The sequence below is a fragment of the Bradyrhizobium sp. 164 genome (genome assembly GCF_023073715.1).
Taxonomy (GTDB): domain Bacteria; phylum Pseudomonadota; class Alphaproteobacteria; order Rhizobiales; family Xanthobacteraceae; genus Bradyrhizobium.
In genome coordinates this window covers 168,623-283,965 of record NZ_JADPKA010000006.1, presented here as the reverse complement: position 1 = coordinate 283,965, position 115,343 = coordinate 168,623, and the positions used below count along the sequence as shown (strand labels likewise).

General features: G+C 63.6%; 98 protein-coding genes and 1 tRNA gene (2 of these 99 running past the window's edge). 56 read left to right on the top strand and 43 right to left on the bottom strand.

Annotation, left to right across the window (positions count from 1 at the left end):
* Positions 1 to 506 carry the start of an EAL domain-containing protein gene (locus IVB01_RS03020; RefSeq protein WP_247494243.1) on the bottom strand. It extends 2,158 nt beyond the left edge of the window, so only the first 506 of its 2,664 coding nucleotides appear in the window; its start codon is at positions 504 to 506; its stop codon lies off the left edge, out of view.
* Between the two features lie 225 nt (positions 507 to 731).
* On the opposite strand from IVB01_RS03020, the gene IVB01_RS03015 reads away from it, so the two are divergent.
* Positions 732 to 1,775, top strand: coding sequence for a LysM peptidoglycan-binding domain-containing protein (locus IVB01_RS03015; RefSeq protein WP_247494242.1), 1,044 nt, complete (start codon positions 732 to 734; stop codon positions 1,773 to 1,775).
* 354 nt (positions 1,776 to 2,129) lie between these two features.
* Positions 2,130 to 3,386 carry a Spy/CpxP family protein refolding chaperone gene (locus IVB01_RS03010; RefSeq protein WP_247416817.1) on the top strand — a complete coding sequence of 419 codons (1,257 nt, stop codon included), beginning with the start codon at positions 2,130 to 2,132 and terminating at the stop codon, positions 3,384 to 3,386.
* A 168-nt stretch (positions 3,387 to 3,554) separates the two neighbouring features.
* On the opposite strand, the gene IVB01_RS03005 is transcribed toward IVB01_RS03010, so the two are convergent.
* Positions 3,555 to 6,002: an adenylate/guanylate cyclase domain-containing protein gene (locus IVB01_RS03005; RefSeq protein WP_247416790.1), complete on the bottom strand. Its 2,448-nt coding sequence runs from the start codon at positions 6,000 to 6,002 to the stop codon at positions 3,555 to 3,557.
* 219 nt (positions 6,003 to 6,221) lie between these two features.
* Entirely contained in the window at positions 6,222 to 8,273 is a 2,052-nt protein-coding gene (locus tag IVB01_RS03000; RefSeq protein ID WP_247278654.1) for an AsmA family protein, read from the bottom strand.
* A gap of 233 nt (positions 8,274 to 8,506) precedes the next feature.
* Here IVB01_RS03000 and IVB01_RS02995 point away from each other — a divergent pair, with 233 nt between their 5' ends.
* Positions 8,507 to 9,181 carry a Crp/Fnr family transcriptional regulator gene (locus IVB01_RS02995; RefSeq protein ID WP_247278655.1) on the top strand — a complete coding sequence of 225 codons (675 nt, stop codon included), beginning with the start codon at positions 8,507 to 8,509 and terminating at the stop codon, positions 9,179 to 9,181.
* Between the two features lie 364 nt (positions 9,182 to 9,545).
* Here IVB01_RS02995 and IVB01_RS02990 read toward each other — a convergent pair whose 3' ends face one another.
* From IVB01_RS02990 to IVB01_RS02970, 5 genes are all read right to left on the bottom strand, one after another.
* Entirely contained in the window at positions 9,546 to 9,785 is a 240-nt protein-coding gene (locus IVB01_RS02990; RefSeq protein ID WP_247278656.1) for a DUF433 domain-containing protein, read from the bottom strand.
* Positions 9,786 to 9,850: 65 nt separating this feature from the next.
* On the bottom strand, positions 9,851 to 13,000 hold the full coding sequence (locus tag IVB01_RS02985) for an efflux RND transporter permease subunit (RefSeq protein ID WP_247278657.1): 3,150 nt from the start codon (positions 12,998 to 13,000) through the stop codon (positions 9,851 to 9,853).
* Positions 13,000 to 13,929, bottom strand: coding sequence for an efflux RND transporter periplasmic adaptor subunit (locus IVB01_RS02980; protein ID WP_247278658.1), 930 nt, complete (start codon positions 13,927 to 13,929; stop codon positions 13,000 to 13,002). The genes IVB01_RS02985 and IVB01_RS02980 overlap by 1 nt, the downstream gene beginning before the upstream one ends.
* A gap of 158 nt (positions 13,930 to 14,087) precedes the next feature.
* The gene (locus tag IVB01_RS02975) at positions 14,088 to 14,759 is read right to left on the bottom strand and encodes an OmpA family protein (protein WP_247278659.1); all 672 of its coding nucleotides are present in this window, start codon (positions 14,757 to 14,759) and stop codon (positions 14,088 to 14,090) included.
* A gap of 144 nt (positions 14,760 to 14,903) precedes the next feature.
* On the bottom strand, positions 14,904 to 16,427 hold the full coding sequence (locus IVB01_RS02970; RefSeq protein ID WP_247416785.1) for a caspase family protein: 1,524 nt from the start codon (positions 16,425 to 16,427) through the stop codon (positions 14,904 to 14,906).
* Positions 16,428 to 16,801: 374 nt separating this feature from the next.
* Between IVB01_RS02970 and IVB01_RS02965 the strand changes: the two genes are divergently transcribed.
* Positions 16,802 to 17,608: an N-acyl homoserine lactonase family protein gene (locus IVB01_RS02965; RefSeq protein WP_247278661.1), complete on the top strand. Its 807-nt coding sequence runs from the start codon at positions 16,802 to 16,804 to the stop codon at positions 17,606 to 17,608.
* Positions 17,609 to 17,666: 58 nt separating this feature from the next.
* Here IVB01_RS02965 and IVB01_RS02960 read toward each other — a convergent pair whose 3' ends face one another.
* Positions 17,667 to 18,209 carry a MarR family transcriptional regulator gene (locus tag IVB01_RS02960; RefSeq protein ID WP_247278662.1) on the bottom strand — a complete coding sequence of 181 codons (543 nt, stop codon included), beginning with the start codon at positions 18,207 to 18,209 and terminating at the stop codon, positions 17,667 to 17,669.
* Positions 18,210 to 18,318: 109 nt separating this feature from the next.
* On the opposite strand from IVB01_RS02960, the gene IVB01_RS02955 reads away from it, so the two are divergent.
* From IVB01_RS02955 to fahA, 5 genes are all read left to right on the top strand, one after another.
* Positions 18,319 to 19,932, top strand: a complete 1,614-nt coding sequence (locus tag IVB01_RS02955; protein ID WP_247278663.1) for an FAD-dependent oxidoreductase — start codon at positions 18,319 to 18,321, stop codon at positions 19,930 to 19,932.
* 7 nt (positions 19,933 to 19,939) lie between these two features.
* The gene (locus IVB01_RS02950) at positions 19,940 to 20,164 is read left to right on the top strand and encodes a DUF2783 domain-containing protein (RefSeq protein ID WP_131874472.1); all 225 of its coding nucleotides are present in this window, start codon (positions 19,940 to 19,942) and stop codon (positions 20,162 to 20,164) included.
* A gap of 24 nt (positions 20,165 to 20,188) precedes the next feature.
* The gene (locus IVB01_RS02945) at positions 20,189 to 21,145 is read left to right on the top strand and encodes an MBL fold metallo-hydrolase (RefSeq protein WP_247278664.1); all 957 of its coding nucleotides are present in this window, start codon (positions 20,189 to 20,191) and stop codon (positions 21,143 to 21,145) included.
* 2 nt (positions 21,146 to 21,147) lie between these two features.
* Positions 21,148 to 22,494 carry a homogentisate 1,2-dioxygenase gene (hmgA, locus tag IVB01_RS02940; RefSeq protein WP_247494241.1) on the top strand — a complete coding sequence of 449 codons (1,347 nt, stop codon included), beginning with the start codon at positions 21,148 to 21,150 and terminating at the stop codon, positions 22,492 to 22,494.
* A gap of 210 nt (positions 22,495 to 22,704) precedes the next feature.
* Positions 22,705 to 23,976 carry a fumarylacetoacetase gene (gene fahA, locus IVB01_RS02935; protein WP_247278666.1) on the top strand — a complete coding sequence of 424 codons (1,272 nt, stop codon included), beginning with the start codon at positions 22,705 to 22,707 and terminating at the stop codon, positions 23,974 to 23,976.
* A 172-nt stretch (positions 23,977 to 24,148) separates the two neighbouring features.
* Here fahA and IVB01_RS02930 read toward each other — a convergent pair whose 3' ends face one another.
* Positions 24,149 to 24,460, bottom strand: a complete 312-nt coding sequence (locus IVB01_RS02930; protein ID WP_247276745.1) for a DUF1272 domain-containing protein — start codon at positions 24,458 to 24,460, stop codon at positions 24,149 to 24,151.
* Between the two features lie 74 nt (positions 24,461 to 24,534).
* Positions 24,535 to 25,014 (bottom strand): Lrp/AsnC family transcriptional regulator, encoded by a 480-nt coding sequence (locus IVB01_RS02925; protein ID WP_247276744.1) that lies wholly within the window; start codon positions 25,012 to 25,014, stop codon positions 24,535 to 24,537.
* 121 nt (positions 25,015 to 25,135) lie between these two features.
* Here IVB01_RS02925 and hppD point away from each other — a divergent pair, with 121 nt between their 5' ends.
* Positions 25,136 to 26,254 (top strand): 4-hydroxyphenylpyruvate dioxygenase, encoded by a 1,119-nt coding sequence (hppD, locus tag IVB01_RS02920; RefSeq protein WP_247276743.1) that lies wholly within the window; start codon positions 25,136 to 25,138, stop codon positions 26,252 to 26,254.
* Between the two features lie 116 nt (positions 26,255 to 26,370).
* Here the strand turns inward: hppD and IVB01_RS02915 are convergent, their stop codons facing one another.
* The 4 genes from IVB01_RS02915 to IVB01_RS02900 form a co-directional block, all read right to left on the bottom strand.
* Entirely contained in the window at positions 26,371 to 27,483 is a 1,113-nt protein-coding gene (locus IVB01_RS02915; protein ID WP_247276742.1) for a CaiB/BaiF CoA-transferase family protein, read from the bottom strand.
* A 205-nt stretch (positions 27,484 to 27,688) separates the two neighbouring features.
* Entirely contained in the window at positions 27,689 to 28,489 is an 801-nt protein-coding gene (locus IVB01_RS02910) for a xanthine dehydrogenase family protein subunit M (RefSeq protein ID WP_247276741.1), read from the bottom strand.
* A gap of 15 nt (positions 28,490 to 28,504) precedes the next feature.
* Positions 28,505 to 30,847: a xanthine dehydrogenase family protein molybdopterin-binding subunit gene (locus IVB01_RS02905; protein ID WP_247297719.1), complete on the bottom strand. Its 2,343-nt coding sequence runs from the start codon at positions 30,845 to 30,847 to the stop codon at positions 28,505 to 28,507.
* 79 nt (positions 30,848 to 30,926) lie between these two features.
* Positions 30,927 to 31,412 (bottom strand): (2Fe-2S)-binding protein, encoded by a 486-nt coding sequence (locus tag IVB01_RS02900; protein WP_247276739.1) that lies wholly within the window; start codon positions 31,410 to 31,412, stop codon positions 30,927 to 30,929.
* A 341-nt stretch (positions 31,413 to 31,753) separates the two neighbouring features.
* Between IVB01_RS02900 and IVB01_RS02895 the strand changes: the two genes are divergently transcribed.
* Positions 31,754 to 33,793: a HAMP domain-containing methyl-accepting chemotaxis protein gene (locus tag IVB01_RS02895; RefSeq protein ID WP_247494240.1), complete on the top strand. Its 2,040-nt coding sequence runs from the start codon at positions 31,754 to 31,756 to the stop codon at positions 33,791 to 33,793.
* A 254-nt stretch (positions 33,794 to 34,047) separates the two neighbouring features.
* A complete protein-coding gene (locus IVB01_RS02890; RefSeq protein WP_247276737.1) occupies positions 34,048 to 36,081 on the top strand; it encodes a HAMP domain-containing methyl-accepting chemotaxis protein in 2,034 nt (677 codons plus the stop codon).
* A gap of 176 nt (positions 36,082 to 36,257) precedes the next feature.
* On the opposite strand, the gene IVB01_RS02885 is transcribed toward IVB01_RS02890, so the two are convergent.
* The gene (locus IVB01_RS02885) at positions 36,258 to 36,632 is read right to left on the bottom strand and encodes a DUF3175 domain-containing protein (RefSeq protein ID WP_247276736.1); all 375 of its coding nucleotides are present in this window, start codon (positions 36,630 to 36,632) and stop codon (positions 36,258 to 36,260) included.
* Positions 36,633 to 36,811: 179 nt separating this feature from the next.
* Between IVB01_RS02885 and IVB01_RS02880 the strand changes: the two genes are divergently transcribed.
* The 3 genes from IVB01_RS02880 (at position 36,812) to IVB01_RS02870 (ending at position 40,824) form a co-directional block, all read left to right on the top strand.
* Entirely contained in the window at positions 36,812 to 38,296 is a 1,485-nt protein-coding gene (locus IVB01_RS02880; protein WP_247276747.1) for an MFS transporter, read from the top strand.
* A gap of 3 nt (positions 38,297 to 38,299) precedes the next feature.
* Positions 38,300 to 39,121, top strand: coding sequence for a trehalose-phosphatase (gene otsB / locus IVB01_RS02875; RefSeq protein ID WP_247276735.1), 822 nt, complete (start codon positions 38,300 to 38,302; stop codon positions 39,119 to 39,121).
* Between the two features lie 239 nt (positions 39,122 to 39,360).
* A complete protein-coding gene (locus tag IVB01_RS02870; protein ID WP_247276734.1) occupies positions 39,361 to 40,824 on the top strand; it encodes a trehalose-6-phosphate synthase in 1,464 nt (487 codons plus the stop codon).
* A gap of 114 nt (positions 40,825 to 40,938) precedes the next feature.
* Here IVB01_RS02870 and IVB01_RS02865 read toward each other — a convergent pair whose 3' ends face one another.
* Positions 40,939 to 41,280 carry a hypothetical protein gene (locus IVB01_RS02865; protein WP_247276733.1) on the bottom strand — a complete coding sequence of 114 codons (342 nt, stop codon included), beginning with the start codon at positions 41,278 to 41,280 and terminating at the stop codon, positions 40,939 to 40,941.
* 195 nt (positions 41,281 to 41,475) lie between these two features.
* Between IVB01_RS02865 and IVB01_RS02860 the strand changes: the two genes are divergently transcribed.
* The 9 genes from IVB01_RS02860 (at position 41,476) to IVB01_RS02820 (ending at position 49,420) form a co-directional block, all read left to right on the top strand.
* Positions 41,476 to 41,565, top strand: a tRNA-Ser gene (locus IVB01_RS02860).
* Between the two features lie 188 nt (positions 41,566 to 41,753).
* On the top strand, positions 41,754 to 42,938 hold the full coding sequence (locus IVB01_RS02855) for a site-specific integrase (protein WP_247494239.1): 1,185 nt from the start codon (positions 41,754 to 41,756) through the stop codon (positions 42,936 to 42,938).
* Between the two features lie 241 nt (positions 42,939 to 43,179).
* Positions 43,180 to 43,368 (top strand): helix-turn-helix domain-containing protein, encoded by a 189-nt coding sequence (locus IVB01_RS02850; protein WP_247450820.1) that lies wholly within the window; start codon positions 43,180 to 43,182, stop codon positions 43,366 to 43,368.
* Positions 43,369 to 43,392: 24 nt separating this feature from the next.
* Complete coding sequence (locus tag IVB01_RS02845) at positions 43,393 to 43,767, top strand: hypothetical protein (RefSeq protein WP_247494238.1); 375 nt, start codon at positions 43,393 to 43,395, stop codon at positions 43,765 to 43,767.
* A 53-nt stretch (positions 43,768 to 43,820) separates the two neighbouring features.
* Positions 43,821 to 44,726 carry a hypothetical protein gene (locus IVB01_RS02840; RefSeq protein WP_247450824.1) on the top strand — a complete coding sequence of 302 codons (906 nt, stop codon included), beginning with the start codon at positions 43,821 to 43,823 and terminating at the stop codon, positions 44,724 to 44,726.
* A 52-nt stretch (positions 44,727 to 44,778) separates the two neighbouring features.
* On the top strand, positions 44,779 to 45,840 hold the full coding sequence (locus tag IVB01_RS02835) for a major capsid protein (RefSeq protein WP_247450826.1): 1,062 nt from the start codon (positions 44,779 to 44,781) through the stop codon (positions 45,838 to 45,840).
* 437 nt (positions 45,841 to 46,277) lie between these two features.
* Complete coding sequence (locus tag IVB01_RS02830) at positions 46,278 to 46,490, top strand: hypothetical protein (RefSeq protein WP_247450828.1); 213 nt, start codon at positions 46,278 to 46,280, stop codon at positions 46,488 to 46,490.
* A complete protein-coding gene (locus IVB01_RS02825) occupies positions 46,487 to 47,434 on the top strand; it encodes a hypothetical protein (RefSeq protein WP_247450830.1) in 948 nt (315 codons plus the stop codon). Before IVB01_RS02830 ends, IVB01_RS02825 begins: the two co-directional genes overlap by 4 nt.
* Before the next feature lie 108 nt (positions 47,435 to 47,542).
* Positions 47,543 to 49,420, top strand: coding sequence for a phage/plasmid primase, P4 family (locus tag IVB01_RS02820; protein WP_247494237.1), 1,878 nt, complete (start codon positions 47,543 to 47,545; stop codon positions 49,418 to 49,420).
* A 206-nt stretch (positions 49,421 to 49,626) separates the two neighbouring features.
* On the opposite strand, the gene IVB01_RS02815 is transcribed toward IVB01_RS02820, so the two are convergent.
* Positions 49,627 to 50,457 (bottom strand): transporter substrate-binding domain-containing protein, encoded by an 831-nt coding sequence (locus IVB01_RS02815; RefSeq protein ID WP_247460071.1) that lies wholly within the window; start codon positions 50,455 to 50,457, stop codon positions 49,627 to 49,629.
* 903 nt (positions 50,458 to 51,360) lie between these two features.
* On the opposite strand from IVB01_RS02815, the gene IVB01_RS02810 reads away from it, so the two are divergent.
* Positions 51,361 to 53,499 (top strand): SIR2 family protein, encoded by a 2,139-nt coding sequence (locus IVB01_RS02810; RefSeq protein WP_247494236.1) that lies wholly within the window; start codon positions 51,361 to 51,363, stop codon positions 53,497 to 53,499.
* Positions 53,500 to 53,501: 2 nt separating this feature from the next.
* Complete coding sequence (locus tag IVB01_RS02805) at positions 53,502 to 55,190, top strand: hypothetical protein (protein ID WP_247494235.1); 1,689 nt, start codon at positions 53,502 to 53,504, stop codon at positions 55,188 to 55,190.
* Positions 55,191 to 55,384: 194 nt separating this feature from the next.
* On the opposite strand, the gene IVB01_RS02800 is transcribed toward IVB01_RS02805, so the two are convergent.
* Positions 55,385 to 56,338 (bottom strand): LysR family transcriptional regulator, encoded by a 954-nt coding sequence (locus tag IVB01_RS02800; protein ID WP_247276246.1) that lies wholly within the window; start codon positions 56,336 to 56,338, stop codon positions 55,385 to 55,387.
* Between the two features lie 98 nt (positions 56,339 to 56,436).
* On the opposite strand from IVB01_RS02800, the gene IVB01_RS02795 reads away from it, so the two are divergent.
* The 6 genes from IVB01_RS02795 (at position 56,437) to recQ (ending at position 64,849) form a co-directional block, all read left to right on the top strand.
* Positions 56,437 to 57,618, top strand: a complete 1,182-nt coding sequence (locus tag IVB01_RS02795) for an MFS transporter (protein ID WP_247276247.1) — start codon at positions 56,437 to 56,439, stop codon at positions 57,616 to 57,618.
* 119 nt (positions 57,619 to 57,737) lie between these two features.
* On the top strand, positions 57,738 to 59,297 hold the full coding sequence (locus IVB01_RS02790) for an amidase family protein (RefSeq protein WP_247276248.1): 1,560 nt from the start codon (positions 57,738 to 57,740) through the stop codon (positions 59,295 to 59,297).
* 292 nt (positions 59,298 to 59,589) lie between these two features.
* Positions 59,590 to 60,891, top strand: a complete 1,302-nt coding sequence (locus IVB01_RS02785; RefSeq protein ID WP_247494234.1) for an O-acetylhomoserine aminocarboxypropyltransferase/cysteine synthase family protein — start codon at positions 59,590 to 59,592, stop codon at positions 60,889 to 60,891.
* 12 nt (positions 60,892 to 60,903) lie between these two features.
* Complete coding sequence (locus IVB01_RS02780; RefSeq protein ID WP_247276250.1) at positions 60,904 to 61,902, top strand: homoserine O-succinyltransferase; 999 nt, start codon at positions 60,904 to 60,906, stop codon at positions 61,900 to 61,902.
* 103 nt (positions 61,903 to 62,005) lie between these two features.
* On the top strand, positions 62,006 to 62,749 hold the full coding sequence (locus IVB01_RS02775) for a polysaccharide deacetylase family protein (protein WP_247276251.1): 744 nt from the start codon (positions 62,006 to 62,008) through the stop codon (positions 62,747 to 62,749).
* Between the two features lie 234 nt (positions 62,750 to 62,983).
* Positions 62,984 to 64,849 (top strand): DNA helicase RecQ, encoded by a 1,866-nt coding sequence (gene recQ, locus IVB01_RS02770; RefSeq protein ID WP_247276252.1) that lies wholly within the window; start codon positions 62,984 to 62,986, stop codon positions 64,847 to 64,849.
* A 102-nt stretch (positions 64,850 to 64,951) separates the two neighbouring features.
* On the opposite strand, the gene IVB01_RS02765 is transcribed toward recQ, so the two are convergent.
* A complete protein-coding gene (locus IVB01_RS02765) occupies positions 64,952 to 65,965 on the bottom strand; it encodes a 1-aminocyclopropane-1-carboxylate deaminase (protein ID WP_247276436.1) in 1,014 nt (337 codons plus the stop codon).
* 162 nt (positions 65,966 to 66,127) lie between these two features.
* Between IVB01_RS02765 and IVB01_RS02760 the strand changes: the two genes are divergently transcribed.
* On the top strand, positions 66,128 to 66,592 hold the full coding sequence (locus IVB01_RS02760; protein ID WP_247494233.1) for an Lrp/AsnC family transcriptional regulator: 465 nt from the start codon (positions 66,128 to 66,130) through the stop codon (positions 66,590 to 66,592).
* An 82-nt stretch (positions 66,593 to 66,674) separates the two neighbouring features.
* Positions 66,675 to 67,235 carry a carboxymuconolactone decarboxylase family protein gene (locus IVB01_RS02755; RefSeq protein ID WP_247276254.1) on the top strand — a complete coding sequence of 187 codons (561 nt, stop codon included), beginning with the start codon at positions 66,675 to 66,677 and terminating at the stop codon, positions 67,233 to 67,235.
* A 15-nt stretch (positions 67,236 to 67,250) separates the two neighbouring features.
* Here IVB01_RS02755 and IVB01_RS02750 read toward each other — a convergent pair whose 3' ends face one another.
* Positions 67,251 to 69,155 (bottom strand): sensor domain-containing diguanylate cyclase, encoded by a 1,905-nt coding sequence (locus tag IVB01_RS02750; protein ID WP_247494232.1) that lies wholly within the window; start codon positions 69,153 to 69,155, stop codon positions 67,251 to 67,253.
* A gap of 15 nt (positions 69,156 to 69,170) precedes the next feature.
* On the opposite strand from IVB01_RS02750, the gene IVB01_RS02745 reads away from it, so the two are divergent.
* Positions 69,171 to 69,416, top strand: coding sequence for a hypothetical protein (locus IVB01_RS02745; protein WP_247276256.1), 246 nt, complete (start codon positions 69,171 to 69,173; stop codon positions 69,414 to 69,416).
* Between the two features lie 9 nt (positions 69,417 to 69,425).
* On the opposite strand, the gene IVB01_RS02740 is transcribed toward IVB01_RS02745, so the two are convergent.
* Positions 69,426 to 70,361, bottom strand: a complete 936-nt coding sequence (locus tag IVB01_RS02740; RefSeq protein ID WP_247276257.1) for an alpha/beta hydrolase — start codon at positions 70,359 to 70,361, stop codon at positions 69,426 to 69,428.
* Positions 70,362 to 70,475: 114 nt separating this feature from the next.
* On the opposite strand from IVB01_RS02740, the gene IVB01_RS02735 reads away from it, so the two are divergent.
* Positions 70,476 to 71,363: a branched-chain amino acid aminotransferase gene (locus IVB01_RS02735; protein ID WP_247417031.1), complete on the top strand. Its 888-nt coding sequence runs from the start codon at positions 70,476 to 70,478 to the stop codon at positions 71,361 to 71,363.
* Positions 71,364 to 71,481: 118 nt separating this feature from the next.
* On the opposite strand, the gene IVB01_RS02730 is transcribed toward IVB01_RS02735, so the two are convergent.
* The gene (locus tag IVB01_RS02730) at positions 71,482 to 72,099 is read right to left on the bottom strand and encodes a class I SAM-dependent methyltransferase (protein ID WP_247276258.1); all 618 of its coding nucleotides are present in this window, start codon (positions 72,097 to 72,099) and stop codon (positions 71,482 to 71,484) included.
* Between the two features lie 43 nt (positions 72,100 to 72,142).
* Positions 72,143 to 72,733, bottom strand: coding sequence for a polyhydroxyalkanoate synthesis repressor PhaR (gene phaR / locus IVB01_RS02725; RefSeq protein ID WP_247276259.1), 591 nt, complete (start codon positions 72,731 to 72,733; stop codon positions 72,143 to 72,145).
* Positions 72,734 to 73,038: 305 nt separating this feature from the next.
* On the opposite strand from phaR, the gene IVB01_RS02720 reads away from it, so the two are divergent.
* The 3 genes from IVB01_RS02720 (at position 73,039) to IVB01_RS02710 (ending at position 76,176) form a co-directional block, all read left to right on the top strand.
* A complete protein-coding gene (locus IVB01_RS02720) occupies positions 73,039 to 74,217 on the top strand; it encodes an acetyl-CoA C-acetyltransferase (RefSeq protein ID WP_247276260.1) in 1,179 nt (392 codons plus the stop codon).
* Positions 74,218 to 74,464: 247 nt separating this feature from the next.
* Positions 74,465 to 75,190, top strand: coding sequence for an acetoacetyl-CoA reductase (gene phbB / locus IVB01_RS02715; RefSeq protein WP_247276261.1), 726 nt, complete (start codon positions 74,465 to 74,467; stop codon positions 75,188 to 75,190).
* A gap of 116 nt (positions 75,191 to 75,306) precedes the next feature.
* Positions 75,307 to 76,176, top strand: a complete 870-nt coding sequence (locus tag IVB01_RS02710) for an EamA family transporter (RefSeq protein ID WP_247276262.1) — start codon at positions 75,307 to 75,309, stop codon at positions 76,174 to 76,176.
* A 7-nt stretch (positions 76,177 to 76,183) separates the two neighbouring features.
* Here IVB01_RS02710 and IVB01_RS02705 read toward each other — a convergent pair whose 3' ends face one another.
* Together IVB01_RS02705 and gloB are read right to left on the bottom strand one after the other, a co-directional pair.
* The gene (locus IVB01_RS02705) at positions 76,184 to 76,606 is read right to left on the bottom strand and encodes a cupin domain-containing protein (protein ID WP_247417021.1); all 423 of its coding nucleotides are present in this window, start codon (positions 76,604 to 76,606) and stop codon (positions 76,184 to 76,186) included.
* Positions 76,607 to 76,629: 23 nt separating this feature from the next.
* Entirely contained in the window at positions 76,630 to 77,397 is a 768-nt protein-coding gene (gene gloB / locus IVB01_RS02700) for a hydroxyacylglutathione hydrolase (RefSeq protein WP_247276264.1), read from the bottom strand.
* A 108-nt stretch (positions 77,398 to 77,505) separates the two neighbouring features.
* On the opposite strand from gloB, the gene IVB01_RS02695 reads away from it, so the two are divergent.
* The gene (locus IVB01_RS02695; RefSeq protein ID WP_247276265.1) at positions 77,506 to 78,252 is read left to right on the top strand and encodes a methyltransferase domain-containing protein; all 747 of its coding nucleotides are present in this window, start codon (positions 77,506 to 77,508) and stop codon (positions 78,250 to 78,252) included.
* Between the two features lie 53 nt (positions 78,253 to 78,305).
* On the opposite strand, the gene IVB01_RS02690 is transcribed toward IVB01_RS02695, so the two are convergent.
* From IVB01_RS02690 to IVB01_RS02670, 5 genes are all read right to left on the bottom strand, one after another.
* Positions 78,306 to 79,067, bottom strand: a complete 762-nt coding sequence (locus IVB01_RS02690; RefSeq protein ID WP_247276266.1) for a DUF4167 domain-containing protein — start codon at positions 79,065 to 79,067, stop codon at positions 78,306 to 78,308.
* Positions 79,068 to 79,528: 461 nt separating this feature from the next.
* Positions 79,529 to 80,410: a peptide chain release factor N(5)-glutamine methyltransferase gene (gene prmC / locus IVB01_RS02685; protein ID WP_247276267.1), complete on the bottom strand. Its 882-nt coding sequence runs from the start codon at positions 80,408 to 80,410 to the stop codon at positions 79,529 to 79,531.
* 3 nt (positions 80,411 to 80,413) lie between these two features.
* Complete coding sequence (gene prfA / locus IVB01_RS02680) at positions 80,414 to 81,499, bottom strand: peptide chain release factor 1 (RefSeq protein WP_247276268.1); 1,086 nt, start codon at positions 81,497 to 81,499, stop codon at positions 80,414 to 80,416.
* A 59-nt stretch (positions 81,500 to 81,558) separates the two neighbouring features.
* Entirely contained in the window at positions 81,559 to 83,826 is a 2,268-nt protein-coding gene (ptsP, locus tag IVB01_RS02675) for a phosphoenolpyruvate--protein phosphotransferase (protein ID WP_247276269.1), read from the bottom strand.
* Positions 83,827 to 84,112: 286 nt separating this feature from the next.
* The gene (locus IVB01_RS02670) at positions 84,113 to 85,369 is read right to left on the bottom strand and encodes an aspartate kinase (RefSeq protein ID WP_247276270.1); all 1,257 of its coding nucleotides are present in this window, start codon (positions 85,367 to 85,369) and stop codon (positions 84,113 to 84,115) included.
* Positions 85,370 to 85,522: 153 nt separating this feature from the next.
* On the opposite strand from IVB01_RS02670, the gene IVB01_RS02665 reads away from it, so the two are divergent.
* From IVB01_RS02665 to IVB01_RS02655, 3 genes are all read left to right on the top strand, one after another.
* Positions 85,523 to 85,990, top strand: coding sequence for a PH domain-containing protein (locus tag IVB01_RS02665; RefSeq protein WP_247276271.1), 468 nt, complete (start codon positions 85,523 to 85,525; stop codon positions 85,988 to 85,990).
* 14 nt (positions 85,991 to 86,004) lie between these two features.
* Complete coding sequence (gene ubiG, locus IVB01_RS02660; protein WP_247450045.1) at positions 86,005 to 86,772, top strand: bifunctional 2-polyprenyl-6-hydroxyphenol methylase/3-demethylubiquinol 3-O-methyltransferase UbiG; 768 nt, start codon at positions 86,005 to 86,007, stop codon at positions 86,770 to 86,772.
* A 268-nt stretch (positions 86,773 to 87,040) separates the two neighbouring features.
* Complete coding sequence (locus tag IVB01_RS02655; protein ID WP_247276273.1) at positions 87,041 to 87,940, top strand: EamA family transporter; 900 nt, start codon at positions 87,041 to 87,043, stop codon at positions 87,938 to 87,940.
* On the opposite strand, the gene IVB01_RS02650 is transcribed toward IVB01_RS02655, so the two are convergent.
* The 4 genes from IVB01_RS02650 to IVB01_RS02635 are packed head-to-tail and all read right to left on the bottom strand — an operon-like array spanning position 87,937 to position 90,417.
* Positions 87,937 to 88,425 carry a DUF1178 family protein gene (locus IVB01_RS02650; RefSeq protein ID WP_247276274.1) on the bottom strand — a complete coding sequence of 163 codons (489 nt, stop codon included), beginning with the start codon at positions 88,423 to 88,425 and terminating at the stop codon, positions 87,937 to 87,939. The two genes, IVB01_RS02655 and IVB01_RS02650, sit on opposite strands and share 4 nt — an antisense overlap.
* Entirely contained in the window at positions 88,422 to 89,300 is an 879-nt protein-coding gene (locus IVB01_RS02645) for a carbon-nitrogen hydrolase family protein (protein WP_247450043.1), read from the bottom strand. Before IVB01_RS02645 ends, IVB01_RS02650 begins: the two co-directional genes overlap by 4 nt.
* A complete protein-coding gene (gene grxC / locus IVB01_RS02640) occupies positions 89,297 to 89,572 on the bottom strand; it encodes a glutaredoxin 3 (protein WP_247276437.1) in 276 nt (91 codons plus the stop codon). The genes IVB01_RS02645 and grxC overlap by 4 nt, the downstream gene beginning before the upstream one ends.
* A gap of 35 nt (positions 89,573 to 89,607) precedes the next feature.
* Positions 89,608 to 90,417 (bottom strand): ComF family protein, encoded by an 810-nt coding sequence (locus tag IVB01_RS02635; RefSeq protein ID WP_247450041.1) that lies wholly within the window; start codon positions 90,415 to 90,417, stop codon positions 89,608 to 89,610.
* Between the two features lie 191 nt (positions 90,418 to 90,608).
* On the opposite strand from IVB01_RS02635, the gene IVB01_RS02630 reads away from it, so the two are divergent.
* Positions 90,609 to 91,478: a methyltransferase domain-containing protein gene (locus IVB01_RS02630; RefSeq protein ID WP_247276438.1), complete on the top strand. Its 870-nt coding sequence runs from the start codon at positions 90,609 to 90,611 to the stop codon at positions 91,476 to 91,478.
* A 120-nt stretch (positions 91,479 to 91,598) separates the two neighbouring features.
* Here IVB01_RS02630 and mutT read toward each other — a convergent pair whose 3' ends face one another.
* The gene (mutT, locus tag IVB01_RS02625; protein WP_247276276.1) at positions 91,599 to 92,009 is read right to left on the bottom strand and encodes an 8-oxo-dGTP diphosphatase MutT; all 411 of its coding nucleotides are present in this window, start codon (positions 92,007 to 92,009) and stop codon (positions 91,599 to 91,601) included.
* Between the two features lie 137 nt (positions 92,010 to 92,146).
* On the opposite strand from mutT, the gene IVB01_RS02620 reads away from it, so the two are divergent.
* Positions 92,147 to 93,472, top strand: a complete 1,326-nt coding sequence (locus IVB01_RS02620; protein WP_247417004.1) for a TadE/TadG family type IV pilus assembly protein — start codon at positions 92,147 to 92,149, stop codon at positions 93,470 to 93,472.
* A 171-nt stretch (positions 93,473 to 93,643) separates the two neighbouring features.
* On the opposite strand, the gene argJ is transcribed toward IVB01_RS02620, so the two are convergent.
* Complete coding sequence (gene argJ / locus IVB01_RS02615; protein WP_247276439.1) at positions 93,644 to 94,885, bottom strand: bifunctional glutamate N-acetyltransferase/amino-acid acetyltransferase ArgJ; 1,242 nt, start codon at positions 94,883 to 94,885, stop codon at positions 93,644 to 93,646.
* Positions 94,886 to 94,988: 103 nt separating this feature from the next.
* Positions 94,989 to 95,900 carry a peptidylprolyl isomerase gene (locus tag IVB01_RS02610; RefSeq protein ID WP_247276278.1) on the bottom strand — a complete coding sequence of 304 codons (912 nt, stop codon included), beginning with the start codon at positions 95,898 to 95,900 and terminating at the stop codon, positions 94,989 to 94,991.
* A gap of 353 nt (positions 95,901 to 96,253) precedes the next feature.
* Between IVB01_RS02610 and secA the strand changes: the two genes are divergently transcribed.
* Complete coding sequence (gene secA, locus IVB01_RS02605; protein WP_247276279.1) at positions 96,254 to 99,094, top strand: preprotein translocase subunit SecA; 2,841 nt, start codon at positions 96,254 to 96,256, stop codon at positions 99,092 to 99,094.
* A gap of 389 nt (positions 99,095 to 99,483) precedes the next feature.
* Here the strand turns inward: secA and IVB01_RS02600 are convergent, their stop codons facing one another.
* Positions 99,484 to 99,927, bottom strand: coding sequence for a MarR family transcriptional regulator (locus IVB01_RS02600; protein ID WP_247276280.1), 444 nt, complete (start codon positions 99,925 to 99,927; stop codon positions 99,484 to 99,486).
* 179 nt (positions 99,928 to 100,106) lie between these two features.
* Here IVB01_RS02600 and IVB01_RS02595 point away from each other — a divergent pair, with 179 nt between their 5' ends.
* The 7 genes from IVB01_RS02595 to IVB01_RS02565 all read left to right on the top strand — a co-directional run bounded on the left by IVB01_RS02595 (position 100,107) and on the right by IVB01_RS02565 (position 107,601).
* Positions 100,107 to 101,291 carry a substrate-binding domain-containing protein gene (locus IVB01_RS02595; protein WP_247276281.1) on the top strand — a complete coding sequence of 395 codons (1,185 nt, stop codon included), beginning with the start codon at positions 100,107 to 100,109 and terminating at the stop codon, positions 101,289 to 101,291.
* Between the two features lie 167 nt (positions 101,292 to 101,458).
* Positions 101,459 to 102,973, top strand: coding sequence for an amidase (locus IVB01_RS02590; protein ID WP_247276282.1), 1,515 nt, complete (start codon positions 101,459 to 101,461; stop codon positions 102,971 to 102,973).
* Between the two features lie 36 nt (positions 102,974 to 103,009).
* The gene (locus IVB01_RS02585; protein WP_247276283.1) at positions 103,010 to 103,867 is read left to right on the top strand and encodes a branched-chain amino acid ABC transporter permease; all 858 of its coding nucleotides are present in this window, start codon (positions 103,010 to 103,012) and stop codon (positions 103,865 to 103,867) included.
* A 4-nt stretch (positions 103,868 to 103,871) separates the two neighbouring features.
* Positions 103,872 to 105,089, top strand: coding sequence for a substrate-binding protein (locus IVB01_RS02580; RefSeq protein WP_247276284.1), 1,218 nt, complete (start codon positions 103,872 to 103,874; stop codon positions 105,087 to 105,089).
* 17 nt (positions 105,090 to 105,106) lie between these two features.
* Positions 105,107 to 106,192 carry a branched-chain amino acid ABC transporter permease gene (locus IVB01_RS02575; RefSeq protein WP_247276285.1) on the top strand — a complete coding sequence of 362 codons (1,086 nt, stop codon included), beginning with the start codon at positions 105,107 to 105,109 and terminating at the stop codon, positions 106,190 to 106,192.
* A complete protein-coding gene (locus tag IVB01_RS02570) occupies positions 106,179 to 106,913 on the top strand; it encodes an ABC transporter ATP-binding protein (protein ID WP_247276286.1) in 735 nt (244 codons plus the stop codon). Before IVB01_RS02575 ends, IVB01_RS02570 begins: the two co-directional genes overlap by 14 nt.
* Positions 106,906 to 107,601, top strand: coding sequence for an ABC transporter ATP-binding protein (locus IVB01_RS02565; protein WP_247276287.1), 696 nt, complete (start codon positions 106,906 to 106,908; stop codon positions 107,599 to 107,601). Before IVB01_RS02570 ends, IVB01_RS02565 begins: the two co-directional genes overlap by 8 nt.
* Before the next feature lie 87 nt (positions 107,602 to 107,688).
* Here the strand turns inward: IVB01_RS02565 and IVB01_RS02560 are convergent, their stop codons facing one another.
* The 4 genes from IVB01_RS02560 to IVB01_RS02545 all read right to left on the bottom strand — a co-directional run bounded on the left by IVB01_RS02560 (position 107,689) and on the right by IVB01_RS02545 (position 112,027).
* The gene (locus tag IVB01_RS02560; protein ID WP_247276288.1) at positions 107,689 to 109,197 is read right to left on the bottom strand and encodes a murein L,D-transpeptidase family protein; all 1,509 of its coding nucleotides are present in this window, start codon (positions 109,195 to 109,197) and stop codon (positions 107,689 to 107,691) included.
* Between the two features lie 433 nt (positions 109,198 to 109,630).
* Positions 109,631 to 110,593, bottom strand: coding sequence for an acetyl-CoA carboxylase carboxyltransferase subunit alpha (locus IVB01_RS02555; protein ID WP_247276289.1), 963 nt, complete (start codon positions 110,591 to 110,593; stop codon positions 109,631 to 109,633).
* A 314-nt stretch (positions 110,594 to 110,907) separates the two neighbouring features.
* The gene (gene xerD / locus IVB01_RS02550) at positions 110,908 to 111,864 is read right to left on the bottom strand and encodes a site-specific tyrosine recombinase XerD (protein ID WP_247276290.1); all 957 of its coding nucleotides are present in this window, start codon (positions 111,862 to 111,864) and stop codon (positions 110,908 to 110,910) included.
* Between the two features lie 16 nt (positions 111,865 to 111,880).
* Complete coding sequence (locus tag IVB01_RS02545; protein WP_247276291.1) at positions 111,881 to 112,027, bottom strand: histidine kinase; 147 nt, start codon at positions 112,025 to 112,027, stop codon at positions 111,881 to 111,883.
* Between the two features lie 159 nt (positions 112,028 to 112,186).
* On the opposite strand from IVB01_RS02545, the gene IVB01_RS02540 reads away from it, so the two are divergent.
* The 3 genes from IVB01_RS02540 to IVB01_RS02530 form a co-directional block, all read left to right on the top strand.
* Entirely contained in the window at positions 112,187 to 112,798 is a 612-nt protein-coding gene (locus IVB01_RS02540; protein WP_247276292.1) for a shikimate kinase, read from the top strand.
* Entirely contained in the window at positions 112,795 to 113,937 is a 1,143-nt protein-coding gene (gene aroB, locus IVB01_RS02535) for a 3-dehydroquinate synthase (protein WP_247276293.1), read from the top strand. Before IVB01_RS02540 ends, aroB begins: the two co-directional genes overlap by 4 nt.
* A gap of 67 nt (positions 113,938 to 114,004) precedes the next feature.
* Positions 114,005 to 115,343 carry the 5' portion of a hemolysin family protein gene (locus IVB01_RS02530; protein ID WP_247494231.1) on the top strand. It continues 14 nt past the right edge of the window, so only the first 1,339 of its 1,353 coding nucleotides appear in the window; its start codon is at positions 114,005 to 114,007; its stop codon lies beyond the right edge, outside the window.

Genomic DNA, 115,343 nt, shown 5'->3' with positions numbered 1-115,343 from the left:
TCGATCTCTTCCTGCGCGGCCGGATCGTTCTTGAGGCGATTGAAATAGCCGCGGTCGGCCACCGAAATCGCGGCAACCGGCCAGCGCCGCGATGAATTGATCAGCACACCCTCGGAATCGAACACATTGGCGCCGGCGACGTCAGACCAGCCGCTGGCCTTTGCGCGCAGCACCTCGTGCACGGCGAGCGTGCCCATCTCGCTGCGAAAGACCTCAGCGGATTCGATGCCATGACTTTCGAGCTCGGCGATGATGCTCTTCTGGAGCACCGCAAAGTCCTCGAACTCACGGTCGAAATGCCGGGCGAGCATGCGGACGGAGTTTTGCAGGCTCTCGCGGCCGCTCTCGATTGCATTCTGCCGAAAGCGGTCGACGGTGAGCGCGGTGCCGACGGCGGTCGCGGCCATCAGCACGAAGCCGCCGACGATCAGCCATGTCAGCGGTGCCCCGCGCCAACGGCGCAGCAACGCGCGCATCCGCGCGGTCGATCCAATCGATGTGCCCATCCAGCCCTCCCGTGGAACGCAAGATGCAGCAAAACCGCCAAGACCCCGTTACCAGCGAGGGTTAGGGAAGGATGAATTGGAACGCGCGGGCTGGCGCGGTTCATCCGGGGCGCGCCTGAACGGAGGCTTGTCATCCCAATGATCGTCTTGCTGCCGCAGCCAAATCGGCGCAATTTGCCGCGTCCGCTGATTTGCGACCCAGGTTCTGACTAAGGTTCATTTTCGATGATCACCGCATCCAAGGCCTTCATTGCATTCTGTCTGCTCGCGGTGGGCGGTACCGCGGTGGTGATCGGCGCCACCGACCTGCGTCGCCTGCTGCTGACGGGCGAGGCGAAGACCGAAGTCGCCGCCAAGCCGGAGGCAAAGGTCGAACCCAGACCGGAACTCAAACAGGATCCCAAGTCGGAAGAGCCGAAGCTTGCCGCCAGCGCGCCGGCCGCAACCGTCTCGCCGGTGCCCGAGCCGAAGGTGGGTGCGTTGGCCGAGACGCAGAAACAGGTCGCGGCGCTGGCCGATCTCGCGCCGGTCAAGCCGCCGGCGGCTGCGACCGATGCGGGCCCCCGTTTCGACGTTGCGCGGATCGACGATCATGGCGAAGCCGCGGTGATCGCCGGCCGGGCCACACCGGGTGCGAAGGTCGAGCTCTTGCGCGACGGCAAGCCGCTCGATTCGGTCGTGGCCGATGCGTCGGGGCAGTTCGTGATGACCCCGCCGCAGCTTCCTGCCGGTTCCTATGAGCTGACCCTGCGGGCGAAATCGACCGACGGGACCGTCACGCAATCCGCCCGCTCCATGCCGGTGACGATCGCCGAAGCCGCGCCGCCGCCCGCGCGCCCGGTACCGGCCGCGCGGCAGGAAGCGAAGCAAGAAGCGAAACAAGCGCCGAACCAGGCCGAGAAACCCGACGACAGGCCTGAAGTCGTGGCCTCCTTGCCCTCGGCGGCGCCACGCCTGGCCTCGGCACCCGACGGGCCCGCGGCTCGGCCCAGATTGACTGGCGCGCCGAAGCCGAAGGTCATGGCCCGCGCACCGGCGGCGACCGCAGTGGCATCGGCTTCGCCGGCGGACGCACTCAATGGTGCACCGGCGGAAGCGGGTGGCAGCCGCGTGATCTCCCACGGCGATAGCCTGTGGGCGCTCAGCCGGCTTGCCTATGGTGACGGCGCCCGCTACGCCGTGATCTTCAACGCCAACCGCAGCAAGATCCATAATCCCAATTTGATCTATCCCGGCCAGACCGTCGTGATGCCGCCAAAGGCGCAGTGAGGCGGTTTTTCTTCTTTCTCTCTTCTCTGCGGCCATCTTTCGAGACGCCCCCTCAGGCGGGCCCTCAGGATGAGGACGATGAGCGCGGCAGCAGTTTCAACAGGCACCGATGCTGCCTAGCCTCATCCTGAGGAGACCGCGGAGCGGTCGTCTCGAAGGACGAGGCGTGCCCTCAGGCCCGGCCAAGCGCCATATGCGCGATAGTCCTGACGCAAGCGGGGAGCTGCCGCGACGCTTTGCCCGGTGCCGCTCCGGAACAATCGGTTCCCCCAGGCGTCATTGTGATGCGACGCAGTGCGCGCTTGGCGCTGGGAGGAGGCCGAGGTGGTCGGGTCAGCTTTCGTGTCCGGACGCATGGGACTGGCGTTGGCGGGCGCTGCCCTCATGTGTGTGGCAGTGCTGCTGCCTGACAAGGCCGAGGCCCAGTTCGGATTGCGCGGCGGTCCGCTCGGCGTTGCACGTTTTGCCGTCGGCCACATGATCGGCATGTCGCGCTTGCGCCATGCCCGCATGGCGGTGCGCGGTGGCCGATACCGTTCGGCCGCGCTGAGGTCGCAGGATCCCCGCGGCGCCGAGCGCGGCCAGCCTGCCAACCCTTACGTCCTGCGTGCGGCGCTCACGGCGCAGGCTGCGCTGTCGGGCTGGCAGGGCGGTCGCCGTCCGCAGGGATGGTGGCGCCATCCCGACGGCAGCTATGGCTGGGTCGGCCCGGTGTTCTGGCCGTTCGCGCATGATGATCTCACCACCGCGATCATCTTCGGCGACACCACCAGCCTCTCGCTCTATGGCTATGGCGACATCTATGCGGCGATCTTCGCGCCCTACGTCGCCACCGAACTTGCCGCCTACATCGCGCCGCAAGGCCGGCGCGCTCGGCGAATTCCGTCCGCGGAGACTCTTTGCGAAGCCAGCGACGCCGGCGGTCTCCCCGTCGAGCGGGTCACCGCCGCCGTGGCGCCGAACGAATCGCAGCGCACCGCGCTCGACGAGCTCGCATCCGCCTGGGCCGCTGCGCGCGACACCATCCGTGCCGCCTGCCCGACGCAGGCCCCGGCCACGGCCGCCGAGCGCCTCGGCCTGATGAGTGAGCGGCTCCAGGCCATGATCAAGGCCATTGACGCGGTCGCGCCGCCGCTTTCGAAATTCGTCGGTCTCCTCAATGACGACCAGAAGGCAAGACTCAATGCGCTCGCCAATGAGCGTCGCGCCGCGCTTGCCGCGGCTCTGCCCAAGGACGCGCAGGCGGCCGCCGCCTGCAAGCCGGACTATGATCCTCGCTATGACGAAAAGGCGCAGCGCCAATACGAGCAGCTCGTGCAGCAGCAATGGCCCGTTGCCGAGATTGCTTCCACGCTCAAGCTCGACGAGATCGCCCGCGCCCGCCTTGACGTGCTCCAGGACACCACTCTGCGCACCGTGGAGACACTGAGCGCCTGCCCGGCGGAGGCCGCCGCGACACCGCAGGCCCGCCTCGCCGCCGTGAAGGCGCGGCTGGAGACAATGCTGCAAGCGGTCGGCGGCGTCAGCGATGCACTCGACGATTTCGAGGCGGATCTGAGCGACGAGCAGAAGGCCGGCTTCGAGGCGATCGGGCCGAAGCGGGGGGCGTGAGCGCAGAAGGGATGTGGTTCGCGGGAGGGTCGGAGAGATGATGTCTTTCTCCCAGTGTTTTGCCCGACGTGTCAAACCACGCCACCACCCGCGCGAGGCCCTCGTAAGTCATTGATCTTGCAGCCCCCGCCTACTGTGCATGGGGTTGTTTTCGCACTTTTGTCTTGGCTACCCTCGCCGCCGCACCGCGGCCGCATCCACCACGTTCTCCACCTCCTCGCGCCAGGACAAGATTTCCATCGCGAGCACGGGGTGATTGAAGCCCTTGAGATGGAGATCGTCGAGGGCGCGGGCTTCGACCCACGGTTCGACCATGCCGTAGACGCGGCGGCTCACCACGATCTGGTTGGGCTTAGCCTCGCCGCAGAGGCGGGAGGCGAGGTTGGTGACGCTGCCGATCGCGGCATATTCCAGCCGCTGCTCAAAGCCGACTTGGCCGAGCGTCGCATAGCCGAGCGCAATGCCGATGCCGAAGCCGAGGCTATGGCCGCGGTTGCGCCAGCGCTCGGTCAGCGGGCCGATCGTGTCGCGCATCTCCACCGCCATCTTCACGGCGCGCTTCGTGTGGTCCTCGAATTGAATCGGCGCATTGAACAGGATCATGACACCGTCGCCGGCATATTTGTCGAGCGTGCCCTCATACTTGAAGATCAGCTTGCCGAGCGCGGCGTGATATTCGCGCAGCACGTTCATCGCCTCTTCCGGCTCGGTTGCTTCCGTGAACGCGGTGAAGCCGCGCAGGTCGCAGAACACCACGGTCACCTCGCGGCGCTGGCTGGTGAGCAGCCCCTCAGGGCTGTCCGAGGAGGCGATCAGCTGGGCGACCTGCGGCGCCAGGAAACGCTCGAGCTTGCGGATGCGCTCGATCTCGCCGAGCTGGGTCTTGACCCGAGCCTCCAGCGACTTGTTCCAGTCCTTGAGCTGCTCGGTCTGCTCGCGCAGCTTGTCGGCCTGGGCGCGCACGGTCTCGTTCGCCGCCTCCAGCGCGCGGCTCTTGTGATCGACCTCGGTGAACAGCCGCGCATTGCGCATCGCCAGCACCGCCTGGTTGGCAAAGGTGCGCATCAGGCCGATGATGCTGGGGGCGAATTCGCCGCTGGCACGGCGCAGCACGACCAGCGAACCGAGCGTGCCCTGCTGGTCGACCAGCGGCACCACCAGCACCGAATGGAAGCCGGCATTGACGGCGACGTCGCGCAACGGCTGCTCGAAAGCATGGTCGAGATCGGCCAGCGCAATCGGCTCGCCGGTCATCGCCGCATCGCTCAGGATGTTCTCGCCCTCGTCGATGGTGAGGTGGGCACCGTCGGCCGATTTGCCGATGCCATTGGCCTCGACCAGGCTGAAGCGGCGCTCATCCGCGTCATAGCCGTAGATCAGCACGGCATCGGCACGGGTGATCTCGATCGCGCGGGCGGCGATCGTCGGCAGCACGGCATCGAGATCGAGCGAGGAGGCGACCGCGCGGCCGACCTCTTCCAGCACCTTGAGCTCGTGGATCGACTGCGCGAGATCACGGGTGCGCTCCTCGACCTTGGTCTCCAGGTTCGAATAGGTCTCCTGGATCTGATCGGCCATGCGGTTGAACTGGCTTGCGAGGTCTTCCAGCTCGTCCGAGGTGCGCACATCGATGCGATGACTGAAATCCCCCTCGCCGAGCTTGTGGGCGCCGTCGCGCAGCGCCGTGATCGGGATGATCATGCGGCGGGCGAGCAGCGTGCCGGCGAGGATCGCGACCATCAGGCCCATGCCGATCAGGAGCGCGATGCGCACGAGCTGGTCGCGGATCGGCATCAAGGCCTGCGTGGCCGGCTGCTCGAACAATACGCTCCAGCCGAGCTTCGGCACCGTGCTCGCGGCGCTCATCACCGCATGGCCGTTGAAGTCGGTGCCCGACGTGTCCGGCTCGCCGCCGGGCGCGATCGCGGCCGCGACCTGCGGCAGCTTCGACAGATCCTTGCCGACATCGGGCCCTCTAGAGGACGTCGCCAGCACGCGGCCACGCGGGTCGACCACATAGGCAAAGGCGGCCTTGCCGACCTGGGCGTCGGACAGGAGCTCGGAGAGGAAGCTGAGATCGATCTCGGCGACAGTGACGCCGGCGTTGAAGCCGGAATGCGCCACCGAGATCGACATGTAAGGGGTTCGGTCGGCGAACCAGGCCGGCGCGTAGCTGACGCCGCGGGCGACGGTGTCGGTGAAGCGCATGTCGCGGGAGAGGTCGGCATTGCTCCCCGTCGTGGTCGACTGGCGCGAGACGCGCAGCACCTCGCGGCCCTCGCCGTTGAGCTGGAACAGTTGGCTGACGACCGAGACCTGGTGCAGGAGCGACGCGTAGTCGGCACGGCGCTTCTCGAGCGTATCCTGGCTCGCCCGCGTCACCCAGCTGATCTGGCGCTCGAGCTCCGAGATCGACTGCTCGACCCGCCGGGCAGCGCCTTGCGCCTTGTCCTCCAACCCGTCGATCAGCGACGTCCTGGTGGCGCGGTAGGAGATCCAGGTCTCCATCGCGCCGTTGACGGCGAGCACGAACACGACGAGGCCGACGAGGGAGACAACGTATTTGGCGAACAGGCCCTCGCGTAAAAACCGTGTCTTGTCGTTCGCTCCTGCCATCCCGATCCTCTCGCGCCGCCATTGACGCTGCGCGCTACGGGCCGCACCGGCCCTGGCAGCCTTCTACCACAATTCGGGCCAAGGATTGCCAAGGGGCCCGACCGAGCCGCCGTTGTGGTTACCCGCTGTGGGCGCCGGGACAGGTGGAAAGGCAGCGCGTGGAAAGGGGTGAATTGCAGCGGCTTCCTCGCTGTGGAGCCCAGTGCGCGGGTCCGCCAATCATCGATTGAAGAGCTGCCGCAGCACGTCGTTCATTGGCTGACTGTCCTGCTGTACCACCGGCGGGTCCTCCAGGGCGGGGGCGGCAGGCGAGGCCTGTGGCGCAGGCGTGGGTGGCGGCGCCGGCAGGCTGCGGCTGCGGCCGGTGCCAGCGCCGGCCCCGGCGCCGCTGGAAAGCCCCTGCTGGATCAGATTGCCGATGGCTTCGCCCAGGGGACCGCCGAGCAGATTGTTCTGTCCCGGCTGCGAACCTTGTGGATTGGCATTGCTGGTCGCGTTGCCACCGCCCGGTGCAGTGCCGCCCAACCCCAGGCCGCCCAGGATATTGCCAAGCCCAGCGCCATCGGGGCCGAACAGGCCCTTGCCCATCTCGCGCAGCTTGGCATAGGCGGCATCCGGATTGTCGAGCACGCCGGCCATGTCGGGATAGATCCGCGGCTGCGACCAGGTGCCCTGGATCATCACGGGGATGCCGAAGCCGACCGGATCGGAGGTACGGCCCTGACCCTCGGTCGTCATCATGAGCTTGGGCTCGACGCGGAAGCCCATCATCTTGGTGTCAAGGGCGATGGTGCCGGCGCCGGTGACGCGCACCAGCGGCCCGATCAGATTGAGATCGGTCGTCACCGCCTGGCCCTTGTCGATGCGGAAGGAGGCCGAGAGCTGCGACAGGTCCGTGCTCTGGTCCCGGCTGGGGTCCTGGTCTTGTTGCCAGCCGGACAGCGTGCCCGTGGTCAGCGAGCGGATCATCTGCGCAACGTTGATGCCGCGGATCGCGCCGTCCTGGAAATTGACGAAGGCCGTGCCCTGCATGTTCGCCATCAGCGCGCGCTGGCTGGTGCCGGCGCTGCGCAAAGCGAGCTTGGCCTGCAGCTTGCCGTCGATGCGGTCGAATTCGGCAAGCCCCTGGAGCAGCGGCAGCGCGCGCACGCCGACGAGGTCGGAATGCATGGCGAAGCTCGGCGCGCCGGTGGTCGCGTCCAGGATCATCTCGCCCGAGACCTGGCCGCCATAGGCGCCGAGATTGGCGGTGCCGGCCTTCAGCACACCGCCGGCGAGTTTTGCATCGAGCGCGAGCGGCGAAAGCCGCGCATCACCGATCACGGCTTCGTTCGCCGAGATCCTGACTTGCGCGTCGACATAATTAAGCCCGGAGACGTCGATCGGCGCACTGCTCCAGGGCTGCCCGGCCGCGCCCTCCGGCGATTTCGCCAGCGGAATCGCGAGCCGCTGGAAGTCGAGATCGACCTTGACCAGCGGCTTGCTCGCGATGTCGACCGAAGCCCAGCCGTTGAAGGGGCTGTCGCCGAGCCTGCCGTTCAGGCCGTTGATCATCACGATGTCGCCGCTCAGCCGGATCTCGGCGTGACCTGCGAGCTGGGACTTCAGCACGTCAGGCATGTCGATGGCGAAGTCGACCGGGATCGTCGGCCGGTCGCCCGCCGCCGTCGGCGTGGTCCCCTTGATGTCGAACTTGGTCGGATGTTCGCCGACGCGCGCGGTGCCGGTGATGTTGACTTTGCGATCGCCACCAACGATCGCCTCGGCGTTGATGGCGCTGATGCGGCCCTCGACGCGATCGCGCACGCGCGCGAATGCAATCTCGCCATCGGTGATCTTGACGCGATCGATGGTCGCGCTATTCGTGTCGAGCGCGAGCGGCTTCGACGCGGTGCCGGCATTCGGCAGGCGCTCACGCAGCAGCGGCTGGTAAAGCACGGGATGGGTGACGACGAGCTCGCTGATCTCAGGCTGGCCCGACCACACGCTGGAGAGCGACATGTCGGCCTGCACGCTGTCGACCGTCAGGCGCGTGATGCCGCTGCGGTCCTTCGGGTCTTGCAGCGTGAGGTCGCCCAGGGTGACGTTCAGCGTCGGCCACAGGCTGATCTTCGTGGTGCCGTCGATCGACAGGCGATAGCCGGTCGCGCTCTCGACCCGCGCGGCAATCGTCGAGGTCAGGAAGCCGGAGGGGATTCCGACCACCAGAAGGATTGCGATCACGATGATGACGGCGGCTATTGTCGCGCCGACGAACTTCATAGCTCTCATGTCGACTTCCCAGCGACGGACAATCGGCGGCGAACCCGGCAGATTACCGTCATTTGCACGTGAGTTTATCCCGGGACGGGAAGCGGCTCCAAGCGCGCAAAAATAGTCGGGAGGTGCTGCAAAGTTATGTGACTTATGCCACACTTCTCCGGCGCGGTTTTACGCCATCCTACGCTGATGGTTCCAAGCGATTTGCCAAAGTCATTCACGAGTAAATTGACAAGGACATTGAAATGAGCAAGCAGGCCGAATTTGCGGTCATCCTGAAGATGAACGCGATGTTCGCTGACCTCGGCGCGGACGAACTCCAGCGGCTGTCCGGTCTCTGCCACACCCAGCATCTGGCGAGCGGCGAGGTGCTGTTTCAGAAGGGCGATCCAGGAGACGCGCTGTTCGGCGTGCGCCGCGGCCAGGTCCGCATCGAGACCGGCGCCTCCGACGGCAGCCGGCTGACGCTGAACTTCATGGGGCCGGGCGACCTGTTCGGTGAGGTCGCGGTGCTGGACGGCCAGAGCCGCACGGCCGATGCGACCGCGGGCGAGGCGAGCGAATTGTTCGTGCTGCGGCGCGAGGATTTCCTCGGTTTCCTCGAGCGCGAGCCGAAGGTCGCGATCAAGATCATCGCGCTGCTCTGCCAGCGCATCCGCTGGCAGAGCGAGCGCATGGAGGAATCCATGCTGCAACCGCTGCCGGTCCGGCTGGCGCGGCGGCTCTGCGCGCTCGCCGCCGATTTCGGCTCGGAGGTGCACATCTCGCAGGAGCAGCTCGGCGTCTTCGTCGGCGCCGCCCGTGAAAGTGTCAACCGCCAGCTTCAGGCCTGGCGCAAGGAGGCAATCCTCGATCTCCAGCGCGGCCGGATATTGCTGAGGAACATGACAAAGCTGACCGCGATCGCACGGAACGAGTAGAATCAAGCGATCGGGAGTCTGCGCCGACGCACACGTTCCGGTTGATCGTGATGATGCTATCCTGGATTTCGTTCTCAGGCAGGGCAGATAAAACCTCCGCCAATCGGGCCCGGACGGCCGCTTCCGTCCAGTCGCCCCCTCGGAATAGAATGAGACTTGGGCTGTCACTTCCCGCAGTCGCGATCAGGCGAGGGCAGTCGAGATCCGCCGTGATGATCGTGCGATCCTCCTGTCTGGCACGATCGATGATCTCCACATCGCTTGCAGAATGAAAGCCTATCGCGGAAGCATGCACCGCATCATGCCCCATCTCTGTCAGCCAGTGCGACAAGTAAGGGCGAGAGGGGCATGTCGATGATGAATTTCACTTCGCCGTAACAGCGGGGTGCAGCTCGACGGATTCATCCTCAGCAAGGAAGGCCGCGTAGCGCAACGCTTCGTCGATGTCTCCACGTTCGAGATACGGGTAGTCGTTCAACACGGATTCACGTGTTTCGCCGGCAGCCAACAAGCCGAGCAGCCGTGCGACCGGAAATCGCATCCCGCGAATACAGGGCTTGCCGGTGCAGACCGCAGGATCGATCGTGATACGCGAGAAAGTCATGGGGCTAACATAGCGCCTGGAGGCGCCGTTCGCCAGTGTGCCGCCCTGGTTTGCTCGCCGGGATTTCACTCCGCCGCTGGGCGCGCGATGTTCTTCGGCGTCGGCGCCGCTTCCGCCGGCGCTGCTCCGTGATGACCGGGAGCCATCGCGTCCTCGCTGTGCACGATCAATCGCTTGGCGAAGCGCCAGATCAGTGCGCCGAAATCGTCCATCACCATGAACATCGCAGGCACGAACACCAGCGACAGGATGGTCGAGAAGATCAGGCCACCGATCACCGCGAGCGCCATCGGTGAGCGGAACTCGCCGCCGGCGCCGACCGCGAGCGCGCTCGGCATCATGCCCGCGGCCATTGCGATCGTGGTCATCACGATGGGGCGGGCGCGCTTCATGCCGGCGTCGATCATGGCCTCCTCGCGCGGCTTGCCGGTGCGAATGGCTTCGATGGCGAACTCCACCAGCATGATTGCGTTCTTGGTGACGATCCCCATCAGCATCAGGATGCCGATCCACACCGGGGTGGTGAGCTGCTTGCCGGTGACGAGCAAGGCGGCGATCGCACCGCCGATCGAGAGCGGCAGCGAGAACAGGATGGTAATCGGCTGGAGGAAAGTGCCGAACAGCAGCACCAGCACGGCGTAGACCATCATCAGGCCGGCCGTGATCGCGGTCGCAAAACCGTCGGACAGCTCGTTCAGGCTTTCGGCGTCGCCGGAGGGTGAGACTTTCACGCCTTTCGGCAGACTCTTCATCACCGGCAGGTCGTAGATCTTCTTGGTGGCATCGCCGAGCGCGGCGGAGCCGACGAGATCGGCCGCAACGGTCGCCTGCCGCTCGCGGTCGTAGCGGTTGATGCTGGTGGGGCCTTGGTCGAGCTTGACGTCGGCGATGACCGAGAGCGGCACGCCGCCCTTCTCGCCGTGCTCCCCGAGCGGGACACGGAGCTGCTCGAGCGTCTTCAGATTGCCGCGCGCGGCGTCTTCGAGCTGAACGCGGATCGGCACCAGGCGGTCGCCGACGTCGAACTTGGCGAGTGCAGGCCCGACGTCGCCGATGGTGGCGACGCGGATGGTCTGCGACAGGCTTTCGGTCGAGACGCCGAGCCGCGCGGCGAGATCGGCGCGCGGCTCGATGCGCAGCTCGGGTCGCTCCAGCGAGGTTTCCGAGATCACGTTGGAGATGGTGGGAATGCGCTTCATCTGCGTCGCAAGCTCGCTCGCGACGTTGTTGACGATGTTGGGATCCACACCGGTCACCACCAGCGAGATCGCGCGCAGGCCGTTCTCGTCGAGGAACCAGAAGCGGATGTCGGGAACGTTCTCCAGCTCCTGGCTGATCGAGAACTCGAGCTCGCGCTGGGTAATGTCGCGGCTGTCCTTGGGCGTGTAGTTGATGATCAGAGCGGCGCGCCGGACTTCCTGAGTGCCCGGCGGGACGCGCCCGCCGTCGACGAAGATGCTCTTCACCTCGGGCCGCTTGCGCAGCCGCGCGACGATGTCCTCGGTGACCTTTTCGGTGTAGGCGAGCTGAGTGCCAGGCGGCAGCTCGAGGGCAAGCAGCGAGCGGGCGCTGTCCTGCGCCGGCAGGAAGCCTTGCGGCAGCAGCGTGATGCTCCAGATCGAGGCGGCGAAGACGCCGAGCCCGATCAGCACCGTGATAAAATAGTGCTTCACCGACCAGGCCACGATCCCATGGTAGGACCGCAAGATGCGACCGGGCGGCGGCTCCACATGCGTGTGGTGCTTGAGAAAGTAGGCGGCTAGCACCGGGGTGACGAAGCGGGCCGCGAGCAGCGAGAAGAATACTTGGACCGAAACGGTAATGCCGAACTGCTTGAAGAACTGTCCGGCGATGCCCGACATGAAGCTCGCGGGTGCGAAGATCGCGATGATGGTCAGCGAGATCGCGATCACCGCGAGGCCGATCTCGTCGGCGGCCTCCAGCGCGGCACGGTAGGGCGACTTGCCCATGTTCATGTGCCGGACGATATTCTCGATCTCGACGATGGCGTCGTCGACCAGAATACCCGTCGACAGCGTGATGGCGAGAAAGCTGACGAGGTTCAGCGAGAAGCCGAGCAGGTCCATCGCCCAGAACGCCGGGAAGATCGACAACGGCAGCGAAATCGCGGCGATGATGGTCGCGCGCAGGTCGCGCAGGAACAGGAGCACAATGACGACGGCGAGGATGGCGCCTTCGAACAGGGTCGAGATCGCAGCGTGGTAATTGCCCTTGGTATATTCGACCGAGGTGTCGATCAGCTTCAGATCGACGTCGGGATAGGAGGCCTTCAGCGCGTCGATGCGCTTTTGCACGGCCTCGGCTACCTTCACGTCGCTGGCGCCCTTGGAGCGCTTGATGCCGAGCGCGACCACCGGCTCGCCGTTGAAGCGGGCGAAGGTGCGACGGTCGGCAATGGTGTCGGTGACGGTGCCAAGATCGTCGAGCCGGACCTCGCCGCCGCCGAACAGCGGGATCATTGTGCCGGCAAGATCGCCCAGCGTCTTGGCGCCGGCGAGCGTGCGGATGGCCTGGTCGTTCTTGCCGATCTCGGCGCGGCCGCCGGCGACGTCGACATTGGTGCCGCGCAGGCTCTGGCTGACATTGACCGCCGTCAGCCCCATCGCTTGCAATCGATCGGGGTCGAGCGAAACCAGGATCTCGCGCTCGACACCGCCGATGCGCTCGACCTGGGCGACGCCGCGCACACCCTGCAGCGCGCGCTTGACCACGTCGTCGACGAAATAGGAGAGCTGCTCGGGCGTCTTGCCGGGCGAGATCGCGGCATAGGTGACAATCGGCAGGCCGATGACGTCGACGCGCTGGATCAGCGGCTCAGTGACGTTCTGCGGCAGGTTGGAGCGCACGCGCGTCACCGCGTCCTTGACGTCGTTGAGCGCGCGGTCCGTGTTGGTCTCCAGCGCGAACTGGATCGTGGTGACCGACAGGCCGTCGGTGATCGAGGAGGTGATGTGCCGCACGCCCTCGACGCCGGAGACGGCGTCTTCAACCGTCTTGGTAACCTGGGATTCCAGCTCGGCAGGCGCAGCGCCGAATTGCGATACGGCGACCGAGATCACGGGAATGTCGGCCGACGGCAGCCGCGTCACCGCAAGCTTGGTGAAGGAGGTCCAGCCGAGGATCAGGAGGATGATCGAGAAGACGACCGACGGCAACGGATTGCGGATCGACCATGCCGAGATATTGAGAGCCATCAGCGTACCCGCGTGCGATCGAGTTCATCGGCGAACATGGTTTTGATCTGGTCGCCATCATGGAGCGAAGAGCCGGCGTCGGCGACAACGATTTCGCCGACCTCGAGCCCTTCCAGGATTTCCGTCGCGCTGTCGGACGATAGTCCGACCCGCACCTTGCGCGTCTCGACAATGTTGCCCTTGACGACTTGCACGGTGAGATGGTCGATCGCGGTCTTGGGAATCGAGACGCCGCAGCTTCGCTTGGCATCGATCGAGGCGCGGGCGAATACGCCGACCTTCAGCGAGGGATTGTTGGTGACGCTGATGCGGACGCGCCCGAGCTGGGTCGTGCGGTCGATTTCGGGCGCAACCAGCCGGACCCGGCCGATCAGATCGGGCGCGTCGTCGCGGCTGATGCGCACGGTCGCGCCGGAGCTGAGCTTGGGCATGTGAACCGCCGGGACCTGGGCGTCGAGCTCGATCTCGCTGTTGACGGCGATGCGGAACATCGGCCCGGCCTGCGGCGAGGCCGGCGCGCCGACGATGGTGCGGACCTCGGTGATGAGGCCCGGCGCGGGCGCCTTCAGCGAGATCGGGCCTTGCGGGCCGGGCCGCTGCGGTTGGCCCGGGATCTGCGGCGGCGCGGTCAGGCGGGCCAGTTCCTGATTATCGGTGACAACAGTGCCTTCGGTGACGAAGAGGTCCGTAACCCGAGAGCCTTCCTGGTCGGCCACGACCACGGCCTCGCGGCGCGGCACGAAGAAGCCGGTCACCCGCACGAGATCGGAGAAGCAGGCATTGGTCGACTTCGTCACGATGACGAGCGCCTCGCCCGGCGTTTCCTTCGCCTCAGGGCGATGCCGATGCTCAAACAGATAATAGCCGAGGCCGAGCGCCACGACGAACACCACCGTTCCCGCCGGCTTGAGATATTCGGAAAGGTTCATCGCCGGATCATCCTGGCCTGGCTCACGGCCGTCCGTACGAGGCCTATCGAGAGCGTTTCCCTGAAATAAAGTGGCGTCCCGCAAGGCTGCGGGACGCGCCCTGGAAGCGAGACGTTACACCACATCACGACTTGTCACTGCAAAGGATTGCGTCGTGCTTACTTGGATGCGGTGGTCTTGTTTTCCATGTTGACGACCTGCACGCGGCGGTTGACCTCCGCCATCGGCTGGTTCGGATCCTTCAGCTTGCTCTTGCCGTAGCCGACGGTGACGAGGTCGGTCGCGGAGATGCCGTACTTGTCGACGAGGTAGCGCTTAATCGAATCGGCGCGGCGCTCCGACAAGTCCTGGTTGTAGGCTTCGCCGCCTGCGGCATCGGTGTGACCGGCGACCACGAAGGTCGAGCCCTTGAGGTCGGGGCTCGTCAGCGCCCGGCCGAGCGCCTGCACGGACGGCATGGACTTGGCGCTGATATTGGCGGAGTTGTAGTCGAACGTGATCTCGAGATCGATGTTCGGCTTGTCCTTGGCGACCGAGGCGATTTCCTCGCGCTCGGTCGACGACAGCGAACGCGTCGAGCGGCCACGCACGGACTGGATCAGCTTGGTCTCCGCCGCGTTCGGCGCGGGATCGGCCTGCGGAGCGATCGAGAGGCCGCGCGTCAAAGGCTTCTTTGCCGGCGGCGCGAGCGCGCGGACGATCTCGTCCTCGGTGACGTTCTTGCTGTTGCTTTCGTCGCCCGCGACGGCGGGCGAAGCCGGCAGCGACAGAGCGGCGCCGATGGTGATGATGGACAGGATCGCGGTAAGTCCCTTTGCAGCCAATCTCATAGCAGTCCCTCCTGCGCGGCCAGCTCGCGCGTTTCCAAATTCCTGCAATAAGCCCTCGGGAAAGCCCCCTTGCGGCATCCGCCCATTAGTCTTCCCTGGGCTGTTCAAGGTTCGAGGCGCGTCTTCCCTCAACTCAAAAAAATATCAACGCACTCCGTAACTTGCGAATTCCTGAACGATGTTCGGATCCATCGCCTTGGCATTGGCGATGTCGAGCGCACCTTCCTGGGCGGAGCCGTTGCGCTGCTTGGCAAGGCCGCGTCCGTAGAGCGAGGAGGTCAGGCGGGGATTGATCTTCAGGGCCGCGTCGAAATCGGCGATGGCGTTCTTGACCGCTCCCGATTTCAGGTTGACGAGCCCGCGGCTGTCCAACGCATCGACGAAGTTCGGCCGCAGCCGCAGCGCCTCGTTGCAATCCTTGAGTGCGCCCTGAAGGTCGCCGACCACGGTGCGGGTCCAGCAGCGGTTGTTCAGCGCCTCGACGTCCTTCGCGTTGATGCGGAGCGTATCGTCGAAATCCTTGATGGCGAGGTTGTAGGCGCCCTTGCTGGCATAGACCTGGCCGCGCCGGTACAGCGCGTTCACGTCGTCCGGATTGGCGGCAATCTTGGCTGTCAGGCTCTTGATCGTGGGGTCGTCAGCCAGGACGGCGGGGCTCGGCCCGCCGTCCGCGTTCGGCGCGGGAGCGGGATCAGCCGGCTTCGCGGGCGGCGGCGGTGGCGGCAGGGCGGCCTCGACCTGCGGCTTCGGCGAGGGTGCCGGTGCAGAAGGAGGGGGTGGTGCAGGCGCCGCAACCGTGTCGGCCGGCTTCGTCGGCGGAGGCGGTGTCGGCGGCGCGGGTGATGCCGGCGGCGGGTTGTTGGCGACCACGGCCGGCGGCGCCGGTGGTGGCGTCGTCGACGGCCGCGATCCGCCGGCCCCCGGAATGAACGAGAAATCTTCAGCCAATGAAGAGGATATCCATGGCACCTGCTCGCCGCGCGAGGCGCGGGTAACGCCCATCTTGGTGCGGTTCAGCGTCTCCTCGGCCATTAGGTCGGGGACGCGAATTTCCTTCAGCAGCTCCTGGACGAACAGGCTGTGCTCGCCGCCGGCATCCGAGACCACCGAGGCCAGCGCCGCCGAATACATCACCAGGGTGCCATTCGGCGCGATGACCGGGGTCAGGCCGGCCGAGAAGCTGCGGAACCGGCGCTCGAACGGGTTGCGCCTGGAGGCATCGATCAGCGCGATCTTGACACCGGCACCGCGGGTGTTGAGCTCGCCAAGCACGCTCTCCAGGCTGAAACCGTCGCGGCGCACGTCGGATTCGGTCCAGATCTGCGCATCGACCGGCAGCAAATAGCTTTGACGCGCGGACTGGATGCCGAACCCGCTGAAGAACACCAGCGCCACCGAACCCGGCTTGATCTTACCGTAGAGCTTCTCGAAGGCGCGGCGCATGCCGTCGCCGGTCAGGTTCTCGCCGATCTCGACGGAAAAGCCGTCGCGCTTGAGCTCGTCGGCGACGTCGCGCGCATCGTTTATCGGTTCCTTCAACGGGGCATCCGCATCCGGATATTTGGCGTTGCCGATCACCAGCGCAAAGCGGTCGCCAGCCGCAAGCGTCGGAGCAGTCGGGATAAGCGAGATGAGCAGGGGCAGCAGAAAAAGGAAGCGAATTTTCATAATCAGCGCGGTCCAGCCAAAAAGGCGCCGTTCCAGCTTGCGCCGCGGCGACCTTAACTTACGCTTTAGGCATTATCAAACCGGGGACAGGGGGCGTCAACCGCTTGGACATTCGGCTTTATTGCGACGATCGACCCAAAGGCATAGGCACGCTTCGAGTGGAATAAAGGGGGCTGTCATGGTTGTGCTCGATGCATCTGGTGCGATCCTATCTGCGGGATGTTAGGGCAGCCAGGGCGACGAAAATGTGATTGCTCTCACATTGCAGGACCGCGGCCGTCGCAACCCCAGGTGTTTGACCTTTGCTGCGGACAATGGCTTGGTGCGCCGGCTCGTCCCGCAGGTCCACTCAGAAAGAAACAAAGAGCAGAGGCATGGGAAACGTCTACGAGATCTACGCACTGCGCTATGCGACGATGTCGCCGCGCACTCCTCACATGAACTTCCTCGTGCCCGACCCGCATGACAGCGCGGCACAGGACCTCGATTACTTCGTCTGGCTGATCCGCGGCGGCGACCGCGACATCCTGGTCGATACCGGCTTCAACGCCGAGGAGGCGAGCGCGCGGGCACGCAAGCTGACGCTCAATCCTGTTGACGCGCTGGAGCGCTTTGGTGTCGCCGCGGCCGCGATTCGCGATGTCATCGTGACGCATCTGCATTACGACCATGCCGGCAATCTCGATCGCTTCCCGCATGCGCGCTTCCATCTCCAGGAGCGCGAGATGGCTTACGCGACCGGCCGCTGCATGTGCAATGGCCTCTTGCGCCATCCGTTCTCGGTCGAGCACGTCACGCAGATGGTGCGCCATGTCTATGGCGAGCGCGTTACGTTTTATTCGGGCGACGGCGAGGTCGCGCCCGGCGTGACCGTGCATCGGGTCGGCGGCCATTCCGACGGCTTGCAGGTCGTCAGGGTCGAGACCGCGCGCGGACCGGTGGTGCTGGCGTCCGATGCCGCGCATTACTACGCCAATCTTCAGCGCAAGAGCCCATTCCCGATCGTCTACAATGTCGGCGACATGGCGCAAGGCTGGGAGACGATCGAGCGCCTCGCCGGTCACCCTGATCGATTCATTCCCGGTCATGATCCGATCGTGACGGAGATCTATCCACGCGCCAGCGACAAGATCGATGCCTGGGCGCTGCACCTGCCGCCGACGAGATCGTTTGCGAAGTGACGCGGTAGCGTCATTCCGGGTTCGCCGCTGTCGCGGCGCCCCGGAATGACAGCATCGCCTAATACGCCTGCTTGGCGTCCGCCTCTTCGCTGGTCTGGATCAGGTCGAGGCTCTCTTCGATCTTGCCGAGCAAAGCCGAGAGCTGCTTGCGCTCCTGCGCGGAAAGGCAGGCGAGGATCTCGTCTTCCCGTCGCAGCAATTGCGGGAACAGCTCTTCATAGAGCGCGCGGCCCTTCTTCGTCAGTTGCAGGCGAAATTCGCGGCGATCGGCTTCGTTCTCGACCCGCTCGATCAAGCCCTGCTGCAGCAGCGTCGTCACCGCACGGCTGATGGTCGATTTGTGCGTGCGGGTGCATTGCGAGATGAATTGCGCGCTACAGGCATCGTTGCGAAAGCCGAGCGTGGCGATCACGCGCCACGCCGGAATATCGAGGCCATGCCGTTCCTGATATTCCACCGCGAGCGCGGAACTCACCTCCGCGGCGAGCCGGTTGAGGCGGAACGGCACGAACTTGAACAGATCGAGCCGAGGCTTTGGCCGCGATGAAGCCTCTTCGGCTTCGCGTGTCCTCAGCGCGATGTCACTGGATGTCCTTGCCAAGCAGAGCGCTCCGAATTCGGTTGACGGCCGGCCGGCTCCGGTCCAAAATAGTTGCACGTGAGACTATCTAGCAGATCAGTCCTCTCCTGACCAGAGCCGAGGTTAGTGCATGGCGCACGCCAAATCCCAGTTCGGCTACCAACGCCACCCCGATCAGGATCGTTCGGGCCAGGACCCGGCCGCGCATCCGGTCGTGGTCGTCGGTGCGGGTCCGGTCGGGCTGTCGCTGGCGATAGACCTTGCCCAACGCGGCCAGCGCGTCGTTCTTCTTGATGATGCCGATCGTATCGGCGAAGGCTCGCGCGCGATCTGCTTCTCCAAGCGTTCGCTGGAATATTGGGACCGGCTCGGAGTCGGCGACCGCATGGTCGAGAAGGGCGTGGTCTGGAGCGTCGGCCGGATCTTCCACGGCGAGTCGCAGCTCTATCAGTTCAACCTGCTGCCCGAGGACGGTCACAAGCGGCCGGCTTTCATCAACCTTCAGCAATATTACGCCGAAGCCTATCTGGTCGATCGTATCCAGGATCTGCCTGCGATCGACCTGCGCTGGCGCAACAAGGTGACGGCGCTGGAGCAGCGCAACGATGCCGTCGCGCTGACGATCGAAACGCCCGAGGGCGCCTATCGGCTGCACGCGCAATATGTCATTGCCTGCGACGGCGCGCGCTCCTCGCTGCGGCAGATGGTCGGCGCCGAATTCGCGGGACAGGTGTTCGAGGACCAGTTCCTGATTGCCGACGTCAAGATGACCGCGGAATTCCCGACTGAACGCTGGTTCTGGTTCGATCCGCCGTTCCATGCCGGACGTTCGGCGCTCTTGCACCGGCAGCCTGATGATGTCTGGCGCATCGATCTCCAGCTCAATCGCGACGCCGATCCCGTCGTCGAGAAGAAGCCGGAAAACGTGCGGCCGCGCATCGCGCGCATGCTCGGGCACGACAAGTTCGAGTTCGAGTGGATCTCGCTGTATAAATTTCAATGCCGGCGGATGGACCGGTTCATCCACGGCCGCGTGATTTTTGCCGGCGATTCCGCTCACCAGGTCTCGCCCTTCGGCGCACGCGGCGCGAACTCGGGACTCGAGGACGCCGAGAATCTCTCCTGGAAGCTCGACCGTGTGCTGCGCGGGACTTCGCCCGCGAGCCTGCTCGAGAGCTATCATGCCGAGCGCAGCATGGCGGCTGACGAGAACATCCGCGAATCCACCCGCTCGACCGATTTCATGGCGCCGAACTCGCACCAGGAAGCGCGGCTGCGCAAGGCGGTGCTGTCGCTCGCCAAGGAGACCGAGTTCGGCAAGCGCATGGTCAATGGCGGCCGGCTCTCGGTGCCGTGCAGCTACGACTCCCCGCTGTCCTCGCTCGATGCGGATACGTGGCACGGCGGACCGTCGCCCGGCTGTTCCATGCTCGACGCGCCCGTCGCAACGCGCGCCGGCGAGCAGATCTATCTGACGGATGCCTTCCGCAAGGGTGGAACGGACTTCACCTTGCTGTCGTTCAGCAATGGCGCGCCGACCGATGTGCCCGATGGCATCAAGGGCATCCGCATTGGAGATGAGGGCGGACTTGCCGATCCCTCGGGCCTGGTCGCGAAACGCTACGGCGCCGAGCCGGGCGCCGCCTATCTGCTGAGGCCTGACGGTTATGTCGCGGCGCGCTTCCGCCGCCCGACGCGTGCGATGATCGCGGCGGCGCTGGCGCGGGCCGAAGGCTTGTATTGAGGTTCTGATGCCGCTCTCCACCAGTTCCAACTTCGCGCGCCCCGACGATGCCTTTCGCGCCATCGTCGAGGCCCATCGCGGGCTCACCGACGAGCAGAGTGCCGATTTCGACGCGGCGCTGGTGCTGATCCTCGCCAACCATATCGGCGACATCGACGTGCTGCGGGAGGCGATCGGGCTTGCAAAGCGGCGCATGATCGACGGCCAGCAGCAACAACAGCAACAACAATAACCCAGTGACTTGAAGGACGAATTGATGGCGAAGAACTTCGCATCCACCGGCGATCTCTCCGAGAAGAAGATCACCTTCTCCGAGATCGGTACCGATCTCTATGCGTTCACCGCCGAGGGCGATCCCAACACCGCAATCATCGTCGGCGACGACGGCTGTCTCGTGTTCGATGCGCAGGCGACGCCCGCAATGGCGAACAAGGTGATCGAGCGCGTGCGCACCGTGACCGACAAGCCGATCAAATATGTCGTGCTGTCGCACTATCACGCGGTGCGCGTGCTTGGCGCCTCCGCCTACAAGGCGCAAGGCATCGTCGCCTCGCAGGAGACCTATCGGCTGATCGAAGAGCGCGGCAAGCAGGATTGGGATTCCGAATACGGCCGCTTCCCGCGCCTGTTCCAGGATGCGCAGAGCATTCCAGGCCTGACCTGGCCGACCCTGACCTTCGAGGGCGAGATGTCGATCTATCTCGGCAAACGCGAGGTGCGCCTGATCCAGTTAGGTGCCGGCCACACCTCCGGCGACATCGTCGCCTGGGTGCCGGACGCCGAGGTGATGTTTTCCGGCGATCTCATCGAATATCACTCGGCCTGCTATTGCGGTGATGCGCATTTGCGCGAATGGCCGCTGACGCTGAACGAGATCCGCAACTTCAATCCCAAGGCGATCGCGCCGGGCCGCGGTGATGCCCTGAAGGGCACAGCCACCGTGCGCGAGGCCATCGCGATGACGCGTGATTTCGTCACAACGCTTTATGGGGCCGCGGAGATCTCCGTCGCCAAGGGGCGCACGCTGAAGGAGACGATGGCGGCGACGCGCGAGGTGATGGATCCGAAATTTTCGAGCTTCGCCATCTACGAGCACTGCCTGCCGTTCAACGTGTCGCGCGCCTATGACGAAGCGTCGGGAATCGACGATCCTGTGATCTGGACCGACAAGCGCGACCAGGAAATGTGGGCAGCGCTGCAAGGAGGAGGATAGTCATGAACATCAACACCTCGCCCGATCAGATCATCCGCAGTTCCGCGCAGGTGACGCCGGGCTACATGTCCGGCTTCGGCAACAGCTTTGAGACCGAGGCGCTGCCGGGCGCGCTGCCGATTGGACGTAATTCGCCGCAGCGCTGCGCCTACGGGCTCTATGCCGAGCAGCTCTCCGGCTCGCCCTTCACGGCGCCCCGCGGCAGCAATGAGCGCTCCTGGCTTTATCGCATTCGTCCGTCGGTGAAGCATTCCGGCCGCTTCGAGAAGATCGATGCCGGGCTGTGGCGCTCGGCGCCGTGCCATGAATACGATCTGCCGATCGCGCAGCTGCGCTGGGATCCGGCACCGATTCCGCAGGAGGAGATCACCTTCCTGCAGGGCGTGCAGACCATGACGACCGCCGGCGACGTCAACACGCAGGCCGGCATGGCGGCGCATGTCTACCTCATCACCAAGTCGATGGTGGACCAGCACTTCTATGATGCCGACGGCGAGCTGATGTTCGTACTTCAGCAGGGCAATCTGCGTATCGTCACCGAGTTTGGCTGCATCGATGCCGAGCCCGGCGAGATCGTGGTGATCCCGCGCGGCGTCAAGTTCCGCGTCGAGATCCCGAACGGTCCGGCGCGCGGCTATCTCTGCGAGAACTATGGCGGCGCTTTCACACTGCCGGAGCGCGGCCCGATCGGCGCCAACTGCCTCGCCAATGCGCGCGACTTCCTCACGCCGGTCGCAAACTACGAGGACAAGGACACGCCGACCGAGCTCTACGTGAAATGGGGCGGCTCGCTGTTCAAGACGCAGCTCGCCCATTCGCCGATCGACGTCGTGGCCTGGCACGGCAATTACGCGCCGTACAAGTACGATCTGCGCACGTTCTCTCCCGTAGGCGCGATCAGCTTCGACCATCCCGACCCCTCGATCTTCACGGTGCTGACCTCACCATCCGAGACCGCGGGCACCGCGAATATCGACTTCGTGATCTTCCCCGAGCGCTGGATGATCGCCGAGAACACCTTCCGCCCGCCCTGGTATCACATGAACATCATGAGCGAATTCATGGGGCTGATCTACGGCGTCTACGATGCCAAGCCGCAAGGCTTCGTCCCCGGCGGCATCAGCCTGCACAATTGCATGCTGCCGCACGGGCCGGATCGCGACGCCTTCGAGCACGCCAGCAACGGCGAGCTGAAACCCGTGAAGCTGACCGGCACCATGGCCTTCATGTTCGAAACCCGCTACCCGCAGCGCGTCACTGCGCATGCGGCGAAGTCGTCGACGCTCCAGGACGATTACGCCGATTGCTGGAAGGGCCTGGAGAAGCGGTTCGATCCGAACACGCCGTAATGCCTCTTACCCTCCCCTGGAGGGGGAGGGTCGCTACGCATGCAGCGAAGCGGAATGCGTAGCGGGGTGGGGTGACGGTCTCTCCGCAAGGAACACCGCCCGTGTTGAGAGATCACCCCACCCCGTCTCATATTTCGCTGCGCTCAATATGAGCCGACCCTCCCCCTCCAGGGGAGGGTGACACCGTCACCGCTGCGCCACGGAAAACCTATGCCTCACCCCAACGAACCCAGCCTCCGCTCCTTTATCGACATCGAGCCCGCCTCGGACTTTCCGATCCAGAACCTGCCGTATGGTGTGTTCTCGACTGCGGCCAATCCGACGCCGCGCGTGGGCGTCGCGATCGGCAACTACGTGCTCGATCTCTGGGAGCTCGAGCAGGACTCGCGGCTCGATATCAGTCCACTCGGCGTGTTCTCCGGAGCCTCGCTCAATCCGTTCATGGCGCTGGGACCAAACGTCTGGTCCAAGACGCGGGCGCGGATCAGTGAGCTCCTGCGCCACGATCATCCGGAGCTGCGCGACAACGAGGAGCTGCGCAAGCAGGCGCTCGTGCCGATGCGCGATGCAAAACTGCATCTGCCCTTCACCGTCTCCGGCTACACCGACTTCTATTCCTCCAAGGAGCACGCCACGAATGTCGGCGTGATGTTCCGTGGCAAGGACAATGCGCTCCAGCCGAACTGGCTACATATGCCGATCGCTTATAATGGCCGAGCCTCGACCGTCGTGGTGTCAGGCACGAAGGTGAAGCGCCCGCGGGGGCAGCTGAAGCCGCCGAATGTGGACTTGCCGAGCTTCGCGCCGTGCAAGCGGCTCGACTTCGAGCTGGAGATGGGCGTCGTCGTTGGCCAGCCGTCGCCGATGGGCGGCATGCTCACCGAGAGCCAGGCCGAGGAGATGATCTTCGGGTTCGTGCTGCTCAACGACTGGAGCGCGCGCGATATCCAGCAATGGGAATATGTGCCGCTTGGCCCGTTCCTGGCAAAAGCATTCGCAACCTCGATCAGCCCATGGGTCGTGACGCGCGAAGCGTTGGAGCCATTCCGGCTGAAGGGGCCGGAGCAGGAGCCGGCGCCGCTCGATTATCTCAAGCAGAGCAAGCCGCAGAACTACGACATCGCGCTCGACGTGTCCTTGCGCACCGCCGGTGCCAACGCCCCCGCCAGCATCAGCCGCACCAATTTCAAGTACATGTACTGGTCGTCGGTGCAGCAGCTCATGCACCACGCCTCCAGCGGTTGCGCCATGAACGTCGGCGATCTCCTTGGGAGCGGCACCATCTCCGGCCCGGAGAAGAACCAGCGCGGCAGCCTCTTGGAAATCAGCTGGAACGGCACCGAGCCCGTGGAATTGCCCGGCGGCGCCAAACGCTCCTTCCTGGAGGACGGCGATTCTCTCGTCATGCGCGGTTGGTGCCAGGGCAATGGCTATCGCGTGGGGTTTGGCGAAGTGGAGGGGACGATTCTGGCGGCGGAATAACTGGGGAGCGTGGCGCGAGGCTCTATCCACATTCTCCGTCATTGCGAGCCAACGGGTCCGCGCGAAGCGCGGCCCGATGACAGGCTCCGCGAAGCAATCCAGAATCTTTCCACGGCGGCAGTCTGGATTGCTTCGTCGCAAGGGCTCCTCGCAATGACGGCGCGGAGAGAGTTCACCGCTTCTCCGGCGGCACCTCGCGTATCCTCGCGCAATGCGCAGCGACATCTTCCAGGCTGTACTTCAGATGCACCCGCTTGTCGGAGGGCGCCTGCCTGGTCGTGCAGACGCCCGGCCGCCATTCTTGCGTGGGGCGGATCGGGCGCGGCATAAAGCCGCCGCCGCAGTTTGGGCAGACATTGAAGAGCTTGGTCTCGACGCAGTGCGCGCAGAACGTGCATTCATAGGAGCAGATCCGCGCCTCGATTGCATTCGGCGGCAGGTCGCGGTCGCAATATTCGCAATTCGGTCGAAGCTGGAGGGCCATGGTCGAATCTCCGCGGACTGGCCTCAATCATCGCAGATCCCATGCCTAGCACGAATGCCGGATTTCCCTCGATTTCAGCCGGGCTTGATCTCCTTGAGCGGCAGCCGCGTGCTCTCCTTCAGCCTGTCGAGCACGATTGAGGAGCGCACATGCGCGACGCTCTGATGCGGCATCAGGACGTCGTTGACGAGGTTGGAGAGACCCTTGAGGTCGCGCAGCACGGCTTTCAGCACATAGTCGGCATCGCCGGTGAGCGAATAGGCCTCCTGGATTTCGTCGATTCGATTGACCAGCGCGCGAAAGCGCTTGGCGTTGTCCGGCGAGTGCGTCGCCAGCGTCACCTGGATGAAGGCGACCACGCTGAAGCCGAGCGTCTCGCTGGAGAGATCAGCGTGGTAGCCCGCGATCACCTTCTCCTCTTCAAGCCGCATCCGACGCCGCGAGCATTGTGAGGCAGAGAGGCCAGCGAGGCCGGCGAGCTCCTGGTTGGTGAGGCGGCCATCGTCCTGGAGTGCGTCGAGAATCTTGAGGTCGAAGGCATCAACTGAGATCATGCGTATTTCGCCCATTCTGTGCATGGATCGTGTGTAAGATAGAGAAATAGCGGCGGATTTGCACGCTCATTGCGCGCTACATGAAGGATAGTTCTGCCCAGCAGCAATTTGGGAGAACACCATGGGTCCGTTTCCGCACGATGCGCCGCCGGCCAGGATCAGCGCCGACAATCCGATGGGAACCGACGGGTTCGAGTTCGTCGAATATGCGCATCCCAACCCGGAAGAGTTGCACGCGCTGTTCAAGCTGATGGGCTATACGGCCGTGGCGCGCCACAAGGCGAAGAAGATCACGGTCTATCGCCAAGGCGACATCAATTATCTCGTCAACGAAGAGCCCGGCACCCACGGCCACGACTTCGTCGCCGCGCACGGCCCTTGTGCGCCGTCGATGGCGTTCCGTGTTGTCGATGCGAAGGCGGCCTATGATCGCGCGATCGCGCTCGGTGCCGAGCCGGCCGACGTATCGTCCTCGCAAAAGACGCTCGACGTCCCCGCCATCAAGGGTATTGGCGGCAGCCTGCTGTATCTGGTCGATCGCTATGGGGACAACGGCTCGGCCTATGATGCCGAATTCGAATGGTTAGGGGCGCGCGATCCGCGGCCGTTCGGCGCGGGCCTGTTCTATCTCGACCATCTCACCCACAACGTCCATCGCGGTCGCATGGATGTTTGGGCCGGCTTCTACGAAAAGCTGTTCAACTTCCGCCAGATCCGCTTCTTCGACATCGAGGGCCGCGCGTCGGGCCTGTTCTCGCGCGCGTTGACCAGCCCGGATGGCAAGATCCGGATTCCGATCAACGAGGATGCCGGCGATTCCGGCCAGATCGAGGAATATCTGAAGACCTATCGCGGCGAAGGTATCCAGCACATCGCCTGCGGCTGCCGCGACATCTACCAAACCATCGAAGGCCTGCGCGAGGCCGGCCTGCCCTTCATGCCGCCTCCGCCCGATACCTATTTCGAGAAGATCGACGCGCGCCTGCCCAAACACGGCGAGGACGTCGCACGTCTCAAGACCAACGGCATTTTGATCGACGGCGAGGGTGTGGTCGAGGGCGGTCAGACCAAGGTGCTGCTGCAAATCTTCTCGGCCAACGCGATCGGGCCGATCTTTTTCGAATTCATCCAGCGCAAGGGCGACGATGGATTCGGCGAGGGCAATTTCAAGGCTCTGTTCGAATCGATCGAGGAGGATCAGATCCGGCGCGGGGTGTTGAAGGTGGACAGCGCGGCATAGCTCAGTGCCGTAGGGTGGGCAAGCGTAAGCGTGCCCACCAGTTCTGTAGCGATCTCCGAGAGATGGTGGGCACGGCGCTATGCGCCTTTTTCACCCTACGGATTCGTGCGCTGAGGCTACTTCGCTGCCTTCCACGCCTTCGTGACCGCACCGATCTCCGCCGCTTCCGGCTCGCGAACCGTGGAGGGTGTGCGCGAGAAGCGCGGCGCGGGCGCGGGCTGCTTCACGCCATGGCGCTCGATGAAGACGTTGCGCGCGACCATGTGCGGGTATTGCGTGGCTTCCGACATGGTCAGCACCGGCGCGAAGCAGATGTCGGTGCCTTCCATGATCTTGCACCAGTCTTCGCGCGTCTTGCTCTTGAACACCGCCTTCAGCTTCTCCTTCAGCGCCGGCCAGGCGTTCCGATCCATCTGCGCGTCGAAATCGGCGTCGGTCAGGCCCGCATGCTGGCGCAGCAGCGCGTAGAATTGCGGCTCGATCGAGCCGATCGAGACGAAATGGCCGCAGGCGCATTCGTAGACGCCGTAGAAATGCGCGCCGCCGTCGAGGAAGTTCTGGCTGCGCTCCTCGGTCCAGCGTCCCATCGTGGTCATATCGAAGAAGAACGACATCAGCGACGCCGCGCCGTCGCACATCGCGGCATCGACCACCTGGCCCTTGCCGGATCTCTGCGCCTCCAGCAGTGCGGCCAGCACGCCGACGACGAGATAAAGCGCGCCGCCGCCGAAATCGCCGACCAGGTTGAGCGGCGGCACCGGTGCCTCTTTGGTGCCGATCGCGGCGAGCGCACCGGTGATGGAGATGTAGTTGATGTCGTGGCCGGCGGCGTTGGCAAGCGGGCCTTCCTGGCCCCAGCCCGTCATGCGGCCATAGACCAGCTTGGGGTTGCGCGCGAGCACCACGTCCGGCCCGAGCCCGAGCCGCTCCATCACGCCGGGACGGAAGCCTTCGACCAGCGCATCGGCGCTGGCCAGCAGGTCGAGCACTTGCGCGATCGCCGCCTTGTCCTTGAGGTCGAGCTCGATCACCTTGCGGCCGCGGCCCGCCACCGACTTCATGCTCTTCCTCGCGCCGACGCGATCGAGCGTGACGACGTCGGCGCCCATGTCGGCCAGCATCATGGAGGCGAACGGGCCGGGTCCGATGCCGGCGAATTCGACGATGCGAAAGCCCGACAGCGGGCCGGAGGTGCGGACGGAGGAGTTTTGGGCTGGTTTGTCGAGCACGTTGTTGTTTCCTCGGATCGCAGCGCGCGTGCGCGATGAGCGCATTCGCCTGGACGTTTCCTCTATCGAGTTAATTGGTCAATTAACTTTTCCCGCCTTACACCGAACGAGGCAAGCGCTTTTCATGCATGGGCGCATAATAAAAGCGGCGCGCACCGAAGTGCGCGCCGCGGAAAAATTGCGTCGACGCGCTGAAGCGCGAACGTCACCCAGCCGCGGCTACCGCGCGCTGCGCCATCACCTTGACGAGGTTGGCCCGGTACTCGGCCGTGCCGTGGATGTCAGCCAGCAATCCGCTTGCAGAAATACTGACGCTGTCGAGCGCCGATGGCGACCAGTTCGCCTTCAGCGCGGCTTCGATTGCGGGCACGCGCATCACACCAGACTGCGAGGCGCCGGTGGCGGCCACCCGAACCTCGCCGGACTTGGTCTGCGCGACGAACACACCGGTCAGTGCGAAGCGCGAGGCCGGGTGCCGCATTTTTTCGTAACCCGCTTTTGCCGGAACCGGGAACGACACAGCGGTGATGATCTCGCCGTCTTCGAGCGCCGTGGTGAACAGGCCCTGGAAGAAATCCTCCCCCGCAAGCGATCGCTTATTGGTCTTTACGGTCGCGCCGAGCGCCAGCAGCGCGGCCGGAAAGTCTGCGGCAGGATCGTTGTTGGCAATCGAGCCGCCGATCGTGCCGCGATAGCGCACGGCAGGGTCGCCGAGCACCGAGGTGAGATAGGCAATCGCGGGGATCGCCTTCTTCACATCGGCATTCTGCATGATGTCGTAATAGGTCGTGGCGGCCTTGATTGTCAGCGTATCGCCTGACAGCTCGATGCCCTGCAACTCTTTGATCCTGCCGAGGTCGATCACGTCGGAGGGACTGGCAAGCCGCTGTTTCATGACCGGCAGCAGTGTCTGTCCGCCGGCGAGAAATTTCGCCTCGCTGCTCTTGCCGAACAGGCTCACGGCTTCTTCGACCGAGGAAGCCCGATGATAGGTGGTTTGGTACATCTTCGTTCCTCCCTCTTAAGCCGCGTGGATCGTGCGCCACACCCTGTCCGGGGTTGCGGGCATTTCCAGATTGTTCTTGCCGATCGCATCCGTGATCGCGTTGATCACGGCTGCAGAAGCGCCGATCGCGCCGGCCTCACCGCAACCCTTGATGCCCAGGGGATTGCCTGGGCACAGCGTCGTGGTGTGGGAGAGATTGAACGAGGGCAGATCGTCGGCGCGCGGCATGGAGTAATCCATGAACGAGGCCGTGACCGGCTGGCCGTTGGCATCGTAGATCGCGTGCTCGAGCAGCGCCTGCCCGATGCCTTGGGCGAGTCCACCATGAACCTGTCCCTCGACGATCATCGGGTTGATCAGCCGGCCGAAATCGTCGGCCGCGACGAAGTTGACGAAGGACGTCTTGCCGGTGCCGGGATCGACCTCGAGCTCGCAGATATAGGCGCCGGCCGGGAAGGTGAAGTTGGTCGGGTCGTAGAAGGCGCTTTCCTTCAGGCCGGGCTCCATTCCTTCAGGCAGATTGTGCGCGGTGTAGGCCGCGAGCGCGACCATCGGGAAGGCGATCGCCTTGTCGGTGCCCGTGACCTTGAACTCGCCGTTCTCGATGACGATGTCGGCCTCGGAAGCCTCCAGCGCATGCGCGGCAATCTTCTTGGCTTTGGATTCCATCTTCTCCATTGCCTTCAGGATCGCAGTGAGACCTACGGCCGCCGAGCGCGAGCCATAGGTGCCCATGCCGAACTGCACCTTGTCAGTGTCGCCATGGACAATCGAGACCTGGCTGATGGGAACGCCCAAGCGATCGGCGACGAGCTGGCAGAAGGTGGTCTCGTGACCCTGGCCGTGGCTGTGCGAGCCGGTCAGGATCTCGATGGTGCCGACCGGGTTGACGCGCACCTCAGCCGATTCCCACAGGCCGACGCCGGCACCCAGGCTGCCGACGGCCTTTGACGGCGCGATGCCGCAGGCCTCGATGTAGCAGGATACGCCGATGCCGCGCAGCTTGCCTTGTGCCTTTGCTTGTGCCTTGCGGGCAGGGAAGCCGGCATAGTCGATCGCCTTCATCGCCGCATCGAGCGAAGCATTAAAGTCGCCGGTGTCATAGGCCATGATGACAGGCGTCTGGTGCGGAAACTGAGTGATGAAGTTGGTCCGGCGCAGTGCGGCCGGATCGACGTTCAATTGCCGCGCTGCCGTTTCCATCAGCCGCTCGAGCAGATAGCTGGCCTCGGGGCGGCCGGCGCCGCGATAGGCATCGACCGGCGTGGTGTTGGTGTAGACCCCGATCACCTCGGCATGGATCGCCGGGATGTTGTACTGGCCGGACAGGAGCGTTGCGTAGAGATAGGTCGGCACCGACGACGAGAACAGCGACATGTAGGCGCCGAAATTGGCGTAGGTCTTCACTTTCAACCCGGTGATCTTGTTGTTGGCGTCGAAGGCCATCTCGGCATGGGTCACGTGGTCACGGCCATGCGCGTCGGTGAGGAAGGCCTCGGTGCGGTCGCCGGTCCATTTCACGGGACGGCCGACCTTCTTGGAGGCCCACAGCGCCACCATCTCTTCGGGATAGATGAAGATCTTCGAGCCAAAGCCGCCGCCGACGTCGGGCGCGATCACGCGCAGCTTGTGCTCGGGGGCAATGTTGTAGAACGCCGACAGCACGAGGCGAGCGACGTGCGGGTTCTGCGACGTCGTGTAGAGCGTGAAATGCTCCTCCGCCGCGTCGTAATCGGCGATCGCCGCGCGCGGCTCCATCGCGTTGGGCGCGAGGCGGTTGTTGGTGACGTCGAGCTTGACCACATTGGCGGCCTTCGAGAAGGCTGCATCCACCGCACTCTCGTCGCCGATCACCCAGTCGTAGACCTGGTTGCCGGGGGCTTCGGGGTGAAGCTGCGGTGCTCCGGGCTTGATGGCAGCGTGCATGTCGGCGACCGCCGGAAGCTCTTCGTAATCGACGACGACGGCTTCCGCCGCGTCGCGCGCCAGATTCTTGCTCTCGGCGATCACGACAGCGACGGCCTGTCCAACGAAGCGCACCGTCTCCGGCGCCATCGCCGGCCATGCACCCATCTTCATCGGGCTGCCGTCCTTGGAGGTGATGGCCCAGCCGCAGATCAGGTTGCCGACCTTGTCGTCGACGAGCTGCTGTCCCGTGAGCACCGCGACAACGCCCGGCATCTTCAGCGCGGCGGAAGAGTCGATCCCCTTCACCTTGGCGTGCGCGTGCGGACTTCTAATGAAATACGCATGGGTCATGCCCTGCAATTTGATATCGTCGACGTAGCGGCCCTTGCCGGTAATGAAACGCTTGTCTTCCTTGCGCAGCACGCGTGCGCCGATGCCTTCAACACCCATGTCTGGTCCTCCCGACCGGAATTTGTTGACCCGCGCTTTCCATCGAAAGCGCCAGTGATTTTCTTGCTCGCTGCGGCCTTTACTCGGCCGCCTGCGCAACCTTCATGCGACCGGCCGCATCCAGCACGGCCTTGACGATGTTGTGGTAGCCGGTGCAGCGGCAGATATTGCCCTCGAGCTCCTGACGCACGGTGGCCTCGTCGAGCTGGCCCCCGTGGCGCTGCACGATGTCGATCGCCGACATGATCATGCCTGGCGTGCAATAGCCGCATTGCAGGCCGTGATTGTCGCGGAAAGCGGCCTGCATCGGATGTAGTTCGTCGCCCTTTGCGATGCCTTCGATCGTGGTGACGCTCGCGCCGTCTGCCTGTCCCGCCAGCATGGTGCAGGATTTCACCGCACGGCCGTCCATGTGGACGACGCAGGCGCCGCACTGGCTGGTGTCGCAGCCGACATGGGTGCCGGTGAGGTTGAGGTGGTCGCGCAGCAGCTGGACCAGCAGCGTGCGGTCCTCGACGTCAACGGCAACGGCCTTGCCGTTGACCGTCAGTTTGACAGTAGACACGGTGAAGTCCTCCCGGGATTGATTTTGATTGTTTCCAATTAGAGACCGGCGACCCGGAACTTTGCAACTGGGATTTTGGTCGCCGGCGTCATGGAAAAGTCATTGATCCAGAAGGGCGTGCAATGAGTTGCCACCGAGCCGCTGGACCCGGACGGCGCGGCCTGTCTAACCATGGGATGCCAGCCGTCGCCTTTTTGTAGCCGGTCAGCCTTGGCCCGATGACTTCGGAATCAGGAGATGCACTGAGTTTACCGCCCCTTATCGATTGTGCCTTAGTTTTGCGCATCCAGGTCTGGGGCGGGGCGCCTCCCGGTCGCGGCTGAATGAAAATGGGGGTGGGAATGTCCGGGCGTATCGGGTCGCCGTCGAAGCGAACACTAATTCCGGCTCTCAGGTTCCGTACCAAGATCATCCTGGGCTTTGCCGCAGTGCTGGTGATCTCCGCCGGCAGCATGGCCTTCTCATATTTCGGCTTTGAGCGGGTTTCCTCCGGGGTCGGGTCCTACCGCACCAGCGTTTCCGAGGCCGACCTTGCCCGCAACATCGACCGCGAGCTGCTCGCCTATCGTTCGGCTGCCCGCTACTTTGTCGTTACCGGCAAGGAGGACGACGCCAAGGCGGCGCTGGAGGCAGAAGCCAGCCTCAAGAGCGCGATCGACCTGGCCATCAAGAACGCCAAGAAGCCGGCGCGGCAAGAGGGCCTCAACAAGCTCGCCAAGGAGTTTTCCAACTTCTCCGCGACGTTTGCCAAGATCCTGCAGGCCAAGCGTGACAGCGTGCTGCTGGTCCAGAACCAGCTCCAGCGCAACGCCAATCTCCTGAAATACAAGCTCGATGACATCGGCAACAACGCCTCCGACGCGGAGGCGCAGGCGATCGAGTTCGGCACCAAGCAGGTCAATGCCCAGTTCCAGACCGCAAGCTCCGCCGCGAGCAATTTCATCCTCAATTCCGACCAGGCGGTCGCGGCAAGCGCGCTGGCGCGGCTGAAATTCGTCGAGAACTCGCTCGGTGCGATCTATTCCATGGACGACAAGATCGTCGCCGGGCTGAAGGACGCCAAGGCGCTGCTGGGGGCTTATCGGGAAGCGCTGGAGAAGCTGATCGCCAACGCCAAGCTGGTCGATGAGCTCGTGACCGAAATGAGCGGCTCGGCCGGCGCCATCCTTCGGGGCGCCACCGCCATGAAGGCGGACCTCATTGCCGAACAGCAGCGGCTGGAGGCGGAATCGGAAGCAACCATCGGGCAGACCGAGCAACTGGTGCTGATGCTCGCCGTCGGCGGCACGCTGCTGGGGGCGGTCCTCGCCTTCCTGCTCGGTACCGGCATCTCGCGTCCGATGATTGCGATGTGCAAGGCGATGCGGGAGCTGGCCTCGGGCAATTTCGACGTGGTGCTGCCGGGTCTTGGCCGCAAGGACGAGATCGGCGAGATGGCCGGAGCGGTCGAGGAGTTCAAGGTTCAGGCGGTGGCCAAGGCCGAGCGCGATGCCGCCGCCAGCGAAGCCCAGAACCGGGAGCAGGCTGCAAGCCGGCGCGCCGAGCTGATCCGCTTCGCCGACGATTTCGAGAACGCGGTCGGCGCCATCGTCTCCAACGTCTCGGCTTCCGCCGTGCAGCTGGAATCGGCAGCCTCCACGCTGACCCGCACCGCCGAGACCACGCAGAGCCTGTCGAGCCAGGTCGCCGGCGTCTCCGAGCAGGCGTCCTCCAACATGCAGTCGGTTGCGACCGCGACCGAAGAGCTCTCGGCCTCGGTCGAGGAGATCGGCCGCCAGGTCCGCGATTCCAGCCGGATCGCCGAGGCCGCCGTGGTGCAGGCCAAGGAGACCGACGGCCGCATCGGCAAGCTGTCGCATGCCGCCCAGCAGATCGGCGAGGTCGTCAAGCTGATCACGGCGATTGCCGAGCAGACCAATCTTCTGGCGCTCAACGCCACCATCGAGGCAGCGCGCGCCGGGGAGGCCGGCCGCGGCTTTGCCGTGGTTGCGAGCGAAGTGAAGTCGCTGGCGAGCCAGACGGCGAAGGCGACCGATGAAATCTCCTCGCATATCACCGGCATGCAGGGCGCCACGGCCGAATCGGTTGCCGCGATCAAGGAGATCGGCGCGACCATCGGCCAGATCTCGTCGATCTCGACCTCGATCGCGAGCGCCGTCGAGCAGCAGGGTGCGGCGACGCAGGAGATCGCCCGCAGCGTCCAGACCGTCGCGCAGGGCACCCAGACCGCAGCCACCGATATCGGCGAGGTCAACCGCGGCGCCGCCGAGACCGGCTCGGCCTCGGAAGAGGTGCTGAACTCGGCCAAGACGCTGTCGAGCGAAAGCACCCGCCTGCGCGCCGAACTCGACCGCTTCATGGCCAATATCCGCGCGGCGTGAGTTCGCTGCGCGTCAAGCCATTCTGCGGCCGAAGCCCTCGCTATCGCCTCACATTCGGCCGGTCGTCCCGATCGGCGCTCTGCTCATCCGGGATGACGAGTTGAGTGAACTATCCCCCCGCGTCAGCTAACCGCCAGTTGCGGTGCCACAAATTTACCACAGCTTATCCTTTGCCCCGTAACGTGCCGGAGGGTCAGGAAGCGGGCTGCTTCCGGGCTGCGCCTGGTTTTCCGCGAATGGAATGGGGTGGGGGAATGTCGGTCAAGTCGAAGTCGAAACCATCGAAGCTGCCAACGCTGCGTTTTCGCGCAAAAATCATCCTCGGCTTCGTGGCGGTGCTAGCCATCCTCGCCGTCAGCATGGCTTTCGCCTATTTCGGCTTCGAGCGGATCGCAGGCGCCGTGGCCTCGTATCGGACCAGCGTATCGGAAGCCGATCTGGCGCGGACCGTCGATCGTGAACTGATCGCCTATCAGGGGCTGGCGCGGGCCTACACCCTGACCGGGGCCGCCGACGACGAGACCGCGGCCAAGGCCGCCGAAGAGAATCTGAGGGGCGCGATCGGCAAGTCGTTGTCCGCCACGACCGGCGCCGCGCGCCGCGAGCAGGTCGGCAAGCTCGAGGCCGAGTTCCAGCGCTTCACGAAGGTGTTCAGTGAGATCATCACTCTGACACGCGAAAACAACAAGATCGCGGCCGATGAGCTCAACAGCGTCGGCAACAAGATCCGCTTCAAGTTCGACGATCTCGGCGACACGGCGGCGCTGGCGGGTCTTGCATCCGTCCAGACCACAGCCAAGGACATCACCTCGCAATATCTGGCGGTCTCCACCTCGGTCAGCGCCTTCGTTGCCAAGCCGGAGCCGAAGACCGCCGATGGCGTGATCGCCCGCATCAAGTTCCTGGAGACCTTGCTGGTCTCGATCTACGCGAACGACCAGAAGATCACCGACCGCGTCACCGAGATCGGCAATCTCCTGAAGCAGTATCGTACTTCCTTCGTAAAGCTGACCGAAAACGTGAAGGTCATCGTCAAGCTGAATGGCGAGATGACCAAGACGGCCGCGTCCATCGTGAAACTTTCGGGCGAACTGCGCTCGGATCTGACTGCCGACCAGCAGCGCATCGAGGCGAGCGCCAATGCGACGATCGGGGACACCGAGCGGCTGATGCTGATGATGGCGCTCGGTGGCCTTGCCGTCGGTGTCGCGCTGGCCTGGATGCTCGGGAACGGCATCTCGCGTCCGATGATTGCGATGTGCAAGGCGATGCGGGAGCTGGCCTCGGGCAATTTCGACGTGGTGCTGCCGGGTCTTGGTCGCAAGGACGAGATCGGCGAGATGGCCGGAGCGGTCGAGGAGTTCAAGGTTCAGGCGGTGGCCAAGGCCGAGCGCGATGCCGCCGCCAGCGAAGCCCAGAACCGGGAGCAGGCTGCAAGCCGGCGCGCCGAGCTGATCCGCTTCGCCGACGATTTCGAGAACGCGGTCGGCGCCATCGTCTCCAACGTCTCGGCTTCCGCCGTGCAGCTGGAATCGGCAGCCTCCACGCTGACCCGCACCGCCGAGACCACGCAGAGCCTGTCGAGCCAGGTCGCCGGCGTCTCCGAGCAGGCGTCCTCCAACATGCAGTCGGTCGCGACCGCGACCGAAGAGCTCTCGGCCTCGGTCGAGGAGATCGGCCGCCAGGTCCGCGATTCCAGCCGGATCGCCGAGGCCGCCGTGGTGCAGGCCAAGGAGACCGACGGCCGCATCGGCAAGCTGTCGCATGCCGCCCAGCAGATCGGCGAGGTCGTCAAGCTGATCACGGCGATTGCCGAGCAGACCAATCTTCTGGCGCTCAACGCCACCATCGAGGCGGCGCGCGCCGGGGAGGCCGGCCGCGGCTTTGCCGTGGTTGCGAGCGAAGTGAAGTCGCTGGCGAGCCAGACGGCGAAGGCGACCGATGAAATCTCCTCGCATATCACCGGCATGCAGGGCGCCACGGCCGAATCGGTTGCCGCGATCAAGGAGATCGGCGCGACCATCGGCCAGATCTCGTCGATCTCGACCTCGATCGCGAGCGCCGTCGAGCAGCAGGGCGCGGCGACGCAGGAGATCGCCCGCAGCGTCCAGACCGTCGCGCAGGGCACCCAGACCGCAGCCACCGATATCGGCGAGGTCAACCGCGGCGCCGCCGAGACCGGCTCGGCCTCGGAAGAGGTGCTGAACTCGGCCAAGACGCTGTCGAGCGAAAGCACCCGCCTGCGCGCCGAACTCGACCGCTTCATGGCCAATATCCGCGCGGCGTGACGCTCGGACCGCGCCACTTCCTCCGTCGTCGTGCTGGCCAAGGCCAGGACCCATTCCCCCCGGAAACCGTTGCTGCGCGAAGCGGGTAACTCCGAGTCTTCGCCAAACCACGTCTTGTGATGATGGGTCCTGGATCAGCGCTTCGCTTGTCCAGGACGACTGCGGAGCTCTGAAACTCACTCCTTCCCGAAAGCCCGCTTCAGCTCCACCTTTGCGCGCTCCAGTCGCGTGCGCTGCGTCTTCGGTAGCGTCTTGCCGGCGCGGTTGATGTAGAACGTCAGCATCGACAGCGCAGAGCGATAGGCGCCGGTCTTGCGGCGCGAGCTGTGCTCGGCCGAGCGCTTCAGGGAGCCCGCGATTTTCCTGGGGTCCTTGAGCTTGAACACACCGTGCTTGAGATCGAGCGCGTTGCTCTCCTTCGTCACACGTTGCGACCATCGCTTCGGTGCTGCGCGGCGGCTTGACCTCTTGCGTGTCGTGCTGGCCTTGCGGCGCGCGGTGCTGCTCGCGCCTGTCTTCCGCGAATGTGTCGTCTTTCTGACCTGAGCCATGCGTCAACTCCTTGCAGCTCCATCGGAAACGGATGTTCTTGGAGGCTGTTCCCAAGGGAACTCGACCTCGTGGCAGACGTTGTCGCAGGCAGGCGGAATGCCGCACCCCCATGATCGGATCGACCCCGTCCACGCCATGTGAACCGGGGCCGCTTCCATTGATCAGACGCAACAACGCGATGGAATTGCAGGAAAGCCCAGCGCTGAATTATGGACCTGCGATCTCGGCGGTGGCGACGGATCGCATCGTCGAGACCAGCATCCCCTCGCGGCTCGACGCGCTGCCGTGGAGCGGCTTTCACACGCGCGTCGTGCTCGCGCTCGGCATCACCTGGATCCTCGACGGGCTCGAGGTGACCCTGGCCGGCGCGCTCTCGGGCGCGCTGAAGCAGAGTCCCTCGCTGCATTTTTCCAATCTCGATCTCGGCATTGCCAATTCCGCCTATCTCGCCGGCGCGGTGCTGGGTGCGCTCGGCTTCGGCTGGCTTACCGATCGCATCGGCCGCAAGAAATTGTTCTTCATCACGCTTGCGCTCTACCTCTCGGCGACGGCTGCGACGGCTCTGTCATGGGATGTGGCGAGCTACGCGGTGTTCCGTTTCCTCACCGGTGCCGGTATCGGCGGCGAATACACCGCGATCAACTCAACCATCCAGGAGCTGGTGCCGGCGCGGTATCGCGGCTGGACCGATCTCGTGATCAACGGCAGCTTCTGGATCGGCGCTGCGATGGGCGCGGTGGCAGCCATCGTTCTGCTCGATCCTGCCGCGATGGGGCCCGACATGGGCTGGCGCCTCGCCTATCTGATCGGCGCGACGCTCGGCCTCGTCGTGCTGTTGATGCGGATGTGGATTCCGGAGAGTCCGCGCTGGTTGATGATCCATGGTCGGCCCGACGAGGCTCATGCGATCGCCGATGAGATCGAGCGTTCGGTCATTGGACACGGCCAGGATACGAGCGACGGTCGCTTTACGAAGATCCGCCTGAGGATGCGCGATCACACGCCGATCGCCGAGGTCATCCACACGCTGTTCTCGGTTTATCGACAGCGCGCGCTGGTCGGCCTCATGCTGATGAGCGCGCAGGCATTTTTCTATAACGCCATCTTCTTCACCTTCGCGCTGGTGTTGACCGATTTCTACGGCATCAGCGCCGATCACGTCGGCTGGTACCTGCTACCCTTCGCCGCCGGCAACTTCCTCGGCCCGCTGCTGCTCGGCCGTCTCTTCGATACGCTCGGCCGCCGCACCATGATCATGTTCACCTATGGCATGTCAGGCCTGCTGCTGGCGCTGTCAGGCTATCTATTCTCGATCGGCGCGCTCAGCGCGCAGGGGCAGACCATCGCCTGGATGGTGATCTTCTTCTTCGCCTCGCCCGCCGCGAGCGCGGCCTATCTCACCGTCAGCGAGAACTTTCCCTTAGAGGTTCGCGCGCTGGCGATCGCGGTATTCTATGCAGTCGGCACGGGCATCGGCGGCGTGATCGGGCCGGCGCTGTTCGGCGTTCTGATCGACACGGGATCGCGCACCAGCGTATTCGCCGGTTATCTGCTGGGGGCAGCCCTGATGATCACGGCTGCAATCGTGGCGTGGCGCTATGCCGTCTCGGCGGAGCGCAAATCGCTCGAACAAATCGCACGGCCGCTTGCCTTTATGGAGTAGACTATGAAATCGGAACTGGCGGAAATGGAATTGGACGAGAAGCTCACCATCCCTGGTGACGACGAGACGCCGGAAACGGTGCCGGTGCCGCACGCGCTCGTGCCGCATCTGAACGAGACCGCGATCCTGCTCGACATCGACGGCACGCTGCTCGACCTGATGCCGACGCCGCGCGAGGTGTGGGTGCCGCCGGGGCTTTCGGACACGCTCAACCGATTGGTGGAATGTACGTCAGGCGCGCTGGCGCTGGTCAGCGGCCGCTCACTCAACGATATCGATCTGATTTTCGCCCCCGACGTGTTTTGCGCCGTCGCCGGTCACGGCGCAGAGATGCGGCTGTCCGCGGACAATGAAGCTGATGCCGTGCATGCGCCGCCGCTGGACAAGGAGCTGAAGCGGCGGCTGGCTGCGATTGCCAAGCTCAGCCCGGGCATTCTGCTCGAGGACAAGGGCTACTCGCTTGCGCTACATTACCGCCTGGCGCCACATGCGGAGAAGGCGATCTACGAATCCGTGTCGCTGATCCGCGCGGACCTGCCCAGTGCGCCGATCGAGGTGCTGCCTGGCAAGTTCGTCTGCGAGATCAAGCATTCAGGCTTCACCAAGGCGAGCGGCGTGCGCGAGTTGATGAAGCACGAGCCCTTCAGGGGGCGTCGTCCACTGTTCATCGGTGACGACGTCACAGATGAGACCGTGTTCGCGATCATGCCTGATATGAACGGGCTCGCCTTCTCGGTCGGCCGCCGCGCCATGGGCGTGAACGGTCACTTCGATGCGCCAAGCGATGTGCGCGCGTTCCTTGCGCACCTGCTCGATCCGAGGTGAAACAAAGGCAGCGCCACTTCGCAAACACAATGCGCGACACCCTTTCGTGGCGCATCGCAATGCATCCTGCGCAATTCCGGGCGCACGAGCTCTCTTTGCGCTGAAATCCTTGGTTCCGCGAGCGAAACCAGTTCCAACGCGCACGCCTGATTTTGGTTTCAATTCGTTGAAACGATGATCAGGAACCATATTGATGAACGGCAGTTAAACGGGTGGAATGAAACAGGAGGGGACGGCCTGTGAACTTAGTCGTCGTTTCAAATCGCGTCGCGCGCGGCAAACCCAATGAGCCCATGACGGGTGGCCTCGCGGCGGCCTTGCTGCCGGTCGTGGAACATTCGGGAGCTATTTGGGTGGGTTCTTCAGGCCGCGTGCGCGATGGCCATCAGAAGGAACCGTTCGCCGAGATCGAAGCGCTGGGGTCGGGCGCGATTGCGACGTTGGATCTGCCGGCGGCGCATTACGGCGGCTATTACGAAGGCTTTGCCAATTCGGCGTTATGGCCGGCACTGCATTCGCGCAGCGATCTGATCCGCGTCTCGCGCGAGGATTATGTCAGCTATCGCGAGGTCAACGCCTTCATGGCGCGCGCCTTGATGCGCTTCCGAAAAGCAAAAACTGCGTTCTGGGTGCAGGATTATCACTTCCTTGCGCTCGGTGCGGAATTGCGCGATCTCGGCGTCGATGATCCGATCGGTTTCTTCCTTCATACGCCGTGGCCGGTCGCCGCGGTGATGCAGGGCGTGCCCAATCATCGCGAGCTGATCACGGCGATGCTGGCCTACGATCTGCTCGGCTTCCAGACCAATGAGGATTGCCAGAACTTCCTCGGTTATGTCGGCGGTGAGCTCGGCCTCGCCGTTGAGAACGGTGTTGCGATCTCTCAGCATGGCCGCACCCGCTGTGAAGTGTTTCCGATCGGCATCGATGCGGAAAAGTTCGCAGCTTATGCCGCGAAATCGGTGTCGCATCCCGACGTGTCTCGGTTGCGGCGCAGCCTCAACGGCGAGCGCCTCGCGATCGGCGTCGATCGCCTTGATTATTCGAAAGGCCTCGTCAACCGCATCAGCGCGTTCGACCGGCTCTGGACCGAGCAGCCGCAGTTTGCGCGCAGCATTTCGCTGCTCCAGATCGCGAATCCCTCGCGGGGTGGCATCGAGGCCTATGGCAACCTCCAGAACGAGGTCGCTCGTCTCGTCACCGACGTCAATGGTCGCCACGGCGAAGTGGACTGGACGCCGATCCGCTACCTCAACAAGGGCTTCAGCCAGGCCGTGCTCGCAGGCCTCTACCGCACCGCGCAGATTGGCGTGGTAACGCCGCTGCATGACGGCATGAACCTCGTCGCCAAGGAATATGTCGCCGCGCAAAACCCGGCCGATCCCGGCGTGCTGGTGCTGTCGAAGTTCGCGGGCGCGGCCAACGAGCTCGACACCGCCTTGCTGGTCAATCCGCACGACATCGACGGCATGGCGCGCGCGATCGCCGTCGCGGCCTCAATGCCGCTCACCGAGCGCAAGATGCGCTGGGACGCGATGATGAAGAAGCTGCGCGGCCACACCATCCAGCAATGGTCCGCCGATTTCGTGGCTGAGCTCGAGAAGTGCCGGACGGAGAAGGCCGCTGTCGCGCCGCTTGCCGCGCAACCGCCGCAGGCGCTACGTTGGCTGAAGTCGGCGATCTCAGGCGTGAGGTTGATCTAAGGTCTCGTCAGGCCGGGCCTGTCCCGGCCATCCACGTCTGACGCCTCGGCTTGAACGTGAATGCCCGGGACAAGCCTGGGGCATGACGGTGCACTGCGAGGGCGGCCCGCGGCGTCAATAACAATACGACACGCCATCCAGAATCGCGCACTGCCGCTTGTTCGGCGCGTTCGGATCATCCATCGGCGCCATACCCTTACCCTGACCGACGAACACGCCTGGCCCGACATGCACTGAGCTTTTTTTGCCGATGATCACGCTCGGATGCGGCGAGGCGCTCGAGCGCGTGCCGTCCGGCCAGATGATGGTATCGCCCGACAGCATTCCGCGCCGCCCGTCGTCGCAGCTCACATCGACGCCCTGCCGCGTGCAGACCTGCGCCAGGGCCGGCGCGGCGAGGGCGATACCCAAGCCCGAAATCAAGCTCAGCGCGGTGATGGTCTTGCAGATGGTCATGGCGTCCCTGGCATGTCTGGCGTCCTCACGTGAATCGTCGCCCCAAACCCACCGATGGTTCAGCCGACCGGCGCGTCAGGACGTTGGCCGGCGCGAGATATTCTCTCGTAAATCCAATATGTTGCGGAAAATTTCACCCGATTTTACCGCGATCCCTTGCAAAATCGTCGGCGCCCCTTCAAGAGAGGGCGCTCCGGAGAGATGGCCGAGTGGCTTAAGGCGCACGCTTGGAAAGCGTGTGTGCGGGAAACCGTACCGTGGGTTCGAATCCCACTCTCTCCGCCAGATGGTTGTTCATGGCTGCTTATCCGAATTCGCCAACGTCTAGGAATGCCTTGTAGTTCAAGGCTTAACCGTCTTTCTGCGTTTTCGCCTATTCAGCGTTGTTCGCCCTTGTCAAGCGAATGCGGTAGGGCCAATGGTAGGGCCAGATGGTGCGGCGAACACTCGCGCCCACTTGATGGAGTCGGCTGATGGCTCGCGTATTCGACCGCCTTTCGCCTACCACCGTGAGGGCCAAGGACCTTGCGCCGGGCAGATACGCGGACGGCGGGAACCTGTACCTCAATGTCGGCATTGAGGGGCAGCGCCGCTGGACTTTCCTTTACAAGGACCGCGCGACGGGCCGTCCGCGGGAGATGGGATTGGGCTCTGCTGGCAAAGCGGGCGTCAGTCTCGCCGAAGCCCGCCGCAAGGCCGCAGCCGCGCGTTCACTGCTATCCGATGGAATCGACCCGCTCACCGATAAGCGCAACCGGCGCGCTGCGGTAAGCGAACCCTTCGGCACGTATGCTGATCGGTTCGTCAAGAACGTCATTGAGCGCGAGGCGAAAAATCCAAAGCACATCGCGCAATGGAAAATGACCCTCGAAGAGTACGCTAAGGCACTGCGGTCAAAGCCGCTGGACCAAATCAGCACAGAGGACGTGCTCTCTGTGTTGCGCCCCATTTGGGACACCAAGCGCGAAACCGCCTCGCGCCTCCGAGGTCGCATCGCTCGTATTCTTGATGCCGCAAAGGTCGACAAGCTTCGCGGCGGTGACAATCCGGCGGCGTGGACGGGCCATCTGGACAAGCTCCTTTCGAAGAAGCGCGAAAGGGCCGCCAATCACAAGGCGATTCCATATCCGAAGCTTCCCGCCTTCATGTCCGATTTACGCAAGCGCAACAGTATCTCCGCGCGCGCGTTGGAGTTCACGATTCTATGCGTCGCCCGCACGGGCGAGACGATCGGCGCGCGGTGGATGGAAGTTGATCTTGAGCGGAAGCTTTGGACCGTGCCCGCGGCGCGAATGAAGGCGGCCAAGGAACATCGCGTGCCCCTGTCTGATCGCGCGATCTCTATCTTGGAATCGCTGCGCACACCGAGCGCGCAGCCCAACGAATTCGTTTTTCCGGGCGCGCACCGTGGCAAGCCGCTTTCCAACATGAGCATGCTCGAATTGTTGCGTGGGATGCACAAAGGCGTCACTGTGCACGGCTTCCGCTCCGCCTTCTCCGATTGGTGCGGTGAAACTACACCGTACGACGCAGAGACGCGCGAGTTTTGCTTGGCGCACGTCGTCGGCAACAAGGCGGAAGCCGCATACCGTCGCGGCGACTCGCTTGAAAAGCGCCGCGCCGTCCTAACCGATTGGACAGAATATCTTGGCGCCTAGCGATCGTTAGTTGCGGCCCCTCTACTGTTACTTTTAATCAGGGCCAGACACGCTTAAACAGGCGCGAGCGGGGCGAAACAACCCCGCGTCATTCGCAAGGCGCCGCTCGATGCGGCGATGACAACAGGGCGCGCGAACGTGCGGGGTCGCGTCCGGGGACCTTGGCCCCTGAATTCCACCGGCAGAATAAGGCCGGGCACTCCTAGTGCGCGATGCCTCGTGGCATTGCTGGAGCCTCGCCATGTCCGATCCCATTCCTTTCGACGATCGCTGCTATACCGTCAACGAAGCTTGCCGCGATCATCTGCGCATCTCACGCGGCACTTTCTATAAACTGGTCCAGCAAGGCCGCCTTGATATTGTGAAGTTGGGCTCCCGCACCATCGTCACCGGCCGTTCGATTAGGAAATGTCGCGGCGAAGCCGCCTGATTCATCAAATTGGTGAATTTGGCGATGCTCGCCCACTTCGAAACTTGGGAGCGCGCGATTGCGGCGTCCCTCGCGGTACGCCGCATGCCGTTTGCCGAATTGGTCGCAAGCGGCGAGCCTGTGCCTGCTCCGCTTCGTGATGCGGCACGCTTTTGCATCCTGAATCCAATCCCGCCGCGGCGCGCATCGCCGAAAGTCCAGCGCCTCGCGGATGCAGTTCAGGATGTAGAAAAGCGGATGCTCTTGGGCGCGACACCAAATGACGCGCTCCGGGCAGCGTGTGAGGTTTGGGGCTATAAAGAATCCGTACTCGATAATGCCGCGCTGAAGCGCACGCGCTCGGATGTGAATGAGGAAATGAGGCAGCGCGCCAAACTAAATTTAGTGAAGACTTGCTGATTTTGCGGAAAAGGTGAGTTCTATAGAAGGCATCTGATTTTTGGAGTTACCCGATGCCGTTGCCAACGTCCGCCCAAAAAATTCTAGCGCGCATTGCAGTTGATGACGGCGCGATTGCCGACGCCGCCCGCCGCCGCGCGGCTGAGTCACAAGAGCTTACTCGCCAAGAATTCGAGGCCGTGCAGGAATTTCAGCGGCTCGCGAAAGCCGACAAGGATAGTAGGCTAGTGCGTGAAGATCGCCAAACGGACGGCGACGGTAATATTTCCGTCGTCAAGGAACGCGACACGGCGCGGCTCGGAGCTGCGAGTGAGGCCGTCGATGCGATCCGGGAGCGCAAGGCGCTGCTAGCGGCAACCACCGCCCTCCCGCGGTTGACTGCGGCGCGCATCGAGCGCGAGCTTGAGCAGTTCAAGGGCAAGAAGTTGGTTGCGGTGGAGCGCCCGCCCGTAGTGCTCGGCAAATCGGAGCGCACGGTTGACGCGTTGGACCGGCTCCGCGCCGAAACGTTAGACCTGATCGCCGAACGCACCGCAGTGGCCAAAGCGCCGCACACGGCCGCCGAAGTCAAGGCGGCAGCGCACGGTGAGATTGACAAGCTGGCCGATCGCCTTCCGCGGACCTTCGCGATGTTCCATGGCGCGAGCATCACGTGGCCCCAGCACGAAATTCACGCGGCCAGGACCCGTGTACCGGATGCGCTTGCTGTTGTCGCCTTTCTGATGCGCGACCAATTGAAGCGCGAGATTTCGAAGCTGATCGACTTTAACGCGGGCGCATTCCCAGAAGCGATGTCGCGTGAAGATCAGGCGGAACGCCTTGCCAAATTGGAATCTGAAATCGAAGTGGCCGAACGTCTTGAGGCAGCGGCTGTCGAAACCGTAATCGCCGAAGGGGGCGTGGGGCACCATCGTCCAGATTGCTCCGTACTCGCGGTGCTCTCGCTCCGCGTCGAATAACGCGGCGCTAAAGACAGTTTCACACTAACAACCATTTCAAGGAAGCTCTACCATGCCGAACGAAATTGCAGACCCGTTCTCCGGCGACGCGTTCGAACTGTCTTCGCTCACCGCCGCCATCAACGATGTGGATCACATTCCCGGTCGTGCCGGTCAGCTTGTCTTTGCGGACTCCAAAGTCTCCAAGCCCATCAGCACGTTGTCTATCGCCATCGAGCGCGTCGGCGAGACGCTGGAGTTGATCCAGACTCGGCCGCGCGGAGCACCGGCCGAGAAGCTGGTGGGCGACAGGCGGACGCTTCATAGTTTCAAGGTTCCTCACTTGCAGGTCGAAGATACGATCTACACCGAATCGGTGCAGAGCGTTCGACAATTCGGCAGCGCAGATGTGCTTTTGACCGTGGAAGCAAAACTGAACGAAGTCCTCACGAAGATGTCGCGCAGGCTAGACTACACGCTCGAAAACCACCGGCTCGGTGCGCTCAAGGGTGTCACGACGGACGCCGATGGCTCGGTGCTGCTGGATTCCTATGAAGCATTCGGCTTCTTGAATTCGGATGGCCTTGCGCAGCCCCAGACGTTCGATTTTGACCTTGATAGCCTCGCGACAGGCCCAAGCGAGATTCGGGTTAAGTGCCAAGGGCTCGCGCGTTATATGCGCCGAGCCGCTAAGACGCTGCTGACGCAAGATGCGTTGGTATGGGCCTTTGTCGGTGACAACTTCTTCGACAAGTTGGTGTCTCGGCAGGACGTGAAAGACGCATGGATCGGAACGGAGGCAGCGGCAACTGTGCTCGGTGCGAACTACGCTTATGGTGTGTTCGAATTCGGCGGGGTGCTGTGGGAGAATTATCGAGGCAGCGACAACGGGGAAATCTTCATCGATCCCGATGAAGCGCGATTCTTCTTCGTCAACGCGCCGCAATTGTACGTGGAGGCGTTCGCACCGGCCGACTACATCGAGACGGTGAACACGCCCGGCTTGCCAAAGTACGCAAAGAGCGCACCGGATAGGATGGGCAAGTCCATGGAAATTGAAGCGCAGTCCAACCCGCTTCCTTTGTGTGTGCAGCCTGCAACGCTTTGCCGTGCGGTGACCGGGTCATCGTCCTGATCGCTTCGCCCACCGCACCATGGGTTTTCCGCGCGTTTATTTGACAGTGGGCGCGCAGGTTGTGCCTGATTACCGGAGGCGAACTAGCCGATGGGCGTAAATGGTGGCGCCCATCGAAACTCCGGCCGGGGACGTGTTGCCTTCGAATGCGCGCCCCGGCCAACCTCTTTTCAACACCAAGGAGTTTTTCAAATGCGTTGTTCGGTAGATCGCATCAAAGCGTCAGCCGCCTACTATGCGGAGGCAAATGGGCCCGAAGCTCTGCGGGCGTTCTTTCTTGCAGTCGCTGGCGTCGCGCGTGTCGAAGACGTACCCGAGCCGGAACGCCTCCGCGTCAATATGGAGCTTCGGCAGAACGTCAATGAACCCGTTCCGGAGAGGCCGCACGCCTTGGCGGGCATCGCCCGCGGCGCGTTCGCGAAGATGCAGGTGCGCAAATGAGACGGGACCGGCTCATTGGCTTTCAAGACGTCGCGCGCGTGCTCGACAAGAGTCTGGCTTATACTTACCAGCTTTCGAGCGCCGATCCCGCGTTTCCGCCGGTCGAAGCGCGCGACGGGGCGCGCAAGCTCTTCGCTCGGCATACGGTGGAGTACTACAAGCGCAATTGCAGGCGGTGGTATCGTCGGCGCAAGGGATTCGAGCAATGACCCTCATTATGAAGCCGGTGCGGCGGGTGGTGAAGATCAAGCAACCGCCCGCCTTCGGTAAGGGCGAGCCTTGGAAGGCCCTCAATTTTCGCTGGCGCGACACCGCTGGCAAAGACCACGTCATCGCACTTTCTACAGGCGTCAACGTGTCGGATGTCGAGTCCATCAAGTTTTGGTGGGCCAGGCGGAAAGAAGTCGAAGCGTTTGCTGCGTACTGCGGCGCGAGGGGCCAGGACCTTCGCGAGGTCTATGTGCTTTCTCCGGATCGCAAAACCCATCTCGGTTCCGGCACCCTACCGCCGGGCGCGACACCCGATGATGTGGCACACTTCTTCACAGCCCTTCGTAAACGCGGCCTTGATGGCGTGATCGTGCCGAAAACCGGCCTGTCCGAACTGCCATTCTATTTCTCAGGCAGCGGCCTGCAAATGCCGGGCGCGGGCCGGCGCGGAATTGAATTGCATTTGGAACACTGCGAGTCTGGCGAGAGGGAAATCTTGCGCGTCGCGCCACATGCCAAGCTGCCACAGTTCTTCGCCGGGATGTTTTACGCGAAGCGGCGCGACTACGAGCGCGTGCTGACCGCGCATCGGCCGCGCACTTTCATGGTGTATAATCTTGCGAGCCGCAGCGAGAAGCCGACCAAAATCTATGAGTTGGGCGAAGACCGCAAGTATCACTCCATCGGAGAGATTGCCGATGGCGACGACAATAGCAGCGGCTTCGTCGCGGTGGCGCATGGTGTATTCGGCCGTACTCCGACGGCAAACGAACTCGCTTGGCTCGCGTGCAAGCTCGCGGCGACGGGGTGTTGGCTTGCGTTGATTAAGCGTGCGGATGAAGACCTTGACGCCGACACCGTATTGCTAATGTCCACGTTTGCGCCGTATGAGTTTGAAAGCGCAGTTAGCGAAATTGCGATCAGTGACCTTACGGTTGGTTAATCGGCCGCGCGGCTGAATTACACCGTACGATACACGCCCAAGACAGTGCACCACATGAAAAGCCCGCGCAGCGGTTGCAGGGTTGCGCGAGTCTTGCGGAGCGGAAAGATGTACGACGACGAAGGCGATCACAGCGCGGTAAGCCCGCCCCGGTTCTTGACGATCTTTCCGACCTTCTCAGTCGCCATTGTGGAGCCGGAGACCGATCCCCATTTTGAGGTTGAGGCCCGCTTCGAATACGGTCCGGCGCCCCGGTATGGCTGGGACAACGCCGTGGACATCGTGAAAGCCAAACAAATCTGTCGCGACATGGCGGGCGGCCCCTTGGATAACGCCGAGGGCCGCAAGCACATCTTCGACCTAGCCAGGCGCGTTCGCGACCTCGGCATTTCCAAGACGCAAGCCGTCGAACTGGTCCACCGCTATTGCACGAGTCCAATTCCGAAGGGTGACGTGAATGAACAGGTTCACCGGGCCTACCTGTCCGCTAGGACTGCGCCGGGCACGCTGAGTCGCGCTCGCCGTGCCAACGTGGGTCTGGTCGGAAGCGATCCCGATAATCCGTGGCCGGCGGCGTCCGATGACCAGCCGGCGCGGGTGTGGCCGAAGCCGCTGACGTATCAGGGCAAAGACAACGCCGCGAAGTGCGCCGAAACGTTTCTTGCGGAGCGGCCGGACCGGCTGATTTCGTCGGATGGCACCCTATACACTCTTGAGGGCAATCGCGTCTGGCAGGCTCTCGATGACGGCGAATCGGCTGCGGAGATTCGCGCCACTGATCCGATCAACGTGCTGGACGTGGGCAAGATCTTCTTGATGGTGAAGGCGATCAAGCTCGCTTGCTTCAGCAAAGCGCGTCCGCACGAATGGATCGTCAAGCCCGATGACGCGCCGGAGCCGAACGACTTGATTCTTGCTGGGAACGGCATCGTCAATGCAGCAAAGGGCGATCTAATTCCACATGATGGCCGGTATTTCGCAACGGGGCTTCCCGAATGGAGCTATGATCCGGAGGCGACGGCGCCGCTCTTCCTGGAAAAGCTGAAGGAGTGGCTACATCCGTCGTTTCATCCAACTCTCCAAGAGTTCTTTGGCTACGCGCTGACGGCCGACACGTCCGTTGAAGTTCTGTTGGCGATGATCGGCGCGAAGCGCGGTGGCAAGGGCACACTGACGCGCATCCTTCAGGGGCTTATCGGCAAGCACCACCACGCTTCTGTCATGCTCAACGATCTCGCGGGCGACTTCGGCTTAGCAGGATTGATGGATAAACGCGCTATCTTCATCCCCGACGCGCACGACGCCGACTTGTCCCGGCGTTCCGCTGCCATCGAGCGCATTAAATCCATCACCGGCAACGACGAAGTGTCGGTGAATCGCAAGAATATGTCGATGTTATCGGTGAAGATTCCGGCTAAGATTGTCTTGGTGGCGAACAAGCATCCAAAGTTCTTGGACGAATCCGGTGCTTTGGCGGACCGCGAACTTGTGTTGGTGTTTGAATCGTCGTTCGCAAAGGCAAAGGATACAGAACTAGGGACCAAGCTTCGGGCGGAGTTGAGCGGCATCGCCAATTGGGCCATTGAGGGGCTTCGGCGCCTTCGCGCCAATGGCAACCGCTTCACCATTGGTGAGCGCGGCCGGAAGGCCCAGCAGGAGCTTGCGGAAGCTCAGAGCCCGGCGCTGCGGTTCGCGATGGAGTGCCTAATCGTGACCGGCGATAATGCCGATGCCGTGCCATTGGCCGTCGCCTTCAATGCCTATGAGCATTGGGCAGCCCACGACGAAGGAATGTCTAGCCGCGAGCGGCGCAACAAGACAGACTTCAAGACTGACGTCATCGCGGCGCTTGGGGAGCGCGGTGTTCGCTTCGATCCAAGGGCGCGTCGGTGGCGCGACCCGGGCATGGGCGCACACGGGAAGGGCACCAGCATGCGCAGATGGTTTACCGGCGTCAGGATGAGGCCCGAGGCCGTGAGGGGCTAGGAATGTCGCTCACAGTTCAGAAAGCGAACGTTGGAAGGGCTCGTCAGTATGTCGCCGAAGGGACCATAAGTGGAAGAACTGTTCTAGTAAGCACAGTGCGGCTTCCTGTCCGTGAGCAGACGCCTTAACATCAAGGCATCTAGCCTTGCTTGTACCGTGAGGATAGAGCAGTGGTCGTAGTGTCAGTCGCACCAGGCTTTGCATCCTTACTGGAGACCTGCGCCGGAAGGGGGTAGATAGGTAATGCCATACTTCGCGTAGATCTGCGCTGGTATCTGCTGCTCGACCACTCGTGACACCGCAGCATCCACGGCTGCAAGCAGCGCATCGTCCGCTCGGCGAAGCCCGACTGAAACACTCCAGCGCAGTGCCGGTTCTGGCTCGTATCCGTCGGGTATCCTTACTGCCGTGCTGGGGTGTTCGTGCCGATACCAGCCGACAATCACGGGGTTTGTGGCGCCGACTTCGATTTCGCCTGCCTCGATCGCGGCAATTATGTCCTCCTGAGAGGCGAAGACCGAAACGCGGAAGTCGTGTTTGGCCAACCACTCGTGCTCAATGGTGCCAACCATGACGCCAATCTTCTGACCGTGCAAATCGTTAAGCCGACGAACCGAAGATCGAGATGAAATGACGAGGACAACACCGCTGTCTGCGTAAGGTCTCGAAAAGCGAAGAGGTAGATGGGTTGTCAGCGGCCCGGTAAGTCCCTCCCGATCGTAGCTTGCGGCGGAGGCGACGACGTCCATCAAGATATCGCAATCCGAGTTCTTAATATCACCGGCGTTTCGAACCCAGGTCACACCGAGCTCAAATCCCATCTCGTGCGCCAACGCTTCCGCGAGTTCGACTTCGAATCCGGCAAGACCGCCTCTATCGGTGAGGTTCGAATAAGGAAGTGCGGATGGGTTGGCGCAGAGGCGTAGGATACCGGTCTGCCGCACCTCCGCCAGAGATCTAGCGTCCGCACAATTTCTTGTGCCTGGGGCGATAAGCGTCGCGAGTACGGCAATGCCAAGCATCAGACCATGATGCATCAACGAGGCTCCAGATTCCAAAGCGCGCGCCGAGGCAAGTATTCACCCACCTTAAATAGTAGCGGTGTCGTCAGGCGACAACCCGAGTACCGCCATCAACACGATCAGTTGCCCTGCTCCTCACATCTGAGGTTCGCATCTAGGCGCGATCGGAAGCGCGCTGCCAAGGTCGCCTTAGGGTCACTCGGAGAAGCCGCGAAGTCGTCTAGTGCACGCCTGCACCATCACCGAAAGCGGACATCCCACAGCGTTGCCGTGTTGCCGTCGCGTTGCAGTATGTAAGCAACACGTAAGTGATTGGCCCCACGAACGAAAAGGCGAAATGTTGCCGTGTTGCCGTATTCTCGCAGGTTAGCCGGCGGTGGCGCTTATCCCTACGCTGCGCCAGCCAGAGCCCTTGGCAAACTTAGCGAGAAGCCTTCTAAATCGACTTCGGGTTTTGGACGGCAACATGGCAACAAATGAGGGAAAACACTTAAGGATCAATACCTTTGATGTTGCCGACGAGAGCAACACAACGGCAACAAGTGCCTCAAGCGGCAACACATGGGATCGCAATCGCTCGCCATACCGCCGAAAAGGCTGGATGCATTAGACGATCTACGGCGCTCCAAATTAATTTGAGCGTCGTTAGGTTCTTCCATCGTACGACGCATTGCGGGAATAGCCCTGGCGCTGACCGCCAGCAGCTGAGCGCGAATTTGGTTCGGCTTAGGGAAGAGTAAGTTGTGGGCCGTTACACGGCATGGTTGTCTCTGGCGGCAGTTTGGGTATCTGTAGCGGGCTAGAAGAAAAATCCAAAGCCGAAGTATGATCGATAGCGGATGGCTGAAAGTGACCCGGTGGTAAGCGGGTCACGAGCGCGAGCGCTGTCCAGGCAGCGGCGGCGTAGAGAGAGCGGCGTTGCGCTTCATCAAGGACGGTCCCAGCTTTCCAGACGAACTGCTCGTCGCGCGCGATGAAGGAAGAGTTGTCTTCTTTTGCGGCGCCGGCGTCTCTCGCGCCCGAGTGGGGCTGAAGGACTTCATCGGATTGGCTCACGCCGTTGCCGACAAGTTAGCGATTGGTTCGGACAAGCCGGCGCGACAACTTATCAGTGCTATTGAAACCGTACCGCAAATTCCCGGTGTGGGCGGATTAATTTCCGCCGATCGTGTCTTCGGGCTTATGGAGAGGGAATATAGAAGCCGCGATATCTATTGTGCCATTGCGCAGGCGCTCAAGCCGGAGAGCGTCATTGACCTTAGTGCTCATCGCGTTCTGATCGATCTCGCGAGAGGACCCGACGGCAGGGTTCGGCTAATTACGACGAATTTCGACTTGTTGTTCGAAGAATGCGACGCTTCAATTCCATTCTCCAGGCCGCCGCAACTCCCTGATCCGAAGCGCAGCGATGAATTCAACGGCATCATCCATCTGCACGGTCATGTAAATCGCGACTATAGCGATGCGGAAGGAGACGGTTTCATCATATCGAGCGCTGAGTTCGGTCGTGCCTACTTGGCTGACCGGTGGGCTGCCGACTTCATCAGAAAGGTCCTAGAAAGCTTCTTCGTCGTGTTTGTGGGATACTCCGCTGACGACCCGCCGATGCAATACCTGCTTGAAGCGCTAAACCGTTCGCCGGGCGCCCTTAATGGCGCGTACGCGTTACAATCAGGCTTATTCGAAGAAGCGGAAGCGCGATGGTTTCAAAAAGGCGTTAAGCCGATTGTCTACGATCAGGCTAATGGTCATGCGGCACTTTGGAATTCTCTTGCCCTATGGGCTGAGAGAGCGCGCAATCCCAACGGCTGGTTTGATAGTCTTTTCGCGCAAGCCATGCCCGGTCCCGAGAGCTGCGAGCAACATATAAGAGGACAGATCGCACATGTTGCGACCACGCTAGAGGGGGCGCGCCGTCTGGCCGTCGCGCCAACACCCATCCCTGCAAGCTGGCTTTGTACATTCGATCCAGCAATTCGTTTCGCCGAAGCTGGGCGCATTGGGAAACTGGCGGAAGAGCGGACGCACTTCGATCCGTTTCCTGCCTATGGCATCGACAGCGATCCGGTGCCCGCACACGTGGATCAGAGAACGAGCGAGTTCAACCGTAGAGATATCCCAGCAAGCGCATGGAGCGCGTTCGCGCTCACGCGTGAAGATCGACAGAACCTCCGAGAGGACCAAGTTGCGGCGCTGCGTGGACACTACTCTATCAATTCACCGCGACTGGCTACACGAGTGGGATATCTTGGAGCGTGGCTCGAAAATGTGTGCCACCAGCCGGCTTCGGTCTGGTGGGCGGCGGGACAGCTAGGTCTTCACCCCGACATACAGCGTCGCATTCGATACCGGATGGAGCGCGGAACAGGCGAAGCGCCATCAGTCGTGAGATCGGCGTGGCGTCATCTCATCTCATCCTGGAGCCACGGTTCAGACGATTTCTCGACGGACTATTACCAGTTGCTGGCCGAGGTGAAAATTGACGGTTGGACGGCAGCATCGGTCCGAGAACTGGCGACGTTTCACCGCCCATATATCAAAGCAAGTCGCGCGTTTATGTTTTCGCCGCGGGCGCCCGATGATGACTCTGCTCTTTGCTTGCGCGACTTGTTGAGCTTGGATGTTGAGTATCCCGGTCACGGCGAGGAGCTTTCCGTTCCAAAAGAGTTGCTTTCGATACTTGCTAAAGAGCTGCGGCAAAACCTCGAACTTGGCTCTGTCCTCGAAATGGAGATCGGAGGTTATGGTCTTTCCAGCTTGAATTCGATCAATGAAGAGGATGAAGAAAATGGGCCCGAACGGAAGTATCGGTCAGGCATTAATGCTCCTCTCTTCCAATACGTAAAGGTTTTTGGCGAACTCGCTAAGAGCGATATCAAGCTTGCCAAACAAGAAGCGCGCGCGTGGTACGATACACAAGGTCCTGTTGCGGCTCACATTAAAATTTGGTTTTGCGCCGACAATAGCATCGTTGATCGACGCGAAATTGGACAGGTGCTTCGTTCTATATCCGCGAGGAGTTTTGGGATAGTCAGCACCAACGCGATTTGCTCCTAGCCTTGGAAAAGCGTTGGGCAGAAATGCCGCTTGGGACGCAGCGTTCAATTGAGCGGCGGCTCTTGAGCGGGCGGCGGAAGTGGACTGGGGAGACATCTGTCGAGTTCAAGCAACGCAGCGCCAGTGCCACCCTTAGTCGGATACACTATCTTCACCTGAAGGGCGTCAGCTTTTCTTTCGACATAGACCGTGTGACAGAAGAACTCCGTAAGCGCGATCCTGATTGGCGCGAGGAATGGGCGCCAAGCGCCGCGTTCTCCGTGGGCATGCGCACGAGATGGGTAGCGACTGACACCGAAAGCGCGGAGCTAGGAGACAAACCCCTAGGGCAAGTTCTCGAATACGCCGCGAAGATATCGGGAAGGTCTCCAGATAGGTTCTTTGTCGAAAGGGACCCTTTCAGAGGGTTGTGTGAGACAAAGCCTGTCCGCGCCTTTTCGGCGCTCGCTTTAGCTGCAAAGTCGAATTGGTACCCTACGGCTGAATGGCAAACGTTTTTCAGCGAGGAGAAAAGAAAAGATGACACCGTTCGGTTCGTCTTGCTGATTATCGGTCGATTGAATGCATTTCCCGAAACCTTCGTGAGAGAGTTCCTTCGATCGATTACAGGTTGGCTGCTGAAAGTACATATGCGATTGCTGCCCGACTACCGACCGGCAGTTGATCGGCTCTGGATGCGGCTGGTCTCAGTTCTGAGAGACCGTCCTGATTCCGGGGACACGACAATCGTTCGTAAGGCGCGGCCGGAATGGGCGACTGAAGCTCTAAACGCACCTGTGGGTGAGCTTGCCCAGTTCCTGCTTGCTGACCCTGAGATTAATAAAGCCAGGGGCGGAATGGGCCTGCCCCACGGGTGGAAAGCAAAATGTGATGAACTGCTTTCGCTTCCGGCTGACAATCGCCGACATGCCTTGACCATTCTTTGTCACAACCTGGTTTGGCTATTCTCGATAGATGAGGAATGGGTCACCGTCGCGCTGCTTCCCGCAATCGCGCGCGAAGATGATGATGCCGACGCATTTTGGGCGGGATTCTTTTGGGGCGCGAAGCTCCCGCAAGAAAGCCTCTTCATCAAGCTCAAGCCGGCGTTGTTGCGGCTGACACACCGGAACTCTGAGACGCGTCGGCGCCATACGGAAATTCTTGCGGGTATAGTGTTGGCCGCCTGGGGCCGTAAGCATACAGGGAACGATACTCAATGGATTGCCGACGAAGAACTGACTGCCCTTCTGGTGGATGCTGACGATGATTTTCGCGCACAGTTGCTTTGGTACTTAAAAAACTGGATTGAGGCACCAGACTCCAATTGGAGTGAAACGGCGCTGCGGCTTTTGGGGCAAGTGTGGCCCAAGCAAATCGCCGTCAAGACTCCTAGAGTATCTGCGGCTCTCGCCGAGTTGGCGTTCGCTCAGAAGGAGCGCTTTCCCCTGTTTGTTCAACTCGTCCTGCCGTTCGTCGTGCCGATTGATCAGGACTACATCAATCTGCCCATTCACGAGCACAGAGAAGATGATCTGATTGATAAATATCCGGAAGCTACGCTGTCGCTATTGCACGCAGTGCTCACTGAGAACGTGCGTCAATGGCCTTACGGATTATCCGAGTTGCTGGACCGCATTGGGAAGGCCGATCCGAAATTGCTCACAGACGACAGGCTTATCCGCTTGAACAGGATTCGTGCGTCTTCCTGATGCTTCCAATCTTAAATGAACATGTTTGATCTTGCTGCTTTTCGGCGACGTTCGTCAGCGCTCGAGGCACCAACACCGCTCGGCAGCCTTGGTGGGGCCAAAGGTAGGGCCATGATCAGTGACATCAAGTGTTATATCAATAGAAACAATATGTTAATCTAACTCATGGGCGGACACTCTCTCCGCCATTGGTCTCATCTCGTCAGCTTCCATCTCCCGTCTCCGGCCCGCTTCAGCACGGGATCGCTCACCCGCACATGCTCGGCGAGAAAATCAATGAACGCACGGACGCGTGCCGGGAGCGGCGCGGTGTGGCCGACATAGACGGCGTGGATGTCTTCGCGGTCGCCGGGATTGTGGCTTTGCAGCACCGGGACGAGGCGGCCCGATTCGATGTCGGGGCCGATGTGGAAGAGGGCGAGGCGCGCGAGGCCGACGCCGCCCAGCGCAAGGCGGCGCGCGGCTTCGCCGTCGCTGGCGCGCGCGACGGGCGGCGGCACCGCTTCTTCGGTGTGGTCGCCACGCTTGAATGGCCAGCCCCGGATACTGCGCGGAAACGTCCAACCGATGCCGCGGTGATCAGCTAGGTCGGCCGGCGTCCTCGGCGTGCCGCAACGTGCGAGATAGTTCGGCGCGCCGACCACGACCATGCGGCTGGTGCCGAGTTTTCGGGCGACGAGACGTGACGCACGCAACGGGCCGACCCGGATCGCGACGTCGGCGCGCTCCTGCATCAGGTCGATGACCGTATCCGTGAGCACGAGATCGAGCGTGACGTCGGGATGCTCTTCCAGGAACCGCGGGATCAGTGGCATCACATGCAGCATGCCGAATGGAATGTTGCTGTTCACCGTGAGGCGGCCGCGCGGGGCCGCACCGGAGGCCGCCTCGCGCTCGGCTTCCTCCATCTCTGCGAGGATGCGCACGGCCCGTTGGTAGAACGCCTGCCCTTCTTCGGTCAGGGTCAGCTTGCGTGTGGTGCGGTTGACGAGGCGCGAGCCGAGCCGTGCCTCCAGCCGTGAGATCAGCTTGCTCACGCCCGATGGCGTCAGGCGCAGTTTTCGACCGGCCTGGGTGAATCCGCCGAGGTCGACGACGCGGACGAAGACCTCCATCTCGGCGGAGCGGTTGGTGTCGAAACGGCCCATGTTGAATTCACGTCACAAATGATTGGATTGCGGCCATGCTAACGGTTTTGCCCACGCGCGGCTATCTGCGTGGCTCGTCTCATCCATCGGAGCCACGCATGCCTTCCGCCGTCCTTGCGCTCACCGCCGGTGCCTTTGGCATCGGCACCACCGAATTCATCATCATGGGCCTGTTGCTCCAGGTCGCCGCCGAGATGCACGTCTCGGTGCCCGTCGCGGGCCTGCTCATCTCCGGCTATGCGCTCGGCGTGTTCGTCGGCGCGCCCGTCCTGACGCTGGCGACGCGGCGAATGCCACGGAAAACCGTGCTGCTCGCGCTGATGGCGATCTTCACGCTCGGCAATGCGGCCTGCGCACTGGCACCGAACTACGAATTGCTGATGGCCGCGCGCGTGTTGACTTCCCTTGCCCATGGTACCTTCTTCGGCGTTGGCTCGGTGGTGGCGACCAGCCTCGTCGCCGAGGACAAGCGGGCCTCGGCGATTGCCACCATGTTCATCGGCCTTACGGTCGCGACATTGCTGGGCGTGCCCTTCGGCGCCTGGGTCGGCCTGATGCTCGGCTGGCGCGCGGCGTTCTGGGCCGTGACGGTCATCGGTGTGATCGCCTTTGCCGTGGTTGCCGCGCTGGTGCCCGGCCATGTCGGCAACGGCGACAAGCCGGTCTCGCTTGCCGACGAAGTCTCGGTGCTCGGCCGCCCGCAGGTGCTGCTCGGCCTTGCTATGACCGTGTTCGGCTTTGCCGGCCTGTTCGTCGTCTTCACCTATATCCAGCCGATCCTGACGCGCTTCACCGGTTTTTCGGAGGCCGCGGTCTCACCGATCCTGCTGGTGTTCGGCGTCGGCCTCGCGATCGGCAACGTCGCCGGCGGCAAGCTCGCCGACCGCGGGCTCGCCGGCGCGCTGATCGGGACGCTCGCTGCGCTCGCCATCGTGCTTCTTGGCCTTGCCGCCGCGCTGTCGCTCAAGATCGCCGCGGTCGTGCTGATCCTGCTGCTGGGCGTCGCCGCCTTTGCGACCGTCGCCCCGCTCCAGCTTCGCGTGCTGGAAGCGGCAGGCCCAGATGGCCGCACGCTCGCCTCCAGCCTCAACATCGCCGCGTTCAATCTCGGTAACGCTCTCGGCGCCTGGGCCGGCGGCGTCACCATCGATCGCGGACTCGGCCTTTCGGCGCTGCCTCTGGTCGCAGCCGGCATCACCGCTGTCGGTCTCCTGCTGGCGCTGTGGAGCCTCCGGCTCGACCGCGCCCAGGCCGCCGTTGCGGCTTGCCCCGCGGAATAGCGCAGCGGTGCGTTCGCGGACAATTCGCCGCGTCGCGCCATCGCGCCATGCAGAAAACGCACCTGTACACGTCCTTTGGCCATCCGTAACGTCTGCGGCGCAATTTCAGGAGATGCGACGTGGCGAAGGCGACGACCAAGAAGAAAACGGCTTCGAAGAAACCGGTAAAAACCTCCAGCAAGAAAAGCACAAGCCGCAAGGCCGTCGCTGCAAAGAAGGCAAAGAAAGCCACGCGGCTCAAGCCGGCCTCACCGCGCCGTCCCAAGGGGCCGGCTTGGCAATGGTCGGCGGTCGAGACCGCGGCTGCGATCCGCTCCGGTGCAATCTCCGCCGTCGAGACGGTCGAAGCGCATCTCGAACGCATGCACGCCGTCAATCCAAGGCTGAACGCCGTCGTCGTCGATCTCTCCGAAGAGGCGTTAAAAGCGGCGCATGCGGCCGACAGGCAGCGCGCAAAGGGCGGCGAGCTCGGCCTCCTGCATGGCGTGCCTGTAACCATCAAGGAAAATGTCGACTACGAAGGGCGGCCAAACTTCAACGGCGTTCCCGCTAACAAGGACCTCATCGCGCCGTCCGATTCCCCCGTGGTGCGCAACTTGAAAAAGGCCGGCGCGATCGTGATCGGGCTCACCAACACACCGGAATTCTCCTTCCGCGGCTTCACCGACAATCCTCTGCACGGGCTGACGCTGAACCCCTGGGATCCGAACGTCACCTGCGGCGGCTCCTCGGGCGGTGCGGGCTCGGCGGTGGCGGCCGGCATCGGCACCATCGCCCATGGCAACGACATCGGCGGATCGCTGCGCTGGCCGGCGCATTGCAACGGTGTTGTCACGATCAAGCCGACGCAGGGACGGATCCCCGCTTTCAACGGAAGCGCCATCGCCGAGCGTCCGATGCTGGCGCATCTGATGTCGGCGCAGGGGCCGCTCGCCCGTCACGTCGCCGACGTTCGTCTCGCGCTGGAGGTGATGAGCCAACGCGATCCGCGCGATCCCTGGTGGGTGCCGGCGCCGCTCGTCGGGCCGAAGCCAAAGGGGCCGATCAAGGTCGCGCTGGCCAAGATCCCCGATGACATGGACGTTGACCCGCAGGTTGCCGCGGCGCTGCGCCAGGCCGCGGATCATCTCGAGCGGTCCGGCTATCGCGTCAGCGAGGTCGAGGTGCCCGACATCAACGGCGTCTGGCAGACCTGGTGCGACATCATCACCAACGAGACCGTTGTGATGCAGGAAGCCAGCATGCTGAAGGTTACGTCCGAGGATTTTCACAAGGCCTGGGGCGGCATGAGGACCAAGGCCAACGTGCTCGATCTCAAAGCCTGGATGCAGGCGACGGCCGCGCGCAACGGCCACATCCGCGCCTGGCAATTGTTCTTCGACGAGTATCCGGTCGTGCTGGCGCCGACCACGGTGAAGCCGACGCCGGGCCCGCGCGAGGACACCGTCAGCCCCGAGCGCGTGCGCGAGATCTTCTGGGGCGAGATCCGCTTCATCTCCGCGATCAACGTGCTGGGCCTGCCTGGCGCGGTGGTGCCGGTGGCAGTGCATGACGGCAGGCCGATCGGCGTGCAGCTCATTGCCGGGCGCTATCGCGAGGATCTCGCGCTCGATGCCGCGGCCGCGATCGAGAAGCGCGCCGGCGTGCTCGCTCATCGACTGTGGGAGACGATGGCCTGAAGCTAGGCAGGTTGTCGACGGGTTGACGGTGCACCCTCTGCCCTTATGCGGTCCCCAAAACCCGTAAGGGAGAAGGGAAAAGCAACGCCGCGGGCGCGGCAACCTCGTCAATTCGTTAATCCAGTTTAACCCGAATTCTGGCCACCTCGCCAACAAGCGTTAGGGTTACTTCCTCGATCTCTAGGCGAATTATTGTCCGCTTTACCACCCCCCTCTAACAGGAGGATGGCGGACAACGCACGCGCCTCATACAGGCCGATAAGTGCGGCCCGCTCCACGCGGAGGTGGCACGATGCGCAACGAGACGATCGCTATTCACGCCGGCTACGAACCGGAAGCCACAACGCACGCCGTCGCCGTGCCGATTTACCAGACCGCAGCCTATGCCTTCGACAGCGCCGATCATGGCGCGGCGCTCTTCAATCTCGAGGCCGAGGGCTTTCGTTACAGCCGCATCGCCAATCCGACCAGCGCGGTGCTGGAGAAGCGCATCGCGCAGCTCGAAGGCGGCGTCGGCGCGCTTGCGGTTGCGACCGGCCAGGCGGCGCTGCATTTCGCCTTTGTCAATGTCGCCGATCACGGCGGCAACATCGTCTCGGTGCCGCAGCTCTACGGCACCACACACACGCTGCTCTCACACATCCTGCCGCGGCAGGGCATCACTGGCCGCTTCGCCGAGAGCGACCAGCCCGAGGCGATCGAGAAACTGATCGACGAGAATACCCGCGCCGTGTTCGCCGAGACCATCGGCAACCCCGCCGGCAATGTCTGCGACATCGAGGCGCTGGCGAAAATCGCGCATTCGCATGGCGTGCCGCTGATCGTCGACAACACGGTCGCAAGCCCGATTCTGCTCAAGCCGTTCGACTACGGTGCCGATATTGCCGTGCATTCCCTGACCAAGTTCCTCGGTGGCCACGGCACCACGCTTGGCGGCGCCATCGTCGATTCCGGAAACTTCCCCTGGGGGAAACACGCCGACCGATTCCCGGCTTACAACAAGCCGGATGCGTCCTATCACGGCCTCGTCTATGCCGAGCGCTTCGGCAGGACCGCCTACGTCGAGCGCGCGCGCAGCGTCTATCAGCGCACCATGGGTTCGGTGCTCTCGCCTTTCAATGCCTTTCTGCTGCTCCAGGGCATCGAAACCGTGGCACTGCGCATGGAGCGCCACGTCGAGAACGCCCGCAAGGTCGCCGAATTCCTCCGTGGCGATTCGCGGGTGGCCTGGGTCAATTACACGGGGTTCCCGGACAGCCCCTATTATCCGCTGGTGCAGAAATATCTGAACGGCAACGCCTCTTCGCTGTTTACCTTCGGCATCAAGGGCGGCATGGAAGCCGGCAAGACCTTCTATGATGCGCTGAAGCTGATCACGCGGCTCGTTAATATCGGCGATGCCAAGTCGCTGGCCTGCCATCCGGCGTCGACGACGCACCGGCAGATGTCGGCAGAGCAGCAGCGCATAGCGGGCGTGCTGCCGGAGACGATCCGCCTGTCGATCGGCATCGAGCATTCCGCAGACATCATCGAGGATATCGATCAGGCGCTGGAAAAGGCCTGTCCGTCGTCGCGTCTGCAGGCCGCGGAGTAGGCGGCGGCGCCAATGACGATCTTGATCGACAGGGATCAAGTCATATCAAGCCCGGCACTGGTGCCGGCCGAAGGTGATCTCGCGCGTGATCGCGGCGCCGAGCTGACCATCGGGCTGATCAACAACATGCCGGACCCGGCGTTGAAGGCGACCGAGCGGCAGTTCATGAAGCTGCTCCAGGCGGCTGCAGGCTCGCGTCGCATCCGCTTCCACTGCTTCTCGCTTCCTTCGGTGAGGCGCTCGCCGGACGCCAAGTGGCATATCGAGAGCGAATATTCCGATCTTGCGGATCTCAGGCGCCGTAAATTCGACGGGCTGATCGTGACCGGCGCCGAGCCGGTCGCGCCCGAACTCGACCAGGAGCCGTACTGGCGCGACCTGACGGAGCTGATCGACTGGGCCAAGGTCAACACGCGCTCGACGATCTGGTCGTGCCTCGCCGCGCATGCGGCGGTGCTGCACCTCGACGGCATCGCGCGGCGGCGGCTGCCGAGCAAATGTCACGGCATCTTCGACTGCGAAGCCGTGACGCGCGATCCGCTGACGCGCGGTGCGCCTATGCCGCTCAAGGTCTCGCATTCGCGCCTGAACGAGATCGCCGAGAGCGAGCTCGTGGAAGCCGGGTACCGGGTGCTGACGCGCTCGGAAGAGGCCGGCGTCGACGTCTTTATCCGCCAATATGCCAGCCGCTTCGTGTTCTTCCAGGGCCATCCGGAATATGACGGGCTGTCGCTCCAGCGCGAATATCTGCGCGACGTCGGCCGCTATCTCGCCCGTGAGCGCGAGAATTATCCGAATTTGCCCGTGAGTTATTTTGACGCAGCGACAGAAGAGAAGCTGGCCCGCTTCGAGAAACAGGCACGGCACCAGCGCCATCCCGCGCTCACCAACGAATTGCCTGCGCTGAATTTGCGCGCCGATATCGCCGCCGGCACCGCAGCGGCAGCGTTATTCCGGAACTGGCTGCAATATCTCGGTACGGATGCCGACGTATCGGTCCCTGCGTGCTAGCCGAAGGGTGTTGGCTCCATGTTAGGATTACCCGAGCGTTAGGCTTGCCTCAACTAGCGCGCGAATGTTTCAGTAGCGAATATGGAATCACGGGAAACGCAGCGTGTGGTCGTCACTCCAGGGACGCGTGAGCAATCGGCTGGCTCGGCATTTCCGCGCCGCGCCGCACCGGTTGCCTGCGCGCGCCCCGATGGTGAGCTTCACCTTCGACGATGCTCCAGATAGCGCCGCAGGCGAGGGTGCCGAACTCCTCGAGAAACATGGCGGTCGCGGCACATTCTACCTCTCGGGCAGCCTGATCGATCAGCCGTCGGATCATTGGCAGGGCCTGTCGAATGACGCGATCGTGCGGCTTCACCGCGCCGGCCACGAGATTGCCTGCCACACCTTCTCGCACCAGAGCGCGGTCGATCTCGACGAAGCCGCCATGGAACGCGAGATCGAGCGCAACCGCGACCACTTCCGCAGCATTGATTCCTCGATCATGCTGGAGAACTTCGCCTATCCGTATGGTCTCGCCTCGGTTTGGCGCAAGCCGCAGCTTGCAAGAGCCTACCGTTCGGCGCGCGGCATCCTTCCCGGCGTCAATCACGGCGTCATCGACCTCCAGTTTCTGCGTGCTTCGCCCTTGATCGACCGCGACATCGATACGACAGGCATCGATCGCTATTTCGACGAGGCGGTCGCAAGCGGCGGATGGCTGATCTTGTACGGCCATGACGTCGCCGACAGGCCGAGCCCCTATGGTTGCACGCCGCATTTGATGTGCCATGCGCTGAAGGCGGCCGAGAAGCGCAGTGTACCGATCGTGACCGTCGCGGAGGCGCTGCGAAGGATCGGGGCATAGCGGCTGTTCTTCCCTTTTCCGTTGTGGAGAAGGTGGCGCGAAGCGCCGGATGAGGGGTATGTCGCCGCGAAACAAGTCTCATCGAATGCGCAGTCAGAGACCCCTCACTATGCGGCGAGCCACTCTCTCCCACAAGCGGAGAGGGGAACACTATACCCTGCCGCGCAAACGGTCTTGCCATGCCCGCTCGGTCGTGCGACTGGCGTTGACCGAAAGCTCAATGTCCTCACGCCCATGTCCTCTCCTTCCACCGCTCCGCTGTCCGCTCTGGCCAACGGCCGCGACGCGCTGTCGGTCTTGCATTCGGTGTTCGGCCTGCCGGGGTTCCGCGGCGCGCAGGGTGAGATCATCCGGCACGTGAGCGAAGGCGGCAATTGCCTTGTGCTGATGCCGACCGGCGGCGGCAAGTCGCTCTGCTATCAACTCCCCTCACTGCTGCGCGAAGGCTGCGGCATCGTGGTCTCGCCGCTGATCGCGCTGATGCGCGATCAGGTTGCGGGCCTGATCGAATCAGGTGTCAACGCGGCCGCGCTGAACTCGTCGCTGACTCCGCACGAAGCTTCGGAGGTGGAGCGCCGCCTGATCGCGGGCGATCTCGACCTGCTCTATGTCGCGCCGGAACGGCTGGTGACGCCGCGCTGCCTGTCGATGCTGGCGCGGGCGAAGGTGGCGCTGTTCGCGATCGACGAGGCGCATTGCGTCTCGCAATGGGGCCACGACTTCCGGCCCGAATACGTCGGTCTGTCCATCATCGCCGAGCGCTTTCCCGATGTCCCACGCATCGCGCTGACCGCGACAGCCGACGATCTGACCCGCAAGGAAATCGTCGAGCGGCTTCAGCTTACCGGCTCCCCGCAATTTGTCTCCAGCTTCGACCGGCCCAACATCCGCTACGAGATCGTCGACAAGCGCAATGCGGTGTCGCAGCTGAAGGAGTTCATCCGCGAGCGCCACATGGGCGATGCCGGCGTGGTCTATTGCCTGTCCCGCAACCGCGTCGAGGAGGTCGCTGCCGCGCTTCAAGACGCAGGCATGGCCGCGCTGCCCTATCATGCCGGCCTCGACAGCAGCGTGCGCTCCCGGAATCAGGACCGCTTTCTCAACGAGGACGGCATCGTCATCGTCGCGACCATTGCGTTCGGCATGGGCATCGACAAGCCTGACGTGCGTTTCGTCGCCCATCTCGATCTGCCCAAAAGCATCGAAGCCTATTACCAGGAGACGGGGCGTGCCGGCCGTGACGGCAAGCCATCCGCCGCCTGGATGGCCTACGGCCTCTCCGACATCGTGCAGCAGCGCCGCATGATCGACGAGTCGAACGCTTCCGACGAATTCAAGCGGGTCTCGATCGGTAAGCTCGACGCGCTGGTCGGCCTTGCCGAGACGCCGCATTGCCGGCGCCGGCGGCTGCTCGCCTATTTCGGCGAGATCGTGATGGCCGAGAGTTGCGGCAATTGCGACAATTGCCTGATGCCGCCGAAAATGCGCGACGGCAAGGTGCTGGCGCAGAAGCTGTTGTCCTGCGTCTACCGCACCGGCCAGCGCTTCGGGGCAATGCATTTGATCGACGTGCTGGTCGGGCGCCTGACCGAGAAGGTGACGCAGTTCGGCCACGACAAGCTGTCGGTGTTCGGCATCGGCCGCGAGCTCAACGAAAAGCAGTGGCGCACGGTACTGCGGCAATTGGTGGCAATGGGGCATTTGCAGAGCGACAGCGAAGCATTCGGCGCGTTGAAGCTGACGGACTCTTCGCGCGGCGTGCTGCGCGGCGAAACGGAAGTGTGGCTGCGCGAGGAGGCGCCCGGCACCCGCATCCGTTCGAGCCGGGCCAAATCGCGCCGCGGCGACCTCGCGCCCGCGGCGAGCGCGCCGCAAGGCGACGTCGATCCCGAATTGCGCGCGCGGCTGCGCTCCTGGCGTTCCGACGTCGCCCGCGAGCGCGGCGTGCCCGCCTATGTCGTGCTGCACGATGCCACCATCGACGGCATCGTTCGGGCCTGGCCGACGACGCTGGATGAACTCCGCAACGTGCCCGGGATCGGTGACAAGAAGCTCGAGCATTACGGCGACGAGCTGTTGCAGATCGTCAGGGCGAGGTAGCGAGTAGTCTTCGCCCAACGCGATCCTGTGGCTCTCGGTGCCGGATCTGTGCTTATGCTTGTCCGGGACGACAGCCGTGTATGCGGCGAGATCTGCGCCACCTCACCCATTCCTGAACGCATAGGCATACCCGTTCAACGCGGGCGCGCCGCCGAGATGGGCGTACAGGATCTTCGCGCCCTGCTCGAAATAGCCCTTCTTCGCAAGGTCGATCAGGCCCTGCATCGACTTGCCCTCGTAGACGGGGTCGGTGATCATGCCTTCGAGCCGCGCGGTGAGGCGGATCGCTTCCTTGGTCTCTTCCGACGGCACGCCATAGGCGGGATAGGCATAGTCCTCGATCAGCACGACGTCGTCGGGGACGAGCTCCTTGCCGAGCTCGACGAGCTTTGCGGTGTTCTGCGCAATCTCGAGCACCTGGGCTTTCGTCTGGCTAGGCGTGAACGACGCATCGATTCCGATCACCTTGCGGGCGCGGTCGTCGGCGGCGAAGCCGACCAGCATGCCGGCATGGGTCGAGCCGGTGACGGTGCAGACGACGATGTAGTCGAATTTGAAGCCGAGCTCCTTCTCCTGCTTGCGCACTTCCTCGGCGAAGCCGACATAGCCGAGGCCGCCGAATTTGTGCACGGAGGCGCCAGCGGGAATCGCGTAAGGCTTGCCACCCGCCGCCTTCACCTCCTCGATCGCCTGCTCCCAACTCTTGCGGATGCCGATGTCGAAGCCGTCGTCGACCAGGCGCACGTCGGCACCCATGATGCGCGAGAGCATGATGTTGCCGACGCGGTCATAGACCGCGTCCTCGTGCGGTACCCAGGCTTCCTGCACCAGACGGCACTTCATGCCGAGCTTGGCGGCGACCGCCGCGATCATGCGGGTGTGGTTGGATTGCACGCCGCCGATCGATACCAGCGTGTCGGCGTTGGAGGCGATCGCATCGGGAATGATGTATTCGAGCTTGCGCAGCTTGTTGCCGCCATAGGCAAGGCCTGAATTGCAGTCCTCGCGCTTGGCGTAGACCTCGACTTGACCGCCGAGATATTTCGATAGCCGCTCAAGCTTCTCGATTGGCGTCGGACCGAAGGTGAGCGAATAGCGCGCGAATTTTTTCAGCATCATGGGTCATCCCGATTGGCATTGAGCTGGCCGCAGCGATTAGCACTTGCTACAAGAAAGGTGCTCTCAAATGCTGCGTCAATATTGCGCCGTTGCTTGCGAAAACGACATCAATTACCCTTACTTGTTCCGTAATGATGGATAGGAATGAGAGATTCTTCCATGCCTTCCCGTCTCGACCGTATCGACCTTAAGATATTGCGATTGCTTCAGAATAACGGCCGGCTCAGCAATGCCGCGCTGGCCGAAACCGTCGCGATCAGCCCCGCCACCTGCCATCGCCGCACCCAGCGCCTGTTCGAGGACGGCTTCATTGCGACCGTGCGCGCCATGGTGGCGCCGAAGAAGGTGGCCAAGGGCACGCTGGTGATGGTCGGCGTCGTGCTCGACCGCTCGACCCCGGAGAGTTTTGCCACTTTCGAGCAGGCGATTACAAAACTGAAATTCGTGCTTGATTGCCACCTCGTCGCCGGCGATTTCGACTACTTCCTCAAGATCCGTGTCGGCGACATGGAGGATTTCAATCGCATCCATGGCGAGCAGCTGATCGCGCTCCCCGGGGTGCGCCAGACCCGCACCTTCTTCGTGATGAAGGAAGTCGTCGACAACGCGCCGCTGGAGTTTTAAGCGCACCCGTCACAGCAACTTCACTTGCCCTGCGCGCGCATGCAGGCGAGCCTCGCATCTTCTCAAAGAGGAGATCGCAGCCGTGCGCCTTCCCATTCTCGATCCCCAGAATCTGGCCGACGAACAGAAGCCGCTTTATGACGACATGCGAGCCGGCATCAAGGACCATTTCAAGGGTTTTGTGAACATGCGCGACGACGGCGCGCTGCTGGGGCCGTGGAATCCCTGGCTGCGCGAGCCGCGCTTCGGTAAGCCGGTATGGGAGCTGGTCAAGGCGATCGCGTCGAACCCGCTGCTGCCGGCGCCGGTGCGCGAGGTCGCCATCCTCGTCACCGGCTCGCATTTCCGCTCCGGCTACGAGCTCTACGCCCACGTGCTGGTCGCCGAGCAGCGCGGCTTGTCCGACGAGAAGCTCGCGACCATCGTCGCCGGACAGCGGCCGGTCGATCTCACCAGGCAGGAGGCCGTCGCCTACGACATCGCGTCCGCGTTGGTCGGCGGCGGTGTTCTGCCGGAATTGACCTGGCGCGCCGCCGTGAAGGAGTTCGGCGAGCACGGCGCGGCCGAACTCTCCTATCTCGTCGGCGTCTACTGCATGGTCTCGGTCACGCTCAACACGTTCGACGTTCCGGTTCCGGAGTGAAGCCTGTTCCGGCAATCACTCCGCTGCCTTGCTTGCAGGCGGCGGGGGCGCGAAGGCGATGCAGCGATTGCGGCCCTCGGCCTTAGCCTGGTAGAGCGCGTGATCGGCCGCACTCATCAGTGTGTCGATGCCGGACATGCTGACGGTGGCCTCCGCGATGCCGATGCTCACGGTGACGCCGAACTGAACCTTTCCGGCGACGATTATCACGTGTTTGCGGATGCGCTCGGCGACAATCCTCGCCCGGGACAGGCTGGTTTCGGGCAGAAGCACGGCGAACTCCTCGCCGCCGAGGCGGCCAACGATGTCCGACTTGCGTTTGCCGTCGAGGCACGCGGCCGCAACCGCCTTGATCGCGACGTCGCCCACCGCATGGCCATGGCGATCGTTGACCGACTTGAAATGGTCGATGTCAAGCATCAACACCGAGACGGAGCGATAGTAGCGCTGAAAGCGGCTCCATTCCGCACCGAGACAGTCGAGAAAGTGGCGGCGGTTGGAGAGGCCGGTGAGCGGATCGGTGGTGGCGAGCGTTTCCAGCAGCGCGGCTTTTTGCGTCAGATCGGTGATGTCGACATAGGTCAGCATGCGGCCGCCATTGGCCATCGTCGTACAATGGGCCCTGATGCGCCGGCCATCCGGCGTCTGCAGGTCGCGGACATGATCGCCGGCCTTGACCTCTTCGACGCGTCGCGCCGGAAATTTCGCGAGTTCGTTCGTCGGAAGATTGGGCGCGCTGGCGCGATGCAGGCGTCGCACCAGCGACGAATAGGTCGGTCGATTCGCGGCCTCCTCGTCGCTGACCTCCCAGAACCGCCGCATACGCCGGTTCATGAACGTAGCGTGCAGGTCGGAATCGAGAAGGAGGACTCCATCCTGAACATTCTCCAGCGCATCCCGCAGCAGCTTCAGCTCGTCGGAGGTGCGCACAATGTCAGTGACGGGCGTGTAGGTCAGCATGCGCCCGCCGTCGGGCAAAGGCGTGACCTGTACGCGCACCACATCGCCATTGGTCCGCCGTAGGTCGATAGGCGTCGGATCGCCCGCCTCGATCACACGGACGCGTTCCGCCACCAAGGCATCGAGCTCAGGATCCGGCACCTCATAGGCGCCGGTGTCACGTCCATGATGAAGCAGCGTGAGAATGGAAGGATTGCTGTCAGCAACCTCGTCTGGCAGGCGCCACATCTGACGAAACGACCGGTTGATCAGACGTGCCCTGAGGCTTGAGTCGAGCAGCACGATGCCCGTCGGCACATGATCGAGCGCGGCGCGCAGCGCCAGCATCTGGCCGCGCATCAGCGCGTCGGACGAGCGTTCCCGCTCCTCGCCACTCGGGCGCTCGACGCTGCCTGGCAGCTCGAAGGCGGCTCCGACCTGACGGTCCGATCGCCAGATCACGCGGCAGGCCAATATCTTGCGTCCCGCGACCCTGAGCTGGAATCGCTCGGGTACGCCGAGGCCGCTCTCCATCTCGAGCGTCGCAGCCTCCTCGGACAGCCGGCGCACGACGCAGTCAATCGACGACTGGCCGAAATTGAAGAAGATCTTGCCAGCAAGGAACGTCCGTTCCGGAAACAAGCGGGACATTCTCAGCCTCCAGGGCGAAACGAAAACCGGTCTCAGTATGGCGCAAGGTTCCTTGCGGCGATGTAACGCAATCAGTGTTTTCCGATGAAGGCTAACAACCCGTTGACGCGGGATGCTGCGCACCGGCGCAAAAACCCTTTTGTGATCAGGGCTCTGTGCCGGGTCACGTGCTGTCCTCCGGTTTGGGCCGGGATGCGATGTCCCGCGCGCCAGCTGGATGGAACGTGATCGGTCCGGCGGTATCTGCAATCGATGGACTACACCGATACGCGCAGTTACCCTGTCGTGATCGCACCGACACATTCGCCCGCCAGAGTGCAGGCTGGACAATGGGGAACGACAGCCATGAACACGTCACGCCGCATCGTGCTCGCCGGACTGGCGGGATTCGCCGTCGCGCCAACCGCCGCAGGAGCCGCCCCGGCGCCGGCAGTTGATGACGTGACGGTGGCCGAGGAACGATTCGCACGCATGATTGCGGCCGCACATGCGCCCGATCTCACTTGCGCGCGGCAGGCCGAGCGTTATGCGGACGCGCATTGGCCTGAGTATGTCGTGGCTGCCAGGGCCGTGCTCGGCGCGCGCGTGTGATTCACGCTGTTACTTCTCGACCGCGCGCCTGACCTGCTCGCCGATTTGCGACAGCACGAGCTGCGCCTGCGGCAGGATGGCGCCCATGGCGTGGAAATTGTGAATCATGCCGTCATGGCAAGTGTGCTCGACGACCACGCCCGCGGTCAGCAGCTTGCGCGCATAGGCGTTGCCTTCGTCACGCATCGGGTCGAATTCGGCGGTATGGATGATCGCCATCGGCAGGCCGGCGAGCCGTGTCGCGCGTAGCGGCGAAATGCGGGGATCGGCGGCATCCAAACCCTGAGGCAGATAGTCGGCGAGGTCGGCTTCCATGGTGGGGCGATCGATCAGGTGGCCCTCGGCGAACGCCTCGCGCGACGGCGAGATCTCCTCGAAATCCAGCACCGGGCAGATCAGGCATTGCGCGACGATGGAGAGGCCTGCGTTCTGCATCGCCTCCTGGCACACGATCGCAGCCAGCGTGGCGCCGGCGGAATCGCCGCCGACCACCAGCCGTTCCGCATCGATGCCGAGTGTTGGCGCTTCACGCGCGACCCACTCGGTGGCGGCGATCGCATCGTCGACGGCGGCAGGAAATTTGTGCTCGGGCGCGAGCCGGTAGTCGACCGAGACGAGGCGGCAGCCGGTCGCATGCGCCAGCGCCGCTGCGATGCGGTCGTGTGTGGCGATGCTGCCAGCGACGAGGCCGCCGCCGTGAAAGAATACGAATCCCGGCATGCGTTGACCGGCACTTGCGGGCGCATAGAGGCGATAGGGCAGCTCGCCGCCAGGACCCGGCAGCCTACCGTTGGACGTCGTCACATCCGGCGCATCAGCGCGCGCGAACTGCATCAGTTTCGCTAGCGACTGCCGCCGTGCCTCGACGCTCGGCCGGCTTCGTGTCGGCGGCGCGGCGGCAGCCATCATGGCCAACAAGCGTTTTGCGAGCGGATCGAGCGGCATGGATCTTTCATTCTCCGACAAGGGAAGAGGGTAACTATCTTCCCGCAGGGAATCATTTAGAAATTGCGACCAATAGTGGCGCTGTAGTGCGGCATCACGCCAGGGAGGCCGGTCATGGCCGAGATCAGGAAGCCCATCGAATATTCACCGAGCTGGACCTTCTTCGACGGCAAATGGCAGGACGGCAATGTGCCGATCATGGGCCCGCGCACGCATGCGGCTTGGCTCGGCTCTGTCGTGTTCGACGGCGCGCGTGCGTTCGAGGGTGTGGCGCCCGATCTCGACCGCCACGTCGCCCGCGCCAATCAATCGGCGGTCAACTTTGGCCTCAAGCCGGTGGTCGATACCGACACCTGGCTCACGCTCGCGCGCGAGGGCATTGCGCGCTTTGCGGCCAACGCCGAGCTCTACATCCGTCCGATGTATTGGGCGCAGCACGGTTCGGGCGGCGGCGTGCTGTTCGATCCCGAGACTACCAATTGGTGCCTGTGCATCTACGAGGCGCCGATGCCAAAACCCGTCGGCAACGCCATCACCCTGTCGCCGTTTCGCAGGCCGACCGCCGAATGCGCGCCGGTCGAGGCCAAGGCCGCCTGCCTCTATCCGAACAATTCGCGCGCGCTCGCTGAGGCCGCCTCGCGCGGCTTCCAGAACGCGTTGATGCTCGACATGCTCGGCAATGTCGCCGAGTTCGGCAATTCCAACGTGTTCATGGCCAACGACGGCGTGGTCTACACCCCCGTGCCCAACGGAACGTTCCTCAACGGCATCACGCGCCAGCGCGTCATCAACCTGCTTCGCGCCGACGGCGTCGCCGTGGTCGAGAAGACGCTGCGCTATGCCGACTTCCTCGCTGCTGACGAGATCTTCTCCACCGGCAATTTCGCCAAAGTCGCGCCGGTTGTCCGCATCGACGAGCGCGAACTGAAGCCGGGTCCGTTCTACGCCCGGGCGCGAAAACTCTATTGGGATTTTGCGCATGCGGTGAAGCTAGCGGCGTAGCTGCCATTACTCCGCTGTGATCGCCCGACTTGATCGGGCGATCCAGTATTCCAGAGACAGTTGTGACTCCTCGATAGGCGCGGCGTACTGGGCGGATTCAATCGGTCGTCGCAACACTCTAATGGCTTCGCTGAAACCGGCTGAACTGAAACGCCTGCGTCGAATGCCACGGCGTATGGTGGATATCGCTACGCGTTTCGATCAGCTCGAAGTCGGGGCCGAGTTCCGCCGCGAGGCTGACGCTGTCATGGCGTTGCACCGGCAGGCCGCTGCATTGCTCCGGGCCGTCGGGCGCGAACGTCGCGATGATGACGTAGCCGCCGGGCGCAAGTGCCGACCGCAGGCGCTCGACATAGGCGGCCCTGTCGCGGGATTCGGTCAGGAAGTGAAACGCCGCGCGATCGTGCCATAGATCGTAGGTCTTTGCTGAGCGCCATGTCGTGACATCGGCAACGATCCACTCAACCACTGAAGCGGCTGCGCCGAGTCGCTTCTGCGCGACGTCAAGCGCGTTTGCGGAGAGATCCAGCACGCCGACGTCGCGATGTCCGTCCTGCAACAGAGCATCGACTAGTCGCGATGCGCCGCCGCCAATGTCGATGATGGCGGCCTCGCGGTCCAGATTGGCTGCTCTGATCATCGCCAGCGAGGTCGCCGGGCTGTTCTGAAACCAGCTGACCTCGGCTTCGCCCTTGGTGGCGTAGACGTTGTCCCAATGCGCGCGTCGATCGGACATGTTGCGTCCTACGGTTCGCGGAGAGCCGGCTCAATGGAAAGACCTACTCGTCCTTCTTCGACATCCGCTCGAGGCGTTCCTGCATTTCCTTCATCTGCTGGCGCAGATCGTCGATGTTGCTGTCCTTCGGCGCCTCGGCATTTGCATCGGGCTCTGGCTCCGGGGTGGCCGCCGGACGGGGCGCGGCGAAGGGCTTGAACATCGAGAAGGTCTGCTGGAATAGCTCCATGTTGCGGCGGACCTGCTCCTCGAGCGGCGCAAACGGTGTGCCGGACAGCGTGTTGGCGATCTGCTTGCGGAACTTCTCCTGCTCCTGGGTCAGTGTCGCGATCGACTGTTCGAGATATTTCGGCACCACCATCTGCATGCTGTCGCCGTAGAAGCGGATGAGCTGGCGCAGAAAGGTGGTCGGGAGCAGGTTCTGGCCGGCCTTGTTCTCCTGCTCGAAGATGATCTGGGCGAGCACGGAGCGGGTGATGTCGTCGCCGGTCTTGGCGTCGTAGACCAGGAAATCTTCGCCGTCCTTGACCATGGCGGCGAGGTCCTCGAGCGTCACGTAAGTGCTCGTTCCGGTATTATAGAGCCGGCGGTTCGCGTATTTCTTGATCGTGGTGGGTTGGTCTGATTTCGCCATGGGCTCTCACTTGCAAGCGCGGAGAACGGGAACCTAGCGGGCTATGCCGCAGGGCGGGAAGAGTACGCAACGCAACAAAATAAGCATTTTCAAAGGGGTCACGCTACCGTTTTGTGCGGCACGGTTAATCGGACAGCAAAATCGTGCTTGCGAAAGCGCCAAGAACGCTATTTTGAATGCGCTGCGGCATGAATTCGGTCGCCGGCCGATTGACATGCCGCAATGACGTTAACAGGATGCCGATCGAGACTGGCGAGCCGTTTTCCCCAGCCCCGCCTGCCCCCATTCAACCTCAGGAGATGCCCATGTCAGACGATGTCGTCATCGTCAGCGCCGCCCGCACCCCGGTCGGAAGCTTCAACGGAGCGTTCGCGACCCTTCCCGCCCATGATCTCGGCGCCATCGCCATCAAGGCTGCACTGGAGCGCGCCGGCATCGAGCCCGGTCGGGTTTCGGAAGTCATCATGGGTCAGATCCTGACCGCAGCTCAGGGCCAGAACCCAGCCCGTCAAGCCTCGATCGCCGCCGGCATTCCCGTGGAGAGCCCGGCCTGGGGCGTCAACCAGCTCTGCGGCTCCGGCCTGCGCACGGTCGCCCTCGGCTACCAGGCGCTGCTCAACGGCGATTCCGAGATCGTGGTCGCTGGCGGACAGGAGTCCATGAGCATGGCCCCGCACGCCCAGCACCTGCGCGGCGGCGTCAAGATGGGCGGTCTCGAATTGGTCGACACCATGATCAAGGACGGCCTGTGGGATGCCTTCAACGGCTATCACATGGGCAACACCGCCGAAAACGTCGCGCGGCAATGGCAGATCACGCGCGCCCAACAGGACGAGTTCGCGGTCGCCTCGCAGCAGAAGGCCGAGGCCGCGCAGAAGGCCGGCAAGTTCAACGACGAGATCGTTCCCGTCACCATCAAGACCCGCAAGGGCGACGTCGTCGTCAGCGCCGACGAATATCCGCGCCATGGCGCGACGCTAGACGCGATGGCCAAGCTCAAGCCGGCTTTCGAGAAGGACGGCACGGTCACTGCGGGCTCTGCTTCGGGCATCAATGACGGCGCTGCCGCCGTGGTGCTCATGAGCGCAAAGCAGGCTGCCAAGGAAGGCAAGAAGCCGCTTGCCCGCATCGTGTCCTGGGCGCAGGCCGGCGTCGATCCGAAGATCATGGGCTCGGGCCCGATCCCGGCCTCGCGCGCCGCGCTGAAGAAGGCCGGCTGGAGTGTCGGCGATCTCGACCTGATCGAAGCCAACGAAGCCTTCGCGGCACAGGCCTGCGCCGTCAACAAGGACCTCGGCTGGGATACCTCGAAGGTCAACGTCAATGGCGGCGCGATCGCCATCGGTCATCCAGTCGGCGCGTCCGGCGCCCGCGTGCTGGTCACGCTGCTGCATGAAATGCAGAAGCGCGATTCGAAGAAGGGCCTTGCCACGCTGTGCATCGGCGGCGGCATGGGCATCGCGATGTGTCTGGCACGCGACTGAGAAGGACCTGACACGTACTTAACTTGCGCGTGCGCTGCACACGTCAATGAGTGCGTTGCACGCGATTAAAAAGGCGGCGGTTGCAAATCAAATATTCTTCGCAATTGCGCAGGCCTCGACTAAAGAGAAACGCCCGGCTCGATGCCGGGCGTTTTGTTCTTGATGTCCGTCAAACGTCCCGCATAATCCGCAGTTAAAAAACGATCGCGTCAGAAACGTCCGAAGAGTCCAAGGGAAGGAATACGACATGGCACGTGTTGCATTGGTCACGGGTGGTACGCGGGGCATCGGTGCTGCCATCAGCAAGGCGCTGAAGGCGGCGGGCTACAAGGTTGCGGCGAGCTATGCCGGCAACGATGCTGCGGCGGAGAAGTTCAAGGCCGAGACCGGCATCGCGGTCTACAAATGGGACGTCAGCAGTTTCGACGCCTGCGCCGAGGGCGTGAAGAAGGTCGAGGCCGATCTCGGCCCGATCGAGGTGCTGGTCAACAATGCGGGCATCACCCGCGACACTGCGTTCCACAAGATGACGCTCGAGCAGTGGAACGCTGTCATCAACACCAATCTCGGCTCGCTGTTCAACATGACGCGCCAGGTGATCGAGGGCATGCGTGCGCGCAAGTTCGGCCGCATCATCTCGATCTCGTCGATCAACGGCCAGAAGGGGCAGTTCGGGCAAGTCAACTATTCAGCGGCCAAAGCCGGCGACATCGGTTTCACCAAGGCGCTCGCGCTCGAGAACGCCAAGGGCGGCATCACCGTCAATGCGATCTGCCCCGGCTACATCAATACCGAAATGGTGCAGGCGGTGCCGAAGGACGTTTTGGAAAAGAGCGTGATTCCGCAGATCCCCGTCAACCGGCTCGGCGAGCCCGAGGAGATCGCGCGGGCGGTCGTGTTCCTGGCGGCGGACGAGGCCGGCTTCATCACCGGATCGACCATGACCATCAATGGCGGCCAGTATCAGGCCTGATATGGCCGCAGGCTATTGGGCCAAAAGCCTGTAGCTTCAGGCGCGACGAGGCGATAGTGAAGACGCAAATGCCCGGCTCCGCGCCGGGCATAAACGTCCTCAGAGCCCTTTGATCGATGACTCCCCGCACCGCGACGCTGATCGGATTGACCGCAATCCTGATGTGGTCGCTACTGTCAGTGATGACGGTGGCGACTGGAAAGATCCCGGCGTTCCAGCTCGCCGCAATGACCTTCGCGATCGGCGGCCTCGTCGGCCTGCTCACCTGGATCGGTCGCGGCGAGGCGGCAAGCAGCGTGCGCCAGCCGCTCGTCGTCTGGGTCGTCGGCGTCGGTGGCCTGTTCGGCTATCACGCCCTCTATTTCCTTGCCCTGCGCTTCGCCCCGCCGGCAGAAGCCGGCCTCTTGAATTATCTCTGGCCGCTGCTGATCGTGTTGTTCTCGTCCTTCCTGCCGGGCGAGCGGCTCGCCCTGCATCACATCGCCGGCGCCGTGCTCGGACTTGTCGGCACCGTGCTGCTGTTGGCCGGCAACACCTCGGGCTTCGCGTCGGGCGCGGTGCCGGGACTGGTCGCGGCCTTCATCGCCGCCTTCGTCTGGACGAGCTATTCGGTGCTGTCGCGCCGGCTCAAGGCGGTTCCGACCGACGCGGTCGCGGGCTTCTGCCTCGCCACCGCCGCGCTTGCCGCGCTGATGCATGCTCTGCTCGAAACCACGGTCTGGCCGGAGACCGCGCTGCAATGGCTCTCCGTGGCCGCGCTCGGCATCGGTCCCGTCGGTGCTGCCTTCTACGCCTGGGACATCGGCATGAAGCGCGGCGACATCCGCGTGCTCGGCGCCGCCTCCTATGCGACGCCGCTATTGTCGACCGGCTTCCTCATCGCTGCCGGCTTTGCGAAAGCCAGCACCAACATCGCCGTCGCCGCCATCCTGATCGCCGGTGGCGGCCTGATCGCGGCGAAGGACATGGTGCTGCGGAAGCGGTGAACGAGGCCTACGGCTCCCAGCCCGGCGGCGCGAGCTCGAAATTCGCGAACTCGAATGCGGGCGCGACGGTGCAGCCGACCAGCGTCCATTCGCCGGTCGTTTCCGCCATCTGCCAGGCATTCGCCGGCACGATCGCCTGCGGCCGCTCGCCGCTCACGAGATCCGTGCCGAGCTGCACCTCGTGCTGCGAGCAGCCGTCGTGCGCGATGCGCAGCATCAAGGGGCTGCCGGCGTAATAGTGCCAAACTTCGACCGCATCGATGCGATGCCAGTATGAGCGCTCGCCGCGCGCGAGCAGGAAATAGATCAAGGTCGAACGCGAGCGCCCGTTGCTATCCGTGGTCTGGTCGCGAAACGTCTCGCGGTAGTGCCCGCCTTCGGGATGGGGGCGAAGTTCGAGGCGGGCGATGATCTCGGCTGCAGTCGGCATCGATCCCCGTCAGGACTTGTGCTTTAGGATTTGTTCTTGCGCTCGCGTAGCTCGCCGAACACCTCGGCGGCATCCGCACCCTTCATGTGCAGCCTGGCTGCGACCGATGGCTCATCGGCGCGCAGGAACACGTTGGCCCGCTTCTCGTCGCCGAGCAGGGCGGGAATGGTCGGCTTGTTCTCGGCCCGCAGCCTCGCAACTTCCGCTGCGCGCGCCTGGAGCGCCGCGTTGTCCGGCTCGATGGTGAGCGCGAACTTGACGTTGGACGCCGTGTATTCGTGGCCGCAATAGAGCTTGAAGTCATCGGGCAGGGCCCGCAGCTTCAACAGCGAGTCCCACATCATCGGATAGGTGCCCTCGAACACGCGGCCGCAGCCGATCGAAAACAGCGTATCGGCGGCGAACACGGTCTTCTCATTGTCGAATACGTAGGAGATGTGGTCGAGCGTGTGGCCGGGCGTCTCCACGACGCGCGCCAGCAGGTTGCCGATCTTGACCACGTCGGCATTGGCGACACGCAAATCGACGTCGGCAATTCTCGTCGTCTTGTCGTGCGGCGCGACGACGCGGCAACTGAATTTCCGCTTGAGTTCGGCGACCCCGCCGACATGATCGCCATGATGATGGGTGATCAGGATGTCGGTGAGTTGCCAGCCCTCGCGCTCCAGCGCCTTGAGGATGGGACCTGCCTCCGGCGCGTCAATCGAGGCGGTCGCCTTGGTTTCCACATCGTGGATCAGATAACCGAAATTGTCGCTTAAACAGGTGAAAGTACGAATTTCGGCGGCCATGACATCTCCATCGCGCTCAGCCCCGCCAGACAAATATGGCGTTAACGTTGCGCAGGCAATGCAATATTCCGCGCGCGGCGGCGGCCTTGCGCATGTTACATTGCCGCCATGACCATCGACGTCGTCGACCTCCGCGAGTTCTATTCCCGCCGCCTCGGGATCGTGGCGCGACAAATGATCAACCGCGGCATCAGGCAACGCTGGCCGGGCGCGGCGGGTCAGCGCGTACTCGGCATCGGCTATCCCACGCCCTATCTCGGACTGTTCCGCGAGGACGCGGAGCGCTGCCTCGCGTTCATGCCGGCGGCCCAGGGGGTCCTGAAATGGCCGACGGGGCGGCCGGCGCTGGCCTCGCTGGTCGATGAATTCTCGCTGCCGCTTCCTGACGCCGCGGTCGACCGCATTCTCCTGGTCCACGCGCTGGAGATGTCGGACGACCCGGCTGCGCTGCTGCGCGAAGTCTGGCGCGTGCTGGCGCCGTCTGGTCGCGTCATTGCGGTGATCCCGAATCGGCGTGGGGTGTGGACGCGCACCGACAGCACGCCGTTCGGCCATGGCCGGCCCTATTCGCGCTCACAGATCACCGAGTTGCTGCGCCAGACCTGGTTCACGCCGACCGCCTGGGGCGAGGCGCTGTTCATGCCGCCTTATGCCGGCGGCTGGGTCTTGAAATCGGCGCAGATGTGGGAGCGCGCCGGCGCGGCGCTGTCACTGCCCTTTGCCGGCGTGCACATCGTCGAAGCCACCAAGCAGGTCTACCGCGCGCTTCCCGCCAAGCGCGAGCGGACACGGCTGATTCCCTCGTTGGCGAAGCCCGTCTTGGTGCCGTCCTCGACGACGGTAACCCGGAGCTGAAAACAAATCGTCCCGGCGGAGCCGGGACGACTCAGTTTACGAAACCAACCAGCTCATTCGCCGGGCGCGAGATCGTCGTTGGATGCCGCCGGCGCGGCTTCGCGCTCGGGACGGGGGCCATGCGGCCGGCGCCGCCGCCGCGGATAACGCTCGCTGCCGCCACCGCCCTCGAAACCGCCCTGGCCGCCATTCGCGCCGACATTCACTTGCGGCTGCGCGCCGGTGATGAAGGAGGGCAGGCGATCGACGTTGCCGGCATCGGCAATGACGGGCTGCGGCTGGTTCGGCGGTTGCGGCGGCTGGTATTGCGGTTGCGGACGATGGTCGCGTTCGCGGTGCTCGCGCGGCTGCTGCTGGTCGCGGTGATATGGCTGCTGGTTCTCGCGCTGCTGATCACGCTGGCCGTCGCGGTCGCGCATGAAAGGCTGCTGCGGCGGCTGCGGGACGAAGCCCGGCTCCTGGCCGAAGGCCGAGAAATTCTCGCCATCGTCCTCGCCATCGTCGTTGCTGGCGGTCGGCTCGTCACCGCGCGGCTGCTGCTGGTTCTGGCGGAACTGCTCCTGGGCGGCGGCGATCAGGCGGAAATAATGCTCGGCATGCTGGTAGTAGTTCTCGGCTGCAACGGGGTCGCCGGAGGAGCGCGCATCGCGCGCGAGCTGAAGATACTTTTCAGCGATGTGCGAAGCCGTGCCGCGGATCTTGATGTCGGGCCCGTTGGACTCGTAGACCCGGGTCATCGGGTTCTGGCCGCGGCGGTTGTTGTTGTTATTGTTGTTGCGGTTGCGCATCCGCTGCTTGTTCTGACCGTTTCTCATGTCCTGCCTTTAATTCCAGCCCTAAAGGTTGCACGCGTTACTGATTGCTAGGAGTGACCTGGTGACAGCGGTTCACGACTCTCACACGAACCGCGCGCAAGAGGGGCCTGAACCCTGCCGATGTTCGTCGACCGTCGCGTTCAACAAAGACGCGTTCCCCACCCGCCAGCATTCATTGCCAGCGAACCCATTCATATCGCCTGCCGAAACAAGCCCAGCTTTCTTGCGTAAGTCTTCAAGCGCAAATTCAGGCTTTCGTTCACGTTGCGGTCGGAGAGCAGCGCAGCTCCACTGGCCATCGCGCTCAACAGGACCTGCGGCTTGGAACCTATATCAGTAAAGCTCTCGCCCGAGAGCCCGGCTTTCGCCCGTAGGTCTACGGGGCCGGCACCGATGTGTTGACCGGAACGTAGTCGTTCCCACGGGATATTCCAAGAGGTTTTTACAGGCCATTCCGGCTTTTATGGGGGCATTTTTCGGGCCGAAACGGCCCGCGGAATACCCGCCAGATCGGCCTTGGGGGGCCTGTCCACCACTAACGCCGCAGCCAGCATCAAGGTTTCAATATTTCCGGCCTGGCCCTGTCCGGCCTCCACGATCAGCGCGCCGCCGGGGGCAAGACGTTCGCTCGCCTGCGGGATCAGGGCGCGATAGGCGTCGTATCCGTCATTGCCGCCGTCGAGCGCCAGATGTGGATCGTGCTCGCGCACCTCGATGCTCAATTTAGGGATTTCGGCGGATGGAATATAGGGTGGATTCGACACGATGAGATCGAAGGGACCCGAGAGCGCGGCGGCATAGGAGCAGGCGATGAAGGCGGCGCGGTCGGCAAGGCCGAGCGTTGTGGCATTGTCCCTGGCGGTTGTGAGCGCGGTCAGGCTGAGATCGGTGGCGACGCCGAAAGCGTCAGGGATCTCATGCAGCAGCGCCAGCAGGATCGCGCCGGATCCGGTGCCGATGTCGGCGATGCGAGGTGGATAAGCTGCCTTCTGCTCGCGAAGGATTTCGAGTGCAAGCTCGACCACGGTCTCGGTATCGGTACGCGGGACCAGGGTTGCTTCGGACAGGCGAAATGGCAGTCCCCAGAATTCGCGGGTCCCGAGGATGCGCGCCACCGGCTCGCCGGCGATGCGACGCTGTGCGTGCTGCGCGAGCCGCGACGCCTCGGCATCCGTGAGCGAGCGGGTGGCCTGCGCGATCAGGCCGGTGAGGTCGAGGCCGAGCACCGCACCGAGCAGGATGCGGGCATCGAGATCGGCTTCGTCGCGCTGCGCCGATCTCAATTGTGTGGCCAGCGTGCGCCGTGCACTCTCGATCGATTGTCCGGTGAAGGGATTGCTCACGCGTCAGGCCGCCGCGCCTTGCGCGGCGAGCTGTGCGGCCTGGTGCTCAGTGGTCAGAGCGTCAATCAGCTCGCCGAGTGCTTCCCCCGCGATCACCTGTGGCAGCTTGTAGAGCGTCAGATTGATGCGATGGTCGGTCACGCGCCCCTGCGGGAAGTTATAGGTGCGGATGCGCTCGCTGCGGTCGCCGGAGCCGACCTTCTCCTTGCGCTCGGCCGACCGCGCGGCGTCGACGCGCTGGCGCTCGGCGTCGTAGATGCGCGAGCGCAGGATGTTCATGGCGGAGGCGCGGTTCTTGTGCTGCGAGCGGCTGTCCTGCATCATCACCACGATGCCGGTCGGGATGTGGGTGATGCGGATCGCCGATTCGGTCTTGTTGACGTGCTGGCCGCCGGCGCCCTGCGCACGCATGGTCTCGATGCGCAGATCGTCGTTCTTGATGTCGACGTCGACGTCCTCGACCTCCGGCAGCACCGCGACCGTCGCCGCCGAGGTGTGAATACGTCCTTGCGTCTCGGTATCGGGCACGCGCTGCACCCGGTGCACGCCGGATTCGAATTTCAGCTTGGAGAACGCGCCGCGGCCCTGCACCTCCGCGATGATCTCCTTGTAGCCGCCAACGGTGCCTTCGCTGGCCGAGATCACCTCGACCTTCCAGCCCTGCAGGCTGGCGAAGCGCTCGTACATCCGGAACAGATCGCCGGCGAACAGCGAAGCCTCGTCGCCGCCGGTGCCGGCGCGGATTTCCAGCACGACGTTGCGGTCGTCCATGGCGTCTTTGGGCAGTAGCGCGACGCGGATCTTCTGGACCAGGTCCTCGATCCTGGCCATCAGCTCGTCGCGTTCGGCTTCCGCCATGCTGCGCATCTCGGCATCTGTCGCGGGATCGGCGATCAGGGCCTCGGTGTCGGCGAGCTCCTTGACCGCGGAACGATAGGTCTTCACCGCCTCGATCAGCGGCGTGATCTCGGCGAGCTCGCGGGTGATCTGCACATAACGGTCGGAGGCGAGCTGGCCGAGCGATTCGGCCTCGAGCGAGGCGTGATGTGCGAGCAGGACGTCGAGTTTGGCTTCGGGGAGTGACGACATCGGGTTCAGTCTCAAATGGGCGGGCGGAGGCGAGGTGAGCGGAAGCGGCGCCAGGCCCGCTACAACGCCAGGCCTTCGGCCTCGGCAAATTCCGTCAGCTTCTGCCGGATCGAGACGCTGCCCGCGGGCGCGTCCAGCAACGGGCCGAGCATGGCTTCGGCCTTCCTGGCGTCGAGGTCGAGCACCATGGCCTTGACTGGGCCGAGGGCGGTCGCCGAGAGCGAGAGCGAGCGATAGCCCAGTGCGATCAGCGCCAGCGCGCCGACCGGCTTCGAGGCCATTTCGCCGCAGAGCGAAAGCGACTTCTTGGCCGCATGGGACTTGCGTGCGATGTCGCGCAGCGCGCGCAAGATCGGCGCCGACATGGTGTCGAAGCGCTCGGACACTTTTGGGTTGCCGCGATCGACGGCGAACAGAAACTGGAACAGATCGTTCGAGCCGACCGAGATGAAGTCGACCTTCCTTAGGAGCTCGTCGAGCTGGTAGAGCAGGGCGGGCACCTCGACCATGGTGCCGATGTCGATCCGCTCCGGCAGCGTGTGGCCGTGCTGGCGCAAATATGTGAGTTCGCGCTCGACTAGCGCCTTGGCCGCATCGAATTCGGCGACTTCCGAGATCATCGGGAACATGATGCGCAGTGCGCGGCCGCCGCCGGCGCGCAGGAGCGCGCGGATTTGGCCGCGCAACAGGCCGGGACGATCGAGCCCGAGCCGGATCGCGCGCCAGCCGAGCGCGGGATTCTCCTCGACCACCGCTTCCATGTAGGGCAGCGCCTTGTCGCCGCCGATGTCGAGGGTGCGGAAGGTGACGGGCTTGCTGCCGGCCGCATCCAGCACGGTGCGATAGAGCGCGAGCTGGTCACTGGTGCGCGGCAGGCTCTGGCCGACCATGAATTGCAATTCGGTGCGGAACAGGCCGATGCCGGCGCTGCCGGTGTCCTCGATATGGGGCAGGTCGATGGCGAGACCTGCGTTGATCATGAGCTCGACCTTCTCGCCATCCTTGGTCACGCAAGGCCGGTCGCGCAGTGCGAGGTACTGCGCCTGGCGGCGGGCGCGGAAGCGCACGCGCTCGGCGAAGGCGGCCTCGATTTCCTGCGAGGGGCGCACGTAGATCGAGCCCGACGTGCCGTCGACGATGATGGCGTCGCCGGGATCGGCGATACCCGGCGCGTTCGGGACTTCGCCGACCGCAGGAATTCCGAGCGCGCGCGCCACGATCGAGACGTGGGAATTGGCGGTGCCTTCCTCCAGCACGATGCCGCGCAGGCGCTTGCGGTCGTAGTCGAGCAGCGCCGCCGGGCCCATCGCACGCGCGATGACGATGGCGTTGTCGGGCAATTGCTCGCGTGAGGGCGCGTGGTCCTGGCCGACCAGCTGCCGCATCAGGCGGTAGCCGAGATCTTCCAGGTCGTGCAGGCGGTCGCGCAGATATGGATCGGTCGAGCGCAGCATGCGCGCGCGGGTGTCGGACTGGACGCGCTCGACGGCGGCCTCCGCGGTGAGGCCGGTGGCGACCGCCTCATGCAGCTTGTGCGACCAGCCCTGGTCGTTGGCGAACATGCGATAGGCTTCCAGCACCTCGCGGTGCTCGCCGCCCTCCGCGACGTCGCCGCGCTCAAGCATGCGGTCGAGATCGGCGCGCAGCTTGGCGAGCGCGGTGTCGAGCCGCTTGATTTCCTTCGGCAGGTCCTCGGCGATGTAGTCCTTGATGACCACGCGCGGCTCGTGCAGCACGACATGGCCGAGCGCGATGCCTTCCGACAGGATGGCGCCGACCTTCTGCGCGGAATGGCGCGCGGCAGGCTCCTGGCCCGGCTGGGCCAGCGCGGATAGTTCGCCGGAGGCAATCAGCTCCGCCAGCACCATGGCGGTGGTCTGGAGCGCCTCGAGCTCCTCCTCGACATAGTTGCGCTTGGCACGGTTCTGCACCACCAGCACGCCGAGCGTGTTGCCGGCCCGCAGGATCGGGACGCCGAGGAAGGAGTGGTAGATTTCTTCGCCTGTCTCGGGGCGGAACGAGAAGGCCGGGTGGCTCTGCGCATCGCTTAGATTGAGCGGCGTCGCCTCGCTGGCGACGAGTCCGACCAGGCCCTCATGGGCGCTGAGCACCGTGTGATGCACCGCCTCGCGGTTGAGACCTTCGGTGGCGTAGAGCTCGAGCGTGTTGTCGACGCGCAGCACATAGACCGAGCAGACCTCGGCCACCATATTGGCGGCGATCAGCACCACGATCTTGTCCAGCCGCTCCTGGGCCGAAACCTGCTCCGCCATGGTTTCGCGGAGCCGTCTCAATAAGACGCGGGGACCTCCCGACGCGCTCCGCATGAACCGTCAATCTCCTCCGTCTGCCGAGCCCGAAAGGGCCGTCGGCGGCTGGCCCAGAAATCCAGAAAAGCAACAAAGCCTGCTCGTCCGGCGCCGGCCCAAGCTCAATCTAGTGAGCCTTGACGCTTTTGCCGAATCGACACCGCTTCAACTGGGGCACAGTTTTCGGCAGCCAACCCTGTTCGCCGTATAGCGAATTGGGGCTTGTTTTGCCAAGCAAAACGCCTGCCAAACGCGAATGTGTGGACGCCTTCGCGTTTGCTGCGACCGCTAAGAGAAAATTCGTCTAAGTCTGATCGAGGCCGTAGAGCGTGTGCAGGGTGCGCACCGCAAGCTCGGTATAGGCCGCATCGATCAAAACCGAGAATTTGATCTCGGAGGTTGTAATGGCCCGGATATTGATATTCCGTCTGGCGAGGGCCGAGAACGCCTGGGCGGCAACGCCGGCATGGCTGCGCATTCCGCTGCCGATCACCGAGATCTTGGCGACGTCGGTGGCAGTATCGAGCCGGGCATAGCCGATCTTGGCCTTGGCGGCGGTAATTGTGTCCTTGGCGCGGGTGTAGTCGGCGGCCGGCACCGTGAAGGTGAGGTCGGTGGTCTTGCCGTCTTCAGAAACGTTCTGAACGATCATGTCGACGTTGATGTTGGCGTCCGCCAGCGGGCCGAAGATCGAGGCCGCGACGCCCGGCTTGTCCTCGATCTGGCGCACCGAGATCTGGGCCTCGTCCTTGGAGAAGGCGATACCGGTGACGACGTGGCTTTCCATGATCTCCTCCTCGCTGCAGATCAGCGTGCCGGGCGGCTGGTTGGCATGCGGGTCGATGTCCTCGGGCTTATCGAAACTTGAGCGGACGAAAATCGGCATGTTGTGAACCATGCCGAGTTCCACCGAGCGGACCTGGAGCACTTTGGCGCCCTGGGAGGCCAGTTCCAGCATGTCTTCGAATGCGATCTTGTCGAGCCTCTTGGCCTTCGGCACGATTCGTGGATCGGTCGTGTAGACGCCGTCGACATCGGTGTAGATATCGCAACGGTCCGCCTTGACGGCGGCGGCGACCGCCACGGCCGAGGTGTCGGAGCCGCCACGGCCGAGCGTGGTGATGCGACCAGTCTCGGGGTTGATGCCCTGGAAGCCGGCGATCACCGCGACCTCCTTGCGCTCCCTAAAGCGCTTGATGATCTCGCTGCCGTCGATGTCCTCGATTCGAGCCGAGGCATGGGCGTCGCTCGTCTTGATCGGTATCTGCCAGCCCTGCCAGGAGCGGGCCTGGATGCCCATGCCCTGCAGCACGATGGCAAGCAGGCCGGACGTCACCTGTTCGCCAGAGGCCACGACGGCGTCGTACTCGCGCGCATCGTGCATGGGCGAGGCCTCGGTGCACCAGGCCACCAGCTCGTTGGTCTTGCCAGACATCGCCGAGACGACAACGGCCACTTCATGGCCGGCGTCGACCTCGCGCTTCACATGGCGCGCGACGTTGCGGATACGTTCGATGTTGGCGACGGATGTGCCGCCGAATTTCATCACGAGGCGGCTCATGACGACGCGTGCATTCCCTCATAAGGATCAGTATGGTGACCGCACCGGACGGGTGCCTCGCGGATACCGACCGCGCGTATACAGAGCGGCGGGGCCGGGGGCAAGCGGGTTCCTGCGGGGGGCAGGTGCGGGGCTAGTGGGTTAACACAGATCATGGCGCGTTATATCGACGAGATCCTGCAACCGGGCGAGCGGGTGCTGTATTCGACCAATGCGCATTGGATCTTCTATTTTCCGGCCATCGTGGCCTGGATCGTGGCGCTGGCGCTGCTGATCCTGTCGCGGCAGGTCACGGTTGACTGGCTCGTCTTGCTTTGCCTGGGAGCCGCGGGTCTCGTCGGCCTGGCGGCCTTGTATTGGACCATCAAGGGTTGGTTCCATCGCTTCACCACCGAGACCGACGTCACCAATCTCCGGGTCGTGCACAAGACCGGGTTCATCAAGCGCCGTACCTTCGAGATGGCGCTGGACAAGGTCGAGAGCGTCGACGTCGACCAGACGATTCTTGGACGGATTCTCAACTATGGCGACGTGACGATTCGCGGCGTCGGCGAGGGAATCGAGACGATCAAGACCATCGCCTCGCCGCTCGCCTTCCGTAGTTCGATCACCACGCGGTAGGACCGCGCGTAACCATGAGCATGCAGCAAAATACTTCCGCAGCCACCCCGCCGGGTTCGACCGTCGACGCCGCCGAGATCGCGAAATTCTCAAAACTCTCGGCGGAGTGGTGGGATCCCAAGGGCAAGATGGCGCCGCTGCACCGGATCAATCCGCTGCGGCTCGGCTACATCCGCGATGCCGCTTGCCGCAAGTTCGAGCGCAATGTGCGCAGTCTCAATTGCCTCGGCGGCCTGCGCGTGCTCGACATCGGCTGCGGCGCTGGCCTGCTCTGCGAGCCGCTGTCGCGCCTGGGGGCGCAGGTCATCGGCATCGACCCTTCGGCGAGCAACATCGCCGCCGCGAAGCTGCATGCCGACAAAAGCCATCTCGCGATCGACTACCGCTGCACCACCGTGGAGGAGATTGATCCGCGCGAGCGCTTCGACATCGTGCTGGCGATGGAGGTGGTCGAGCACGTCACCGACGTCGGCGTTTTCCTGAAGCGCTGCGCATCGATGCTGAAGCCGAACGGCCTGATGGTGGTCTCGACGCTGAACCGGAACTGGAAGAGCTTTGCGCTCGCGATCGTCGGCGCCGAATACGTCCTGCGCTGGCTGCCGCGCGGTACCCACGAGTGGAGCAAGTTCGTCACCCCCGACGAGCTCGCAAAATACCTGCTCGACAACCGCCTCGTCATCACCGAGCAGACCGGCGTGGTCTACAGCCCCTTTGCCGACAAATGGACCCTCTCCTCCGACTTGGACGTGAACTACATGGTCGTGGCGGAAGGGATGGTGTAAGGCCGCGCTGCATCCCACTCATTTGGTGTCGTCCTGGCGTAGGCCGCCAAGGACCCATTATCCCAGGGAGAAGTTGTGGCGCGAGGTGGCAACTACGAGTCTTCGGAAAGCCACTCCCTGGGTCATGGGTCCTGGATCTGTGCTACGCTTGTCCAGGATGACCTGAGGGTGTGGCGAGAGCATCGCTCCTATGACGCAGGCATGATTGACCTGTTGTCGCGTCGCCGGCAGTTTGCACGAGCCGTCATATAGCCCGCCAACCCATCCCATGTTCACGATCGCCAGCCTCTGGATTCCCTTTACCGTCGTTGCCGCGCTCGGGCAGGTCGCGCGCAATGCGATGCAGCGGTCGCTGACGAAGCCGCTGGGGACCTGGGGCGCGACCAACATCCGCTTCCTGTTCGGCTTCCCGTTCTCGCTGCTGTTTCTCGCGGCGGTGCTGGTCCTCTCTGGCGATCATCTCAGCATGCCGCCGATCGCGTTCTGGCCGTGGCTCTTGCTCGGCGCACTCAGCCAGATCGTCGCCACCGGGCTGATGCTGCTCGCCATGAATGACCGCTCCTTCGTGGTGACGACGGCCTACCTCAAGACCGAAGCGATCCAGACCGCGATCTTCGGCTTCGTCTTCCTCGGCGATCACCTGACCTCGCTGAAGGTGCTCGCGATCGTGATCGCGACCGCCGGGGTCGTCATCACCGCGCTCCGGCCAGGCGGCGAGAAGAGCTTTGCCGAATTGAAGCCGACCATCACCGGCCTCGTCGCCGCGGCGGCCTTCGCACTCTCCGCAGTCGGCTTTCGCGGCGCGATCATCACGGTGCCGAACGTGTCGTTCGTGACGGCGTCGTCCTTCACGCTAGTGCTCGGCCTGTTCGTGCAGACGCTGGTGCTGACGATCTATCTGCTCTGGCGCGCGCCGAAGGTATTGCGGGGCATCCTGGGACTATGGCGGCCATCGATGCTTGCAGGCTTCACGGGTGCCTTCGCATCGCAATTCTGGTTCCTGGCGTTCGCGCTGACCGCGGCCGCCAATGTCCGCACGCTCGCTTTGATCGAGGTGCTGTTCGCGCAAGGCGTGGCGTATTACTCGTTCAAGCAGCCGATCGCGCCGCGCGAGCTTGCAGGCATCGCGTTGATCGTGATCGGGGTCGCTGTTCTGGTAGGGACTTAATTCCGATCTTCCGGCAGCACCGGTAACGGCGACACCTCGATGCCTTCGTCGATCAGTGACTTGGCTTCGTCGGGCGAGGCCTCGCCATAGATCGGACGATGCTCCTTGTCGCCGTAGTGCATGGCGCGGGCTTCGTTGGCAAAGCGCTCGCCGACATTGTCGGCGTTCTTGACGATGTGGTCGCGCAATTCCTTCAGCTTGGCGCGCAGCTCGCGCTCCTGCGCCATCAGCAGCGAGGTCGGTCCTGACGGCGCAGCCTCGGGTGCAGGCGTAGTGGACGCCGTGGGCTCCGGCGGCGGCGTAGCGCGCCCGCGGCCCTTCTTGCCGACGATGCGCGGGGCCATGATCGCCTTGTCGACCCTGGCCGAGCCGCAGATCGGACAAGTCACGAGCTTGCGCTTCACCTGGGAATCATAGGCCGACGAGCTTTGAAACCAGCTTTCGAAGGCATGGTTCCGGTCGCAGTGCAGTGCGTAGCGGATCATGCCGATCCCCGCACGAGATGCAGATGGTCCGGCCCGGCCTTGGCATCGGAGACGCCGAAGCGGCGGCCGTGCTGGAGCGAGGGGATCGCCCGGCGCGCCGTCTCGACCTTGGCCGGGTCGATCTTGGCCATGATGACGCCGGGCTCGACGCCACCCTCGGCGAGGATCTCGCCCCAGGGGTCGATGATAAGGGAGTGGCCGTAGGTCTCGCGCTTGTTCTCGTGTAGGCCGGCTTGCGCCGCGGCGAAGATGAAGCAGCCGGTCTCGATCGCGCGCGAACGCAGCAGCACGTGCCAATGCGCTTCCCCGGTCTTGCGGGTGAAGGCCGAGGGCACAGTGATGAAGGATGCGCCGCTCTCGGCCAGCGCGCGGTAGAGCGCAGGGAAACGGACATCGTAGCAGATCGTCAGACCGACGCGGCCCCAGGGGAGGTCGGAAATTACCGCCGTCTCGCCCGGCTGGTAATTGGCGGATTCGCGATAGCTCTCGCCGTCCGGCAGCTCGATGTCGAACATGTGGATCTTGTCGTAGCTCGCGAGCACGTTGCCCTCGGGCCCGATCAGAAAGGAGCGGTTGACCGCTTTCTCCGGCGAGAAACGCAGCGCCAGCGAGCCGACATGGATGTGGATCCCGAGTTCCGCTGCGAGCGCCCGATACGCCTTCAGAGAGGCGTCGTCCTCTTCGCTCTGAAGATGCTCGAACAATGCCTTACGGTTCAGCTGCATCATGTTGCTGACTTCGGGCGTCTGCACGTAGTCGGCGCCGTTTGCCGCAGCCTGCCGGATCAGCTTGGTAGCCTGCGCGAGGCTCGGTTCGGGCAAGAGGCCGGTGCGCATCTGCACCATGGCGGCGGTGAAGGTCCGATCCTCGCTCATGAGACGGCCTTGACGCTGTCGAGCATGCGGTCGAGCTTGCCTTCACGATCGAGCGCGTAGAGCTCGTCGCAACCGCCGACATGGGTTCCACCGATCCATATCTGCGGGAACGTCGAGCCTTCGCCGGCGCGGTCGTACATGTCCTGGCGCCAGGACGGGTTCTTGGCGACATCGAATTCCGTGAAGATCGCCTTTTTGCGGGTCAACAGCGACCTTGCCGCGGAACAATAGCCGCAGCCTGGCCGGGTGTAGATCTCGACAGCAGCAGTCATGGCGTCCAGCGCTTTCATGTCATGAATTCATTGAATTATATGGGACGGGGGCCGCTTTCGACAACCCGGGCAAAGACCAGCACGTCGACCTGGGCGGCCTTGGCGCGCAGCAGGGCCCGCGCGCAGGCATCCAGCGAGGCACCCGATGTCAGGACATCGTCGACCAGGACGATGCGACGGCCCTGAATCTCGGCTTGGCGGTCGGGGGATACCTGGAACGCGCCCTGCACATTGGTGGCGCGCTGGGCCCGCGACAGGCCGATCTGCTGCTCGGTGGCGCGCACCCGCCGCAACACTTCGCCCCGGACCTCGACCCCGCTCCGACGCGCGATGATGCGCGCCAGCGCGCCGGACTGGTTGTAGCGGCGCCGCCAGGCCCGCCGCCAATGCAGGGGGACGGGAATCAGCATGTCGGCGCCAGAGAGCAGCTCTGCGCCGGCGCGCGTCATCCAGCGGCCCATGGCGGGCGCCAAATCAGTGCGGTCCTGGTATTTCAGCGCATGGACCAGCGTGCGCGCAACATCGTCATAGCGCACCGCCGCGCGTGCCCGCATGTAAGCCGGTGGGTTCGCGATCGCCTCCATCGACAGCATGTCGGGACCGGGGTCATACACAAAGGGAATACCGAGCCGCGGGCAATAGGGCCGTTCAATGAACGACAGTCGCGCCCAGCAGGAAGCGCAAACGCCCTCGCCGTCGACCGGCTCGTGGCAGGACACGCACTGCGTCGGCAGTGCGATGTCGAGGGCGAGCCGTGCCGCGCGCGACAGCACCTGACAGCCAGTCGTCCACGCGGCACGCAGTGGTGCGGCGATGGATCGGGAGGGAGCGGTTTTGGCTTCCATTAGGGAAGGCTAGCGTTCCACGATCATCTGCTCAAGCCACCCTCTCGTGCCGCGGACGCAGCGCTCTTGCAGTGCGCTGCCGAGCCGGGGCCCAGAAGAGCCGCATGCGCAGCAGCGTGGGTCCCGGCTCTGCGGAGCGCCAATTCGTGCCGCACCGCGTTCGGGACACGAGACCGATTGCAATAGCCAGCATGATCGGCGTAACCAGCGGCATGGCCCAAATTCCGCAAACCCCGCCCGCTTTGTTCGACCGCGCCTTGCTGCATGCACGGCAGCAACGCGCACTTGCGCAAGGCCCGGTCACCTTCCTGCTCGATCGCGTGGCCGAGGATATGTCCGACCGGTTGGCCGCGGTGACGCGGGAATTTCATGCGGCGGTGGATCTATGGACACCCGGCGAGGGTCTCACGACGTTGCGGTCGTGCCTACGTTCGACCGAGCGGATTGCGTCGGGTGCGGCCGGCGAGGAGAAGCTGCTCTTCGAACCGGAGAGCCGCGACCTCATCATCTCGGCGCTGGCGCTGCAATTCGTCAACGACCTGCCGGGTGTGCTCGCGCAAATTCGTCGCGCCCTGAGGCCGGACGGGTTGCTGCTCGCCGCCATGATCGGCGGCGACAGCCTGACCGAGCTGCGTCAGGCGTTTGCGGCCGCCGAAGCCGAATGCGAAGGCGGCGTGTCGCCGCGCGTCGCGCCGTTCGCGGACTTGCGCGACATCGGCGCGCTGTTACAGCGCGCGGGCTTTGCGCTGCCGGTCACCGACGTCGACCGTGTGGTGGCACGCTATGGCAATGCGTTTGCTTTGATGCAGGATCTTCGCCGCATGGGTGCGGCCAATGTGCTGATCGAGCGTCGGCGCGTGCCGAGCCGTCGCACGACGCTGCTGCGGATGGCCGAGATCTATGCCGAACGCTTCGCCGATGCCGACGGCCGCGTCCGTGCGACGTTCGATATCATCTGGCTCTCCGGCTGGGCCCCGCATGCGAGCCAGCAGCAGCCGCTCAAGCCCGGCTCGGCCAAGGCGAGCCTCGCCGAGGCGGTGAAGAAGGCGAGAGAAATATAGGCTGTCTCTCCCGTCATGGCCGTGCTCGACACGGCCATCAACGTCATTCAGCTCGGCACGAAGATCGTGGATGCCTGAGACAGCTAGGCATGAGGCTGAGAGCGTGATGGCTCCCCGAGCTCACATCAGCAAGTCGATCAAATGCGGGATCAACGGGATGTCGGCGGGCGGCATCGGGTAATCGCGCAGTTTGTTGGCGCGGACCCAGGCCAGAGCCTGGCCTTCGCGCGCCGTAACCTGCCCCTCCCAGCGGCGGCAGATGTAGAGCGGCATCAACAGGTGAAAGGTCTCGTAGCCGTAGCTCGCAAAGGTCAGTGGGGCCAGGCACGGCTCGGCGACCGTGATGCCGAGCTCCTCGTGGAGCTCGCGAATCAGGCTCTGCTCGGGCCGCTCGCCGGGCTCGAGCTTGCCGCCCGGGAATTCCCAAAGGCCGGCCAGCGCCTTACCCTCGGGGCGTTGCGCGATCAGGACGCGCTTGTCGGCGTCGACCAGCGCGCAGGCCACCACCAGTGTGAGTTTGAGATCGGCCATGCCCATGTCGTTTGCTGAAGGATCGCTCGCAACGGTTCGTTAACCCCGCGTGGGGCCGCGTTCTCCGGCCTCCATAAGTCATATTTAATCGACGGTTCCTAGAGTGGAAACGCTGAAACCATTCCGGGTCCCGCTCCATGCGCGCTGCCATTGGCATCATCATCCGCCGATTCGTCCACGACCGGCGCGGCAATATCGCGGTGATCTTCGCACTCTGCTGCGTGCCGCTGATCACGGTGGTCGGCTGTGCGGTCGACTACTCTCGTGCGACGCAGATCCGCTCCAAGCTTCAGGGCGCGGCCGATGCGGCCAGCGTCGGCTCGGTGGCCAAGTCCTCGCCGGCCTTTGCCGCCGCGGGCACGATGACCTCGGACGGCCCGATTTCCGTCGGCGTTACCGATGCCCAGAACATTTTTGATGCCAACCGCGCCAACCTGACCGGCTACACGCTCAAGAACATCACGCCGACGGTGGTCAAGAGCGGCTCGACCGTCAAGTCCACGGTCTCATTCAGCGCCGAGCTGAACACCATGTTTCTCGGCGTGATCGGCAAGACCGCGCTGACCGTGAGCGGCACGTCGACCGCGACGGCCAGCATGCCGCTCTATATCGACTTCTACCTGCTACTCGACAACTCGCCTTCGATGGGCGTCGGCGCGACGCCCGGCGACGTGCAGACGATGGTCAACAACACGTCGGACAAGTGCGCGTTCGCCTGCCACGATCTCAAGGACAAGAACAATTATTACGACCTTGCCAGGAAGCTCGGCGTGACCACCCGGATCGACGTGCTTCGGAGTGCCACGCAGTCGCTGATGGACACGGCGAGCGCAACCGAAACCTATTCAAACCAGTTCAGGATGGCGATCTATGATTTCGGCGGCTCCGCAAGCACGCTCGGTCTGCGCAATCTGTTCTCGCTGTCGGCGTCGCTCTCCAGCGCGAAGTCGGCGGCCGGCAAGATCGACTTGATGTCGGTGAACGGTCAGAACGAGAACGGCGATCAGGACACGGCATTCACCGCGATATTTCCTGCGATCGACAAGGAGATCAGTTCACCCGGCCCCGGCACGTCATCCAGCCCGCTCAAATATCTGTTCTTCGTATCCGACGGGGTCGCTGACGAGAGCAACACCGCCTGCCTGAAGCCGCTCTCAGGCAGCACACGATGCCAGTCGCCGCTCGACCCGTTGCTGTGCAAGGCCATGAGGGATCGCGGGGTCAAGGTTGCGGTCTTGTACACGACGTATCTCGCGCTGCCCACCAACAGCTGGTACATGAAATGGATCAATCCATTTAATGCTGGCCCCTATGGGCCGTCGCCGAACAGCGAGATCGCGCAGAACATGCAGAGCTGCGCCTCGCCGGGCCTGTATTTCGAGGTCAGCCCGACGCAAGGCATCTCCGAAGCGATGAATGCGTTGTTCAAGAAGGCGGTCGCCGACGCGCGGATCTCCGGGTGAGATGAAGCAGACCTCCATCGCCGTCATCGTGAGACGGCCGCTTCTTCAGCGGCCCTCGCAGGGGAACGGCGGCCCAGTTCTCCCCGTGCGGCGGTAGCGCGGCCGTTCATCCGTCGAGGGAAGGCGTGCATCGCTGCGCGCTGCGCGCCTCGCACCTCAATGACGGAAGATTCAGGACCTGTAGTCGCCGTTGATCGCGACATATTCCTTGGTGAGGTCGCAGGTCATGACGCGGTCGCGGCCCTTGCCAAGGCCGAGCGAGACCTTGATCGCGATCTCCGGTGCCTTCATCGCCTCCGAGACCTGCGCTTCGTCATAGGACGGATCGCGCGCGCCGCTCTTGGCGACGCGAATGCCGTTGAAGGAGATCGAGAGCTTGTCGCGATCGGCCGGCTCGCCGGCCTTGCCGACCGCCATCACCACGCGGCCCCAGTTGGCGTCCTCGCCGGCGATCGCGGTCTTGACCAGCGGTGAGTTGGCGATCGACATCGCGATCTTGCGCGCCGAGGCCTTGGTCTTGGCGCCCTCGACGGTGATCTCGACCAGCTTGCGTGCGCCTTCGCCGTCGCGGGCCACCTGCTCGGACAGATTGGCGAGCACCTGGTTGAATGCCTTGACGAAGGCCTTCAGCCTGGGATCGCTGGCCCGGTCGATCTTCGGCGCACCATGTTTCGCGGCGGCGCCGGTCGCGAAGGCGAGCAGCGTGTCCGAGGTCGAGGTGTCGCCGTCGATCGTCACTGCATTGAAGGTGTCCTCGACGCCGCTCTTGAGCAGGGCTTGCAGCGCGGCGGGCGCGATCGGCGCGTCCGTGAAGATGAAGGACAGCATGGTCGCCATGTCGGGAGCGATCATGCCGGCGCCCTTGGCCATGCCGTTGATGGTGACCTTGGCCTTGCCGAGCTTGACGGTCGCGGTCGCGACCTTCGGGAAGGTGTCGGTGGTCATGATCGCCTTGGCCGCGGCGAGATAATCGTCCGGCTCGGCGGTCTCGGCGAGGCGGCCGAGCACGCCATCGAACTTGGTCGCGTCCAGTGGCTCGCCGATCACGCCGGTCGAGGCGAGAAAAATCTCGCTCTCGCTACACCCAACGGCCTTCGCCGCGATCTTCGCGGTCAGCGCGGTGGAGGCGCGGCCGGTTTTGCCGGTGAAGGCATTGGCGTTGCCGGAGTTGACGACCAGAGCGCGAGCCTTGCCGCCCTTCAATTTGGCGCGGCACCATTCGACCGGCGCGGAGGGGCATTTCGACCTGGTGAAGACTCCGGCCACGGCCGTGCCCTTGTCCATCACCGCCAGCAGCACGTCGGTGCGGTTCTTGTAGCGGATGCCGGCCTCGGCGGTCGCAAGACGGACGCCTGCGATCACGGGCATGTCGGGAACGGTTTTTGGGGCGAGCGGGGAGACGGTCGAAGACATCGCGGGGGGCGCCTTGGTGGGGTCTGACATGCAGATGGCCGGGCGATGCCCGGCCATTGCGATGCTTAGATACTCTTGGCGTCAGCGAAGTGACAGCAAATTCTTACTTCTTCGCCGGCGGCGCCATCTTGCTGTCAGACGGCTTGGCGTCCGACTTGGCGGCGTCCGCTGCCGGCTGGTCCAGCCGCTCGACCTTGGCCTCGGCACGCAGCTTGGCGACGTAATCGGCCTGGGCCTTGCGGGTGACGTAGTTCTCGATCTGGGTTTTCACCTGCTCGAAGTCCGGCGCCTTGCGGTTGCGCTTTTCCTCGACCTTGATGATGTGCCAGCCGAACTGCGACTTCACGGGGTCGGAGATCTTGCCCGGCTCGAGCGCGAAGGCGACGGCCGAGAATTCCGGCACCATCTGCTCCTTGGTGAAGAAGCCGAGGTCGCCGCCGTCGGCAGAGCCCGGGTCCTTGGATTTCTTCTTGGCAAGCTCGGCGAAATCAGCGCCCTTGTCGAGCTCGGCCTTCACCGCCTTGGCCTCGTCCTCGGTTTCGACCAGGATGTGGCGGGCGCGCACCTCCTGCTCACCGGTGATCTGCTTGGAGGCCTCGTCATAGACCTTCTTCATGGCGTCGGGGGTGGTGGCGGCCTTGCCCTCGCCCGCGAGCAGGCTGTCCATCAGGAGGCGGTTGCGGGCGAATGCCAGGCGCTTCTTGAACTCCTCGCTGTCGGCGACCTTCTTGTCTTCGGCAGCCTTGCTGACGATCTTCATGTCGATCAGGAAGGACAGGACGTTCTCGTCCTTGGTCGCCGGGTCCATCTGGGCCAGGCTGGGTCCGAGTTCTTCCTCGGCCATGGCGACGTCGCTCTTCTTGATTTCCGCGCCATTGACCTTCGCCAGCACCGGATCGTCGGCGGCGCGGAGCGGCCCGGCGCACGCCAGGGACAGCGCCAAAGCGAGGCAGCCGGCCAGGGCGGACGCATGGCGGAAACGCTGGCCGGTGGTTACCGGGAACGAGGTGGTCATGGAAAATCCTTATGTTGAAGCAGGGGGGCTGCTCGAGCGGGGCGGACACTCGCCCAATTCAGGGGGGCTTGGCAACGCGAAAAGTCTGTCAAAATGATGAATTAGCCGCAATGCGGCCGCCGTTGACAAGGCTAGGGGCCGGCCATATCTCTGGCCGGTCGCGTCCATGGCGATAGCGTTTATTTTGCTGCGTTTTTGGCCGTTGAACCCAGACTTGCTCAATTCCCACCCATATGGCGGACCACCCCGCAGTCCGGGCTGAAGGCGCCATCGGCGTCACGGTGAGTTGATAGGCAGGCGGGTGACAACTTCTTGGCTGCAACGCGGTTAAATCGCGAACACAGGAACTAAGCATGATCGGCGCGCTCGCCCGCAAGTTTTTCGGCTCCGCCAACGACCGGCGGGTGAAGGGATATCAGTCCCGCGTCAACGCGATCAACGCGCTGGAGCCCGAAGTCTCGAAACTTTCTGACGAAGCGCTCAAGGCCCGCACCGCCGAGTTCAAGAAGCAGCTCGCCGAGGGCAAGACGCTCGACGACCTCCTGGTGCCCGCCTTCGCCACAGTACGCGAGGCGGCCAAGCGTACGCTCGGCCAGCGCCATTTCGACGTCCAGCTAATCGGCGGCATGGTGCTGCACGAGGGCGACATCGCCGAGATGAAGACCGGCGAAGGCAAGACGCTGGTGGCGACGCTCGCGGTCTACCTCAACGCGCTCGCCGGCAAGGGCGTCCACGTCGTCACCGTCAACGATTATCTCGCCCGCCGCGACTCCGGCTGGATGGGTCAGATCTACGGCTTCCTCGGCATGACCACCGGCGTGATCGTGCACGGCCTCGACGATGCCGAACGCAAGGCGGCCTATGCCTGCGACATCACCTATGGCACCAACAACGAATATGGCTTCGATTATCTGCGCGACAACATGAAGTACCGGCTCGAGGACATGGTCCAGCGGCCGCACTTCTTCGCCATCGTCGACGAGGTCGACTCCATCCTGATCGACGAAGCGCGCACGCCGCTGATCATCTCCGGCCCGCTCGACGACCGCTCCGACTTCTACAACACCATCGATTCGTTCCTGCCCAAGCTCGACAAGACCGATTACGACGTCGACGAGAAGCAGCGCACAGTGACGCTCACCGAAGCCGGCATGGAGAAGATCGAGACCTTGCTGCGCGACGCCGGCCAGCTCAAGGGCGAGTCGCTCTACGACGTCGAGAACGTCTCGGTCGTGCACCACATCAACCAGGCGCTGCGCGCCCATACGCTGTTCACGCGCGACAAGGACTACATCGTCCGCGACAACGAGGTCGTCATCATCGACGAGTTCACCGGCCGCATGATGCCGGGCCGCCGCTATTCGGAAGGCCTGCATCAGGCGTTGGAGGCCAAGGAGCACGTCCAGGTCCAGCCTGAGAACCAGACGCTGGCCTCGATCACCTTCCAGAACTATTTCCGCATGTACGAGAAGCTCGCGGGCATGACCGGCACGGCCGCGACCGAAGCGGACGAATTGTTCGACATCTACAAGCTCGAGGTCGTGGAGATCCCGACCAACCTGCCGGTCGCGCGCCTCGACGAGGACGACGAGGTCTACCGCACCCAGCAGGAAAAATACGGCGCGATCCTCGCCGAGATCGAGCGTGCCAATTCGCGGCTCCAGCCGGTGCTCGTCGGCACCGCCTCGATCGAAAAGTCGGAAGTGCTCGCCGAATTCCTCAAGAAGAACGGCTACAAGCAGATCGATTTCGGCAAGGAGAACGCGCTCGACAAGCTCTATGCTGCGGCCCGCGCCGGCAAGCCGGCAAAGCTGTTCGCGGTGCTGAACGCGCGCTTCCACGAGCAGGAAGCCTATATCGTCGCCGAAGCGGGTGTGCCCGGTGCGATCACCATCGCGACCAACATGGCCGGCCGCGGCACCGACATCAAGCTCGGCGGCTCGCTCGAGATGCGCATCCAGCAGGAGACCGCAGGCATCGAGGACGAGGCCGAGAAAGCCAAGAAGATCGATCAGATCAAGGCCGACATCGCGCACTTCCGCGATCTCGTGCTGAAGGCCGAGGAGACCATCGAGATCGAGCCGGCGAAGGGGAGCAAGCCGGCCAAGACCGTGAAGAAGCCGGGCGGCCTTTATATCATCGGCTCGGAGCGGCACGAATCCCGCCGCATTGACAACCAGCTCCGCGGCCGTTCCGGTCGTCAGGGTGACCCCGGCCGCTCGAAATTCTTCCTGTCGCTCGAAGACGATCTGATGCGCATCTTCGGCTCGGACCGTCTCGACAGCATGCTCCAGCGTCTCGGCTTGCAAGAGGGCGAGGCCATCATCCATCCCTGGATCAACAAGGCGTTGGAGAAGGCGCAGCAGAAGGTCGAGGCGCGCAACTTCGACATCCGCAAGAACCTGCTCAAGTTCGACAACGTCCAGAATGACCAGCGCAAGGTGATCTTCGATCAGCGCGTCGAGCTGATGAAGGACGAGAGCGTTGTCGAAACCGTCACCGACATGCGCCACGCTTTCATCGACGATCTCGTCGCCAAGCACGTGCCCGAGCATGCCTATGCCGAGCAGTGGGACGTGGCGGGCCTGAAGGACGAGCTGAAGCGCGTGCTCGATCTCGACCTGCCGGTCGACGAATGGGCCAAGGAAGAGGGAATCGCCGACGAGGAGTTGCTGACCCGCATTGAGACCAAAGCCGACGAGCACATGGCGGCCAAGGTCGCGCAATGGGGGCCCGACGTGATGCGTTACGTCGAAAAGACCATTCTGTTGCAGACGCTCGACCATCTCTGGCGCGAGCACCTGATCATGCTCGACCATCTGCGCCAGGTCATCGGTCTGCGCGGTTACGGCCAGCGCGATCCCTTGCAGGAGTACAAGACTGAGGCCTTCAATCTCTTCCAGGAGATGAGCGCACATTTGCGCGAGGCCGTCACCGCGCAGCTGATGCGCGTCGAGATCGTCCCGCCGGAGCAGGAAGCCCCGCTGCTGCCGCCGATGGAGGCGCACAAGTTCGACCCGAACACCGGCGAAGACGAAATGGCGATCGCCAGCGTCTCGCTGGGAGCGCAGGCCACTGATGCCGCCCTTCGCGATCCCAAGAATCCGGCAAGCTGGGGCAAGATCGGCCGCAACGAGGACTGCCCGTGCGGCTCGGGCAAGAAGTACAAGCACTGCCACGGCAGGTACGCGTAAGGCTTGAATGTATTAGTGGGGCGCAACACCGGCGCCTCATTCTCGACTGTCGTCGCCCGACTGATCGGGCGATCCATTACGCCGCGGCTTCTCGGCTCAATCGCGACCGTCTCCGGAATACTGGATCGCCTGTTGCAGTGCGCAAGTGCGCACAAGGCGGGCGATGACAGTTGAGCGTGACGCGCCCAGCTCTCACCCCACCGTCGTCCTGGCGAAGCCAATTACCCAGGGGAAGTCGCGGCGCGACGCAGGCAACCGCCAGTCTTCGCCAAGTAAATGCGGTGGTAATGGGCCCTGGATCGGCCCTCCGCCCCGGACAACGCTGCGCGTTGCCAAGAACTTCGCTTGTCAAGGACGACGTGCTTTAAGAAGCCGAACTTAATCAGCCCTCAATTCGAGCTGTCGATCAAGCTCTCCAGCAGCCGCTTGAGCTCACTCGTCGATTTGTCGCCGTAGCTCTCCAGGATGTGCTCCTCCTGGTCCACCGCAAGCGAGTTGAGCTTCTTGCTCAGCACCTTGCCGCGGTCGGAGATGAACATCAGCACCTTGCGGCGGTCGTTCGGATCCTGCACGCGGTAGACCAACGTGTCCGAGACCATGCGGTCGATCATCTTGGTCAATGTCGGATGGTTGAGCAGCACGGCATCGGCGAGTTCGCCCATCGAATGGCCGTTGCCATCCGACAGCACTTTCAGGATGCGCCATTGCTCGACCGGCACGCCCTCCTTGCTCAACCGCAGCTCGAGCTGGCGGTTGATCTCCCGGTTGGCTTGCGCGAGCAGATAGGCGAGGTGATCGGTGATCGGTGAGTTTTCTTTCGAGGATTTTGCCACGGCTAAGACTTCGTCTTGACCCAAATGAGTGAATGTCTTGCAATCAATGCCGCATCTATATGCACTTCAATTGTTGAATATTCAATATTTTCAAAATAGGATCATTGCCCAACAAAAGGGCGGAAGCCGCGGCCGCCTGCTCAATGTGCTTTCAAGTCTGGTCCCAGACAGGAGTTGGCGTGCGCGCGACGGTGAACTTCCCGGCTCACGGCGGCCCGGCGTTGCCGCCGTCCTTGCTGTTCAGGAATCTGTCGTCATCGGCGGCTGATGGTGTCTTGTCGCCCAGGGATCACGCCTTCTTCAAGCGGCGCCGCGCGAACAAGCTGCGGATCGGCGGCTTCATCTGCTGCACCGGCTCGCCTGGAGTCTGGGGCCCCTGTGCGACCAACAGCGCCAAGCTCGCGGTTGCCGAGATCAACAAGCGCGGCGGCATCCTCGGGCGCGAAATCGAGCTTTCCATTTACGACGCTGGCGGACCGCTCGACGAGGTGCTGAACCGCGCCGAGCAGGCGATCGCGTTCGACGAGGTCGACCTCATCGTCGGGCTGCACACCAGCGCGGTCCGTGTCGGCTTGCGCGACGTCACCACGCGTCATCGCATCCCCTACATCTATACGCCGGTCTATGAAGGCGGTGAGTGCACGCCGGGCGTGATGGCGATCGGTGAGACGCCGCGCTGGCAGAGCCGGCCCTCGATCCACTGGCTCGCCGAGGTCAAGAACGCGTCGCGCTGGTACCTGATCGGCAGCGACTATGTCTGGCCCTGGCAGTCGCATCGCGCCGTGAAGAATTACATCAACGAAACCGGCGGCCTTGTCGTCGGCGAGGAGTTCGTTCCCCTCGGCGAGGATAATCACCAGCCTCATCTGGCGCGCATCCGCGCCGCGAGGCCGGATGTCGTGCTGATCTCGCTGATCGGCACCGACAGCATCACCTTCAACCGTGCCTTCGGCGAATGCGGGCTTGCCGCGACGACGCTGCGGCTGGCCGGCGCGATGGACGAGACGGTCCTGCTCGGCATCGGCGCCGACAACAGCGAGAACATGTTCTGCGCCTCCGGCTATTTCCCGGGCATCGGCTCGCGGAGCAACGACGACTTCCAGATCCGCTATCGCGCGATGTTCGGACCAAACGCTCCGCCGATCGGCTCGCTCGGCCAGTCCAGTTACGAAGGCCTGCGTTTCCTCGAAGCCGTCGCGAACAAGGCAGGTTCGTTGTCCATGGCTCCGATGCTCGCGGCGGGGCGCAACATCGTTTATGGCGGCGCGCGCGGGCCGGTCACCGTTCGCAACGGTCACGCCCGGATGCAGATGTATCTCGCCGAGGCTGACGGTCTCGATTTCAAGCTGATCAAGCCGGTCTAAAACGAGATTGTCGAGGGTGCTGGCGGATTTTCGAAATAATACTTGAAAAGGAAAATATTTCTGTCTGTAATATCGACGCGATGCCGATTTGGTCCCGCGCTGTGCAGGCGCGGGACCAGGCGGCTTCCGTCCACGCCAGGGATCAAGAAGCCTTTGAGGAGAGCGCCGTGACAGTTGTTCTTCCCACGCCAGCCCAACTTCGCAGCGTCGCCGAGCAGTGCGGCCTTTCGCTGACCGACGACGACGTCGCCTCGTTCCGCGGCCTGATGCAGGGCTCGATCGAAGCCTACAATCTCGTCGCCGCGATGCCGGACGAGGTGCCGGAGGTGAAATACCCGCGCACGCCGGGCTACCGGCCCTCGGCCGAAGAGAACCCGCGCAATGCCTGGTATCGCAAGTCGACCGTAAAGGGCGCCGCCAGCGGCAAGCTCAAGGGCAAGACCGTCGCGCTGAAGGACAACATCATGCTGGCCGGCGTTCCCATGACCAACGGGTCGTCCACGCTGGAAGGCTATGTGCCCGATTTCGACGCCACGATCGTCACGCGCATGCTGGATACCGGCGCCGAGATCAAGGGCAAGGTGCATTGCGAGCACTTCTGCCTGTCTGGCGGCAGCCACACCGGCTCGTACGGGCCAGTGCATAATCCGCACAAGATGGGCTACTCGGCCGGCGGCTCGTCGTCAGGCTCTGGCGTCGTGGTTGCGCTCGGCGAGGTCGACATGGCGATCGGCGGCGATCAGGGCGGCTCGATCCGCATGCCGTCCTCGTTCTGCGGCATCTACGGCATGAAGCCGACCTGGGGCCTCGTGCCCTATACCGGGATCATGCCGATCGAGATCTACATCGATCATACCGGGCCGATGACTGCGACGGTCGCCGACAACGCGCTGCTGCTCGAAGTGCTCGCCGGCGACGACGGCTACGATCCGCGCATCAAGGCGCCGAAGGTCGAGGAATACACCAAGGCGCTCGGCCAGGGCGTCAAAGGGATGAAGATCGGCATCGTCAAGGAAGGCTTTGAGCAGCCGGCCGCAGAGGCGGCGGTCAATGAAAGCGTGCGCGAGGCGGCAAAACGCTTCAAGGATCTTGGAGCCAGCGTCGAGACGGTATCGATCCCGATGCACCTCCTGGGCGGCGCGATCTGGACCCCGATCGGCACCGAAGGCCTGACCCAGACCATGATGTTCGGCGACGGCTACGGCCTCAGCCGCGGCGATCTCTATTCGACCTCCCTGATGGATTTTCACCGCGGCTGGCGCCGGCAGGCCGACTCGCTGTCCGAGACCACGAAGTTGTTCATGATGCTCGGCACCTACATCAACAACAATTTCGGCCCACGCTTCTACGGCAAGGCGCTCAACATCTCCCGCCGGCTCACCGCGGCCTATGACAAGGCCTTCAGCGACTACGATCTGCTGTTGATGCCAACCACGCCGATGAAGGCGACCAAGCTGCCGGAGCCCAATGCCAGCCGCGAGGAATACGTAGCCCGCGCGCTCGAGATGATCTCCAACACCGCGCCCTTCGACATCACCCATCATCCCGCGATGTCGCTGCCCTGCGGCATGGTCGACGGCCTGCCCGTCGGCCTGATGCTGGTCGGCCGCATGTTCGAGGAATCCACGATCTACCGCGCCGCCCATGCCTTCGAGCAGATCGGCGACTGGAAAAAAATGTGAGCGAGGCTTCGATGCAGGCGAACGGAAACGCAACGCATGGCTAACGCGTTCGTCGCGGCGTTCGAGATCCTGAGCTTTGGCGCGATCATCGTCCTTATCGTGCTGGGGCTCGGGATCATCGCCAGCATGATGGGCATCTTCAACTTCGCGCAAGGCGAGTTCGTCCTGCTCGGGGCTTACATCACCTATCTCGCCTACGCCAAGGGGCTGCCGATCTGGGCCGGCATGGCTGCGGCGCCTTTCGTGGTCGGCGCGCTCGGCTTCGTGCTGGAGGCGCTGATCATCCGCCGCTTCTATGCCGCGCCCATCGTCGCCATGCTCGGCACCTATGCGCTCGGTCTCATCATCCGGGAATCCGTGCGCGGACTGATCGGCGGCTTCTACCTCACCGTGCCGGAGCCGATCGGCGGCTCGCTCGACATTGGCGCCATGCACATCTCGGCCTGGCGTTTCACCATCATCGTGATCACGCTCCTGGTGATGGGCGGTTGCTATCTGCTGCTGTCGCGCACGAGCTTTGGCCTGCGCGTGCGGGCCACGCTGGAGAATCCGTCGCTGGCACGCGCGTCGGGCATTTCCACGCCGCTGATCTACGGCGCCACGTTTGCGTTCGGCGCAGCGCTTGCCGGCCTTGCCGGTGCGCTGATCGTGCCGGTGTTCAGCCTGTTTGCCGATCTCGGCCTGCGCTTTCTGATCCAGGGTTTTGTCGCGGTCATGGTCGGCGGCGTCGGCTCCTTCATCGGACCGGTCGCAGGCGCGGGCGTCATCGGCACGCTCAGCGCGGCGCTGCCGTGGGTGATGGCGCCCGTCGTCGCCGACGTGCTGGTCTTCGTGCTCGCCATTGTCTTCATCAAATTCCGTCCGCAGGGCCTCATCGCAGGAAAAGGGGTTTAGTCACATGTTCGATCGCACTCAGCTCTCACGGCGCCGCTTTCTCTCCAATTTTGCTTTTGCCTCCGGTGCGGTCGCAACCGGCGTCGGCAGCTGGGTGATTCCGGCTCCCTGGGCCAATGCGGCCGAAGCCCCGATCAAGGTCGGCATCGCCACCGACCTCACGGGCCCGATCGCCTATGCCGGCAATGCCGATGCCAATGTCGCCAAGATGGTGATCAAGGAGATCAATGCCGCCGGCGGCCTGCTCGGCCGGCCGCTCGAGCTCTATATCGAGGACACCGCTTCCAACGAATCCGTCGCCGTCGGCAACGTCCGCAAGCTGATCCAGCGCGACAAGGTCGACATGGTCTTGGGCGGCATCACCTCCTCGATGCGCAACGCGATCAAGGATCCGATCGTGGCACGCGGCAAGACGCTCTACATCTATCCGCAGCTCTATGAAGGCAAGGAATGCACGCCCTACCTGTTCTGCACCGGGCCGACGCCGGCGCAGCAATGTGACGAGTTCATCCCCTGGCTGATCAAGAACGGCGGCAAGAAGTTCGCGCTGCCGAGCGCCAATTATGTCTGGCCGCACACGCTCAACGTCTATGCACGCAAGGTGATCGAGGCGAACGGCGGCGAGGTCGTGTTCGAGGAATACTATCCGCTCGACCAGGTCGATTTCTCCGCGACCGTCAACCGCATCATCTCCAACAAGGTCGACGTCGTCTTCAACACTGTCATTCCGCCTGGCGTCGGGCCGTTCTTCAAGCAGCTCTATGAAGCCGGATTCCTCAAAAACGGCGGGCGCCTGGCCTGCGTCTACTATGATGAGAACACGCTTAACATCAATCAGGCCGCCGAGATCGAGGGGCTCGCAAGCTGCCTCGACTATTTCAAGGTGTTGACCAAGGAGAGCCCCTTCGACGCAAAGATCCAGGCGGCCTACGAGAAGGATTTCCCGGGCAACTTCCTGTTCGCCGCCGGCAGCGCCGCCACCGGCACCTATCGCGGCCTGAAGCTGTGGGAAGCAGCGGTCAAGGAGGCCGGCAAGGTCGACCGCGAGTCCGTCGCCGGCGCGCTCGACCATGCCAAGATCGCTGAAGGCCCCGGCGGACCTGCCGAGATGGTGCCGGGCAAGCGGCACTGCAAGATGAAGATGTATACCGCGGTGGCCAAGAGCGGCAATTATGAGATCGTTGCTCGTAGCGACGGGCTTGTCGATCCCAAGGAATGCTGAGGCGGAATGGGAAGCCGATGAGCGGGGTAAGAGAGGCCATCGCCGGCGACGAAGCGGACGACGCGATGGCTGAACGCGTGGCAGCGGGACGGGCCAGGAAACAAACCGGGGCAGGACGAAAAGTCCTGCCGATCGTGGAGGGCGTCGTGCTGGTCGCGGCACTGCTCGCGCCGCTGGTGCTCCAGGACTACCTCACCGTGTTCGCGACGCGCGTGATCATCCTCGCGCTGTTCGCGCTGTCGTTCGACCTCGTCTGGGGTTATGCCGGGATCATGAGCTTCGGTCAGGCCCTGTTCTTCGGATCGGCCGGCTATGGCGTCGCGCTGCTCGCGCGCGACCTCGATATCACCAACATGTTTCTGGTGCTGCCGGCGGGCACGCTGATCGGCCTGACCTTCGCGCTGCTGCTCGGCGGCTTTCTGTTGCTGGGGCGGCATCCCTCCAGCGTGATCTTCGTGTCGCTGGGCACGCTGACGGGCTCCTACGCGGCCGACCGCCTGGCGCGCGGCTGGTACTATCTCGGCGGTCAGAACGGCATCCCCTCGATCGCGCCAATGTCGCTTGGTTCATACGAACTCTCGGAAGGGCCGGCCTTCTATTATCTCGTGCTCGGCATCCTCGTCGTGGTCTACCTGCTCTGCCGCTTCCTGGTGCGCTCGCAGTTTGGCCTTGCGCTGGCAGGCCTGCGCGAGAACGAGCAACGCATCGCCTTCTTCGGCTACAAGGCGCAGCATCTCAAAGCCATCGTCTTCACCATCGGCGGCGCCATCGCCGGGCTGGCCGGCAGCCTCTATGCCTTCCATGAAGGCTTCGTCTGGCCCAACATGGTCGGTGTCGTGGTCTCGACCCAGGTGGTGCTCTACGTGCTGTTCGGCGGCTCCGGCACGCTGATCGGCGCCGTCATCGGCGCCGTCATCGTCGAAGGCGTCAGCTTCTGGCTGTCGGACAATTACCGCGACATCTGGCCAATCATTCTGGGCTTGTTGCTGCTGCTCGTGATCCTGTTCCGGCCGCTCGGCTTGATCAGCTTTGTCCTCGGCGAGCGTGAACGCGTCGGCAGCTTCGGTGCCAAACCCAAGGAGAAGCGCAATGCCGCTCCTTGAAGCCTCCGGCATCAGCAAAGTCTTTGGCAAGCTCACCGCGCTCGATGGCGCGGCGCTCAGCGTCGGCGAAAACGAGTTTCACGGGCTGATAGGACCGAACGGCTCCGGCAAGAGCACGCTGATGAAGTGCGTCGCCGGGGCCGAAGTGCCGACGCAGGGCAAGGTGAGCTTCGTCAACACTGACATCACCGCTCTCACGCCGACCGAGCGCGCCCGCGCCGGCATGAGCCTGAAATTCCAGATCACGTCCGTGCTGCCGTCGCTGACCCTGTACGACAACATCCTGCTTGCGCTGCAGGCGCAGTCTTCGTTGTTCGATCTCGTATTCTCGCGCACGCGCAGGCTGCTGCACGACCAGGTCATGACCATGCTGACGCAGTTTCGTCTGGCGAACCGCGCCTTCGATGCGGCCGCCGCGCTGTCGCATGGCCAGCAGCAATGGCTGGAGATCGCGATGGCGCTGGCGGGCAAGCCAAAACTCCTGCTGCTGGACGAGCCAACCGGCGGCATGAGCCTCGAGGAGCGCCGCGTCACCGGCGAACTGCTCGAGCCGATCAAGCAGCATTGCTCGCTCGTCATCGTCGAGCACGACCTCGATTTCATCCGCGACATCTGCGATCGCCTCACCGTGCTCGACCAGGGCAGGGTGCTGGCATCAGGCACGGTGTCCGAGATCCAGGCCAACAAAGCCGTCCAGGAGATTTATCTGCGCCGTGCCTGAATTTTTGGACATCAAGCATCTCGATGCTGGCTATGGCCGCAGCCAGGTGCTGTTCGGCGTCAGCCTCGGCATCCCCTGGCGCGGCGGCGTCGCCGTGCTCGGCCGCAACGGCGCTGGCAAGACCACGCTGATGAAGACCATCGTCGGCGAGCTGCCGGCCTGGAAGGGCGAGGTCGCCTTCGACGGCCGCGACATCAGCCGCCGCGCCACCCAGGAGCGCGTGCGCGCCGGCATCGGCTATGTCCCGCAGGAGCATTCGGTGTTCGCGCGCCTGTCGGTGCGGGACAATCTCGCCGTCGGCTCGCTCGCGAACAAGGACGCCAGTGCGGTCGACCGCGTGCTGACCATCTTCCCGAAACTTGGCCAGCGCCTCGACCAGCCCGCCGGCACGCTCTCTGGCGGTGAACGCAAGATGCTTGCGATCGGCCGTGCCATGCTGGGCGATCCCAAGCTGTTGCTGCTCGACGAGCCGACCGAGGGCGTCTGGATCGGCGTGATCGAGGAGATCACCGAGCGCCTGATCGAACTCGCGAAGACAATCGCCGTCATTATCGTCGAGCAGCACCTCGACTTGGCGCTGCGCGTCGCCGACTACGCTTACGTGCTGGATCGCGGCAGGGTCGCGCTGCAAGGCGAGGCGGCGGAGGTGAGGGGCAATCCGGAGCTGATGCGGTATCTGGCTCCGTAGGCTCTCGCCGGAGCGTGGCGCTCTCACCCTTCGCGGCGAATGACAGCATTGGTCTGGGATGGACCTTGGATTGCGCGAAGCGCCGCCCTACTTCACCGCCCCAAAGCGGCTGTCGAACGAGCTCGACTGCACCACCGGCGCGGCGCCGGCCATCTGTCCGCTGTCAGCCGCCCCATCCGACACTGACGGCTTCAACGCCGGGCGGGTTGCGGCGAGGCGGGTATCGGGCTGCTTGGCCGGCTTGGCGGCTACGATTGCCTTCGGCGCTTCCTTCGCCGCATCCTTGGACTTGTCATGCCCCGGCACGAAGCGGGTCACTGCGGCCTTCAGCCTCGACGCGGCCGTGGGCGGGGTCGTCGTGGTCGGCGCCACGGACGCCGTGGCTTGCGGCGCAGGCGTGGTCGCCGTGGTGTCGGCGGTACCCAGGCCCATCTTGCGGCCGAGGTTGGAGAAGAAGCCGCCTTGTGACTTTTCTTGTGATTTCTCGCTCGGAGCGGCCGAGGCGACGCGGGTGCTGGTCGCGGGCGCGCTGCTAGCTGTGAGCGGCTCGTCCTGCGGCGCAGGCGCGGACGCGGCCGCATCGAGGTTCGGCTTGGGCGGGTTGACGTGGCCCGGAATCGTGCCGGGCGCCTTGGCCATGGCCAGCATCTGGAGCGTGGTGCCTTCGGCGCCCTCCGACAGGCCGGTCGAGCCTTCCGGAATCTTCGCCGCGAAAATCTTGTTCATGCCGCCGTCAATGCCGGTGTTCATCCGTGCCACCGGCGTACCCTTGGCGACGAGCTTTGCGTATTCGGCCTCGTCCTTCGCCTGCTTCTCACGCACGGCGCGAGCGATGTCTTCGGGGATCACATAGGCCGGGCATTTTGCCGAGGCGTCGAACACCGGGTCGCGCTTGGCGTCCGCCGGCTTGGCTGCATCGAATACGTACTTCTTCTCGCAGAAATCGACCTTCGGCTCCTGCCGCGTCACCTCGAAATGATCATAGCCCTCCTTGATCATCTTCCAGAACGGCATGTTCGGATTGTTCCGGTGCTTGGCCATGTTCACCGGCGTCATCTTGAAGGGATAGGCCTGGAGCTGGAACGCCTTCTGGCCGCCGAAAAAGGATTCGCGCCCTAGCGAATAGATCTCGGCGATCTGCTCGTCGGTCATGGCGTAACAGCCGCGCGAAGAACAATCGCCATGCACCATCAGCTGCGAGCCGGTGCGCCCGAGCGCCTTGTCGAACGCGTTCGGGTAACCGGTATTGAAGGACAGGTAATAGGCCGATTGCGGATTCATCTGGCTCGGATTGATCGAGTAGAATCCTTCCGGCGCCTGGCGGTCGCCTTCGCGCACCTTGGGGCCGAGATCGCCCGACCAGCGGCAGATCGGATAGGTCTTGAGCAGCGCGAACTGGCCGCTTCGGGTCTGCTTCCAGACTTCGAGCTCGGCCTCCTGCTTGAACAGGCGGACCAGGATCGGCGATTGCAGATCCATGTCCTTCTCGGTCATCGCGGCGAGCAGCTTTGGCGGCACCGGCTGGTTGGCCTTGGCGTTGGTCGCGAGCGAGACCTGGTCGGTGTCGCAGCCGGTCAGCAGAACGCCGGCCGTCATCAGCGCAACCGAAGCCAAGAGCGCCCGAGCAAGCGAACGAGAAATCAAGATGGACCCCACACCGTGCCGGGCAGAAAGCGCGACCCCAATCGTTTGGAGCATGATCTGACCGGCGAACCAGACCCGTCGTGACGGGCTTTTCAGACCACGCCCCAGCGCTTATGCCCTGAAGCCATTGATTAAAATTCTAACCTCTGGGTCATGTGGTCGCAACCCGAGCGGGGATCACGAGCCCGTTGGCCCAGTGGCATGGTCAACGAAGACTAAATGGACGCGACTTTGGGCCTTACTTGGGCCTTTCGGCCGGATTGGAACAGAGATCGCCGATTTGGGCAAAAAAAGGGTTAACGCGGGGTTACCAGCGGGCCACCAAGGGGTCTCGCGCCCCGATGCAGCGCAGCGCTCCTTCAGCGGTGCGCTTGTTCGGGCCGAATCAGCCCAGTTTCCGGCCGATATCGAGGAATTTCTGCCGCCGCTGCTTGCGGATGGCGTCGCCGTCGAGGCCCCGGAGCTCGTCGAAAGCCTTGGCGATGGCATCGCCGGTGGTGGCGATCATGGCGGCGGGATCGCGGTGGGCGCCGCCGACCGGCTCCTTCAAAATGCTGTCGATCACGCCGAAGCGGAGCATGTCCTGGGCGGTGATTTTCATGTTGTTGGCGGCTTCCTGCGCCTTGGTGCCGTCGCGCCACAGGATCGAGGAGGCGGCTTCCGGCGAGATCACACTGTAGATCGCGTGCTCCAGCATCAACACCTTGTTGGCGGTGGTGATGGCGATGGCGCCGCCCGACATGCCCTCGCCGGTGATGATGGCGACGTTCGGCACGGTCAGCGCCAGGCAGGCATCCGTCGAGCGCGCGATCGCCTCGGCTTGTCCCCGCTCTTCGGCGCCGATGCCGGGATAGGCGCCGGCGGAATCGGCGAGCGACAGCACCGGCAGACCGAACCGCTCGGCCATCTCCATCAGCCGCACGCATTTGCGATAGCCTTCGGGCCGCGCCATGCCGAAATTGTGCCGGATGCGGCTCTCGGTGGAATCGCCTTTTTCCTGGCCCATCACGCAGATCGGCTCGCCGCGGAAGCGGCCGAAGCCGGCGACCAGCGCCTCGTCCTCGCCGAATTTGCGGTCGCCGGCCAGCGGCGTGAACTCGGTGATCAGGCCCTTGATGAAGTCGTTGAAATGCGGCCGCTGCGGGTGCCGCGCCACCAGCGTCTTCTGCCACGGCGTCAGGTTCGCATAGAGGTCGGCCAGCGCTTGCGAAGCCTTGTCCTCGATCCGCCCGATCTCCTCGGCGATGTCGGTGCCGGAAGCTGCGAGCGTGCGCAACTCGTCGACCTTGGAGTCGAGCTCGGCGACGGGCTTTTCGAAGTCGAGATAGCTGCGCATCTGGTCTGGCATCAACTCAATATAGGCGGACGGGGCTGGAGAAGCGAAGCGAGGTTGCGGTCGCGAAAAGAACTGCAGCTTCTTCAATGGCTTGGCTTGTGTGCTCGTGAGCCGCAAGCCAAATCAATCGTGAAGCCCCGGCTCTTTCTGCGGAGATGTGGCCGAAGTCAAGGCGGTTTCGCCATCGCCGGGGTTGGACTCTCGTGTCCGGGACGCGCTGCAGCGCGCCGTAGCGCCGCTGCGCTGAGCCGGGACCCGGCAAGAGGCGTGGGCCCGGCTCAGCGGCGCACCGTTTCACGCTGCGCCGCGCCCCGGGGCACGCGAGATTACTTCTCCGCCAGCGGATGCAGGTCGCGCACCAGGCTCTTCAGCCGCTCCTCGACCACATGGGTGTAGATCTGGGTCGTCGAGATGTCGGTGTGGCCGAGCAGGGTCTGCACGATGCGCAAATCGGCCCCGTTGTGGAGGAGGTGACTGGCGAAGGCGTGGCGTAGCACGTGCGGGGAGACCAGACGGGCCTGAAGCCCGGAGGCGACCGCGAGTTCCTTCAAGTCGCGCGCGAAATGCTGGCGGGTCAGATGTCCGCTCTCGCCGAATGAGGGAAACAGCCATTTCGAAGCAGCCACGCTGTTCTTCTTGTCGCCCTTTGCAGCTTCCGTCGCCGCGAGATAATCTGCCATCGCCTGCCGCGAGGCCTCGTTGAGGGGCACCAGGCGCTCCTTGTTACCCTTGCCGCGCACCACGATCATGCGCGCATCGCGCTTGGCCGCCGAGCGCGGCAGTGCCACCAGCTCGGAGACGCGCAGGCCCGTGGCGTAGAGCACCTCGAGCAGGCAATAGAGCCGCAAGCTGCGCAGCCGTTTCGAGGGCGAGGCATCCGCCGCCTCGCTCAATTCCTTGGCGCGGCGGAGCATGCGGTCGACATCCGCAATCGACAGCACTTTCGGCAGGCCGCGGCCGCGCTTCGGCCCCGACAGGATCGCTGCGGGATCCTCGGTACGGATGCGCTCGTTGAGGAGAAAGCGGAACAGATGCCGCATCGCCGACAGCCGCCGCGCGACGCTGGTGGATTTGAAGCCGCGGGCATCAAGATCGGCGAGATAGTCGCGCAGCGTTTGCGTCTCCGCATCTACAAAAGTGTGGCCGACGCGGTCCAGAAATTCCGAGAGATCGGTGAGGTCGCGGCGGTAGGCGTCGAGCGTGTTGGGCCCGGCGCCCTGTTCCGCCGCGAGCATGTCGAGGAACAGGCCGGTGAGCTGGGTGTCGGAGGGCTTGGTGCGCATGCCCAAAGCCTAGCTGCTATTTCTTGAGAAACTTGTCAGGCGGGATCGTCACCGTCATTTCCCGCGGCTTCGGACTGACGAAGTTTGCCAGCGCGAAGACCGCGCCATAGACGATGCCGGCGATCACGGCGAGGACCGTCAGGAAGCGGAACAGGCTGGGCATCGGCAAAGGGTCTCGATAGCGGTCTTGGCGGGCAAATTAACCAATGAAATCATCCAACATGTTCGCCGTTTCGTGGCAAGAGTCCTCTGGCGAGGCCCCCTGCGGGGTCGTATAGGTGGCGAAAGCATGCCGCCTTTGGCGGCAGATCGAGCGAGATCCATGTCCGACGCCGCGCTGCCGATACCCGGTTCGCCTGAGGCCGACATCCTGTCGGCGCTCGGGGCGCGCTCGATCGTGCTCGTCGGCATGATGGGGGTGGGCAAATCCACCATCGGCCGCCGCATGGCGGCCCGGCTCAAGTTGCCCTTCGTCGATGCCGACACCGAGATCGAGGCGGCGGCCGGCATGACCATACCGGAAATCTTCGAGCGCCACGGCGAGCCGCATTTCCGCGACGGCGAGGCCCGCGTGATCGCGCGGCTGCTGGACGGCGGACCGATCGTGCTCGCGACCGGCGGCGGCGCGTTCATGCGCGAAGAGACGCGCGCGCGCATCGCCGCGAAAGCGGTCTCGATCTGGCTCAAGGCCGACCACGACGTCATCATGCGCCGCGTGCGGCGCCGTGCCGATCGCCCGCTGCTCCAGACCGCCGATCCCGAAGGAACCGTGACGCGCCTGCTCACCGAACGCGAACCGGTCTATCGCCATGCCGACCTCACCATCGCCTCGCGCGATGTGCCGCACGATAAGATCGTCGAGGAATGCATCGAGACCCTGCACGCCCATCTCTGCGGCGTGCCACCTGCCGACCTTGCGAGTGCCGTACGATGACTGCGCCTTTGAAGCATTCCGATCCTGTCAATGTCGATGTCGCGCTCGGCGACCGCGCCTACGACATCGTCATCGGCCGCGGCGTGCTGGCCTCGCTCGGCGAGCGCGTCGCGCGCTTGCGCCCCGGCGTGCGTACCGCCGTTGTGACCGACCGCACCGTCGCAAAGCACTGGCTCGAGCCCGCCGAGGCGTCGCTTGCCGCAGCCGGCATTCCGACCTCGCGCATCGTGGTCGAGGAAGGCGAGATCTCCAAAACCTATGCGGGCCTGCAAAAGGTCAGCGAGGCCCTGATCGCCGCAAAAATCGAGCGCAACGATCTCGTCATCGCGCTCGGCGGCGGCGTGGTGGGCGATCTCGCCGGCTTTGCCGCGGCGATCCTGCGCCGCGGCGTCGATTTCGTGCAGGTGCCGACCTCGCTCTTGGCGCAGGTCGATTCCAGCGTCGGCGGCAAGACCGGCATCAACTCGCCGCAGGGCAAGAATCTGCTCGGCGCCTTCCACCAGCCGATCCTTGTCATCGCCGACACCGCCGTGCTCGACACGCTGTCGCCGCGGCAATTCCGCGCCGGCTATGCCGAGGTCGCCAAATATGGCGTGCTCGGCGACGAGGCCTTCTTTACCTGGCTGGAGAAGAACCATGCCGATATCTTCAGGGGCGGCTCGGCGCGCGAGCATGCGATCGCGACGTCGTGCCGCGCCAAGGCCGCAATCGTCGCGCGCGACGAGCGCGAGACCGGCGAACGCGCGCTGCTCAATCTCGGCCATACCTTCGGGCATGCGCTGGAAGCGGCGACCGGCTTCTCGGACCGCCTGTTCCACGGCGAGGGCGTCGCGATCGGCATGACGCTGGCGGCGCAGTTCTCGGTCCGGCTCGGCATGATCGGCGAGCTGGACGCGGCGCGCGTCGAGCGGCATCTGGCCGAAGCCGGCCTGCCAACGCGCTTGCAGGACATCGCGGGTTTTGCGCAGGAGGGCCTTGCCGATGCCGACGCGCTGATGGCGCTGATGGCGCAGGACAAGAAAGTCAAGCGCGGCAAGCTCACCTTCATTCTGCTGGAGGCGGTCGGCCGCGCCGTGATTGCGAAGGACGTCGAGCCGACGCTGGTGCGCGATTTCCTGCAGTCGAAATTAGCGCAGTGATGGCGGGATCGATTGGATCTGCCGCCCGCGAAACGGCGCGGAACGCCGAGGCGATCGCGAGGCAAACATGAGTTCGATTTCCATCAATCTGCTGCTTGCTGTCCTCCTGCTCGCTGCCAACGCATTTTACGTGGCGGCCGAATTTGCCCTCGTGAAGAGCCGTGGGTTTCGCGTCAAGGCAATGGTCGAGCAGAACCGCTTCGGCGCACGCCTGTTGCAGACGATGATGGGGAATATCGAATCCTATCTCGCCTGCTGCCAGCTCGGCATTACCATGGCCTCCCTTGGTCTTGGCTGGATTGGTGAGCCGACCGTTTCTGCGCTGCTGAGCCCGATCCTCCATCCGCTCGGCTTGTCGGAGGCGACGCTGCACTTCACCTCGTTCGTGGCGGGTTTTCTGGTTTTCTCCTCGCTGCACATCATCATCGGCGAACAGGTGCCGAAGACGCTTGCGATCAGGGAGCCGGTGCCGGTGTCGCAGTGGATTGCGTATCCGCTTCATGTCTCCTACCTGGTGTTCTACCCGCTGAGCTGGTGTCTCAACACGGCTTCGGGTGCGATCTTGCGTCTGATCGGCGTTCAGGAGTTTTCGCAGCACGAGATCCTGACGGATTCCGAGATCGAGGGCCTGGTTGAGGAATCGGCCGTACACGGCAAGATCGAGAGCGGCGAGGCCGAGTACATTCATAATGTCTTCCGCCTCGGCGAGCTGACCTTGTCCGACGTGATGGTTCACCGCACCGCGATGGTGATGATCAATGCCGATCTCCCGCCGGAGGAGCTGGTGCGGGAGGTGCTGGCCACCGAATACACCCGCATTCCGCTGTGGCGCGACAAGTCGGAGAACATCATCGGCATTCTGCACGCCAAGGATCTGTTGCGCGCAATCCGCGCGTCGGAGGGCGATACCTCGCGCATCGATGTCACCACCATCATGCTGCCGCCCTGGTTCGTGCCGGAAATGCGGCCGATATCCCAGCAGCTCAAGGCGTTCCGCCGCCGCAAGACCCATTTCGCGCTGGTCGTCGACGAATACGGCGAAGTCGAAGGGCTCGTGACGCTGGAAGACATTCTGGAGGAGATCGTCGGCGACATCGCCGACGAGCATGACGTCGTGGTCGCCGGCGTGCGCCGCCAGCCCGACGGCTCTGTCGTGGTCGACGGCTCGGTGCCGATCCGCGATCTCAACCGCGCCCTTGACTGGCACCTCCCCGACGAAGAGGCAACCACGGTCGCGGGCCTCGTCATCCACGAGGCGCGTTCGATCCCCGACCGCGGCCAGAGCTTCACCTTCCACGGCTTCCGCTTCCGCGTCCTCCGCCGCGAACGCAACCGCATCACCGCGCTCCGTATTTCACCGGTGCCGCGGGAGGCCGAGCTGGAGGAAGCCAAGCCGCGAAGGGCCG

Coding starts and splice junctions, on each gene's coding strand:
- IVB01_RS02800 (WP_247276246.1), bottom strand. CDS start 56,338: ATGGGCCGTTTCGACACCAACCGCTCCGCCGAGATGGAGGTCTTCGTC.
- IVB01_RS02620 (WP_247417004.1), top strand. CDS start 92,147: ATGCGCGCTGCCATTGGCATCATCATCCGCCGATTCGTCCACGACCGG.
- grxC (WP_247276437.1), bottom strand. CDS start 89,572: ATGACTGCTGCTGTCGAGATCTACACCCGGCCAGGCTGCGGCTATTGT.
- IVB01_RS02760 (WP_247494233.1), top strand. CDS start 66,128: ATGCCTTCCCGTCTCGACCGTATCGACCTTAAGATATTGCGATTGCTT.
- IVB01_RS02925 (WP_247276744.1), bottom strand. CDS start 25,014: ATGATCTCAGTTGATGCCTTCGACCTCAAGATTCTCGACGCACTCCAG.
- IVB01_RS02885 (WP_247276736.1), bottom strand. CDS start 36,632: ATGGCTCAGGTCAGAAAGACGACACATTCGCGGAAGACAGGCGCGAGC.
- IVB01_RS02820 (WP_247494237.1), top strand. CDS start 47,543: ATGTACGACGACGAAGGCGATCACAGCGCGGTAAGCCCGCCCCGGTTC.
- IVB01_RS02780 (WP_247276250.1), top strand. CDS start 60,904: ATGACGATCTTGATCGACAGGGATCAAGTCATATCAAGCCCGGCACTG.
- IVB01_RS02730 (WP_247276258.1), bottom strand. CDS start 72,099: ATGTCCGATCGACGCGCGCATTGGGACAACGTCTACGCCACCAAGGGC.
- IVB01_RS02545 (WP_247276291.1), bottom strand. CDS start 112,027: ATGCCCAGCCTGTTCCGCTTCCTGACGGTCCTCGCCGTGATCGCCGGC.
- IVB01_RS02735 (WP_247417031.1), top strand. CDS start 70,476: ATGGCCGAGATCAGGAAGCCCATCGAATATTCACCGAGCTGGACCTTC.
- otsB (WP_247276735.1), top strand. CDS start 38,300: ATGAAATCGGAACTGGCGGAAATGGAATTGGACGAGAAGCTCACCATC.
- IVB01_RS02765 (WP_247276436.1), bottom strand. CDS start 65,965: ATGCTGAAAAAATTCGCGCGCTATTCGCTCACCTTCGGTCCGACGCCA.
- mutT (WP_247276276.1), bottom strand. CDS start 92,009: ATGGCCGATCTCAAACTCACACTGGTGGTGGCCTGCGCGCTGGTCGAC.
- IVB01_RS02665 (WP_247276271.1), top strand. CDS start 85,523: ATGGCGCGTTATATCGACGAGATCCTGCAACCGGGCGAGCGGGTGCTG.
- hppD (WP_247276743.1), top strand. CDS start 25,136: ATGGGTCCGTTTCCGCACGATGCGCCGCCGGCCAGGATCAGCGCCGAC.
- IVB01_RS02955 (WP_247278663.1), top strand. CDS start 18,319: ATGGCGCACGCCAAATCCCAGTTCGGCTACCAACGCCACCCCGATCAG.
- aroB (WP_247276293.1), top strand. CDS start 112,795: ATGACTGCGCCTTTGAAGCATTCCGATCCTGTCAATGTCGATGTCGCG.
- ptsP (WP_247276269.1), bottom strand. CDS start 83,826: ATGCGGAGCGCGTCGGGAGGTCCCCGCGTCTTATTGAGACGGCTCCGC.
- IVB01_RS02845 (WP_247494238.1), top strand. CDS start 43,393: ATGCTCGCCCACTTCGAAACTTGGGAGCGCGCGATTGCGGCGTCCCTC.
- ubiG (WP_247450045.1), top strand. CDS start 86,005: ATGAGCATGCAGCAAAATACTTCCGCAGCCACCCCGCCGGGTTCGACC.
- IVB01_RS03010 (WP_247416817.1), top strand. CDS start 2,130: ATGGGACTGGCGTTGGCGGGCGCTGCCCTCATGTGTGTGGCAGTGCTG.
- IVB01_RS02585 (WP_247276283.1), top strand. CDS start 103,010: ATGGCTAACGCGTTCGTCGCGGCGTTCGAGATCCTGAGCTTTGGCGCG.
- IVB01_RS02555 (WP_247276289.1), bottom strand. CDS start 110,593: ATGCCAGACCAGATGCGCAGCTATCTCGACTTCGAAAAGCCCGTCGCC.
- IVB01_RS02655 (WP_247276273.1), top strand. CDS start 87,041: ATGTTCACGATCGCCAGCCTCTGGATTCCCTTTACCGTCGTTGCCGCG.
- IVB01_RS03015 (WP_247494242.1), top strand. CDS start 732: ATGATCACCGCATCCAAGGCCTTCATTGCATTCTGTCTGCTCGCGGTG.
- IVB01_RS02830 (WP_247450828.1), top strand. CDS start 46,278: ATGAGACGGGACCGGCTCATTGGCTTTCAAGACGTCGCGCGCGTGCTC.
- IVB01_RS02670 (WP_247276270.1), bottom strand. CDS start 85,369: ATGAGCCGCCTCGTGATGAAATTCGGCGGCACATCCGTCGCCAACATC.
- IVB01_RS02965 (WP_247278661.1), top strand. CDS start 16,802: ATGGGAAACGTCTACGAGATCTACGCACTGCGCTATGCGACGATGTCG.
- IVB01_RS02850 (WP_247450820.1), top strand. CDS start 43,180: ATGTCCGATCCCATTCCTTTCGACGATCGCTGCTATACCGTCAACGAA.
- IVB01_RS02630 (WP_247276438.1), top strand. CDS start 90,609: ATGATCGGCGTAACCAGCGGCATGGCCCAAATTCCGCAAACCCCGCCC.
- IVB01_RS02910 (WP_247276741.1), bottom strand. CDS start 28,489: ATGTACCAAACCACCTATCATCGGGCTTCCTCGGTCGAAGAAGCCGTG.
- IVB01_RS02540 (WP_247276292.1), top strand. CDS start 112,187: ATGTCCGACGCCGCGCTGCCGATACCCGGTTCGCCTGAGGCCGACATC.
- secA (WP_247276279.1), top strand. CDS start 96,254: ATGATCGGCGCGCTCGCCCGCAAGTTTTTCGGCTCCGCCAACGACCGG.
- IVB01_RS02785 (WP_247494234.1), top strand. CDS start 59,590: ATGCGCAACGAGACGATCGCTATTCACGCCGGCTACGAACCGGAAGCC.
- IVB01_RS02745 (WP_247276256.1), top strand. CDS start 69,171: ATGAACACGTCACGCCGCATCGTGCTCGCCGGACTGGCGGGATTCGCC.
- IVB01_RS02645 (WP_247450043.1), bottom strand. CDS start 89,300: ATGAGCGAGGATCGGACCTTCACCGCCGCCATGGTGCAGATGCGCACC.
- IVB01_RS02905 (WP_247297719.1), bottom strand. CDS start 30,847: ATGGGTGTTGAAGGCATCGGCGCACGCGTGCTGCGCAAGGAAGACAAG.
- IVB01_RS02890 (WP_247276737.1), top strand. CDS start 34,048: ATGTCGGTCAAGTCGAAGTCGAAACCATCGAAGCTGCCAACGCTGCGT.
- IVB01_RS02835 (WP_247450826.1), top strand. CDS start 44,779: ATGCCGAACGAAATTGCAGACCCGTTCTCCGGCGACGCGTTCGAACTG.
- IVB01_RS02740 (WP_247276257.1), bottom strand. CDS start 70,361: ATGCCGCTCGATCCGCTCGCAAAACGCTTGTTGGCCATGATGGCTGCC.
- IVB01_RS02575 (WP_247276285.1), top strand. CDS start 105,107: ATGAGCGGGGTAAGAGAGGCCATCGCCGGCGACGAAGCGGACGACGCG.
- IVB01_RS02825 (WP_247450830.1), top strand. CDS start 46,487: ATGACCCTCATTATGAAGCCGGTGCGGCGGGTGGTGAAGATCAAGCAA.
- IVB01_RS02985 (WP_247278657.1), bottom strand. CDS start 13,000: ATGGCTCTCAATATCTCGGCATGGTCGATCCGCAATCCGTTGCCGTCG.
- IVB01_RS02695 (WP_247276265.1), top strand. CDS start 77,506: ATGACCATCGACGTCGTCGACCTCCGCGAGTTCTATTCCCGCCGCCTC.
- fahA (WP_247278666.1), top strand. CDS start 22,705: ATGCCTCACCCCAACGAACCCAGCCTCCGCTCCTTTATCGACATCGAG.
- IVB01_RS02635 (WP_247450041.1), bottom strand. CDS start 90,417: ATGGAAGCCAAAACCGCTCCCTCCCGATCCATCGCCGCACCACTGCGT.
- IVB01_RS03005 (WP_247416790.1), bottom strand. CDS start 6,002: ATGGCAGGAGCGAACGACAAGACACGGTTTTTACGCGAGGGCCTGTTC.
- IVB01_RS02610 (WP_247276278.1), bottom strand. CDS start 95,900: ATGACCACCTCGTTCCCGGTAACCACCGGCCAGCGTTTCCGCCATGCG.
- IVB01_RS03000 (WP_247278654.1), bottom strand. CDS start 8,273: ATGAGAGCTATGAAGTTCGTCGGCGCGACAATAGCCGCCGTCATCATC.
- recQ (WP_247276252.1), top strand. CDS start 62,984: ATGTCCTCTCCTTCCACCGCTCCGCTGTCCGCTCTGGCCAACGGCCGC.
- prfA (WP_247276268.1), bottom strand. CDS start 81,499: ATGTCGTCACTCCCCGAAGCCAAACTCGACGTCCTGCTCGCACATCAC.
- phbB (WP_247276261.1), top strand. CDS start 74,465: ATGGCACGTGTTGCATTGGTCACGGGTGGTACGCGGGGCATCGGTGCT.
- IVB01_RS02975 (WP_247278659.1), bottom strand. CDS start 14,759: ATGAGATTGGCTGCAAAGGGACTTACCGCGATCCTGTCCATCATCACC.
- IVB01_RS02945 (WP_247278664.1), top strand. CDS start 20,189: ATGGCGAAGAACTTCGCATCCACCGGCGATCTCTCCGAGAAGAAGATC.
- IVB01_RS02560 (WP_247276288.1), bottom strand. CDS start 109,197: ATGACGGCCGGCGTTCTGCTGACCGGCTGCGACACCGACCAGGTCTCG.
- IVB01_RS02815 (WP_247460071.1), bottom strand. CDS start 50,457: ATGCATCATGGTCTGATGCTTGGCATTGCCGTACTCGCGACGCTTATC.
- IVB01_RS02970 (WP_247416785.1), bottom strand. CDS start 16,427: ATGAAAATTCGCTTCCTTTTTCTGCTGCCCCTGCTCATCTCGCTTATC.
- IVB01_RS02995 (WP_247278655.1), top strand. CDS start 8,507: ATGAGCAAGCAGGCCGAATTTGCGGTCATCCTGAAGATGAACGCGATG.
- IVB01_RS02895 (WP_247494240.1), top strand. CDS start 31,754: ATGTCCGGGCGTATCGGGTCGCCGTCGAAGCGAACACTAATTCCGGCT.
- IVB01_RS02950 (WP_131874472.1), top strand. CDS start 19,940: ATGCCGCTCTCCACCAGTTCCAACTTCGCGCGCCCCGACGATGCCTTT.
- IVB01_RS02980 (WP_247278658.1), bottom strand. CDS start 13,929: ATGAACCTTTCCGAATATCTCAAGCCGGCGGGAACGGTGGTGTTCGTC.
- IVB01_RS02840 (WP_247450824.1), top strand. CDS start 43,821: ATGCCGTTGCCAACGTCCGCCCAAAAAATTCTAGCGCGCATTGCAGTT.
- IVB01_RS02690 (WP_247276266.1), bottom strand. CDS start 79,067: ATGAGAAACGGTCAGAACAAGCAGCGGATGCGCAACCGCAACAACAAT.
- IVB01_RS02710 (WP_247276262.1), top strand. CDS start 75,307: ATGACTCCCCGCACCGCGACGCTGATCGGATTGACCGCAATCCTGATG.
- argJ (WP_247276439.1), bottom strand. CDS start 94,885: ATGTCTTCGACCGTCTCCCCGCTCGCCCCAAAAACCGTTCCCGACATG.
- IVB01_RS02650 (WP_247276274.1), bottom strand. CDS start 88,425: ATGATCCGCTACGCACTGCACTGCGACCGGAACCATGCCTTCGAAAGC.
- xerD (WP_247276290.1), bottom strand. CDS start 111,864: ATGCGCACCAAGCCCTCCGACACCCAGCTCACCGGCCTGTTCCTCGAC.
- hmgA (WP_247494241.1), top strand. CDS start 21,148: ATGAACATCAACACCTCGCCCGATCAGATCATCCGCAGTTCCGCGCAG.
- IVB01_RS02865 (WP_247276733.1), bottom strand. CDS start 41,280: ATGACCATCTGCAAGACCATCACCGCGCTGAGCTTGATTTCGGGCTTG.
- IVB01_RS02795 (WP_247276247.1), top strand. CDS start 56,437: ATGCCTTCCGCCGTCCTTGCGCTCACCGCCGGTGCCTTTGGCATCGGC.
- IVB01_RS02990 (WP_247278656.1), bottom strand. CDS start 9,785: ATGACTTTCTCGCGTATCACGATCGATCCTGCGGTCTGCACCGGCAAG.
- IVB01_RS02855 (WP_247494239.1), top strand. CDS start 41,754: ATGGCTCGCGTATTCGACCGCCTTTCGCCTACCACCGTGAGGGCCAAG.
- IVB01_RS02880 (WP_247276747.1), top strand. CDS start 36,812: ATGGAATTGCAGGAAAGCCCAGCGCTGAATTATGGACCTGCGATCTCG.
- IVB01_RS02720 (WP_247276260.1), top strand. CDS start 73,039: ATGTCAGACGATGTCGTCATCGTCAGCGCCGCCCGCACCCCGGTCGGA.
- phaR (WP_247276259.1), bottom strand. CDS start 72,733: ATGGCGAAATCAGACCAACCCACCACGATCAAGAAATACGCGAACCGC.
- IVB01_RS02930 (WP_247276745.1), bottom strand. CDS start 24,460: ATGGCCCTCCAGCTTCGACCGAATTGCGAATATTGCGACCGCGACCTG.
- IVB01_RS02580 (WP_247276284.1), top strand. CDS start 103,872: ATGTTCGATCGCACTCAGCTCTCACGGCGCCGCTTTCTCTCCAATTTT.
- IVB01_RS02705 (WP_247417021.1), bottom strand. CDS start 76,606: ATGCCGACTGCAGCCGAGATCATCGCCCGCCTCGAACTTCGCCCCCAT.
- gloB (WP_247276264.1), bottom strand. CDS start 77,397: ATGGCCGCCGAAATTCGTACTTTCACCTGTTTAAGCGACAATTTCGGT.
- IVB01_RS02570 (WP_247276286.1), top strand. CDS start 106,179: ATGCCGCTCCTTGAAGCCTCCGGCATCAGCAAAGTCTTTGGCAAGCTC.